The sequence below is a fragment of the Sphingopyxis sp. 2PD genome (genome assembly GCF_005503695.1).
GTDB lineage: Bacteria > Pseudomonadota > Alphaproteobacteria > Sphingomonadales > Sphingomonadaceae > Sphingopyxis.
Genome location: NZ_SCMU01000005.1, coordinates 1 through 112,327 on the forward strand (window position 1 = coordinate 1; position 112,327 = coordinate 112,327).

Consider the following 112,327-nt stretch of genomic DNA (forward strand, 5'->3'; position numbering starts at 1 on the left):
CCCCTAACCCCTCCCTAGATGGGAGGGGAACGACTCAAATCCCGCCCACGAAAAAGGGAGCGGTTGCCCGCTCCCTTTCCCCGCCCCTGCCGCCAGCCCCACCGGGGAGCAAAGGCTGGCGCCGAAGCTGGTCGGGCTTAGTTGCCCGATTTCTCGATCTCGGCGATCGCCTTGTCCAGATCGGCGGCGACCTTGGCGCGCATGTCGTCCGACAGGCCGCTGGCGCGTTCACCGTCGGCAAAGGATTCGCGTGCTTTCTTGAGCGCCGACAATCGCGCGGCCTTGCCCTCGGCGCTGTCATTGCACGCGAACATATGAACGCGGGTGCGCTTGCTGCCGTCGGTCTCGTGGCGGTTGACGATCGGCGCGGCCTTTTTGCTGTCGCCGCATTTGCCCAGCACCATCGTCTGGCCATGCACCGACGACCAAGCGCCATGCGGCATCGCGGGGATCGGAGGCATCGGCGGCAGCGGCGGCAGCGGCGGCACCGGTGCCACGGCAATGCGAAGGCGTTCCTTGCGTTTCGTTTCCAGCTTCTCGGCAGTCTTCTCGTCCCATTTGCGGGCAGCATCTTGCTCCTTGCGCTTCAGCCCCGCCTCATCATTCCACAGGCTGCTTGGGGCGCGAATCTGGATGTGCCGCGCTTCCACCTCGCCGTCAGCGCGAACGACCATCACTGTTGGCGACTTCGTCTCGGCTTGTGCATCGATTTCTTCGGCGCCGTCGCGGTGGATAACGATCCGACGCATTTCGCGCGTCTTGCCCGCCCGGTCAGCTTTGGCTTCCGTGTTAGGTTCGGAGAAAATGATGAGGCCAGGCGAGTCGGGCGCCTCTGGCGGGCCCATAGGTGCCATCGGCGGCTCAGGCGGCATCGTCATATCGACTGTCTGAACCTTAGCCATGACAATGCCCGCCGGAACCATTGTTGCTGTCATTGCCAGCACTGACAAGATTGCACCACCGACGAGCAGCCGACCGGTCAGCCCGCGCCGTTTCGAAATATCCCTCCGCATCAACATTGTCAGCCTCTCCTGCAAATTATCGTGAACCGCCATCGGCGCCGCCAGCGACAGCCGCGACCCCACCGCCGCCTTGGCGATCGCGGTCGCATAGCGGGCGGTGCGCTCATCGCGCATGTCGGCGTCGGCCATCGTCAGCACGCGGGCATCGCACGCCGCCTCCTGATCGAAGCGGAAGGCGCGGATCGCGCGCCAGGCGAACGGATTGAACCATTGCGACGCCAGCAGCACGAGCGCCGCGGCATTCGCCCACAAATCGCCATGGCGATGATGTGCCAGCTCGTGGTCGACCGCGAGCGCACGCTCGTCGGCGGCGTAGCGGGCAAAGAAGTCCTGCGGCACCGCGATGATACGCCGCCACAGACCAAAAGCGACGGGGCCATCGACCGCGTCAGTCATCACCAGCCGGATCGTCCCGATCGGCTCCAGCTCGACCGCTTCGGCGAGCACGGTGACGCGAAACCGGCGATGTGACAAGAGGGCCATCGTCAGCACCGCGGCCATGCCGATAGCCCACACGACAAAGACATAGGGCATGGCATCGGCGACCGACCAGCTCGGGGCGACCGGTGCGGTCATCGCCGTATCGACCACAACCAGCATCACGTCGATGCTTTCGGGCGCGGCGACCGGATCGGCGAAGGGCAGCGGCGGCAAGACCAGCCGCAGCGCCGGAATCAGCCACAGGCTATACGCCAGCCGCGGCCCGAAATGACGCGCAAAGGGCTTGCGGATCAGCAGCACGGCCAGGACGAGCAGCGCGGTGGTGAGCATCGTGTCGCTCCACACCTGCATCCAGGTCGCGGCGCTCATGACTTGAGCTTCCGCAGCAAGGCTTCGATTTCGGCGATATCGGTGTCCGACAAGGCTTCGCGATCGGCAAGATGCGCGATCAGCGGGCTGACGCGGCCACCGAACAGGCGGTCAACGAAGCGCTGCGATTCCTCGCCCACGGCATCGGCACGCTCGATCGCGGGGCTATAGAGGTAGCGTCGGCCATCGGCCTCGGCGGCCACCGCGCCCTTCTGAACCAGCCGCGCCAGCAACGTCTTGACCGTCGCCTGCGTCCAGCCATTGGCCTTGCCCACCCGGGCGGTCAGATCGGCCGCGGTTTGCGGGGCGTCGTCCCACAGGGCCGACAGCACCTGCATCTCCGACTCGCTTGCTCTTTCTGCCATCAGAACCCCTCCCATTGGCATCGCTGAACTGCAACGCGACTACAAATGTAGTCAAAGGGCTGAATGGTCGATGAACGAAGCTGAACCAGTACACATTCGGCATCGCGGCGAAGGCCGGGATCTCGCCAACGCGTCAGGGCGCAAGGGTGCGATCCCGGCCTTCGCCGGAATGACGTTTTGTCGTGTCGGAATATTTGACAGTGCGCGGCGCCGGTAAGAAATCGCTAACCACCGTCTCCCGCCCAAATCCGTCGCCGCGCCAAATTGGCACGGCAATTGAATAGTTTCAGATGTTCCCGAGTGTTCCGCTCAATGGAGCGGTGGGGGGCATCGGTCTGGTCCCTGATGCCCCCTGCCCCCACCGGGAAATCCCCACTTGCCCCCGATGCAGACGGGGGGCGGAGCGGCCGAAAGGCCCCGCCCCCCGGAAGCTTTAGTGCCTCCAGATCGCTTATCGGTTCTCAGCATCCGCTGGCCTTCAGCTAACCGCCGATAGCTGACGTACCACTATCGTCATCCCCGCGAAGGCCGGGATAACGAATTGAGAGTGGCGGTCACCAGTCGTTTCTTCTCCCCTCTCTTTTAGGGAGGGGAATGTCTTAAATCCACCCCAAAGCGGACCGCAGCACATACTGTCGCGGTCTGGCGCGGTAGAGAGGTCAACGGCCGACGGGTCCACCTGCGGGGAGAGGGGAGTGCAGGTGCCCGTAGTTACAAGGGGGCTGAAGACCCGCCGCCGTTTCCCGGTCGGTCCGCCGGTGCGAGCCGACCGGATCGGGATCAATTATCGTCGTCGCCGTCCTCGTCGGAGCCGATCATCATTTCTTCGGCGACCGCATCGGTGCGGCCGCGGATCGCGGCTTCGAGCCGTTCGCGCAATTCGGGATTCTCGGTCAGGAAATTCTTCGCATTCTCGCGGCCCTGGCCGATGCGGATCGAATCATAGCTGAACCAAGCGCCCGATTTCTCGACCAGCCCGGCTTTGACGCCGATGTCGAGGATCTCGCCGATCTTGGAAATCCCTTGCCCGTACATGATGTCGAATTCGACCTGCTTGAACGGCGGCGCGACCTTGTTCTTCACGACCTTGACCTTGGTCGTGTTGCCGACGATTTCGTCGCCATTCTTGATCTGGCCGGTGCGACGGATGTCGAGGCGGACCGAGGCATAGAATTTGAGCGCATTGCCGCCGGTCGTCGTTTCGGGGTTGCCGTACATCACACCGATTTTCATGCGCAGCTGGTTGATGAAGATCACCATGCAGCGCGAGCGGCTGATCGAACCGGTGAGCTTGCGCAGCGACTGCGACATCAAGCGCGCTTGCAGGCCGACATGGCTGTCGCCCATCTCGCCCTCGATTTCGGCGCGCGGCACGAGCGCGGCGACCGAGTCAACGACGAGTACGTCGATCGCGTTCGAGCGCACCAGCGTGTCGACGATTTCGAGCGCCTGTTCGCCGGTGTCGGGCTGCGACACGATCAATTCGTCGATGTTGACGCCCAGCTTACGCGCATAGACGGGGTCGAGCGCATGTTCGGCATCGACGAAGGCGACGGTGCCGCCGGTCTTTTGCGCTTCCGCCAGCGTGTGCAGCGCCAGCGTCGTCTTGCCCGAGCTTTCGGGGCCGTAGATTTCGATGACGCGACCGCGCGGCAGGCCGCCGACGCCGAGCGCGATGTCGAGGCCGAGCGACCCGGTCGAGATCGCCTCGACCTGCATCGCCTCCTTCGAGCCCAATTTCATCACCGAGCCCTTACCAAAGGCGCGGTCGATCTGCGCGAGCGCGGCGTCGAGCGCCTTTTGCCTGTCCGTGTTGTTCACTGATTTCCCCGATTCGACGAGTGACAATTGACCGGCCATGTGCCGTCCTTTCCTGCTCTAAAGCGAAGGCTGAACCACCGCAACGCCGGAACCATGTACGTCATTTGTTCCTACAGAACAAGAGGGGAACAAATTTTATTTGCCACGTCGCCCCCGCGCAGGCGGGGGCCGCCGTTGGTTTATGCAGCGATGCAAGAAAAGGTACGATTGCGGCCCCCGCCTGCGCGGGGGCGACGAGGAATTCAGCGCCCAAACTCGGCCAACGCCGCTTCGATATCGCTGATCCGGAACGGCTTGCCGACCAGGCGGCGATGCGCGTGGGCGGGCGGCAATATGTCGCCGCCGCCCGAGGTGAAGGCAAAGGGGATGCCGCGATCGGCCAGCGCGTCGGCGACCGGCCACCCCTTGTCGTCGCCGAGGTTGATATCGACCAGCGCGCCGTCCAGCGGCTCGGCAGCGATGATTGCCAACGCCTCGTCCTTGCTCGATGCCTGCGCCGGTTCGGGAAGCCCGAGCGCGTCGAACATGTCGGCGAGCATCATCCCGATCAGCACATCGTCCTCGACCAGCAGAATGCGCGGATTATCAGCCATTTTTCATCCTGTGCGCGGCATCGTCGAGCGCCGCCGAAGTCGCCTCGGCGAGCTGCGCGACCGAAAAGGGTTTGGGCAGGAAGGCGACATCGTCGATGTTGATCGACTGACGCAGCTGTTCCTCGGCATAGCCCGACATGAACAGCACGGGCAGGTCGGGGCGCTTGGCGCGCAGCGCGCGCACCATCGCCGGGCCGTCCATCGTCGGCATCACGACATCGCTGATGATCAGGTCGACCTCGGCCATCTGGGCAAAGCGTTCGAGACCTTCCTCACCCTGCGACGCGGTGACGACGGTATAGCCCGCGCGGGTCAACGCGCGTTCAGCGACCGCGCGCACCATATCCTCGTCCTCGACGAGCAGGATCGTGCCGCTGCCCCACTGACTTTTCTTGGGCTTCGGCGGCGGCGCGGCGGTGCTCGGCGTCTCGCTGCCGCTGCGATGGATCGGCAGGTAAATGGTAAAGCTGGTCCCCTGCCCCGGCTTGCTGTCGGCAAAGATGAAGCCCGCCGATTGCTTGATGATGCCGTACACGGTCGACAGGCCCAGCCCCGTTCCCTTGCCGACATCCTTGGTGGTGAAAAAGGGTTCGAAAATCTTGGGGAGCACATCGGGCGCGATGCCGGTGCCGGTATCGCTGACCTTGAGCGCGCAATAATCGGCGGGGGGCATGAATTCATTGCCCATCTGGCGCACGTCCGCCGCCGACACGGGATAGGTTTCGATCGTCAGCGTCCCGCCGCCCGGCATCGCGTCGCGCGCATTGACCGCCAGGTTGATGATCACCTGTTCCAGCTGCCCCGGATCGGCGCGCACCGCGCCCAGCCCGCGGCCATGATGGACCGCCAGCTGCACCGTTTCGCCGATCAGCCGCTTCAAGAGGTGTGAGACCTCTGAAATCACGTCGGGCAGCTGCAGGATCTGCGGCCGCAACGTCTGCTGCCGCGAAAAGGCGAGCAATTGCCGCGTCAGGCTGGCGGCGCGATTGGCGTTGCTGCGGATCTGCTGGATGTCGTCATAGTCGCTGTCGCCCGGGGTATGGCGCATCAGCATGAGGTCGCAGGCGCCGAGCACCGCGGTCAGGATATTGTTGAAGTCATGCGCGACGCCACCCGCGAGCTGGCCGACCGCCTGCATCTTCGACGCCTGCGCGACCTGACGCTTCAGCCGCGATTCCTCGCTCGAATCCTTCAGGCTCAGCAGCACCGCTGCCTCACCGAGCCCGCGCACCCCGACGACGCGCATCGACACGGGCTCGCCGCTTTGCCCCGCCAGCCGGATCGACAGGTCGCCGCCCACCTGCTGCCCGCTGCTGTGGCGGCGGATCATGTCGGCGAGTGGCCCCTTGTCCTCGCCCACCACAATGTCGCCGGGATAGCGCGGCATCTTGCCCTCGCCCAGATTGGCGGCGCGCACAAAGGCGCGGTTCATGTACAGAAAGCGCCCGTCGCGATCGACCATTGCCAGCCCGAATGGAAGCAGCGACAGCAGGGTTTCGACATAGGTCTGCGCAGTACCGCGATCGGTCGGCCCCATTTCCTCGTCGAGCATCGCGAGCAGCACCGGCGTATTGCTGTCGGCCGGGGCCAGCGGGATTTGCAGCATCCGTACCGGGGTCGCGCGGTCGCCCTCGCGCGCGAAATACAGCGCACCGCCGTCATCGATGCGCAACATCGGGGCAACATCGCGGCCGGCATAATGGCCGGCGTCATCCTCGCCCAGCGCGCGGAGCAGAAAGGCCTGATTGGCGACGCGCAACCGCCCCTCGGCATTGACCAGCGCCGCCATCACCCCGGCGTGGCTCAAGGTCCGGCCCGCCGGGCCATCGAGATGCCGGGTGATTTCAGAGGCGAGATCGAGCCGTTCGAGCGCCGAAAAGCGCCACACGAGATAATCCTCCGCCTGACCGGTGCGCGTCACCTGCGCGCGCAGTTGCAGATGGCCGATCGCCAGATCGTCGACGCGCCCCTCACCATCGCGCCACGCGATGCGCCCGGCATTTTTGAGCAGCTCGGCGCCGCGTCCTTCGAGTGGCAGCCCCGGCGGGGTCACGAAGCCGCCCATCCAGGTGCCGAAGAGGTCGTTCGCGCACACCATCCGTCCGGCACGGTCGGTGACCGCGATCGCCACATCGTCGTGATTGACCGCCTGGCGCAGCATCGTCCAGTCGGGCGCTACCGCCTCACCGGCGACGGTGGTAGGAAAAAGGCGCCGCGCGAGCAACACGCCGCCGACCGCAACCGCGAGCCCGGCGACGAAACCGGCAGCAATCACCGCGTCACGCGTCGCCCAGAACAGGAGCAGCGTCGACAGCAGCGCCAGCCCGCCGAGTATGGCCATATCGACGCGCGACAGGCCCGGCGGCTCCGACAGCGGACCAGCGGAGCCCACCCCCCTGCCGATATCGGAATCAGCGGAAGGCAGGCTCGTCGCGGTCAATGACAGTCTTTCTTATCGGTGCATCACCAGATGCGGACGCGGTCTTTGGGCGCCAGATACAGCTTCTGGCCTTCCTTGATCTGATACGCCTTATACCACGGGTCAAGGTTGCGCGAGACCCAAGTCCGCTGGATCGAGGGCGAATGCGGATCGGTCGTGATGCGCTGCGACAGATTCTGGTCGCGATAGTTGCGCCGCCACACCTGCGCCCAGCCGAGGAAGAAGCGCTGGTCGCCGGTGAGCCCGCCGAGCACCGGCGCTTCCTTGCCGCCGAGCGACGCCTTGTACGCGTCATAGGCAACGGTCAGCCCCGCCAGATCGCCGATATTCTCGCCCAGCGTGAACGTCCCGTCGAGCTTTTCGCCGGGCAGCACTTCATAGGCGTCATATTGCGCGATCAGCGCCTTGCCCGCGGCCTCGAACGCCGCGACGTCGGCGGGGGTCCACCAGTCGGCGAGCTTGCCGGTCTCGTCATATTTGGCGCCCTGGTCGTCGAAATGATGGCTGATCTCATGACCGATCACGGCGCCGATGCCGCCATAGTTGATCGCCGGGTCGGCGTGCGGGTCAAAAAAGGGCGGCTGCAGGATCGCGGCGGGGAAGACGATCTCGTTCATGCCGAAATTGGCATAGGCGTTGACCGTCATCGGGGTCATGCCCCATTCCCACTTGCGAATGTCATCGCCCAGGCGGCTGATATTGTCGTCGTGCGCGAACTGGTTCGACCGCAGCGCGTTGCCAAACAGGTCGTCGGCCTTGATCTCGAGCTTGCTGTAATCCTTCCAGCGATCGGGATAGCCGATCTTGGTGGTGAAATTCGCCAGCTTCTGCTTCGCCTTGACCTTCGTCTGCGGCTGCATCCACGCGAGGCCGTCGATGCGGCGACCCATTGCGGCAAGGACATTCCTGACAAGTTCATCCATCGCCGCCTTGGTTTCGGGCGGGAAATATTTGGCGACATAGTCCTGACCGACCGCCTCACCGAGGTTGCCGGTGGTGAAATCGACCGCGCGCTTCCAGCGTTCCTGCATCTGCGGCGTGCCCGACAGCGCGGTGCCATAGAAGGAGAAGGCCTCCTGCGCGAACTTGTCGGGCAGCACGCCCGAAAAGCCGTCGAGGCTGCGGATCATCAGCATGTCGCGCAGCACCGCGATCGGCGCATCGGCAAGCAATTTTGCCTCGCCGGTAAAGGCGCTCGGCTGCGACACCAGCAGTGCATCTTCCTTGACGCCGATGCCGCGAATGAAGGTCGCCCAGTCAAAACCCGGCGCCGCGGCGGCGAGCTCGGCGATCGTCATCTTGTTATAGACTTTGGTCGCGTCGCTGCTGTCATTCTTGTCCCAATGGACGGTCGCGATCTGCTTTTCGAAATCATAGATCGCCTTGGCACGCGCCGCGGCATTGGCCTCGCCCGCCAGCGTCAGGACATTTTCCAGATGCTTGAGGTACGCGGCCTGCAGCTTCGCGTTGCGCTCATTGTCCTTCAGATAGAAATCGCGGTCGGGCATGCCGATGCCGCCCTGAAACATCGTGTAGATGTACACTTCGGGATTCTTGTCGTCCTGCCCGACGAAGCCGCCAAAGAAATGTTGGACGCCGTTGCGATCGGCTTCGGCCAGCAGCGCCGCGAGCCCCGCCTTGTCGACGGCGCGGATCTTGGCAAGCCACGGCTGGATCGGCGCCAGCCCCTTGGCTTCGACGGCTGCGCCATCCAGATAGGCGGCATAGTTGCGGCCGATCATGCTGTTCGGATCGCCCTTGGCGGCGTCGAGGATTTCGCGGGTACGCACCTGCGACAGGTCGCCGAGCGCGGTGAACATGCCATAGTTCGACTTGTCGGCGGGGATCGGGGTGTTCTTGGCCCAGGTGCCGTTGGCATAGGCATAGAAATCGTCGCCCGGCTGGACAATGGTGTCCATGCCCGCGGTGTCGAAGCCAAAGGTACCGAGTTCGGGCTTGGCCGCGCTTTCGGTGGCGGGCGCCGGGGCGGCCTTTTCCTTGGCCGCGGCGGGAAGCGCCGAAATCAGCATCGCGCCAAGCGCGGCGGTCGCCATCAGGCGCGACGAAACATGCGAAAACATCATGATAGTCCCCAGTTCTCAAAACGACGCGATGACGTGCGGCGCATCCGCGGGGCACAGCATCGCAATGGGACAGCTATACGACGGCGGGCGCGCCGTTCAACCGGCGGGGGTGTCGCTGGTCGATGCCTCATGTCGTTGGTCGCGTGCCCGCTGCAATTTGCGCCGCCAGCGCAGGCGAATCCAATTGTCCCAGAACACCGACGCCAGCACATAGCCCAGCGCTGCCGACACCAGCGAAATGACCAGCAGCCCGCCCAGCATCGCCGGAGCCGCGTCCGAAAAGGCCCAGCGCGCCCATTCGCCCGCCGACGCACCATGCTCGATCATCGCCGAAAAGGTGGCGCTGTTGGCTTGCAGGCCAAACAGCCAGTCGCCGAGCCACACCGACGCCAGGATGATGAACGGCGTCGTGACCGGGTTCGACAGGAACGTCATTGCGGCACCGATCGGGATATTGGCGCGGACGGGCAGCGCGAGCAGCGCGACGCCCAATATCTGGATACCCGGGATCAGAAAGAATATCCCGACGAACAGCCCCAGCGCGGTACCGCGCGGTACCGAGGTGCGGGTAAAACGCCACAAATGGCTATGCGCAACGCGGTGCGCAAACGGCTTGACGAAGCGGCTGGCCAGCAGCTCTTCGCGCGTCGGCGAATTGCGGCGGATCCAGTTCATCACCGCCGCCTTGTCCCGGGGCTTGCCGCCGCTCACCCGCGCTCTTTCATCAGACGCTGCTTGTCGCGCTTCCAGTCGCGTTCCTTGATCGACTCCCGCTTGTCATGTGCCTTCTTGCCCTTGGCGAGCGCGAGTTCGACCTTGGCACGGCCGCGGCTGTTGAAATAGACCGACAGCGGGACCAGCGTCATGCCCTGCCGCGCGACGGCGGCGTACATCTTGTTGATCTCCCTGCCGCTGAGCAGCAGCTTGCGCGGGCGCTTCGGTTCGTGATTGTGGCGGTTGCCGTGACTGAATTCGGGGATGTTGCTGTTGATCAGCCACACCTCGCTGCCCTTCACCTCAGCATAGCTCTCGGCGATCGTGCCTTCGCCGAAACGCAGCGATTTGACCTCGGTCCCCTGCAGCGCGATCCCCGCCTCGAACACCTGTTCAATGGCAAAGTCAAAGCGCGCGCGCCGGTTTTCGGCGACGATCTTTTTCTTGTCGAATTCGGCGGCGGACTGCGGACGGGCCATGACGTAACCTAGATCACTCCTGCCGCGGACAATGCGGCATCGACGGCGGCGCGCGACGCATCGTTCGCCGGAATGATAGGTAGGCGCACTTCGGGCGAAAACCAGTCGTGGACGCGCGACAGCGCATATTTGACCGGCCCCGGCGAGGTGTCGGAGAACATCGCCTGATGCAGGTCGAACAGCCGGTCGTGCAGCGTCAGTGCGCGGGCCCAGTCGGCGGCAGCGCACGCCGCGGCAAAATCGGCGCACAGGCGCGGCGCGACATTGGCGGTGACCGAGATACAGCCGACGCCGCCCAACACCGCGTGCGGCAGCCACAGGTCGTCGTTGCCGCTGAGTTGGCAGAAGTCGTTGCCCGCCCCGGCGCGATGCATCGTCACCCGCGCCAGATCGCCGCTGGCATCCTTGATCGCGACGACCGAGGGGATTTCGGCGAGCTTGCACAGCGTCTCGGCGCCGATGTCGGCGACGGTGCGGCCGGGGACGTTATAGACGACGATCGGCAGGTCGCTGGCGTCGGCGAGCGCCTGAAAATGCGCAAGCATCCCGGCCTGGCTTGGCCGATTGTAATAAGGCGCGACGATCAGCGCCGCCGCTGCCCCAGCGGCCTGCGCATAGCGCATGTGGCGAACCGCGGTCGCGGTATCGTTCGATCCGCAACCCGCGATCACCGGCACGCGCCCCGCCGCCGCCTGGATGCAGCTGTCGATCACCTGATAATGTTCGTCGAACCCCAATGTCGGGCTTTCGCCGGTTGTCCCGCACGGCACGAGCGCGCTGGTGCCTTCATGGATCTGCCAGTCGACCAGCCGCGCAAATGCCGGAGCGTCGAACGCCCCATCGCGAAATGGCGTCACCAAGGCGGGAATAGACCCCGAAAACATGCCCCGCTCCTTTACAAAAACACGGGCCAGCCGGTAGAGTCCCGACGGCGCGCCGCTAATGGACGCCTATTCAGCGCCCCGCAAGGAGTTTGCCACTAACATGGCCGCCATGATTACGCTGCCCCGAATTTCTCGTCTGGCCTTGGCCTTTGCGCTGCTCGTCCCGACCACCGCTCAGGCAAGCGAACTGACCCCCGAACAGATGCAGTGGTATCGCGCGCAAATGGGCCTCGCGTCGACATCGGGACCGCCGCCAGCGACCAGTTCGGTCGGCGATGCGGTGATGGAATGGCGCCGCCTGACCGCCAACACCGGCGCCTCGTTCGATCAGTTGTCGCGCTTTCTGATGGCGAACAAGGGCTGGCCCGACGCCGACAAGATGCGCGTCCGCGCCGAAAAGGCGATCGCGATCGACAGCTTCGACCCCGCGCGCACCCTCGCCTATTTTCAGGCCTATCCCCCGCAGACGCCCAGCGGGCATCTACGCCATGCGATGGCACTGAACGCATCGGGCCGCCGCGACGATGCCAACGCCGCGGTGCGCCGCGCCTGGACCGGCGGAGCGCTCGACGAATATGAGGTCAGCCGCGCGCTCAGCCTGTTTCCGGGCGCGCTGTCGGTCGCCGACCATGACGCGCGGATGGACCGGCTGCTGTGGTCGGGCGCCACTGGCGCGGCGAGCCGCCAGCTCGCCTATACCTCGCCCGAACGCCGCAGCATCTTTGCCGCGCGCCTCGCGATGCGCAGCAGCGCGGTCGACGCGGCGTTCCAGGCGTCGGCGGTCGAAAGCGCCAACCCGTCGCTGGTCCGCACCGACGCCGGGTACATCACCGACAAGGCGACTTGGCTGCGCCAGACCGGCCGCGTCGGCGAAGCGCGCGCCCTGCTCGCTGCACCCCGCACGCTGGCCAAAGCGCCGACCGATCCCGAGGAATGGATCGAAACGCTGCTCACCAACGCGCGGCTGGCCGACAGCGGCGGCGACAAGCTGACCGCCTATAATATCGCACGGCAAATCGACGACGCGTTCCCGCCGGGAACGGCGATCCGCGAAACCCCGCTCGCCGTCCGCGACGATTATACGTCGCTGGCGTGGCTCGCCGGGCAGCTGGCGTTCAAGGATTTGCGCCGCCCAGCCGAGGCGGTGCGGCTGTACCGCGCCTATGGCGAAGCCGCGCGATCGGCGCAGACGCGCACCAAGGGTTTCTACTGGGCCGGCCGCGCCGCGCTTGCCGCCGGGGACCGATCGACCGCGGACGCGCATTTCGCCGACGCCGCGCAGCATTACGACCAATTTTACGGCCAGCTCGCGCTCGAACGGCTGGGCCGTCCGCAGCCCAAGCCGACACCCAATCCCACGATTCGGGTCAGCGATGATGAAAAGCGCGCCTTTGCCGATGACCGGCTCGTCCGCGCCGCGCGCGCGCTCGGCGAAATCGGGGCCTGGCGTGAGCAGACCCTGTTCCTGCGTGCGCTGTCGCAAAAGGCCACCTCGCCCGCCGACCATGTCCTCGCCGGGCAATTGGCGTCGCAGATCGGTCGCCCCGACCTCGGCGTGATGATCGGCCGCAGCGCGCAGGCGAACAGCCTCGACGCCGTCGAAGTCGCGGGCTTCCCGACCGTCCGCGTGCCCGCGGGGCACGAAGGCAACTGGACCTTCATCCACGCGATCACCCGGCAGGAAAGCCAGTTCGACCGGCAGGCGATCAGCCATGCCGGGGCGCGCGGCATGATGCAGCTGATGCCCGGCACCGCGAACGAAGTCGCGGGCAAGCTCGGCCTTTCCTACACCCGCGACCTGCTCACCACCGACACCAATTACAACATGACGCTGGGATCGACCTATTTCCAGCAGATGCTGCGCTATTATGGCGGCAGCTACCCGCTCGCGGTCGCCGCCTACAACGCCGGTCCCGGCAATGTGAACAAGTGGCTACGCGCCAATGGCGATCCGCGCACCGGATCGATCGAGATGCTCGACTGGATCGAGGCGATTCCGATCTTCGAGACCAAAAATTACGTGCAGCGCGTGCTGGAAAATGCGGTCGTCTACGACACGCTGCAACCCGGCAAGACGTTGCCGCAGGCGCCGCTCAGCTTCTACCTCGGCAAACGTACGCCGGGATAAGCCCGCGTGGCGGGGGAACACAGCAACATCATCAGCCCCGCAGGCTATGCCGCGCTGCGCGCCGAGTACGACGCGCTGCTCGGTGACGAGCGGCCAAAACTGGTCGACGTGATCAGCTGGGCGGCGGGCAATGGCGACCGCAGCGAAAATGGCGACTATATCTATGGCCGCAAGCGCCTCCGCGAAATCGACCGGCGGCTCTCGTTCCTTGCGCGCCGGATGAAGGCGGCGCGCGTCGTCGATCCCGCCGAGCAGCCCGACAAGAGCCGCATCTGGTTCGGCGCCACCGTCGAACTCGCCGACGACGACGATGCGCGGCGCACCGTCACGCTGGTCGGCGACGACGAGGCCGAGGCGGGCGACGGCCGGATCGGCTGGAACAGCCCCCTCGCCCGTGCGCTGCGCGGCGCCGCGGTCGGCGATTTGCGCGTGGTCCAGCTTCCGTCAGGGCCGAAAGAGTGGGAGGTGATGGCGATCCGCTATCCCTCCTGACGATCGTCCTCGCGGCGGCGACCGGGACAATCGGTAAAGCGCTACTCCCCGATCCCCGCAATCAACGCCCGCTGATCCTTGCGCAGTTCGGGCAGCGCGCGCGCCAGCTTCGCCCAATGCGCCGCCTCGCTCGCATCGGCCGTAACGCCGACCCCCTTGGCATATGCATCGGCCAGGATTGCCCGCGACCCTGCAAAGCCCGCGCGCGCCGCAACGCTGCAATCCTCGATCGCCCCGGCCAGCGTCTTGGCGGCAAAATGCGCCTCGCACAGCCAGTGATTGCCCTCGGGATTGCCTGCCGAAGCAATCGTCCGCAGCCGTGCGAGATTGGCGGCGCGGGTGTCGGCGAAATAGGTCAGCGCAAAAATGGCTGCCGGGTGCCCCTTCTCCGCCGCCTCGGCATAAAGCGCCTGCGACCGCGCGAAATCGGCGGGACCAAAGGTTCCCGCCGCCAGCCGATACGCCAGATGCGTCTTTGCTTTCGAAAAGCCCGCGTTCGACGCCGCGACATACAGATCATAGGCGCGCTTGACGTCGGCCGCCGACGGATCATTTTCCAGCAGCAGATAGGCGAGTTCCTGCTGCCCTGCCGGAAACCCCTGCGCCGCCGATGCCTCCAGATACGTCCGCGCGCGCGGCAGGTCGCGCTTCACCCCGACCCCCAGCGAGAACATATAGCCCACCAGCTGCTGTGCCAGCGGATGCCCGCCGTCGGCCAGCCGGACCAGCTCGGCGGCCGGATGGCGCGACAGCACATCGGCGATCAGCACCGGCTCGTCCTCGATCGCCAGCCGGTCGAGCGAAATGTCGGCGAGCGGGTCGGTCGCCGCGCTTCGCGCGGCGGTGGCCGCCTGCCCCTTCGCCGGGAGCGGAACGACCGCCACCGCCGACGTCGGGCGGGCGGGCGCAGCCGCCGGAACCTCGGGCGGCGCGACCAGATAATAATCGTCGAACCAGCTGCCATAATGAAACGGCTGCTGCGGCCCCAGCTCCATGCCATGTGTGCGCTTGTAAACTTCGCGCGATACGATCTTGAAATAATCGGAGATTTCGAGCCCGGGAATGGCCAGTTCCTTGACCACCGCCGCGGCAAACGGGCTGACGGGCGATCCGACCGGCGCAAAATCCAGCGCGGGCCGCCCCTTCGCGGTCGAATAGAAAACCGCGCCTTGGCCAATATCGAGCAGCCCCAGCGGGGCCGAGGCCGCTTCGCCCGCGGCGACATTGACGTCCTCGATCCGCACCACCGGCTCGGCGGTGCGGCAGGCATCGACGAACAGCAGGGTAAAGGCGCCCGTCGGCACGACCCGCTTCACCGCCGCTTCGATCGACAGATAGCGCTTTTCGACATCGGCGCGCCGCGCCGCGGGCGGCGCCTCCATCGGGACCAGCCAGTTGCGCCCGCCATATTCAAAGCCGTGCCCGGCATAATAGATGATCACCGATTTCGCCCCCGCTGCCTCGGCGGCAAAGCGCGTCAGCGCGGTGTCGAGCGTTGCCATATCGGCGTTGCGCACGATGCGCGGCGAAATCCCCGCCTTGGCAAAGGCGTCGCAGACATAATCGATGTCGTTGACCGCATTTTTCAGCGACGGCCATTCCCAATCATTATAGGCGCTGTTGCCGATCAGCAGCGCGACGCGATCGCCCGCAAGCGGCGCGGTGCCGCAGGCGGCAGGCTGGGCGGCGGCGATCGGCGTGGTCGCCATCGCAATAAACAGCGCCGCCAACACCGCCGCCAAACGTGCCTGAATCGCCATCCTTGCCCCTATCCGCCCCGGGCCTGCGCCCGCATCAAAAGTGGCGGAAATCTGCGCAACTTTACGCTGAAAATCGCATCAATTCCCGCTTTCGCGCACCCTTGTCACCGATGGTAAGTGACGCGGACAATGTAGGAAAGCGGAAAGTCGCGGCTGCTCAGGGTTGCAGCAGCGCCGGGACAATCCAGATCGCCGAGAGGACGATCACCACCGCGATCAGCGAAAAGCCCAGCACATAGCGGACATTGTGACCCTTGACCCCGCCGCTGGCTTCGGTCTCGGTCACTTCGACATGGTCATCGACGACTTTCATGGTGCATTTCCCTTTCAACTGGTCCGACATAGAACGCGGGCGGCGCACGGGCGTTCCGCGCGCCGCGTTGGGGAGAATGTTGCCAGAGGGTCTGTAAGCCGGGTTCTGTCCACCCCGTTTCCGGGGATGGGCGATCATTCCTCTAGGCGAATGGTTACCCATACGCTCAAGCAGTCAACCCGGACGGCGGGGCCGGAACCAGCCCTGGAATTGCTCCCGTGCCATCCCTATTCGACCTTGCTCCCGGTGGGGTTTGCCGTGCCGCGTCCGTTACCGTCCGCGCGGTGCGCTCTTACCGCACCCTTTCACCTTTCGCCGGGCCAAAGCCGTGGCGGTTTGCTCTCTGTGGCACTTTCCCTGAACCGGTCCTTCGGACCGGTCCGCCGGACGTTATCCGGCACCGTGATTTCCGTGGAGCCCGGACTTTCCTCCCCCGGCAGGATACCCCACCGGCGGCGATCGCCCGACCCTCTGGCAGCGGCGAGTATAGCGCGAATGAAAGGCGATGACGAGCGATTGTGGAAAGGGGTGGTTTGGGATGGGAAGCGGACGGAGCCGATCCTCCCCGGAACGGGGAGGGGGACCAGCGAAGCTGGTGGAGGGGCACCATCGGTTTGCCTTGCCGCCGAAGTCGTGCTCTACCGCTATGCTCCCGGAAAGTTGGGTTCTTTCAGCGCAGCGCAGCGCAAACCGCCGGTGCCCCTCCACCACCCTTCGGGTGGTCCCCCTCCCCCGTTGGGGGAGGATCGGCTATGTCCGCAATTGGTCGACTTCGGACGTGCCCGACCTCTTCTCTTCCGTCATCCCGGCGAAGGCCGAGATGACGATGACATAAATGTCGTGCTTCGATCGCTTCCACTCCACCGCCACCACCCGCACTCCGCGGACGGCAACCACCGCCTGCGCCACCCTCACGCCGCCATGCGCAGTCGGTTCCGTCCCTCGCGCTTTGCGGTGTACAACGCCTTGTCGGCGCGCTGGAGCAGGTCTTCGATGCTGGCCTCGCCCGCATAGACCGCCAGCCCGATGCTGACCGTCACCCTGGGCAGGCCCGCCACCGCGCCTTCGGCGTCGGCGTGGACCGCCTTGCGCACCCGTTCGGCGACCAGTTCGGCCGACAGCGCGCTGCGGCCTTGCAGCACGCAGACAAATTCCTCGCCGCCATAGCGCCCGACCATATCGTCGTCGCGCAGCGATGCCTTGGCGCGCTGGCCGACGCGGCGGATCACTTCGTCGCCGGCGGCATGGCCGTGCACGTCGTTGATCGCCTTGAAATGGTCGATGTCAAAGATCGCGACCGCCAGCGGCGCGCCATCCTGTTCTGCCCGCCGCATCGCCTGATCGAGGAAGCTCAGCGTGCGGCGCCGGTTGGGCAGCCCGGTCAGCATGTCGGTGTTGGCCACCCGCTCCGCCGCGCTGCGCGCCGATTCCAGGATGCGCGCATTTTCGACCGTATCGGTGACGTCCTGCACCGTCCCGAAAATACCGATCGCCTTGCCGCCGCGGCCCATTTCGATCGACCCGTGCGATTTGACATGCCGGATTTCGCCGTCGGTCCGCTTTATCCGGCCCTGAAACACGAAAGGCTCGCCCGACCGGACCGCTTCGGCCAAAATCTTTTGCACCGCCACCCGGTCCTCGGGCAGATATTGCGAGACGCTATATTCGACATCGACCGCGGTGCCGGGTTCCAGCCCATGGACGCGGTACGTCTGGTCCGACCATTGGATCGTCCATTCCGCCAGGTCGACGCGCCAATGCCCGACCAGCGCCGCGGCTTCCGCCTGGAGCAGCCACCGATTGCTCTGCTCCAGCCGCTTCGCCAGCCGCCGCTGGACGACCAACAGCGCCGCGAGCGGCAACGCGATGAACAGCATCGTCACCAGATAGAATTGCAGGAACAGCACCTCGACCTTCTGGCTTTCGTCCATCGCCGCGATCGGGCCATGCCCCTGCCCGGTCAAAAGCGACGCGATGAGCGCGACGATCAACATCCCCGCCGCGGCGCCGAACGGCCCCAGGCGATAGGCGGCGATGATCAACGCGACGCACGGCAGGAAGGTCACGGGAAAGTCGGACTGCGAAAAGGATGCGCCGGTCACAAATGCCGCGACGGTCAGCAGCGCGATCGCTTCGACCTTCATCGCGGTCGGCACCTTGTTCACCGCGTTCGACGCGATCATGCGCGCCAGCATGACGATCGGCGGGGTGACGATCAGCATCCCGAGTGCAACGGTCGTCATCCACGACAGAAAGAAGTTGAAGCCATTGCCCGTCAACAGCATCGCGATTCCGGCGCTGGCGGCGCTGGCGGCAAAGGCGGCGGCGCAAAAACGCCCGACCGCCCGGGGGACCATGAACGACATCTCGCCGCGTTCGTGCCGCCGGATCAGCCACAGCGCGATCGTCGCCTCGGCGGCGTTGGCGACGGTGTAGGCCGCCGCGGCCCCGGCCCGGATCCCCTCCACCATATTGGCACCGACACTGGCCGCGGCCATCGCCAGAAAGGCGGGGATGCGCGCCTGCGTCGGCATCAGCAGCAACAGCGCGAGGAAATAGCCGCTGGGCGGCCAGACGGCGGCGATATTGTCCGCGCCCTTGGTCGCATGAAGCGCCAGGCTGGCGAGCAGAAAATAGCCCGTCGCGGTCAGGAGGAACCAGAAGACCGCCTCAACTCGGGGGGACAGGGGCCGGGTCATCGCCCCAACTAACCGAAAAGAGGGAAAGAAACCGCTAACATGTTGCCGCTTGCCTCCCCTTTTGTCGCGCGATCAGGTCGCGTCGGCGCTCAGTCGATCCCGCCAAAAGTCAAACCGACCACTTCTTCGACCATCGCTTCGTCCCACTCCAGCCGCCGGTCGAGGATCAGCATCGCCAGCCCATGGACCAGCGCCCAAGCGTGCAACGCCGCTCTATCGGGGTTTTCGACCCCCGGCAACGCTTCGCCGACGCCCGCCCGCAGCAGGTTATAGGCAACTTCGCCGCCGTCGCCGCCAACATTGGCATGGCGCGCCGACATCTGCCGCGTGAAACTCAGGCGGAACAATGCGGGCTCGTCGTGGGCAAAGCGGACATAGGTCGTCCCCGTCGCCTTGAACCCGTTGCGCCCGCCGCCGGCCTTCAGCCACGCCTGCGCCTGCCGCGCACCCAGCCGCCGCAGCCCTTCGTCGGCGAGCGCGTCGAGCAATGCCTCCTTGTCCGGAAAATGGCGGTAAAGCGCGGTTGCGCTGACCCCGACGTCGCGCGCAAGCGCCCGCAGGCCCAGCTCGCCGTCGTCGCCCGCCTCCAGCCGTTTGAGCCCCGCCGCGATCACCGCCGCGCGCAAGTCGCCATGATGATAAGCGCCCGCTGCCTTCGCGCCGTCGCTTTTTATGTTGACGCTGTTATCTTGATCGATCATGTTGTCACCGTAAACATTCCGAGTCGTCGGCGCAATCCCCTCCACGCCGTGCGGCACTTTCGCCAACATCCGTAAGGAGCAATAGCATGGCAAGCAACGTCGAAACCCTGATCCGCGGCGCCGTCGTCAAAGGGATTGGCAAAGTCGCCGATTTCAACCGCAAGCGCCTGCCCCGTCCCACCGACGCGCATCCCTATCTCACCGGCATCCATAAACCGATGACCGAGGAGTTGACGCTGGAGGAACTGCGCGTCGAAGGCGAAATCCCCGCCGCCCTCACCGGCCGCTATCTGCGCAACGGTCCGAACCCCGCGATCGCGCCAGACCCCGCCAGCTATCACTGGTTCACCGGCGCCGGGATGGTCCATGGTATCCGCATCGAAGGCGGCAAGGCCGACTGGTACCGCAACCGCTGGGTGCGCGGCAGCGAAGCGTGCGAGGCGCTGGGCGAAGAACTGCCCCCCGGCCCGCGCGCCGATCGCAACGACGCCCCGAACACCAACGTCGTCGGGCTGGCGGGCCGCACCTTTGCGATCGTCGAAGCCGGCGGCAAGCCGGTCGAGCTCGGCTATGAGCTCAATACGATCGCGCATAATCCGTTCGACGGGACGCTGGTCGGCGCGTACACCGCGCACCCGCACCACGACCCGGTCACCGACGAGGTCCATGCGATCACCTATCGCGGCGACGAACCGAACAAGGTCTGGCACGTCGTGCTCGACAAGGATGCCCAGGTTATCCGCGAGGAAGCGATCGCGGTCAGCGACGGTCCGTCGATCCACGACTGCGCGATCACCCGCAATTATGCCCTGGTATTCGACCTGCCCGTCACCTTTTCGATGAAGATGCTGCTCGCGGGCTATCGCTTCCCCTATGCCTGGAACGAAGCGCATCCGGCGCGCGTCGGCCTGCTTCCGCGCAAGGGCAGCGGCGACAGCATCATCTGGGTGCCGGTCGAGCCCTGCTATGTCTTTCATCCCGCCAACGCCTATGAGACCGCCGACGGCAAAGTCATCGTCGATGTGGTGGCGCATGACACGATGTTCGCGAGCTCGAAACGCGGCCCGGACAGCGAGCGGTCGCGGATGGAGCGCTGGACGATCGATCCGGCAGCGGGCACGACCACCCGCGCGATCATTTACGACCACCCGCAGGAATTTCCGCGCTACGACGAGCGACTGACGACGCAGCCCTATCGATATATTTATTCGGTCGCGCTGCCCGACCGCGCGACGACCGAAATGGAGATCGCCGATACCCGCCTGTTTCGCCACGACCTGCAAAGCGGCACCACCGCGATCCACGATTTCGGCCCAGGCCGCCACCCCGGCGAGTTCGTGTTTGTCCCGCGCGGCAGCAACGGCGCCGAGGACGACGGGTGGCTGATCGGCCTGGTCGTCGACATGAAGGACGAAACGACCGCGCTCGTCATCCTGAACGCCGATGATTTTACCGGGTCACCGCAAGCCGTCGTTCATCTGCCGCATCGGGTTCCGCCGGGTTTCCACGGCAATTGGGTCGCGGACTGACCCCGCCGCGACGTGCCAGCAGCGCTTCGGTCACGCCGAGCGAGCGTTCATTGTCGACATCGATCGCCGTCGCCCCGTTGCTGACCAGCAACGGGGCGATTTCGACGTTCATGTGACGCGAAATGCGCGCGAAAATATGGTGGATCGGCCCCAGCCCGAAACGAAAGCGGAGCAGGTTGATGAGCCCGAACGCCTGCATCACCCGCAGCGGCCTTTTGACAAACTGACCGCCGCCACGAAACGCCTCGGTCGCCCTGAGCGCGCCCGGATGGGCAATCCAATAGGCGTTGCAGTTCGATACCGCGACGTCGGCAAACTCGTAAAAGCGCCGCTGGCCTTCGGGATGTACCGCCAGCACATCGTCGCGCCGCGCCAGCGCCACCCCTGCCTCGATGTCGAGCCGCGCGGCTTCGGCGGCAATCTCGGCGATCGTTTCGGGGGTCAGCAGGCAATTGTCGGCGGTCGTCACCAGCAACGGAAAGGCCGCGACGCCCGCGACCGCAAGCACCGAGTCCGCCAGATTGTTCGCCGCCGGGACGATGATCAGGCGCTTGCCCAACGATGCGACGACCGGATCGTCGAGATCGGCCAGTAAATTCACGTGATGTGTCGACACGAAAATCTGCCGCGCGTCGCTCGCCGCGGCGGCGCTCAGCACATGCGCGATCATCGGTCGGCCCGCCACCGGGACAAGACATTTGTCGGCGACGCCATGCGCGACGGCCAGCGGATCGGGCGTCCCCGGTCGGCGCCCCGCAAGGATCAGGACCGCGCCCGTCATGCCGCGTCGCGCCGCGCCATCGCGGGCCCGATCTGGCGGATCATGCTTTCGGCAACGATGGTTTCGACCAGCGCCGCATGGGTGAAGCCCGCAATCACTGCCGAACGCGCGAACAGCTTTTCCGACCACAGGTTGCAGTTGAGATTGACCTCGAGCAGTCGGACGTCGCCGGTCGCCTGATCGACGCGAAATTCGAACCGGCCATAATCGAACGGGCAAAACACGTCGGCCATGCGGCGGGTATATTCGGCCACCTGTCGGCTGATCAGCGGATCGTCGAAGCGTTTGATGCAATATCCGACCTGCCCGACCAGATCGCGCTTTTCCTGATAGGTACGCAGCTGCGCCGGGTCGGCCTGCTCGAAAATCATCATCGGCAGCATCGCCGGTTCGCCATCCAGGGTGATCACCGGCACTTCGATGTCGCTGCCGTCGATGAAGGGCTCGACGAGCGCGTCATGGTCGAGCGCGTGGATTTCGGCAATCGAGCGCGCCAGTTCGGTGCGGTCATGCGCATCGCGAACGCCCCATGACGCCGAGCTGTTGTTGGGCTTGATCACCCAGCGCCGCGCGGGCGGACACCGCGCGACATCGACCGGCGCGCCGCGACGAAACAGCGCCCATGGCGCCGTCGGCACGCCGCGCGCCGCCGCCTCCAGCTTGGTCAGATGCTTGTCGTCGGAAAGCCCGCGCACGATCGGCGAAGCGCCGAGATAGGGCAGGCCATGCTGGTTGCAGAGCAGGGGCAACAACATTTCCGAATTGAAGAAGCCGCCGCGATTGAGCAGCGGAAAGACAAAATCAGCCGCGGGCCGATCGAACAGCGCAGCATAGCTGTCGGCGATCAGCAATTCGACGCCCAGCCCCTCCAGCGTCTCGCGCATTTCGCGATGATACAGCGCATGATTGCCGTCGTCGGCGTGGAGTCCGCCGGTCCAGCGGGCGTGCTTGGCGATGAACAACAGGCGCTGTGTTTCGCGCAGGCGATCGGGCAGCCGGGTGGGCGCAAGGTCGGTCGTTTTCATGGGCGCGCCTGACCATGCGGGGGTTGCGCGGTGATGACGAATTGGTGACGATTGATGACCGGGAAATGCAAAAACAGTGTCACACTCGCCAACAAGGCACGGAAAATCAGTGGATTATGCTCCGCCGTACCAATCTTCCAGAACCGTGCGGCTGACCGCAAAGCCGGTCGTTACCCACGATCAATCGGGCCAGAATCTTCGCCGCGCCGCCCGACCGCCACGGCTCGTCGCGGAAATCCGCGCGTTGGCGCAGCGCTTTTCGAGCGCGGTTCGTTCCTCCTTCACTATGATGAAGAATATCGCCCTCTCCCGCCCCGCCACGAGCGCGATTGCCGCGTTCCTGGTCCTGTCCACCCCCGCCGCTTTCGCACAGGAAGCGCCGACCATCACGATGACCCCGCCGGTCACCGCGCCGACCGCGCCGACGCCGCAAACTCCGCCGACGGTCGCTGAGCCGAGTACGCCAGCGCCGGCCGCTGCACCGCAGGCCGCGCAGCCCGCGGCACCGGCGCCGGTCATTCGCGTACCGCTTGAAATCGAACCTGCCGAAACCACCCCCGCGCCGCGCGCCGCCGAACGGGCAGAAGCGCCCGCACCTGCTCGCCCCGCACAGCGCGCGCGCTCGGTCGCTGCCGCACCTGTGGCTGCTGCGCCGGTCGCGACGCCCGTTGCGGACACGGCGCCGACCGCCGAACTGGCACCGCTCGCCGCGCCGATGGCCGCGCCCGCCGAACCGGTGATCCAACCCACTTCGACGCCCGCCGAACCTGCACCCGCGGCGAGCGGCGAGTTTCCGTGGGAAATCGTTGGCGGGGCCGCCGCCCTGCTGGTGATCGGCGGCGCCGGGCTCGCTTTCGCGCGCCGCCGTCGTCACCCCGCCGACGACATGGCTTATGCCGAGGTCGTCCGCGACGCGCCGATCGAGCGGACCGCTGCGAGCACGCCCATTGCGGGCGAAGGCCAGCAATGGGTAAGCCCGGCCTATGCGCCGCGCACGCCGGAAGTGGCAGCGCCGCGCACGACGCCCGCCTTTGCCGCCGCGCCGAGTGGCAGCATGGGGCGCCATGAAGCGATGGCGATGGCCGGTCCCACCCCCGAAAATCCGTTCGTGACGCTGTCGAAGCGGCTGAAGCGGGCGCGTTTCCTCGATCGCCAGGAACGCCTGGCCTATAATGAAACGCTCGGCGCGCAGAAGGATATGACGCGCAAGCCGGTCAGCGCCTGGGAAATCGCCCAGCGCCCCGAACCCGCGATGCAGCAGCAGGACGTCCGCCGTCCGGAAGCAGCGCGTCCGCGCACGACCACGACGTTTCGTCCGGGTTATTCGAACGGCTGAACCAGCCTCCTGCGGTAGTCCCTCACCGCACAAAAAAAGGGCGGTGCCTCGCGGCGCCGCCCTTTCTTTTTTCCGTCACCGGCCGGAATATCCGACCGGATCCGCCAACCGATTACTTCAGTTCGACGGTGCCACCGGCGGCAACGATCTTGGCCTTCAGCTCTTCAGCTTCAGCCTTGCTCACGCCTTCCTTGAGCGCCTTCGGTGCGCTTTCGACCAGCGCCTTGGCTTCGCCAAGACCCAGGCCGGTGATCGCACGGACTTCCTTAATCACGTTGATCTTGTTGCCGCCGTCACCCGTCAGGATGACGTCGAATTCGGTCTGCTCTTCAGCAGCCGGGCCAGCAGCGGCAGCAGCCGGAGCGGCAGCAACAGCAGCAGCAGCCGAAACGCCCCACTTTTCTTCGAGCATCTTCGACAGGTCAGCCGCTTCGAGGACGGTCAGCGACGACAGTTCTTCAACGATCTTTGCGAGATCAGCCATGTTCATTCTCCATCAGAACCGGGACGCACCCGGCATTAAGTTTCAATAATAGTTCGAAATCACGCTGCTTCTTTGGCGGCATATGCGCCAAAAACCCGCGCCAGCTGACCAGCCGGAGCTGCGGCGATCTGCGCAACCTTGGTGGCCGGAGCCTGCACCAGACCGATGATCTTGGCGCGCAGCTCGTCGAGCGAGGGAAGCGAAGCCAGCGCCTTCACGCCATCCACGTCGAGCACCACGTCGCCCATGCCGCCGCCAACGATTTCAAGCTTGTCGTTGGTCTTGGCAAATTCCACCGCGATCTTCGCCGCCGCGACCGGGTCGGTCGAGGTGGCAAGCGCAGTGGGGCCGGTCAGCAGTTCGCCGATCCCGCCATAGGACGTGCCGTCGAGCGCGATTTTGGCAAGACGGTTCTTCGTGACGCGAAAATCGGCTCCTGCATCGCGCATCTGCTGACGCAGCACCGTCGACTGGGCGACGGTCATGCCAAGGTTGCGGACGACCACAACCGCGGCAGCTGACGACAGCGTAGCGTTCAGCGAGGATACGGCTTCGGCCTTTTCCGTACGATCCATGCCTATACTCCACTCTGTGCCCGGATCCGCGGGCGCCGAAACGCACACGCCGCCGGGCGGCTAACACACGCAAATGCCGATGCGAGCCAAGGCTCGCCTGCAATCGCGCAACGATGTCCGAAGGGGTCGGTCAAGACGCGTCGCCTGAACATGCAGGCGGGCGACCGATAAAGACTGTTCCCCGTCTCGGCTGGAAATTAAGCAGGGCAAATCCCCTGCACCAACTGTCTCGGACGGAATTGCCGCAGGCGAACCTGCGACAACACGGGGGCGCTAATAGCCGGAAACCGCCGGAAGTCAAGGCAGCGGGCGGGAAGTTGACGAAAGTGTCGCACAGCGCGCCGTCGCAAGCTTGCAAAATTCGTTTTAAGATATATCTTAGACACATCACGAATCACACAAAGGAAGAATGATGATGTTTTATGCAAAGATCGCGGGCCGCGGCTGCGGCGGGCGGCACGCAATGCACCGCGGCGGCGGACGCGGGTTTGGCCATGGTTTCGGGCATGGCTTTGGCGGGCGACGCGGCGGCGGTGGCCGGGGTGAGCGCGGCGGCCGACAGCGCATGTTCGACAGCGGCGAACTGCGGCTGGTGCTCTTGAAGCTGATCGCCGACGAACCGCGCCACGGATATGACCTGATCCGCCAGATCGAGGAGCTGACCGGCGGCGCCTATGCGCCCAGCCCGGGAGTGATCTATCCGACGCTGACCCTGCTCGACGACATGGGCCAGATCGCGGCGCAGCAGAGCGAGGGCGCGAAAAAGCTGTTCGCAATCACCGAAGCCGGGCGCACCGAACTGGAAACCCATGCCGACGTTGTCGCCGCGGCGATCGCCCGCCTGACCGCGGTCGGCGAAGAAACGCAGCGCACCGATTCGACGTCGGTCCGCCGCGCGATGGGCAATTTGCGCCAAGTGCTGATGGACCGGCTGAGCGACCGCGACCTCGACAAGGCCGCGCTGCACGACATCGTCGCGCTGATCGACGAAGCCGCGCAAAAGATCGAGCGGCTATGATGACGGTCAGCGCCACCGCAGCGGTGCCGACCGCGCATGCAAGCAAATATCTGCAACAGCTGTGCAAGCATTGGCAGCATAATCTGGCGGTCACCTTCAACGCCGAGCATGGGACGGTGACCTTTCCCAAGGATGCGCGCGGAGCCGACTGGCCGGGCGACGGCCTGGCGACCTTCGACGCGGGACCAGACACGCTTTCGGTCCGCATCGACGCGAGTGCCGTGGGGCAGCTTGAAGGATTGAAAGGCGCCGTCGCACGCCACCTCGACCGGTTTGCGTTCCGCGAGCCGCCGCTGCCGTTCGATTGGCGGGAGGCTTGAACCCTTCCCTATCGTCATCTCGGGCTGAACGTCGACACTCATCCCCTGACGGCAAGTGATGGGCTGCTCCCCGGCGAAAGCCGGGGTCCGGAGCGTTCCCACACAGGCGTTGCATTCGGACGCCCTAGGCCCCGGCTTTCGCCGGGGAACAGATATGTGGTCGCGAGAGCCAGACCCCCGGCAAGCCTGAGGTGATCGGGAAAACCGGGCCGACCGTATACCCGCACCCCCTCCATATCGTTTTTCAATATTATTGATTGACGATAAATCCGAATCGCGATATATCGTTCTTCGATAATCACGCTATTGGAGAACGATATGCCTACGACCAACCCCACCCTGTTCCGCGCCACCCACGGCCTGCTCTGGCTGATGCTGGCGCTGGTCGCCGCCGCCGCGCTCATCGTCGCCGGCGTCGCCATCGCGCTGGTCGTCGCCTGGCCCGACGTGATGGCCGAAATTCGCACCATGCCCGAATTTGTCGACATCACGACAATCCGCTTTCCGCTGGGCATCCTGATGCTGTTGCTGATCGCGGTGCTGGGCGTTGCCGCCTATATCCTGCGCCAGTTGCAGGCGCTGGTGACCAGTGCGTCGCGCGATCCCTTCATCATCGACAATGCGGCGCGGCTGCGGCGGATCGGCTGGTCGCTGGTGACCATCCAGGTGCTGGCCCTGCCCGTCCACTGGACTGCGGCCAACATCGCCAGGGCCGGAAGCGAATTCAGCCAGATGGGCGGCCTTTCCATCGGCAGCCTGCTGTCGATCCTGCTCGCCTTTGTCCTGGCGGCGGTATTCGAACAGGGCGCCGCGATGCGCGGCGAGCTGGAAGGAACGGTGTGATGGCGATCGTCGTGAAACTGGATGACCTGCTGCACGCCAAGCGGATGACGCTGACCGACCTGTCCGAGCGGATCGGAATCACCCTGGCCAATCTGTCGATCCTGAAAACCGGCAAGGCAAAGGCGATGCGCTTTTCGACCCTGGAGGCGATCTGTACCGAGCTGGAATGCCAGCCGGGCGACCTGTTGGCGTTCGAACCCGAACGCTGACCGCGCCGCCAGCCCGACCCTTGACCCCGCTCCGCCCCCCGTCGGAGCGGGGTTTCTTCGTCTTGGAAGCGGAACGCGAATCTGCGATCGTGCGTTGAACGAGGCAGCGGATCTGCGCCGCCTTTTTCGCAACCGACGAAAGGAAAATCTGTGACCGATGCCCAAGGGCTGCTGTGCCCGACCTGCCGCGTGAATCTGACGATGTCCGAGCGCCAGGGGATCGAGATCGATTATTGCCCGCAATGCCGCGGCGTGTGGCTCGACCGCGGCGAGCTCGACAAGATTATCGAGCGCAGCGAAGCCGCCGCCCCGGCCCCGCGCGCGTCGGCCCCGCCGCCGCCCCAGCCGTCCTATCAACAGCAGCCGCAATATCGCGAGCATGGCCATGACGACCGCTATTATGGCGGCAAGCCCTACAAGAAGAATTACAAGAAGAGTTTCCTGAGCGAATTGTTCGACTAAAGGCCGTCGCCCCAGCGAAGGCGGGGGCCGCTGTCGGTCCACTCAGCAGCGCAGGACAAGGCGGTTAGCGGCCCCCGCCTTCGCGGGGGCGACGCCTGTTGATCACGCCACCACGGCATTCCGCCGGGCATAGAGGAAATAAACCCCCAGCCCGGCGACGTTCCACACCAGGAACCACAGCTGCGTCTGCATCGGCAGGCTGAAGAACAGATAGATACAGCCGACGATCGCACCGAGCCCGATCACCCATGGCATCGGGGCGCGGAAGGTACGCGGGGCGTCGGGGGCGCGGACGCGCATGATCAGCATGCAGATCGCGACCGCGGTGAACGCTGCGAGCGTGCCGGCATTGGCGAGCGCCGCCAGTTCGCCGAGCGGGATGAAGCCCGCGAGCACCGCGACGACGATCGCGGTGAAGATGGTAATCCGCACCGGCGTGCCACGCGCCGACAGTCTGGCAAGGCTGGCGGGGAGCAGCCCGTCGCGCGCCATGGTGAAGAAGATGCGGCTCTGACCATAGAAGAAGGCGAGGATCACGGTGGGCAGCGCGATGATCGCCGACACCGCCAGATATTGCGCCGCGAGCGGACTGCCGAGTTCGCGCAGGATCAGCGCCAGCGGTTCGGGGCTGTTGGCGAAGCGGGTGTAGGCGATCGCCCCGACCGCGGCGACCGCGACCGCGATGTAGATGACGACGCACACAAACATCGATCCGACGATCCCGATCTTGAGATCGCGGTCGGGGTTGCGCGTTTCCTCGGCCGCCGTCGCGATCGCGTCGAAGCCGTAGAAGGCGAAAAAGATGATCGCGGCGGCGGCCATGACTCCGCGTTCGACGCCGTCCGGCCCCATATGCTTGGCAAAGCCATAGGGGCTGAAGGGTTCGAGATTGGCGGCGTTGAACGCGGGGAGCGCGACGGCGACAAAGATCACCAGCGCCAGCACCTTGACCAGCACGAGGATGGCGTTGAGCGTCGCGCTCTCGCGCGTGCCGACGAGCAGCAATCCGGCGACGACCGCGATGATCGCGATCGCGGGCAGGTTGACGATGCCGTCCAGCTCCGGCCCCTGCATGAGCGCCATCGGCACCCCCGCCCACGCCTCCAGCAAGGGCGCGGCATAGCCCGACCAGCCGACCGCAACGGCGCTGACCACGAGCGAATATTCGAGGATCAGGCTCCACCCGACGACCCACGCGATCAGTTCGCCGATCACGACATAGCTGTAGGTATAGGCGCTGCCCGACGCGGGAATCATCGTCGCCATTTCAGCATAGGCGAGCGCGGCGCAGGCACAGATCAGCCCGGCGATGGCAAAGGACAGGATGACCGCGGGACCGGCCTTGTCGGCGCCGACGCCGATCAGCGTCAGGATGCCGGTGCCGACGATCGCCCCGACACCGAGTGCGATGAGGTGCGGCCAGCCGAGCGTGCGCGCGAGCGCGTGCTGCCCCTCCTGCTGTTCCGGGACGATCGGTTTGCGACGCAGCAGGCTGCCAGACATGCGGACCCCTCTCCTAAAGGAAAAATTTTTCCTGCCTTTTAGACCGGTGTGGGACGAGCGCAAGATGCGCCGTCCGAATTGCTGTCGCCGACCCGCCTGGCTCGGCAAGCGCATCGTTTTGCGGCCATTATCGGGCGCCCGCTATCCGGCGTCGCGGACAATCCAGCCCGCGCGGGCGGCGAGCAGCGCCGCCATCATGACGGCAAAACCATAGGCGAGCGGCGCCGACCAGATGACGGCGCGCGCGCCGAGCAGCGCGCCGCCGACGAGCGCCGCCCACAGGCCCAGATGATGCAGCCAGCGGCGATCCCCCTCCCCGCGCAGGGCGTTGGCGATCTTTTGCCCCATCTGGACCAGCGTCCCGGTCATATAGGTGACCCCGATCACCGACCCGTCGCGCCCCGCAACCGCGGCATTGGCGACCCCCATCGCGAGCGCGAGCGACAGGATCGCGCTCCATTCCTCGCCCTCGAGCCGCAGCAGCGTGGCGATCGCCAGCAGGATGGTGACGCCGATCAGCACCGCAAGCGAGCGCCGCCGCCCGGCCTGCGCGCCGACCAGCGACCCCGCGACCACGCCAAAAACGAACGTGGCGATGATGATCGCGGCGACCAGCGCGGCATGTTGCCCCTCGGCCAGCCCGACCGCGAGCCGGGTCGAATTGCCGGTCATGAAGGAAACGAAAAAGCCAGCCGATTCGACGAATCCGATCGCATCGACGAACCCCGCAAGGATCGCCACCCCGACCGCGAGCAATTGGTGCGAGGGGTCGAAACGGAGCATGGAATCAGAGCAACCGTTCGATCGCTTCGGCGAGCCTGGCGTCGCGCTCCGACAATCCGTCGGCATCGTGCGTCGTCAGCAGGATGTCGACGCGGTTATAGACGTTCGACCATTCGGGATGATGGTCCATTTTCTCGGCGATGATCGCGACGCTGGCCATGAAGCCGAACGCCTGCGCGAAGTCGTCGAAGGTGAAGCGGCGGGTGATCGCATCGCGCACCGGTTCGTGCGTCCAGTCGGGGAAGCGGGCGAGCAAGGCGGTGCGGGCGTCGTCGTCGAGTTTCTGGACCATCTGGTTTCTCCCGCTGGTAAAGGCCGTGCCGCCGCCATAAGGAAGGGCGCGATGAGCGACAAGACCGCCCTTCCCGATTTGCCAGCCGGCTGGACTGGCGTCTCGCCCGACGCCGACGCGATGTTCGCGATGGCCGAGGCGGCGCTGGCGACGATGCCCGCGGTGTTCCTGCCGCATATTCAGGGCGTCGTCATCGCAATCGAGGAGTTTGCCGACGACGAGGTGCTGCGATCGCTCGACATCGAGCATCCCTATGACCTGACCGGCCTGTACGAAGGCCGCCCGCTGACCGAGCGCAGCGTCAGCGAAAGCGGCGGGATGCCCGACCGCGTGACGCTGTACCGGGTGCCGATATTGGTCGAGTGGATCGAAACCGGCGAGAGGCTCGAGTGGCTGGTGCGCCATGTGCTGATCCACGAGATCGGGCATCATTTCGGCTTCAGCGACGATGATATGCACGCGCTGGAAGATATGGCGTGAGTGCGCTTTTGCAGCTTGATGGGGTGGCGTGCATTCGCGGCGACCGGCTGCTGTTTGAAAATCTGTCGCTGGCGCTGGCACCCGGCGAGGCGCTGTGGCTGCGCGGGCCGAATGGCGCGGGCAAGTCGAGCCTGATCCGGCTGGCGGCCGGGCTGCTGCGTCCCGCCGCGGGGACGGTCGAGCGCCGCGGGCGTATCGCGCTGATCGACGAGGCGGCAGCGCTCGACGCCGAACTGCCGCTCCGCCGCGCGCTCGATTTCTGGGCGCGCGTCGATACCGTCGATGGCCATGCGGTCGACCGCGCGATGGCGGCGATGGCGCTGGAACCGCTCAGCGAGGTGCCGGTGGCGATGCTGTCGACCGGGCAGCGCAAGCGCGCCGCGATGGTGCGCGTGATCGCAAGCGGAGCGCCGATCTGGCTGCTCGACGAGCCCGCCAACGGGATGGACGATGCGGCGCAGGCGCGGCTGGTCGCGGCGATCGCGGCGCACCGCGTGAATGGCGGCGCGGTGTTGCTGGCGTCGCATTTTGCGCTGGGGGTACCCGATTTGGCCGAGCTGGATATGGGGGCGGTGGCGTGACCACCCTTATCGCCCTGTTCTGGCGCGACCTGCGGCGGGCGTGGGGCAGGGGGGCGCTGTGGCTGCCGGTGCTGTTCTTCCTGCTCGTCGCGACCGCCTTTCCCTTTGCGGTCGGCCCCGACGCGCCGCTGCTGCGCCGCGCGGGCGGCGGGATGGTGTGGGTCGCGGCGTTGCTCGCGGCGTTGCTGCCGATCGACCGGCTGGTGCGGCCCGACCGCGATGCCGGCGTGATCGACCAGCTGGCGGTGCGCGGGATCGCCGACGAGGTGGTCGCGGCGGTGAAGATTCTGGCCCACGCGATCGCGTTCGGATTGCCGCTGATGATCGCGCTGTTCCCCGCGGCGGCGTTGCTGGCGCAGGATGCGGCGCGGGTGGAGTTGCTGGCGGTCGGCATTGCGATCGCGGTCCCGGCGCTCGCCTCGCTCGCGGTGCTGAGCGCGGCGCTGACCGCGGGGCTGAAGAGCGGGAGTGCGATCGGCGGGCTGCTGGTGCTGCCGCTCGCGGTGCCGCTGCTGATCTTCGGCGCCGGGATGCTCGACCCGTCGGGACGCGGGGCGATCAAATTGCTGGCGGCGACGAGTTTGCTGCTGACGATGATCGGGCCGTTTGCGGCGGGGGCGGCGATGCGGGGGCTGAGGGAGTGAGAGGGCGGCGGCAAGTATGGCATTGATCATTGTCGCGGGCGCGAGCGGCCAGCATGCCGCGGTCGTCTATGAAGCGGCGATCCTTGCGGGCCTGAACGTCGCCGGTTTCGCGACGATCGGTTCCGCCTCGCCCGTCCCGCTGTTCGATTGTCGATGGGTCGGCGATGTCGAGCGCATCGCGCCCACCGAAATCCAGCGTGGCGCCCGGTTTGTCGTGGCCTGCGGCGCCAATGCGTTGCGCCGCCAGATCAGCGAAGCCCTTTTGGACCGCGGCGCCTCGCTACAGGAAATATGCCATCCTGCCGCGATCATTTCGCCCAGCGCCAGCATCGGCGCGGGATCGACCGTGCTTGCGGGGGCGATCGTCGGCCCGCGGGCGGTGATCGGCCGCGGCGTCATCGTCAACCACGCCGCAAGCGTCGATCACGACTGCAAGATCGGTGATTATGGTAACCTCAGCCCCGGTGCGCGCTTCGCCGGCGGCGTCCGGGCCGGTGCGGGCGTTTTCGCCGGAATGAACGCGGCGGTGCTACCTGGTCTGGTGATTGGCGAAAACGCCGTTATTGGCGCCGGGGCGGTGGTGATCCGCGATGTCGCGGCATCCGATACCGTCGTCGGCATTCCGGCGCGGCCGATCGATCGCGCCCAAGCGCGATAGACAGAATCTTGAGAGCCGCGCACAAGAAAAGGGCCGGAGTTTCCCCCGGCCCTTCCTTAATTCGTTGGCGCTTCGATCAGGCGCCGGTGACGTCGGCGGTATCGACCTTGATCCCCGGGCCCATCGACGACGACAGCGCGATCTTGCGGACATATTTGCCCTTCGCACCGGCCGGCTTAGCCTTGACGATCGCGTCGACGAAGGCGTCGAAGTTCTGGCGGAGCTTTTCCTCGCCGAACGACAGCTTGCCGAGGCCAGCGTGGATGATGCCGACCTTTTCGACGCGGAATTCGATCTGACCGCCCTTGGCGGCCTTCACGGCTTCGGCGACGTTCGGGGTCACAGTGCCCAGCTTCGGGTTCGGCATCAGGCCCTTCGGACCCAGCGTCTTGCCGAGGCGGCCGACGATGCCCATCATGTCCGGCGTGGCGATGACGCGGCCGTAGTCGAGGTTGCCCGCGAGCATGTCTTCCATCAGGTCTTCGGCACCGACCTTGTCGGCGCCGGCGGCCAGCGCTTTGTCGGCATTGTCGCCGCGCGCGAACACGGCAACCTTGACGTCCTTGCCGGTCCCGGCGGGCAGCGTCACGACGCCGCGGACCATCTGGTCGGCGTGGCGCGGATCGACGCCCAGGTTCATCGCGATTTCGAGCGTTTCGTCGAACTTCGCCGAGGCGAGTTCGCGGACGGTCTTCAGCGCTTCGTCGACAGTGTGCAGCTTGAGGCTGTCAACCTTGCCCTCGAGCGCCTTCTGCTTCTTGGTCAGCTTGGCCATCGGTTCAGCCCTCCGTCACTTCGAGGCCCATCGAGCGCGCGCTGCCCTCGATGATCTTCGTTGCCTGTTCCAGGTCGTTCGCGTTGAGATCCTTCATCTTGATCTCGGCGATTTCGGTCAGCTTCGAACGCGCGATCTTGCCGCCGCTGATCTTGCCCGGCTCTTTCGAACCCGACTTGAGGTTTGCGGCCTTCTTGATCAGATAGGTTGCCGGCGGCGTCTTCGTGACGAACGAAAAGCTCTTGTCGGCGAACACGGTGATGATGGTCGGGGTCGGGGTGCCTTTTTCCATGCCATCCGTCGCGGCGTTGAACGCCTTGCAGAATTCCATGATGTTGACACCGCGCTGGCCGAGCGCCGGCCCGAGCGGCGGCGAGGGGTTTGCGGTCCCTGCCGGAACTTGCAGCTTGATATAGCCGCTGATCTTCTTGGCCATGATGGCCTCCTTTCTTTCTGTCGGTCCGCCGTTGCCGGTGAACCTCAAAATTAGCGGTCAAGCAGAAGGGCATCACCCCTTCCTCCCGCGCGGAATCACGCCCTTATCTGACGCGAAGCGGCGCCGTTAGACCGAAACGGCGCAGAAAACAAGCCTTGTGGCGCGGTCAGGCGGCGGGAGGCACCAGCCGCAGCAAGCCTTCCTGCATCACCGACGCGATCAGCGTGCCGTCCTGACGATAGACGAGCCCGCGGTTGATCCCGCGCGCGCCGCCGGTCCAGTCGCTGTCCATGACGTAAGCGAACCACTCATCAACGCGGATGTCGTCGTGAAACCACATCGCATGGTCGAGGCTGGTCGAGAACAGCCCCGGCGTCGACCAGGTGAAGCCGTGCGGCAGCAGCGATGACGACAGCAGCCCCATATCGGAGGCGTAGGCGAGAAACGCGCGGTGGAGCAGCGGGTCGTCACCGATCGGCGCCGCGAGGCGGTACCATTGATAATGCGCCGACGCCTTTTCGGTCGAGGGCGGCCGGAAGCTGCGCATCTCGAACGGGCGGAGGCGCGCCATGCGGTCGAGCTGCGCGTCGCTGACATTGGGGTCGGCGGCAAGGTTTTCGGTAAATTCGACGCATTGGTCGGGCGGCAACAGGTCGGGCATCGGTACCTGGTGCGCGGCGCCGGGTTCGGGGGCGTGGAAGGACGCGGTGAGGTTGAAGATCACCTTGCCATCCTGCCGCACGACAACGCGACGATTGGCGAAGCTGCGCCCGTCGAAATCGCGGTGGACGCGGAAGTGCAGCGGCTTCGCCTCGTCGCCGCCGCGCAGGAAATAGGCGTGGAGCGAATGCGCCGACTTGCCCGGATCGACGGTGCGCGCCGCGGCGACCAGCGCCTGCGCGATCACCTGGCCGCCAAAGATGCGGTCGCGCGTCGGCTTGGCGAACGCGGGAAAGGTGAACTCGTCGGGTTCGTCGGCGGGGACGAGATCGAACAGCCGGGTGACCGCGCTGACGACTTTTTCGGGCGAGAAGGTCGACTGGATGTGCCGTGCGCGATCGATGCGAGCCTGAATCTCGGCGGGAGTGAGCGAACTCATAAGACGGGCTAGCCCCTATCCGTCGCCCCCGCGCAGGCGGGGGCCGCCATCGGTTGATGCAGCACTGCCAGGCAATGCCGCCAGCGGCCCCCGCCTTCGCGAGGGCGACGCCGATTATTTCATGCGTTCGACCTGTTCGAAGTCGAGCTCGACCGGGGTGGCGCGACCAAAGATCGACACCGACACCTTGACGCGCGCCTTTTCGAAATCGAGTTCCTCGACCAGCCCGTTGAAGCTGGCGAAGGGACCGTCGAGTACCTTGACCTGATCGCCGATTTCGTAATCGACGCGGATTTCCTGCTTCGGACGGGCCGCAGCCTCTTCCTTGCTGTTCAGGATGCGCGCGGCTTCGGCTTCGCTGATCGCCTGCGGCTTGCCCATCGAACCCAGGAAGCCGGTGACCTTCGGCGTGTTCTTGACCAGGTGATAGATGTCATCGGTCATCGTCAGCTTGGCGAGGACGTAACCAGGGAAGAACTTGCGTTCGGCCTGCACCTTCTTGCCACGCTTGACCTCGGTGACGGTTTCCACCGGCACCTCGACCGCTTCGACAAAATCGGTGAGCCCCATGCGCTCGGCTTCGGCGAGTACCGAATCGCGTACCTTGTTCTCGAAACCCGAATAGGCGTGAATGATGTACCAGCGCGCCATGTCTATCCCGTATCCTGTCCCTGAAAGCCGCGGCGTTTAGCGCGCGAGCGACGTCAGCCAGCTGACGATCGCGTTGAAAACCGTGTCGACGCCGAAAAAGAACAGCGCCAGGATCGTCGTCATGATCAGAACCATGATCGTCGTCTGCACCGTCTCGCGCCCCGTGGGCCAGACGATCTTCTTGGCTTCGGCGCGCACCTGATTGATGAACTCAGCCGGGCTGGTTTTCGCCATGTCGATCGTCCTGTCCTACAAACTAATGCTTCGGGCCAGATGGGTTGCCGTGCCCCGCGCGTCAAGCGCGCTTTGGGCAATAGTCCGCCCACCCTCCCCGACGATGTCGGCGAAAGGCGGAAAGAAAACGGCGCATCTGTCCGAATGAAAGCGCCCTTTACTGGCGCGCTGCGGCGATTGCAAGTGCGGGGTCGGCATCGCGCGCGAGCGCCCGGCGCATCAAAATCAGCAAGCCGATCATCACGATCCAGCTCGCCGTCGGCTGAAGCGCGAACACAAGATGCAGTTCGCGCGCCGCCACGGCACCGTTTTTCGGATCGAAGCCGAGAAGGTCGAGCAGCAAATAGCTGACCGCGATGGCAGCGGCGACGCCGAATTTCTGCATCAGGTTGAGCAGCGCAAACAGGAAGGCCGAACGATTGCGCCCACAGCGCGCGGCATCGCGCGGGATGATGTCGGCCAGCATGGAATAGGTGAACAGCAAGCCGACGAACCCCGTCCCCAGCATCAGCGAAAAGCCGGTCGCCTGCACAATCCCCCGCGGTTGCTGAAGCAAGGTCGTAACCAGCAGGCTGGCGATCAGCAACCCCATCGCCATCATCATCGGCGGCTTGCCAAAACGGCGCGCCGCCATGGTCCAGATCGGCGAAGCGATGGCGCCGCCGATGAAGCTGGCGAACAGCAACAATGCGCTTTGCGCATCCAGATCAAGGACCGCCGCTGCAAAGAAGACGAACAGCGAGGTCAGCGAACCAAAGGCGAAGCTATTGAGAAACTGTACCCCCAGCAGCAGCATGAGCGGCGGGAAAGACAGCGAGGCCCGCAGCTCGCTGCGCCACCCGATACCGGGTTCGGCGACGACGGCGCGTAACGGAACTTGGCGGATTGCGTAGAGCGCAATCGGCACCATCAGCATGAACAGGCTGGCATAGGCCATGATCCGGCCCTGCAAGCTGACCCCGGGGACCAGCAGCTGCGCGGCGGCGGGGGCCGCGAACGCCAGGATCAGCGCGATCTTCGCGAACCAGTCGCGCATCCCATAGAGCAAGGCGCTGTCGCGCGGGGTGCGGACCAGCGCCGAACCCCAGGAGAGCTGCGCAACCTCGTACAGGCTGTAGCTGGAATAGAAGAGCACCATCATCAGGAACAGCGCGGCGAAGGGCAACCGGTCGCCGATCGTGACGAGCGCCAGCAACAGCGACGCGAGCGGCACGAGCGCCAGCAGCATCCAGCGGCGATGCGCGCCCAGGCCGGTGCGCACACGATCGACCATCGTCCCGATCAGCGGATCGACGACGCCGTCCCAGATCGTGGTGAGCGAAAAGAGCAGCCCGACCAGCGCCACCGAAATCACCCCGCCCTCGGCAATATAGGGCGGCAGATAGACGCTGAACGGCAGGCCGAGGATGACCGTCGGCCCGGCGGTCGCGGCATAAGCGGCGACGGTACGCGGTCGCAATGCCTCGGTCCGGTCGGGGGCAGTATTGGCCACGATGCGATGCTCCCGATGCCGAGGCGAGCAGGCTTCCAGTTATTGACAGTCATGTCAACAGGTGCGGGTGTGGACGATCACAGAATAGCCGGGCCATTTGCTCCGAGCTTGTCGAAGCCTGTTCCGTTCAGCTCGATCGTCCATCTCCGTAGCCCTGAGCCTGTCGAAGGGCACCTCGCCGCGAAGCGCCCTTCGACAGGCTCAGGGCTAGGGTGATTGGTCGAGACGCACAGCAACGCGCTCTGGCTAACCAATTTTGAAATGCGACAGGAACGGCTGGAGGCGCCAGTCGAGCTGGTCATTGTCGAGCCATTCATCCTCGAGCCCGGCCAGCGTGTGGAGCATCGAATCGCCGATGACGATGCTGAGCAGCAGTTTTGCCGCTGCTTCGGGGTCGTCAATTTCAGCCTCGCCCGTCGCGGCCCATTCGGCGAACAGCGTCGCCAGTTCCTCGATCGCCGGGATGTGGAGATCGCGGTAGATTTGCAGGGCGAAGTCGCGGTCGCGCAGGCTTTCCGAAATCAGCATCCGCATCAAGGCGACGGCGCGCGGCGACCGCATCCGGTCGCATTGCCGGTGCGCATAGCCGCGAAGCAGTTCGACATTCGACAGGTCCGCCATCGCGAGGCACTCGGCCGGCTGGCACCGCGCTTCATTGCCCCAGCGCGAGGCGATCGCGTGGAGCAACCCCTGTTTGTTGCCGAACAGGTCGTAGAGCGTCGCGAGCGACCCGCCCGACCGTTTGACGATTTCGGCGAGGCTGGTGCGGTCATAGCCCTGTTCCAGAAACAGCGCCTCGGCGGCGTCGAGGATCGCGTCGCGGCGGCGTTCGCGCAGCGACATCGGCTCTGCGACGCATTCCAGCAAGTCGGACTGTATCATCCGCGATTCTCTCCCTTGTGCTTTTCTGTAATCTAAATTACACACAGATAAGTGCAAGGCGCTTTCTGCGCCATCCACGCGTCATAATACAGCATTATTCAGGGGTTCTCATGAGTCGCGCTCGTTCCTTTGCCAGCGTCAGCGCCGCCGCGTTGGCCCTGTTGCTCACCGCCTGTTCGCCCGAAGCGCCCCCGGCCCCGCCGCCGCCCGAAGTCACTATCGTGACGGTCCGGTCGCAGGCGGTCCCGAACGTCATCGAGCTGCCCGGCCGGGTTCAGGCGGTCCGCACCTCCGAAGTCCGCGCCCGCGTCGACGGGATCGTCGAACGGCGGCTGTTCAACGAGGGCAGTTTTGTGCGTGCCGGAACCGCGCTGTTCCGGATCGACCCGCGCCAGCTGACCGCCAACGCCAATGCGGCGCGCGCGCAGCTGTCGCGGGCGCAAGCTACCGCCGCCAACGCGCGGCAGGTGGTCGCGCGCTACCAGCCGCTGCTTGCCGACCAGGCGATCGGCCGCCAGGAATATGACGCGGCGGTCGCCGCCCAGCGCACCGCCGAGGCCGATGTCCAGGCGGCGCAGGCAAACCTCGAATCGGCCCGCCTGAACCTTGGCTATGCCTCGGTGACCGCGCCGATTTCGGGCCGGGCGCGCCGCGCCGAGGTGACCGAGGGCGCGCTGGTGAGCGCGGCGCAGGGAACCTTGCTGACGACGATCGAGCAGATCGATCGCGTGTACGTCAATTTCGGCCAGTCGAGTTCGGACCTGCTGGCGACGCGCCGCGACATGGGGTCGGGCAAGGTCAGCGCCCCCGCGCTCGAGCGCGTCGAAGTGCAACTGATCCTGGAGGATGGCAGCGCTTATCCGGTGGTCGGCCATCTCGACTTCCTCGACCTGTCGATCGACGAGGCGACGGGCACCGCGGCGCTGCGCGCCGAATTTCCGAACCCCAATGCCGCGTTGCTGCCCGGCCAGTTCGTGCGCGCCCGCATCTTTGCGGGCAATCGCGCCGACGGGATGCTGATCCCGCAGCGCGCGGTCAAGCTGACCGGCGACGAAGCCAGCGTGATGGTGCTCGATGCCAAAAATGTTGCGACGCCGCGCCCGATCAAGCTGGGTGCCATGGTCGCGGGCCAGTGGGCGGTGCTCGACGGCCTGAAACCCGGCGACCGGGTGATCGTCGATGGCCTGCAAAAGGTCCAGCCGGGGCAGCCGGTGCGCATCGCGCCGCCCAAGGGAACGGCATCGACGCCTGCGGCAAAGCGCTGATCGATGACCCCCCGCTTTTTCATCGACCGACCCATTTTTTCCTGGGTCATCGCCATCGGCATCCTGCTTGCCGGGATCATCGCGCTGCGCGGCCTACCCGTCGAACAATATCCGTCGGTCGCACCGCCATCGCTGTCGATCGGGGTCACCTATCCGGGTGCCGACGCCAAGACGCTGGAACAGAATGTCACGCAGGTCATCGAGCAGGAGCTGAACGGGGTCGAGGGCTTCCTCTACATGGCCTCGACCAGCGAATCGAACGGCACCGCGTCGATCAACCTGACCTTCGAGGCCGGGACCGACATCGACAATGCGCAGATGGAGGTGCAAAACCGCCTGCGCCGCGTCGAACAGCGGCTGCCCGAGGATGTGCGGCGTCAGGGCATTTCGGTGACGGAAGCCAATTCGGGCTTTCTGCTGATCGTCGCGATCACCTCGAAAAGCGGCAACACCGATCCGATGGAGGTCAACAACTTCGCCAACACGCGCGTCCTCGACGAGCTGCGGCGGGTGAACGGCGTCGGCAATGTGCAGGCCTTCGCCCCCGAATATGCCATGCGCATCTGGCTCGATCCGCAAAAGCTGGCTTCGTACAATCTGTCCGCCGCCGAAGCGCTCGGCGCGGTGCAGGAGCAGAATAGCCAGACCCCGGGCGGCCAGCTGGGCGACCAGCCGATCGCCAAGGGCGCGCAGCTGAACGCGGTGATCACGACGCAGGGCCGCTTTACCAAGCCCGAGCAGTTCGAGAGCATCATCCTGCGCGCCAATCCCGACGGGTCGGCGGTCACGCTGGCCGATGTCGGCCGCGTCGAGCTGGGATCGGCGAGCTATCTCTTCTCCTCGGAACTCAACGGCAAGCCGATGGCGGGCCTCGCGGTCCAGCTGACCCCCGGCGCCAATGCGTTGGCGACGGCAGAAGGCGTACGCGCGCAAATGGACGAACTGGCGAAGGGCTTTCCGCCCGACATCACCTGGTCGATTCCCTATGACACCACCCCCTTCATCCAGCTGTCGATCGAAGAAGTGGTGATCACGCTGGTCGAGGCGATGGTCCTCGTCTTCCTCGTCATGTTCCTGTTCCTGCAGAACTGGCGCGCCACTGTGATCCCGACCGTCGTCGTGCCGATCGCGCTGGCAGGCGCGTGCCTCGGCCTCTGGATGTTCGGATTTTCGATCAACGTCCTGACCTTGTTCGGCATGGTGCTGGCGATCGGCATCCTCGTCGACGATGCGATCGTCGTGATCGAAAATGTCGAGCGGATCATGAACGAAGAGCATCTGTCGCCCTATGACGCGACGGTTAAGGCGATGGGGCAGATCACCAGCGCGATCATCGGCATCACGCTGGTGCTGATCGCGGTGTTCATTCCGATGGCCTTTTTCCCCGGCTCGACCGGCGGCATCTATCGCCAGTTTTCGATGACACTCGCGATCTCGATCGCTTTCTCGGCGCTGCTCGCGCTGACGTTGACTCCGGCGCTGTGCGCGACGCTGCTCAAGCCGCACGACGATACGGCGCGCAAGGGCAAGATCGGCGCCTTCTTCGACCGCTTCTTTGCCCGCTTCAACAGCTGGTTCGGCCGCACGACCGATCGTTATCAGGGCAGCGTGGGCAAGATTTTGGCGGCGCCGCTGCGCTGGCTCGGCGTGTTTGCAGCGATGGTGCTGGTGACCGGCCTGCTGTTCACCCGGCTGCCCGGGTCTTTCCTGCCGCAGGAGGATCAGGGTTATCTGATCACCGTGGTGCAGGCACCGCCGGGTGCAACGTCGCAGCGGACCGCCGAGGCGACCAAGCAGGTCAAGGCCTTCTTCGCCGAACAGCCGCAGGTCGCGAATATCGTGCTCGTCAATGGCTTCAGCTTTTTCGGGCAGGGTCAGGCGAACGCGATCATGTTCACGCCGCTGAAACCATGGGACGAACGCACCGGCGACGGCGACAGCGCCGATGCGATCGCGGGCAAGGCGATGGGGACGTTGATGGGGATCAAGGAGGCGTTCGCCTTCTCGCTAAGCCCGCCGTCGATCCCCGAACTGGGCACGTCGAGCGGCTTTACGTTCAAGCTGCAGGATCGCGGCGCCAACGGGCGCGAGGCGCTGGTCGCGGCGCGCAACCAGATGCTGGGCGGCGCGATGCAGAGCAAGCTGCTCGCCAACGTCCGGCCCGAGGGACAGGAGGATGCCCCGGTGCTGAAGGTCGACATCGACCGCATTCAGGCGCGCGCGCTTGGGCTGTCGATCGGCGAGGTCAATGCGACGCTGGCGATCAGTTTCGGCAGTGCCTATGCCAATGACTTTACCCGCGAAGGGCGCGTGCTGCGCGTGCTTCTGCAGGCAGATGCCGCGAGCCGGATGACGCCGCAGGATGTGCTCGACCTGCGCGTGCGCAGCGCCAATGGCGACATGGTGCCGTTCGGATCGTTCAGCAAGGCCGCATGGTCGGCGGAAGCGCCGCAGTTGCAACGCTATAACGGCTATCCTGCGATGACGATTTCGGGCGAACCCGCGCCGGGACAATCGACCGGCGAGGCGATGGCCGAGATGGAACGGCTGGCCGAGCAACTGCCGCCGGGCTTTGCGTTCGAATGGACCGGCATCTCCTATGAAGAGAAGCAGTCGGCGGGGCAGATCGGGCTGCTGCTCGGGCTGTCGCTGGTCGTCGTCTTCCTGCTGCTCGCGGCGCTCTACGAAAGCTGGTCGGTGCCGGTTTCGGTGCTGCTGGTGGTGCCGCTCGGGGTGCTTGGCGCGGTGCTGTTCTCGATGTTCCGCGGGCTGTCCGCCGACATCTATTTCAACGTCGGGCTGATCACGATCATCGGCTTGTCGGCAAAGAATGCGATCCTGATCGTGGAATTCGCGATCGAGCAGGAGGCCGAAGGCAAATCGACCCTCGATGCAGTGATGGAGGCGGTGAAGCTCCGCCTGCGGCCGATCATCATGACCAGCCTCGCCTTCATCCTCGGCATGGTGCCGCTCGTCATCGCGAGCGGCGCGGGGGCGGCGAGCCGCATCGCGGTCGGGTCGGGGGTGATGGGCGGAATGATTGCCGCGACCTTGCTCGGCATCTTTTTCATTCCGCTCTTCTATCTGTCGGTGCGCAAATGGCTGAGCCGCAAGCGGCCGCCGTCGCCCGCCGAAAAGGGCCATCATGGCGAGGAGCCGACCCATGCGTAAGCTGATCGTCCTGCTCGCGGCAACGACACTCGCCGGCTGCGTCAATATGGCGCCGCCGCACGAGCGCCCGGCGCTGCCGACCGCGCCCGATTATCCGGAGGCCTTTGTGGGCGATGTCACGCTGGGCCAGCGCGCCACCGACGTCGCGTGGCAGGATTTCTTCGCCGACCCCCAGCTCGAAGTGCTGATCGCACAGGCGATCGAACGCAACCGCGACCTTGCAGTGGCGGTGGCGCAGATCGAGGAAGCGCGCGGACTCTATCGCATCCAGGACGCCGACCGCCTGCCAACGGTGGGCGCCAGCGCCGATGCCGCCCGCACCCGCGGGCCGTCGCTGACCGGCGCCGGGACCGACACCACGAGCCGCTATTCGGTCGGGGTCGGGGTGACGTCGTTCGAGCTTGATTTCTGGGGGCGGGTCAAGAACCTGTCCGAAGCAGCGCGCAGCCAATATCTGGCGACCGAGCAAGCGGAGCGCGCGTTCCGGCTGGCGCTCGTGCGTGATGTGGCGTCGACCTATTTCGCCTCGCGCGGCGCCGAGGAGCAGATCGCGCTCGCCGAAGCGACGGTGACCAGCCGCAAGGAAGGGCTTCGCATTGCGAAGCGGCGCCTCGACGCAGGGGTGACCTCGGCGCTCGATTATCGCCAGTCGGAAACGCTGCTGACGCAAGCCGAGACGCAGCTCGCCAGCCTGAAGCTGGGCAAGGCGCAGGCCGACAATTTCTTGGCCGTGTTGACCGGCGGACCGGTGTCCGGTCCCCTGCCCGCGCCATTGCCGCTCGTCGCGCAGGCGCAGTCGCCGGTGCTGACCGCGGGTCTGCCGTCGGACCTGCTCGTCGCGCGGCCCGACATATTGGCGGCAGAGGAACGGCTGCGCGCTGCGCGCGCCAATGTCGGCGCGGCGCGGGCGGCGTTTTTCCCTTCGATCTCGCTGACCGGCAACCTCGGCTTTGCGTCGGGCTCGCTCGACAATCTGTTCAGCAACGATGGTTTCGGGTGGAGCTTTGGCCCGACGATCAGACTGCCGATTTTCGATTTCGGGCGCAACAAGGGCAATCTGACCGTCGCCGAAGCGCGCGAGAATATCGCGGTCGCCACCTATGAGCGCACCGTGCAGGGCGCGTTCCGCGAAGTCGCCGACGCGCTCGCCGGGCGCCGCTTCCTCGCCGAGCAGGTCGAGGCGCAGGAACGCGGCACGCTGGCGCAGCGGCGCATCGCCGATCTGGCGCGCAAGCGGTACCGCGAAGGCGTGTCGACCTACCTCGAAGTGCTCGACGCCGAACGCAATCTGTTCGCCGCCGAACAGGCGCTGGTGGAAATCCGCCGCGCGCAGGTCGATAATCTGGTGACGCTCTATGTGGCGCTCGGCGGCGGGTTGGTCGAGCGGCGGTAAAGGACCAGACCGATTTCGGATAGTGCCAGCCCTGCCCTGCTGAAGGACATATTGGGTCCGCAAGCCTTGGTGACGATCGCCGATGCCGGCACCGCTGCTTCGCCGCGCTTTGACCGGGAGGTGTTCGTTGCGGCTGCCAGCGACGGCCTCCAGGCACTGTCGATCATGGAACGAGTGCGCCATATCGCCGATGCGCTGCGTCCGGCCCTGCCCACCGACTATGAGGCGGCGCTGGGTGTCATCGGAGCGATGGCGCCGCGGCTGACCCATGGGTTTCAGGCGGTCGCGGTGACCGAATATGTCGCGCGATACGGCCTCGACGATTTTGATCGCTCGATGGATGCGCTCGCGGCGCTGACGCGCTTCGGCACCGCCGAATTCGCGATCCGGCCGTTTCTGGCGCTCGACGCCGACCGGGCGCTCGCGACGATGGCGGGGTGGACCAGCAGCGACGACGAGCATGTCCGCCGCCTCGCGAGTGAAGGCGCGCGTCCGCGACTCCCCTGGGCCGCGCGCGTTTCCGCGCTCAAGGCCGATCCGACCCGCGCGGCGCCAATTCTGGAGGCGCTGAAGGCCGATTCCGCCATCTATGTGCGCAAATCGGTCGCCAATCATCTGAACGACATCGCCAAGGACCGGCCCGACTGGCTGCTCGACCGGCTGGCGGACTGGTCTCAGGTCGATCCGCACACGGCGTGGATCATCCGCCACGCGCTGCGCACCCTGATCAAGCAGGGCGAGCCGCGCGCGTTGGCGCTGATTGGTGTCGGCCATGGTGCCGCGGTGACGGTGCGCAATTTCGTCGTCGAGCCAGCCGTGGTACGGCTCGGCGAGCGGATCGCGATCGTCGCCGACATCGCGTCCACCGATGCCGAAACCCAGCCGCTGGTGGTCGATTATCGCATCCATTATGCGCGCGCGGGCGACAAGACGGCGGCGAAAGTATTCAAATGGAAAAGCTTCGACCTTGCGGCGGGCGGCACAGCTTCGCTGCGCATCAGCCAGGTCATCCGCGATTTTAGCACCCGGCGCCATCATCCAGGGCGGCATGCGATCGAATTGATCGTCAATGGGGAGACGATGGGGGAAAGCGGGTTCGAGTTGTTGGCGGACGGTGCCCAATAAACCCGGCTGATTTCGAACCGTAGCCCTGAGCTTGTCGAAGGGCGCTTATCCGAAAAGCGCCCTTCGACAAGCTCAGGGCTACGGAGACGGCGACATCGATGAGATTTGGCTTCCGCCGCCCCTTACGGCGGCGGCGGGACAGGCTCCGCAGGCGTCTCTTTCGGCAGCGGCAACCGCAGGTCGATCCGGCTGCCGTTGATTTCGGTCGAGATCACCGCGTCGCCGCTTTCGATGCCGACGCTGGTATTTTCGCCCACCGGAATGGCGCCGACGTCGGGAATATCCTGCGGCTCGACCGGCCCGCGCGGGTTCGTCTCGCGCCGCGGCGCCGCTTTCTGCCCCGACGCCTGCATCATGAAGTCGCGCCAGATTCGTGCCGGGAGGCCGCCGCCCGAAATGCCGCGCAGCGGGCTGTTATCATCGTTGCCGATCCACACCCCGACCACCAGCCCGTTGGCATAGCCCACAAACAGCGCGTCGCGATTGTCCTGGCTCGTTCCGGTCTTACCGAAATTGGCCTGCGGCAGTCGCGCGGCGCGGCCGGTGCCGCGATTGACCGCGGCGCGCAACATCTGTTCGATGTCGTCATGCACCCCCGACCCAAAGCGGCTGGGTCCCGAGATCAGATTTTCGAACCACCCCTTTTCCTCGCCCTTGAACGCGTGCGGAACGACCGGATAGCTGTTCGCGGCAACCGCGGCATAAGCGGCGGTGAGTTCGAGCAGGGTCATGCTCGAAGTGCCGAGCGCGAGGCTGGGGTCGCCCTTGGTCATCGGCGCGGTGACGCCCAGGTCGCGCGCCATGCCGATCACCTTGTCGTCGCCGACCTCGCGCAGCAGGCGGACCGCGGCGACATTGCTCGACGTCGCAAAGGCGTCCTCGAGGCTGATTTCCTTTGAGTATGTGCCGCCCGAATTTTTCGGCTGATACGCGCCCGTCACGATCGCCTCGTTGCTGATCATGTCGTCGGGGTCCCAACCGTCCTTCAGCGCGGCGAGATAGACGAACAGCTTGAAGGTCGAGCCCGGCTGGCGCTTCGCCTGCGTCGCGCGATTGAAGGGCGACGCCGAATAGTCCTTGCCGCCGATCATCGCCACGACTTCGCCGTTCGGGCGCATCGCGACGAGCGCGACCTGCGCTTGGCCCAGCCCCGCCCGACCGGTAACGCGGCGCGCGATCGACTGGAGCCGCGCGTCGAGCGTCGTCGTGATCGTCTGGCGCGAATAGCCGACGTCGCTCAATTTGCGCGCCTCGGGCAGCGCCCAGTCGGCAAAATAGGTCCCGGTCGGCAGCGTGTTGCGGGTGCGCACGTCGATGCGCGGGGTGCGGATCGCCCTGGCTTCGGCGGCGGTCATGGTGCCGGTGTCGACCATCGCGTTCAGCACCAGCTTCATGCGCTTTTCAGCCAGGTCGGGGTTCTTGGTCGGCGCAAGCCGCGACGGCGCCTGCACCAGCCCCGCCAGCATCGCCGCCTGCGCCGGGGTCAGTTTTTCGGGCTGGCGATAGAAATAATGCAGCGACGCGGCGCGCAGGCCATAGGTATTGTCGCCGAAATAGGCGTTCGACAGATAGCGTTCGAGGATCTCGTCCTTGGTCAGCCACGCTTCGAGCCAGAAGGCGATCAGCGCCTCGCGCGCCTTGCGGCCGAGGGTGCGTTTCGGGGTCAGGAAGGTGAATTTCGCCAGCTGCTGGGTGATCGTGCTGCCGCCCTGCGTCCGCCCGCCGGTGAGATTGCTCCACACCGCGCGCGCGATGCTGCGCGGATCGACCCCCCAATGACTGTAAAAGCGACGGTCCTCGATCGCGAGGAAGGCGCCGGTGACGTGTTTCGGCAGGTCGGCGGCCTTCACCGGCGCATCGACGATCGCGCCCGACCGCGCGATCGGGGTGCCGTCCGACGCGAGCAGGGTAACCTGCGGCGGGGCGATCGGTTCGAGCGATTTTGACAGGGGGGCGGTGAGCGCCAGCCAGCCGACGAGCAGGATGAAGAGGATGCAGAAGACCGCAAAGCCGCGTGAGATCCGCCGCCACCATTTGCGCCGCCGCGTCTCTGGCACGGCCACGGGCGGCGCGTCGAATACCGGCGTATCGGGCGCAGGAAAAGACGGCGCGACGGGCACCGGATCGGGGGTCTTGGATTTAAGGAACCAGATCATGCTCGATTACCGTATTAATATCGCAATACAGCATAAGCAAATACCTTGTGCGGCGGCCCGCGGAAGCGCGGTGCGAGATGTGCCGGTGGCATGCAAATTTCAGCCGGGATCACGCTTACCCGCCCCGGCCTGAAATTCGGCCACCAGGTCGAAACGGTCGCCGCGGAAAAGCTGGCGGACATGGGTAACCGGACGGTCGCCGCGCCAGGTATCGCGTTCGAGCTCGAGGCAGGCGGCGCCGCTGCCGGTCGCCAGCGCCGCGGCTTCGGCGCGGGTGGCGGCGACGGCGCGCACGACATGCCGCGCCGAGGTCCAGGGAATATGCGCGAGCAGCCAGGTTCCGGGCGCCTCGGCGGCGAAGTTCGCTTCGGCTGCGGCGGGGACTTCGGCGAGTTCGATCGTGCGATTCTCGAGCGCAAAGGGTTCGTCGGCGGCAAAGTGAATGCCGTCGATCTGGAGCGTGTCGGCGCCGCCTGCATTTTTGCGGCGCAGGATCGCGCGCGCTTCCCAGCGATAGGATTCACCGCGCGCGGCGATCAGCTCGGCAAGGTCGGGTACGGTCATCACCGCCGAATGCACCGGCGGATGCGCGACGAACGACCCGGCCTTGCGGCGCCGTTCGACCAGTCCCGCCGCGACGAGTTCGGCCAGCGCCTTGCTGACCGTTGCGCGCGCACAGCCGTAGCGTGCCGCGAGCTCCTGTTCGATCGGGATGCGCGTGCCGGGTTTCCATTCGCCCGAGTGGATGCGGCCCTCAATATCCTCGCGGATCCGGCGCGCGGGGTTCGGCGCCGCGCGCGTCACGCGACGATCCGCGCGACGCTTTTGCGATAAGCGGCGGCGATGGCGGCGCGATCGACATGGCGCCCCTGCACGACGCGCTTCACCCCGGCGCGCCAGACGCAGTCGATCGTCCCTGCCCCGCCCGCAAAAATCCAGCGATCGAGCAGCGTCGCATCGTCGGTCCCTGCAAAGCTCGGGTGACCGAGGTCGAGCGAGACGATGTCGGCGGGCTGGCCGACCGCGAAGCCCGCTTCGACCCCCAGCCCCTGTGCGCCACCGGCGAGCGCCCGGGCGTAGAGGTTGGCGCCGACGAAGGGCGCAGTCTCGCCCGCCAGCAGGGCGCGCGCACGATGCGCAAGCCGCTGCGAATATTCGAGCGCGCGCAGCTCGCCCGCGGCATCGATCAGGATATTGCTGTCGGTGCCGACCCCGAACGCGCCGCCCGCCGCGAGATAGTCGATCGCGGGGAAGATACCGTCGCCAAGGTTCGCCTCGGTAATCGGACAAAGCCCGGCGACCGCCCCCGCGGCGGCGAGCCGCGGCGCCTCGCGCGCATCGACATGCGTCGAATGGATGAGGCACCAGCGTTCGTTGACCCCGGCATTGTCGAGCAGCCATTCGACCGGCCGCGCACCACTCCACGCGACGCAATCCTCGACCTCTTTCACCTGTTCGGCGGCGTGGATATGGACCGGGCCGGTAGGCGACATGGCGAGGAGCGCCGCCAACTCGTCGGGTCCGACGGCGCGCAGCGAGTGCGGTGCAATGCCGATATTGGCGTCGCCGGCCAGCTTGGCGCGCGCGCCGTCGAGCAGCCGTGCGAAACCGTCGATGTCGCAGAGAAAGCGGCGCTGGCCGGGGCTTGGTGCTGCCCCGCCGAAATTGCCGTGCGCGTAGAATACCGGGAGCAGGGTCAGGCCGATCCCGGTCGCCGCGCTGGCCTCAACGATCGCGCCCGCCATTTGAGCGGGGTCGGCGTAGGTCGCGCCCGCCGGATCATGGTGCAGATAGTGGAATTCGCCGACGCGGGTGAACCCGCCCTCGAGCATTTCGGCATAGGCCTGCGCGGTGATCGCCGCGACATCCTCGGGCGTCAGCCGGTCGAGGAAGCGGTACATGATCTCGCGCCAGCTCCAGAAATTATCGTCGGGGCGGCTGCGGCGCTCCGAAAGCCCCGCCATGCCGCGCTGGAACCCATGACTGTGGACATTGCACAAACCGGGCAGCGCCGCGGCGTGGCGTTCGTCGCCGGGCGCCGCCGCGATACCCGCTTCAACCGCGGAAATCCGACCAGCTTCGATCGTCAGGCGCACATCACGCTGCCAGCCATTGTCGATCCACGCGCGCTGAAACCAATAAGCCATCATCGTCAACCTTCATATTATGTCTAGACATAATGACCCATTCGGGAGATGTTGTCCAGATGAAGCATAGCTGGACCAACGCGCGACTCGCGACGATGACCGATGACGGGCTGGGGCTGATCGACGATGGCGTCGTCACGGCCGAGGACGGGCGCATCGTCTATGCCGGACCCGCCGACGGCGCGCCGGGCAAGGCGGCGGACAGCACCGATTGCGGCGGCCGGTTGATCACCCCCGGGCTGATCGATTGCCACACGCACCTCGTCCACGGCGGCAATCGCGCGAACGAATGGGCGATGCGGCTCGACGGCGCGAGCTACGAGGACATTGCCCGCGCTGGCGGCGGGATCGTGTCGACGATGCGCGCGACGCGCGACGCGAGCGAGGCCGAGCTCGTCGAAAGCGCGCTGCCGCGCCTCGACGCGCTGCTCGCCGAAGGCGTCACGACGATCGAGATCAAGTCGGGCTATGGCCTGTCGACGGAAGACGAGATCAAGATGCTGCGCGCGGCGCGCGCGCTCGGCGAGCAGCGGCGGGTCCGCGTCGCGCCGACCTTTCTGGGCGCCCATGCGCTACCCCCCGAATATAAGGGCGACAGCGACGCCTATATCGACCTTGTCGTCGATGCGATGATCCCGGCCGCGGCGCCGCTCGCGACCGCAGTCGACGCTTTTTGCGAAGGCATCGGCTTCTCGCCCGCGCAGTGCGAGCGCGTGATTGAGGTGGCGAAAGCGCATGGCCTCGCGGTGAAGCTCCACGCCGAGCAATTGTCGGCGCTGCACGGCAGTGCGCTTGCGGCAAGGCATGGGGCGCTATCGGCCGATCATCTGGAACATGCGACCGACGACGACGTCCGCGCGATGGCGGCGGCGGGGACAGTCGCGGTGCTGCTGCCCGGCGCCTATTATTTCATGCGCGAGACGAAATTGCCGCCGATCGCCGCGATGCGCCGCCACGGCACGCGAATTGCGCTGGCGACCGATTGCAACCCCGGCACCTCGCCGGTGACCTCGCTGCTGCTCATGCTCAACATGGGCGCGACGCTGTTCGGGCTGACCGTTGTTGAGGCTTTGCGCGGGGTGACGGTGAACGCTGCCGCGGCGCTGGGTCTTGGCGCCGAGATCGGCACGCTCGAACCCGGCAAGGCCTGCGACCTCGCGATCTGGGACGTCAGCGACCCCGCCGAGCTGGTCTATCGCATCGGTTTCAACCCGCTTTACCAACGCATCAAGGACGGCCAATGACATTTGTGACGATCACCCCCGGCGCAATGACGCTGACCGACTGGCGCGCCATTTATGATGGCGCGGGCGCGGCGCTCGATGCCGCGGCATGGGGTGCGATCGACGCAAGCGCCGCCGCGGTGGCGCGGATCGTTGCTAAGGGCGCCCCCGTCTATGGCATCAACACCGGTTTCGGAAAGCTGGCCAGCGTACGCATCGCGAGCGATGATCTGGCGACGCTCCAGCGCAATATCCTGCTCAGCCACGCGGCGGGGACCGGCGCGCCCTCGCCCACCCCCGTCGTCCGCCTGATGATGGCGCTCAAGCTCGCGAGCTTTGGCGTCGGTGCCTCGGGGGTGCGGCGCGAAACGGTGGCGATGCTCGAGGCGATGCTAGACCGGGGCTTGATCCCCGTCGTCCCGTCGCAGGGATCGGTCGGCGCGAGCGGCGACCTTGCGCCGCTGTCGCACATGGCCGCGGCGATGATCGGGGTCGGCGACATCGAGTTTGGCGGCGAAACGAAGCCCGCCGCCGAGGCGCTGGCACAGGCGGGCCTGGCGCCGCTCGAACTCGGCCCGAAGGAAGGGCTGGCGCTGCTTAACGGCACGCAATTTTCCACCGCCAACGCACTCGCGGGGCTGTTCCGCGCCGAAACGGTGTTCCGCTCGGCGCTGATCACTGGCGCGCTCTCGACCGAAGCCGCCAAAGGCTCCGACGCGCCGTTCGACCCGCGCATCCACGCGCTGCGCGGCCATGCCGGGCAGCGAGAGGTGGGCGACGCGCTGCGCGGATTGATGGCGGGATCGGCGATCCGCGCCTCGCACGCGGTCGACGATCCGCGCGTGCAGGATCCCTACTGCCTTCGCTGCCAGCCGCAGGTGATGGGCGCGGTGCTCGATCTGCTCCGCCAAGCCGCGACAACGCTCGGCGTCGAAGCCAATGGCGTCTCCGACAATCCGCTGATCTTCGCCGACGCTGGTCCGTTTGGGGACGAAGCCCTGTCGGGCGGCAATTTCCACGCCGAACCCGTGGCATTCGCCGCCGACATGATCGCCATGGCGCTGTGCGAGATCGGCTCCATCTCCGAGCGCCGCATCGCGATGCTCGTGGATCCGGCCTTGTCGGGCCTCCCCGCCTTCCTCACCCCGCGCCCCGGCCTCAACTCGGGCTTCATGATCCCGCAGGTGACCGCCGCCGCACTCGTCAGCGAGAACAAGCAGCGCGCCTATCCCGCCAGCGTGGACTCGATCCCGACGAGCGCCAATCAGGAGGATCATGTGTCGATGGCCGCGCACGGCGCGCGCCGTCTCCTTGAGATGGCCGACAATGTCAGCGCGGTGCTGGGGATCGAGCTGCTCGCGGCGTGTCAGGGCGTCGATTTCCACGCGCCGCTCGTATCGAGCGACGCGCTGGAAGCGGCGCGCCGGCATCTCCGCGCCGCGGTTCCGACGCTCGAGGACGACCGCCATTTCTATCCCGATATGGAAGCGGCGACCGCACTGATCCGCGACGGCAGCCTAGTCGCCGCGGTTCCTGCCGACCTGCCGGGTCTCGGCTGATGGAGTGGCTGCGCGTCCATCGCGGCGACGCGCCGCTCGTCATCGCCTTCCCGCATGGCGGCACCGACCTCGCGGGTCTGGACGCGCAATTCGTCTCGCCCTGGCGCGCGCAGATCGACACCGACTGGTGGATTGCGGACCTCTACGCCTTCGCCGCCGATTTGGGCGCGACATTGGTCGCGACCGATATTTCGCGCAGCGTGATCGACATGAACCGCGATCCGTCGGGTGCGTCGCTCTATCCCGGGCAGGCAACGACCGAACTCTGCCCGACCACCACCTTCGACGGCGAGCCGCTCTATCGCTTCGACCAGCCCGACGAGGCATCGATCACCCAGCGGCTCAATCTCTATCACCGCCCCTATCATGACGCGCTGAGCGAAGAACTGAGCCGGCTGAAAGCCGCGCACGGCCGCGTCGTGCTGTACGACGCCCATTCGATCCGCAGCCACGTCCCGCGCCTGTTCGACGGCGAGCTGCCGCAGTTCAACATCGGCACCAACGGCGGCACAACCTGCCATCCAAGGCTGGAAACGATTATCGCCAATATCTGCGGCGCGAGCGGGTACAGCCATGTCGTCAACGGCCGCTTCAAGGGCGGCTGGACGACCCGTCACTACGGCCAGCCTGAGGACGGCATTCACGCCATCCAGATGGAACTCGCCCAGCGCGGCTACATGGCGGAACCCGACCCAATCACCCACGCCAACTGGCCGTCCCCCATCGACCCCAACCCCGCGATCCGGCCCGTGCTGGAGCAAGTGATCGCCGCGACCCTCGACTTTGCGAAAGGACAAGCATGACCCGCCTCGACAACAGCCGCGTGATCCGCCCGGCGACCGGCCCCGAAATCACCGCCAAAAGCTGGCTGACCGAAGCGCCGATGCGGATGCTGATGAACAACCTGCATCCCGACGTCGCCGAGGCGCCGCACGAGCTGGTCGTCTATGGCGGCATCGGCCGTGCCGCGCGCGACTGGGAAAGCTATGACCGGATCGTCGAGACGCTGAAGCGGCTCGAAGGTGACGAGACCCTCCTCATTCAGTCGGGCAAGCCAGTCGGCGTTTTCCGCACCCACGAGAATGCCCCGCGCGTTCTGCTCGCCAATTCGAACCTCGTCCCCGAATGGGCGAATTGGGAACATTTCCACGAGCTCGATAAAAAAGGGCTGATGATGTACGGCCAGATGACCGCGGGCAGCTGGATCTATATCGGCAGCCAGGGCATCGTTCAGGGCACCTACGAAACCTTCGTCGAGATGGGGCGCCAGCATTATGGCGGTAGCCTCGCGGGCAAGTGGTTGCTCACCGCGGGCCTCGGCGGCATGGGCGGCGCGCAGCCGCTCGCGGCGGTGATGGCGGGCGCGAGCTGCCTTGCGATCGAATGCCAGCCGAGCCGCATCGAAATGCGCCTCAGAACCGGCTATCTCGACAAGCAGGCATCGAGCATCGACGAAGCGATCGCGATGATCGACGCCAGCCATGCCGAGGGCAAGCCCGTCTCGGTCGGCCTGCTCGGCAACGCTGCGGAGATCCTGCCCGAGATGGTGCGCCGCGGCATCCGCCCCGACCTCTTGACCGATCAGACGTCGGCGCACGACCCCGTCAACGGCTATCTCCCCGCGGGCTGGACGCTCGACGAGTGGTTTTCGAAGCGCGAGAGCGATCCCGCTGCGGTCGCCAAGGCGGCAAAGGCGTCGATGGCCGTCCATGTGCAGGCGATGCTCGACATGCAGGCCGCAGGCGTGCCGACGACCGACTATGGCAACAACATTCGCCAGATGGCGAAGGACGAGGGCGTCGAGAACGCGTTCGACTTCCCGGGCTTCGTCCCCGCCTATGTCCGCCCGCTCTTCTGCCGCGGCATCGGCCCGTTCCGCTGGGCCGCGCTGTCGGGCGATCCCGAGGACATCTACAAGACCGACGCCAAGGTGAAGGAGCTGCTTCCCGACAACACGCACCTCCACAACTGGCTCGACATGGCGCGCGAGAAGATCCAGTTCCAGGGTCTTCCCGCACGCATCTGCTGGGTCGGGCTCGGCGACCGTCACCGGCTCGGCCTTGCCTTCAACGAGATGGTCGCGAACGGCGAACTCAAGGCGCCGGTCGTCATCGGCCGCGACCATCTCGATTCGGGCTCGGTCGCCTCACCGAACCGCGAAACCGAAGCGATGCGCGACGGGTCCGACGCAGTTTCGGACTGGCCTTTGCTTAATGCCTTGCTCAACACCGCGTCGGGCGCGACCTGGGTGTCGCTCCACCATGGCGGCGGCGTCGGCATGGGCTATTCGCAGCACAGCGGCATGGTGATCGTCGCCGACGGCACGCACGAAGCGGCGAAGCGGCTGGAGCGCGTGCTGTGGAACGACCCCGGCACCGGCGTGATGCGCCACGCCGACGCAGGTTATGACATCGCGATCAACTGCGCGCGCGAAAAGGGGCTCGACCTGCCCAGTTTGGGGTGAGGGTTCGGGGGCAGCGGAGCGATAGGAGCGGCTTTGGCTGGATCCGAACGCTTCGCGCCGCACCCACGACAGCATCGCGTGACAAACCGCAAAAAATCGCTTATGCGCGCCCGCAATCATGACAGTCACAACGCTCCCCACCCAGCCGAAGGTCGGCATGGTTTCGCTCGGCTGCCCCAAGGCATTGGTCGATAGCGAACGGATTCTGACCAAGCTGCGCGCAGACGGTTACGGCCTGTCGCCCGATTATGCGGGCGCCGACGTCGTGCTGGTCAACACCTGCGGCTTCCTCGACTCGGCGAAAGAGGAAAGCCTCGAGGCGATCGGCGAAGCGATGGCGGAGAATGGCCGCGTCATCGTGACCGGCTGCATGGGCAATGAAGCCGAGGTTATCCGCGCGCGTTTTCCCAACGTCCTCGCGGTCACGGGCGCGCATCAGTATGAGCAGGTAGTCGATGCGGTCCACGACGCCGCGCCGCCGACGCAGGGGCCGTTCGTCGACCTCGTTCCCGAGGGCGGGCTGAAGCTCACCCCGCGGCACTATAGCTATTTGAAGATTTCCGAAGGCTGCAACCACAGCTGCGCCTTCTGCATCATCCCGGATCTGCGCGGCAAACTCGTCAGCCGCCGCATCGACGCGGTGCTCCGCGAAGCCGAAAAGCTCGTCGCCGCGGGGACCAAGGAGCTGCTGGTGATCAGCCAGGACACCTCGGCTTACGGCGTCGATATCAGGCATGATCCGCGCCAGTGGCATGGCCGCGAAGTCCGCGCCCATATGACCGACCTCGCCCGCGAACTCGGCCAGCTGCGCACCAGCGAAGGCCGCGCCCCATGGGTGCGGCTGCACTATGTCTATCCCTACCCGCATGTCGACGCGGTTATTCCGCTGATGGCCGAGGGATTGCTTACCCCTTATCTCGACATCCCTTTCCAGCACGCGAGCCCGAGCGTCCTCAAGCGCATGAAGCGCCCCGCGAACGAGGCGAAGGTGCTCGAGCGGCTGAAAAGCTGGCGCGCGATCGCGCCCGACATCGCAATCCGCTCGAGCTTCGTCGTCGGCTTCCCCGGCGAGACCGAAGAAGATTTCCGATATCTCCTCGACTGGCTCGACGAGGCGCAGCTTGACCGCGTCGGCGCCTTCCGTTTCGAACCCGTCGCGGGAGCGCAGGCGAACGCCCTGCCCGACCCGGTGCCCGAAGAGGTCAAGGAAGAACGCTTCCAGCGGATCATGGCGAAAACCGCCGCGATCAGCGCCGCGAAGCTCGACGCCAAGATCGGCCGCACGCTGCCCGTGATCATCGACGAGGTTGGCGAGGCGGACGAAGATGGCAGCATCGGTGCGACGGGCCGGTCACAGGCCGACGCCCCCGAGATCGACGGCCATGTCTACCTCCGCGACGTCGCCGCGACGCTGAAGGCGGGCGACATCGTCGATGTCGAGATCGAGGACGCCGACGAGCATGACCTGTTCGGGGTGATCGCCGCCTGACCCGGAAATTGTTGGAACAACCTTTACCGACTGGTGTTACCATGGGGGCATCAATCGGGGGCTGAGACATGCGGGCGATCAACTTGTTGGCCGTGGCCATAGCGTCGGCAAGCATGCTCACGGCATGCGACCGCGAGGTTGAGGTCGAACCGCCACCGCGATCCACCGATAAAGCCCCTTCCCCGTCGCAAAAATCGCTGATCGCGGTCCCTATCAACGCCGATACCAGCGCGCTCAAACGGGCGCTGGAGCGTGCTGTCCCCAAGACGCTGTGGACGATCAACCGGCGCGAGCGCGCGTGCGTCAAGCCGCAGCGGGTCAAGGTGTTTGGCAAGAAGGTCAAGGTGACGCCGCCGATCGCCTGCACCATCGTCGGGCGCGTCACGCGCGGGGCGTTGCGGCTGCGCGGGGTGGGCGACGAAATTATCGTCGACGTGCCGCTCAATGCCACGATCGCGGCGCGCGACGTCGGCGGGGTGCTGAAGGGCGAGACCGCGACCGGCGCCGCGATGGCGCATGCGCGCGTGAGGATCGACGTCACCCCCGACTGGCGTACGCGCGGCACGGCGCGGATCAGCTATGGCTGGACCAAGGCGCCCGGGATCGATTTCCTGGGCAAGCGCATCACCTTTACCGACGAGGCCGATGCCAAGCTCAAGCCCGTCGTGCGCGACGTCGAGCGTGAGGTGAACCGCGAAATAGCCCGCATCGACATCCGCAAACAAGCCGCCGATGTCTGGCGGCAGAGCTTCACCGCGCTCGAGCTTAATCGCGAAAACCCGCCGGTGTGGATGCGCGTCACGCCGCTGCGCATCCTCTATGGCGGGTATCGGATGGAAGGGCAGCAAATGCGGCTCAACCTGGGGCTGGAGGCGATCACCGAAACCTTTGTCTCGGGCCGACCCGCCGATCCCACCCCGACGCCCTTGCCGACCATGGTTCGCGAAAAACCGACGCCGCACTTTGACGTGCGGGTGCCCGTGCTCGCCGACTATGCGCAGTTGCAACCCGTCGTCGATCGCGCGCTCAAGAAACGGTCGGCGCGGCCGTTCGACCTGCCCAAGGTCGGCCCGATGATGGTCAAGTTCGGGCCGTCGACAATCTATGGCGCGCCGGACGGGCGCGTCGCGTTGGGCGTCGATGTCGCGATGCGGCTCGCCAGTCGCAGCGGCGAACCGACCCATGGCCGCATCTGGATGACCGCGGTACCGGTCAACAAACCGGGGTCGGCCGAGGTGCGCTTTACCGACCTGCTGATCACCGGCGATACCGACGGAGTCGGCGGCGACCTGCTCATCGCGCTCGGACAGAATCCCGGCTTTGCGCCGCTGATCGCTGACGCCCTGACCCAGAATTTCACCCGCGACCTTGGCGAGTTGCAGGGCAAGATCAAGCGCGCGGTCGACCAGCGCCGCGAAGGCGCCTTTGTCATTCGTACCCAGATCGACGGGTTCGAAATCGGCGCGATCAAGGCCTATGGCAATGGGCTGTATCTGCCGGTGCGCATGGTCGGTGGCGCGCGCGTCGACTACCGCCCGGCGCGCTGATCAGAACAGCCGCGTGATGCCGTAGAACGCCGCCGCCACCACCGCGCTCGCGGGAATGGTGATGAACCACGCCGCGACGACGTTGCTCGCCACGCCCCAGCGTACGGCGCTGGCGCGGCGGGCGACGCCGGCGCCGATGATGCTGCCGGTGATCGTGTGCGTCGTCGACACCGGGATGCCAAGCAGGCTGGCGGTGAACACCATGATCGACCCGCCGGTCGAGGCCGCGAAACCCTGATGGTGCGACAGCTTGGTGATCCGCCCGCCCATGGTCTCGATGATCTTCCACCCGCCCGACAGGGTGCCTAGCGCGATCGCGACATAGCAGCTGAACGCCACCCAGTGCGGGACATGAAACTCGCCCTGCAGATAGCCGGTCGAATATAGCAGCACCGCGATTATCCCCATCGTCTTTTGCGCGTCGTTCAGCCCGTGGCTGACCGAATAGGCAGCCGATGACAGCAGGTGGAGGCGGCGAAAGGTTTTTTCGGCGAATTTGGCGGTGGCGCGGTGCAGCGCCCAGCTGCTGACCAGCATCACCAGCATCGCCAGCAACATGCCCAGCATCGGCGAGAGGAAGATCGCGATGACGGTTTTGTTGAGCCCCGTCCACTCGATTCCCTCGAACCCCGCGTGCGCGACCCCTGCGCCGACGATGCCGCCAACGAGCGCGTGGCTCGACGACGACGGAATGCCCTTCAGCCAGGTGACGATGTTCCAGAACATCGCGCCGACCAGCGCCCCGAACACCACCGCCGGGGTCACCAGATCCTTGTCGATGATCCCCTTGCCGATCGTCTCGGCAACCTTGTGAAGTTCGGGAAAGATGATCGACAGGAAATAGGCGGCAAAATTGAAGAAAGCGGCAAAAACCACTGCCTGCACCGGACGCAATAGGCGCGTCGCAACGACGGTCGCGATGCTGTTCGCCGCGTCGTGGAGTCCGTTCAGGAAATCGAACGCCAGCGCCAGGATGATCAGGCCGACGAGGAGCGGGAAAGCGAGTTCGTGCATGGTTTGCGCCCCCGCTTATGCGTGGTCGATGACCAGGCCGTCGATCTCGTTCGCGACATCCTCGAAGCTGTCGGTCACGCGCTCCAGATGACGATAGAGTTCGCGCCCGATCAGGAAGCGGGCGCTGTTCGACTGCCCATGTTCCTTGAACAAGCGCTTGAGCCCCGCCGCGTGGATTTCGTCGGCATGACCTTCCATCCGTACCAGTCGCTCGGTCAGTTCATGCAGGCGCGTCGCGTTGGCCGAAATATTGCGCAGCAGAGGCAGCGCCTCCGCGGTCAAGCGCGCCGCGTCGACGATGATGCCGCCAATGTCGCGCATTTCGGGTTCGAATTCTGTGACATCATACAGATCGACGGCGCCCGCGGTCTTTTGCATCTCGTCGATCGCATCGTCCATCGACGCGATCAGATCGGTGATCGCGCTGCGGTCGAACGGGGTCAGGAAGGTGCGGCGAACCGTCTGGAGCACTTCGCGGGTGATCGCATCGGCGTCATGTTCGCGCTCGATGATTTCCTGGACATGGTCGGCCATCCCCTCGCCGCCCTGCAACATGCGCGACAGCGCATTGGCGCCGGCGACCAGCGTCGCGGCATGGCTTTCGAACAATTCAAAGAAATTTCCCTGTCGCGGCAGCAATCGCTGAAACCATGCGAACATTCGGCTTACCCCTGCTTTTTCGGCTACATCCAGGACGACGCTGCGCGGTGCGGCGACGGCGCGAAAACCGCCATCGCCGAACGAGCGGATCAACGCCTGCAAATCGGGTTCCTCGACCGCCGAAGCGGCATCGCGGAACGAGAACCATTTGCGTTCGCGTTCGTCCATTTCCTTCCACTCGGCGAGCTCGTTGGTCACGGCGAGCGGAAAGACTTCGACATTGTACATGATCGCCGCGCCGTTCGCGCGGCGCTTGCGATATTCATAACTGCCGATCGGGGTCGGACAGACAGAGCCGGTTACGCCCGCTTCCTCCTCCGCCTCGATCGCCGCCGCGGCATGGCGCGTCATTCCGGTCAACGGATTGCCCTTTGGTACCACCCAGCGCTTGGTCTCGCGCGACGTGATCAGCAGGATTTCGGTCGGGCCATCGTGCGCCGCGCCGCTGAAGCGATAGGGAAGGACAGCGATCTGACGCACGGGCTCTATCCTTTCCTGCAAGGGCGGGCGCGGCGGCCCAAGGTGACAAAATCGTTACGCCCCTATGACAATATTGTGACAGCGACAAGCGGGCTTCACCGCGTCGCTGCTTTCCGTAAACGTCAATTCGATTGCAAAATGCAACGCGGTGCGTAATCTGCCTTCAAACATAGTCGGGAGACAGGATGATGGCAGGCACGGCGACGATGGAACGCCCCGCGAACGCGAACGCTGCACCAGTCGATCAGGATGTGCTGATCGTCGGCGCGGGCATCTCGGGCATCGGCATGGCGGTGCATTTGCAGATGCATTGCCCCGATCGCAGCTTTGCCCTGGTCGAGCGCCGCGCCAATCTGGGCGGTACCTGGGACCTGTTCCGCTATCCCGGCATCCGGTCGGACAGCGACATGCATACGCTGGGGTTCGTGTTTGAACCCTGGAAGCATGAAAAATCGATCGCCGACGGTCCGTCGATCCTGGAATATCTGAACCGCATCGTCGACGAACGCCATATCCGCGAGCGCATCCGTTTCGACCGCAAGGTCGTCGGGGCCGATTGGGACAGCACGGCTGCGCGCTGGACGGTGACGCTGGAGGATGCCGCGGGCGGGACATCGACCACCACCGCGCGCTGGCTGTACCTCGGCGCGGGCTATTATGACTATGACGAGCCGTTCGACGCCAATTTCACCGGGCGCGAGGATTTCCAGGGGCAGATCATCCATCCGCAGTTCTGGCCCGAAAATCTGGACTATGCGGGCAAGAAGGTGGTGGTGATTGGATCGGGCGCGACCGCGGTCACGATCGTCCCGTCGATGGCCGACAAGGCCGCGCATGTGACGATGCTGCAACGCACCCCGACCTGGTATTTCATCCGTCCGGCAAAGGACGGGCTGGCAAATTTCCTGCGTAAATTCCTGCCCGAGGAGCTGGCGTACAAGATCACCCGCTTCAAGAATGTCCGCCTGCAAGACATCGCCTTTCGGCGCGCGCGCGAAAAGCCCGAAAAGGTCAAGGAATTCCTGACCAACAAGCTGAAGGCGAGCCTCGGCGACCGCTATGATGCCAAGGCGTTTACCCCGCCCTATAACCCATGGGATCAACGGCTGTGCCTCGTCCCCGATGCCGATTTCTTTGAGGCGATGAAGGCCGATAAGGCGTCGGTCGTCACCGACCATATCGAACGCTTTGACGCGACGGGCATCCAGCTGAAATCGGGCCAGCATCTGGACGCCGACATCATCGTCACCGCGACGGGGCTGAAGCTGGCCGTCGCGGGCAAGATTCCGGTGCGTGTCGATGGCGAAACCGTCAACTGGCACGATCATTTCTATTACAAGGCGTGCATGTTTTCGAACGTGCCAAACTTCTCGGCGGTATTCGGCTATCTCAACGCCAGCTGGACGCTACGCGCCGACATCGTGTCGGAATATGTCTGCCGCGTGCTCAACCATATGCAGGCCATCGGGACGACGGTCGCAACCCCCGCGCTCGCCGATCCGGCGAGCCTGGAGGAAGAGAATGTCTTCGACTTCTCGTCGGGCTATATCCAGCGTTCGCTGCACATCATGCCCAAGAGCACGGTGGCGCTGCCCTGGCGGCTCAGCCAAAATTATGTGCAGGACCGGATCGACATGCGCAGCGGAGCGATCGACGACGGCGTGCTGACCTTTTCCAATGCGCGCGAAGCGGCAGCCGCTGCGAGCGAACTCGAAGCCGCCGAATAGCGTTTGGCGATGCAGCGCGGGGCGTGCGGCCACCTCAGTTGATGGGGAGCAGGTCGCGCTTGAACTCGTCCTTCGCCGCCGCGACGACCGCGCCGGTCATTGGCACGTTCACCCGATAGCTGCCCTCGGCAAAGGGACCGATTTCATAGGGGGCGATCGCGATCGTCATGCGGTCGAGATAACGTCCGTCGGACGATCCGATCCACACCGTCTGCGCCGATGCCGGGGGGCAGCCCGCGAACGGGCTGTCGGGCGCCTCTTCGCGGACGATGCCCTTCGCCGCTTTGGCGCGTTTGATCGCTGCGCAGAAAGGCTCGCGGATCGCGGCATCGAACGCCTCGCCGCTGGTGAACAGGTCGAGCGGTTGCAGCCGTTTGGCGCGATTGCGATCCCACAGCAGCGTCGCAAAGCTGGTCATGCCATGGGCGCCGCCGGTATAAGTCTGGATCTCCGCCGACAGGCTCAGGAAGCGCGGCGTGTTCGACACACGTTGCCATGTCTGCAAATGGCTATGCTTGCGATAGGGAAAGCCCGCTTTCTCGGCTGCGGCCTTGTCACGCCCCGCCGCCGCGATCAGGGCATCGCGCCTCGTCGCGCGGTCATTATCCAGCCACGCGGCGAGATCCGGAATCGTCGCGGCCTCACGCGGATAGGCGTAAGCAAACTCGATCAGGTCATTGCTTTCGCTGACGTTGGACGCTGCCGCGTTTTTCGCCTCCACGTCGGCTACGCCGTCAGGCGGCGCGCCGGGAACCGCAGCTGCGGCCGCCTGCTCGGCGGGCGTCGGCGGATCCTCGGCACAGGCGGCAAGCAGCGCCGCACCGGTCAGGAGCAGCAGGGCGGAACGGGGCCGAATTTCTGTCGTCATGTCAGCATAACGCCGGGAATCGACAAAATATCCCCGGCGGCCTAGCACCGTCGGCATGACCGACTATTCCGACCTGATCCAGCCCGACAAGGGGCAGGACGCGCGCACGATCCATCTTGTCGACAAAAAGGGCTATGACGAATGGCTCAAGAGCCGCAGCGCCCGCGAACGCGCGCACCTGGCCGCGGTCGGCTTCAAGCCCGACCCCTATGTCCACGCGATCCTGCCGGGTGACGACCCCGACAATTGGGCGGTCGTCACCACCGTCGCGAAGGTCGACAGCCTGTCGGCGTGGTGCCTTGCCAAACTGGGCCAGATCCTGCCCGCCGGACGCTATCGGCTCGAAGGTCAGCAACCCGGCAAGGCGCTGTTCGGGTGGATGAGCGCGCAATATCGTTTCGACACTTATCGCACGAAGGTCGAGAGCAAGGGGCCGCGCGTGCTGCTGACCAGCGATGTCGGCGCGATCGCACCGATGGTGGCCGAAATGCGCGCGGTCGCGCTGGTTCGCGACATGGTGAACACCCCCGCCGCCGATATGGGGCCCGCCGCGATCGAAAAGGCCGCCGAACGGATCGCCAAGGCGCATGGCGGCAAGCTGACCGTCACCAAGGGCGAGGCGCTGGAACAGGGCTATCCGATGATCCACGCGGTCGGACGTGCCGCCGCCAAGCACCACGCCCCACGGCTGATCGAGATCGAATGGGGCAAGGACGGCGACCCGCGCATCGCGTTGGTCGGCAAGGGGATCAGTTTCGACAGCGGCGGGCTCGACATCAAACCGGCGTCGGGCATGCGGCTGATGAAAAAGGATATGGGCGGCGCGGCGCATGTGCTGGCGCTCGCCGAACTGGTGATGGCGAGCGGGCTGCCGGTGCGGCTGCACTGTCTGGTCGCCGCGGCAGAAAATGCGATCTCCGCCGACGCCTTCCGTCCCGGTGACGTGCTGAAGAGCCGTCTTGGCCTGACGGTCGAGATCGGCAACACCGATGCCGAGGGCCGATTGGTGCTGGGCGACGCGCTGGCGAAGGCGGGCGAGGACAAGCCCGAGCTGATCATCGATTTCGCGACGCTGACCGGGGCCGCGCGCGTCGCGCTCGGTCCCGACCTCCCGCCGCTGTTCGCCAATGATGACGCGCTGGCCGACGCGATGCTGGCCGCCGGTACCGACCGCGACGATCCTTTGTGGCGAATGCCGCTATGGGACGGCTATGCCGAGCTCCTCGAAACCGACGTCGCCGACCTTGGCAATGCCGGCAGCTCGGCCTTTGCCGGGACGATCACCGCCGCGCTGTTTCTCAAACGCTTTGTACCCGATGGCGCGCTATGGGCGCATCTCGACACCTTTGCCTGGCGCCCGTCGGCCAAGCCCGGGCGGCCCAAGGGGGGCGCCGCGCTGGGGCTGCGCGCCGCATGGGCCATGCTGCAGGCGCGATACGACCGGCGCGGCAGGGGTTGAACATTCTTGATATGCGGACCCCGGCTGGTCTAATGGCGCGCGACTGTCCGCGCCCAGCGGACGTCGGATGACAACAGGACGGCAAGTGACAGGTCAGAGCGGCGACAATTCAGCGGCAAATCGCGTTCGCATGGGGCGCCCCGGCGCCGTGGGCGCGGGTCGCGATCGCTTTGGCCTGACCGGCACATCGCAGGCCTATGACCCGCGCATCGTCGCGATCCGCCCCGACCTGGCCGACATCGCAGTCGCCGGCCAGCATTTCGCCCCGCATTATGCCGCGCCGATGATGCGCAGCGGCGTGCTGCCCGCCGCGGTGCTGCGCGGATCGCCGTCGCTCGACGCCGACCAGACGAGCGAGCTGCTGTTCGGCGAAGGTTTTGCGCTGCTCGACCTCACCGGCGGCTGGGCGTGGGGATATTGTCTTGCCGACCATTATGTCGGCTATCTGTCGGCGGACGCGCTCGCCGCGCCGATCGCGCCGACGCACCGCGTCGAGATGATCGAGGCGATCCTGCACAATGCGCCTGACGCCGCGAGCGGCGGCCCCGCGGTACTGCCGCGCGGCGCGCTGGTGATGGGCGAGATCGAGGGCGAATGGCTGGCGACCGCGCACGGTTATTTGCCGCTGGCCGCGCTGGTCGAGGTTGGCGCCGAAGACAGCGACCCCGCAGGACGCGCCGAGGAGCTGATCGGCACGCCCTATCTGTGGGGCGGCCGCACGTCGAAGGGCATCGACTGTTCGGGCCTCGTCCAGCTGAGCTGGGCTGCCGCGGGGGTCCAGTTGCCGCGCGACAGCGACCTGCAACTCGCATCGCTCGGCGCGGACAAGGATGTCGACCCGGCGGCGCTCGCGCGCGGCGACCTCGTATTTTTCCCCGGCCATGTCGGCATCATGGCCGACGAGCGCAACATCATCCATGCCAGCCGACGATGGATGGCGGTGAAAGCAGAACCGCTGGCCGACGTCATCGCGCGATCGGCTGCCAAGGATCATGATCCGCCGGTGAGCGGATATAAACGACTGCGATAAGATATGACAAAGACGGTTTTCATCGACGGCGCGGCGGGAACGACGGGCCTCGAAATCGCTGAGCGGCTTGCCGGACGGCGCGAGTTTTCGCTGCTGACGCTGGACGATACGCGCCGCAAGGATGCCGATGCGCGGCGCGAAGCACTGAACGACGCCGATTTCGTCATCCTCTGCCTGCCCGACGATGCCGCGCGCGAAGCGGTGGAGATGATCGCCAATGATCGCACCCGGGTGATCGACGCGTCGACCGCGCATCGGGTCGCACCTGGCTGGGTCTATGGCTTTCCCGAAGTCAGCGGACATGACGCCGTCGCCGGCGCCGCGCGCGTGTCGAACCCCGGCTGTTATTCGACCGGTTTCATTGCGCTCGTCGCACCGCTCGTGCGCGCGGGTCTGCTCCCTGCCGACTGGGCCTATATCTGCTACGCGGTCAGCGGCTATTCGGGCGGCGGCAAGGCGCTGATCGAACGCTTCGAAGCGGACCGCGACATCGCTTGGCGCGGCTATGCGCTGACGCTCGGCCACAAGCATGTGCCCGAGATGCAGGCGCAGTGCGGGCTCGCGATCGGCCCGCTCTTTTCGCCCGCAGTGATCCCCGCGCATCGCGGGATGGTGGTCGAGGTTCCGTTGCCGCTCGGCGCGATGCCCGGTGCCGCGTCGCCCGACGCCTTGCGCACGGCGCTCGCCGATTTTTACGGCGCGAGCCCGGTGGTCGTCATGGGCGAAGCGCCGACCGACGGCGAAATGCTGCTCCGCGCCTCCGACGCGGGTGATGACCGGATCGCGCTGTTCGTCTTTGCCAATGCTGATGCCAGCCAGGCGCGCCTCGTCGCGCGGCTCGACAATCTGGGCAAGGGCGCAAGCGGTGCCTGTGTCCAGAACCTCAACATCATGGCGGGATTGCCGGAGACGGCAGGGCTGCGGATTTGACCTCCTTCCCCCTTGATGGGGGAAGGATACGTCGCCTTATCGCGCAGCGATTAGGCAACGTTGGATGGGGGTGATGGTGCGTCTTTGCACGGTCATCTCAGGCCGATACAGCACCCCCACCGCTGCGACTAGGCCAGCAAGCTGGCAAGTCTCGCTGCCTCCCCCATCAAGGGGGAGGAAGGATATTCAATGCACCGTGTCGAGAACATCCTCGGCCGCCAGATAGGTGATCAGCCGTTCGATCTGCCGCCAGCGCGCGAAATGGACGTGATTGCCCAGCACGCGATATTGCTCGGCGCGCGCGGCGGCGGCGAAGCCGGCCTCTTCGCCGTGCATGCGGATCAGCGCATGGGCGTCTTCGACCGCGGCGCGATCGGACAGAAATGGTGCAGGCAGATGCATGGAGTCCCCGTCCGTTGCCTTGGAGCGCCCCTCCTAAACCGCGCCCCTCACCGCGCCGTTCCCAACCATGATGAAGATTCGGGTAAGGTTAATCGCGATCGCTCCGCTGTTAACCGCGTTCGTCGCCGCGCCGCCGATGTTTCAACCCTTTGCCGCCGCGCATCAGCCGTGTAGGTAAGAGCGATGCGCAAGATCCTGAAATATGTCGCCCTCGCCCTTTTGCTGCTCGTCGTGATCGGTGGCGTCACGCTCTACATCATGTCGCGGCCCGATGTGGCGCGCTTCTCGACCGCCGAACTCAGCGGCCGAGTGCCGGTGATGGCGTCGCAAAAGACCGAGACATTCCCGACGATCAACGTCCCCGAAGCGACAAGCTGGCCCGCGGGGCAGGCGCCGCGCGCCGCACAGGGGCTGGCAGTCGCCCGTTTTGCCGAAGGGCTCGACCATCCGCGCACGATGCTCGTGCTGCCCAATGGCGACGTACTCGTCGCGGAATCGCAGAGCCCGCCGCGCGATACGTCGGGGATCGAAGGCAAGATCATGAACCGCCTGATGACCAAGGGCGGCACCAGCCGCCGTCCGTCGGCGAACCGCATCACCCTGCTCCGCGATGCCGACGGCGACGGCAAGGCCGAGGTCCGGACTGCCTATCTGACCGGGCTCAACTCGCCCTATGGCATGGCGCTGGTCGGGACGACGCTCTACGTCGCCAACACCGACGCGCTGCTCGCCTTCCCCTATGTCGCGGGGGAAACGAAGATGAGTGGGAAGCCCACGAAAATCGTCGACTTGCCCGCCAAGGGCACCAATCGTCACTGGACGAAAAGCCTTGTCGCTGCCCCCAACGGCTGGCTCTATGTCGGCGTCGGGGCTGACAGCAATATCGGCGAAGCGGGCATGAACCGCGAATTCCGCCGCGCCAGCGTGCTCGAAGTCAGGCCCGAACAGAAATATATCCGCACCTTCGCCGGGGGCATCCGCAATCCCGTCGGGCTCGGTTTCCATCCGGGCAGCGAGCGACTGTGGGCGGTCGTCAACGAACGCGATATGCTCGGCAGCGACCTCGTCCCCGACTATCTGACCGATGTCACCGAAGGCGATTTTTATGGCTGGCCCTGGTATTATTGGGGCGGGTTCGTCGACCCGCGCGTCGAACCCGAGGCCGAGGATCGCCGCCAATATGTGAAGCGCCCCGAATATGGGCTCGGCGCGCACACCGCGCCGCTGGGCATGACCTTTACCCAGGGGCTCGACCTCGGCGAGCGCTGGGCCAACGGCGCATTGATCGCGCTGCACGGGTCATGGAACCGCGAGCCGGTCGCGGGTTACAGCGTCGTGTTCGTGAAATTCGGTGCCAACGGCAAGCCCGTCGACGCGCTGCCCGTCACCCTGCTCGACCAGTTTCTGGGCAAGGACGGCAAAACCACCCGCGGCCGTCCGGCCGACGTCAAGGTCGCGAAGGACGGCAGCGCGCTGGTCGCCGACGACACCGGCGGGGTGATCTGGCGGGTCGCGAAGGCGGGGTAAAAAAGTTCCCTCCCCCTTGATGGGAGAGGCAGCGAGACTTTGAAGCTTGCTTCCTAGTCGCAGTGGTGGGGGTGCGCTGTCGGCCTGACATGACGGCGAAAGGGCGCGCCGTCACCCTCATCCAACTCCGCCTAATCGCTTCGCGATAAGGCTCCGTATCCTTCTCCCATCAAGGGAGAAGGAAATTGCGTCAAACCCGCATCGGCATCAGCACGTACAGCGCCGGGCTCTTCTCGCTTTCGCGGATTAGCGTCGGGGCGTTCGCATCGGCGAGGTGCAGTTCGACGCTGTCGCCGTCGACCTGGCCGAGGATGTCGCTGAGGTAACGGGCGTTGAAGCCGATCTCCATCATGTCGCTGTCATAGGCCGCCGCCACTTCTTCAGCCGCGGTGCCGTTTTCGGGGCTGGTCACGCTGAGGGTGATGCGGTCCTTGTCGAGCCCGACCTTGACCGCGCGCGTCTTTTCGCTGGCGATCGTCGAAACGCGGTCAACACCCTGATAGAGGCTCTTGGGATCGACCTTGAGCAATTTGTCGTTCGCAGTCGGAATGACGCGGCTGTAATCGGGGAAGGTGCCGTCGATCAGCTTCGAGGTCAGGATCGCGTTGCCAAGCTGGAAACGCACCTTCGACGCCGACAGGCTGATTTCGACATTGCCCTCGGCCTCGTCGAGCAGCTTGCGGATTTCGGTGACGCATTTGCGCGGCACGATGACGTCGGGCATCGACGCCGCGCCATCGGGGCGCGTGACGGTGTAGCGCGCGAGGCGGTGGCCGTCGGTCGCCGCGGCCTTCAGCACTGGGCCCGAGGCATCCTCGGCGACGTGCAGGAAGATGCCGTTTAGATAATAGCGCGTTTCCTCGGTCGAAATCGCAAAACGCGTCTTGTCGATGATCTGGATCAGTTCGGCGACCGGCAACTCGAAATTCGTCGGCAGGTCGCCCTCGGCGATCACCGGGAAATCGTCGCGCGGCAGCGTCGGCAGGTTGAAGTTCGAACGGCCGGCCTTGACCTGCATCTTGCCCTCGGCGGCGGCCAGGCTGACCTCGGCGCCCTCAGGCAGCTTGCGGGCGATTTCGAACAGGGTGTGCGCCGACACGGTGGTCGTCCCCGCGGTTTCGACCTTGGCCGCGATCGTTTCGACAACCTGCAGGTCGAGGTCGGTCGCCATCAGTTTCAGCTGGCCGGTGCTGTCGGCTTCGATCAGGACGTTCGAAAGGATGGGAATGGTATTGCGCCGCTCGACCACCGACTGGACGTGGCCAAGGCTCTTCAACAACACCGCGCGTTCGATCGTCGCTTTCATTCTAATCCGCCATCCCTGTGTTCCGCGGGAAAAGTCCCTGAGGGACAAGGCGTCGGCGGCGATTCGCTGCCCCGATTCCCGGCCCCTGAAAATGCCCACCTTCCTTAACGCACGCATCAGCACGTGCAAGCCATGCTTGCAAAGCATCCCCAATCGCGCGAACGAAGGCGCGATGCGGCTCCGGGCTTTCTTAATTGCGACATTGGCGGCGCTGCCGGCCACGACGCTTGCCGCCACCCCGACCGCGCTCGGCATTTTCGATGGCTGGGGCGCCTTCCGCGACCCCGCCACGCCGCGCTGCTACGCGCTGGCGGCACCCTCGGCAACGATCGGCACACCAACGGTCAAGGGCTATGCCAGCGTCGGTTACTGGCCGAAATCGCGGATCCGCGGGCAATTCTATGTCCGCCTGTCAAAGGCGCGCGCGCCAGGGCGCGACCTGCGCCTGACGATCGGTAGCCGCCGCTTCATCCTGACCGGCAACGGCGCGCATGGCTGGGCCAGCGACGCGCGGATGGACGCCGCGATCATAGCCGCGATGCGATCGGCCCCCAGCATGAGCGTCACGAGCAGCACGGCGACCGGCGGTGCGATCGCCGATACCTATCGGCTGCGTGGTGCGGCGACGGCGATCGACGCCGCGGCATTGGGGTGCGCCAAGATCCGTTGATCGCGAGACGGGCGGCGACGCCTAGGCGCGCGCTAATTTCGTCAGCTCGACCGCGAGGAAATCGAGTACCAGCCGTACGCGCGGGACATGGCGCAATCGTTCGTGCGTCAGCAGCCACAGCCCTGTAGTGTCTTCCTGCTTGGGCGGGATGCAGCGGATCAGATCGGGTTCGCGGTCGGCAATGAAGGCGGGCAGAACGGTAAGCCCCATCCCCGATCGCACCCCGGCGAGCAGGCCGGTGGCGCTGTCATATTTCATCACCACCGCCTCCTCGAGCCCATATTGCCTGAGCCAAGCCAGATAGGGTTCCCACACCCCGCCGCCGCCGCCGATGAACGGATGCGCGGCAAGTTGCTCACGACTGTGCGGGATGCCGTGGCGGTCGGCGTAATCTCGGCTGCAATAGACCGTCCACGGATTGTCGGCGATGCGGCGCCCGACCAGTCCCGCGCCGGTCGGCTGCTTGCTGCTGCGGATCGCGATGTCGACGGCGCCGCTCGCCAGATCGCGCGCCTCGTCCGAGGTATCGAGCTGGATATGGATGCCGGGATGTGCGGCGCGCAAATCGCGCAGGATCGGTGGCAGGATGGTGACCGCAAAAATCTCCATCGTCGTCAGGCTGACCGTGCCGCCGACTTCGCGCGATGAAGCACTGGCCGCTTCGCCGAACCGGGCCGCCGCGTCGCGGACCGCCGCGGCGCTGCCCAGCATCGCCTCGCCCACCGGGGTCAGCGCATAGCCCGCCTGCCGCCGTTCGAACAGGTTGAGCCCGGTCGCTTCCTCCAGCGCCGCGATGCGCCGCGCGACGGTGGTCTGGCTGACGCGCAGCGCCTGCGCCGCGGACAGGGTGCTGCCCGTTTCGGCCACCGCCAGAAAGGCTTTCAGGTCGTTCCAATCATACATGGCGTCTTGTGCGTCATAAGCGTGGCCGCGGCATTCTGCAATTTTGCAGAATGGCCGCGCAACATCGTTGCTCCTGCCGCGCCGACCAATCGCTTATCTCTCCGATACCGGCTTCCTCCCCTCCTCTTCAGCCGGTCGATGGAGACACAAGATGAAAAAGCTTCTGATCCTCGCCGCGCTGGCTGCCGTATCGGTGGGCCAGCCAGCCTTCGCCCAACCGGCGCCGCTCGCGAACCCGAGCGTCACCGTCCAGCATCGCGACCTTGACCTCAGCACCGAGGCCGGGGCCAAGAGCCTCGATCGCCGCATCTGGCGCGCCGTCGTCGAAGTGTGCGGAAGCGCACCCGATTACGACCTTCAAGGCAAGAATGACGTCCGCCAGTGCCGCGCCGACACGCGGCAGCTTGCCTCGGCACAGGCCGAACAGGTGATCGCCGACGCGGCCCGCCCGCAGATGATCCGGGTCTCGTCGATCCGGAAATAAGCCGTCACAGCGGCATGATCGCATATCGCGGGCGTTGCCCCGCCACCCATTTTGCGGTGGCGGTGCGGCGCCCGCGCTAGCTGACCAGCCCCTGCCCCGGCACCCAGCGCAGGTCGCAACTGCTCGTCTGCCCCAGCAGGATACGGCTCCACACCGCCTTGTCGGCGTCATTGCCCTTGATCCGCGGCTGGGCCAGCGGTCGCCGGTCGATGTACAGGCCGCTGATGAACGCGGTGAGCTGTTTGCCCTCGATCAGCCGCGACGCCTTCGAATAGATGGCATAGATTTGCGGCGTGTGGCCGCGACGGACGACCGTTTGCGTCTTGTTCGATGCGACCGGCACGTCGCCCGCACCGGGTGCGGGCAGCCCGTTGTAATCGACGAAAATCCACTGCCCCGCGGGGCCGGAGATCAGCAGTTCGACCCCGCTCGCCCCCGCGCCATTGACCTCCGCCTTTTCGCCCGGTTCCAGCACGATCGTCGAATGGCGGGTACATATCTTCTGCCCCGTTGCAGACGATGCGGTTTGCGGAACGATCACGGCCAGCCCGATTGCGGCCAGCGAAATTGTGCGGTGCATGCTGATAACCCTTCTGACCTCGTCGATGCTCTAGAGAGCACAGCAGAGGTCGCCATCCTCGGCGATGTACCGGTTCATGTGAAACCACGGGCTGGCGAAAAGTCCAAGGGCAGCCGTTTGAACTCGATTATTGGAAGATAAGCGCCGACCCTATATCCGCGGCAAGTCATCAGGCTTGACGATTCGAATAGTGCTTGAACATAGAACAATAGTTTTTATCGGAACAGGGAATCGAATGCCGAATAGGTTTGCGCGCAGCATTGCTTTTTTACCGCTATTGGGACTGACTTCAGCATGCGGCGGGGGTGGACCAAGCGACGGCAACCCGCCGCCCGTGATCGTGGCGCCAACACCAGCACCCACGCCTACACCGACCCCAACGCCGCCGCCTGCCGTCTTCTATGACAGCGCGATCGCGTTCGACCGCAACATGACTTTTCAGTCGCCCTACGTAGAAGTCAACTACCGTGAACGCCGGGACGTAGCGGCCCCGGCGCCCCAGCCGTTTCTTTATGACCGGGCGACGGGTCAGTTCGACCTCTCTCCGGGTGCAGCGACGCTGAGCTGGAACGCGGATAAGAGTGCGACGATTCGGGCTGGCAACTCGTTCCGAGCCTATCCGTCGACGTCGCTTAGCGCTGCGCTTCCCAATGGCATTGCATTTTCGGAATGGAATGGCACCGAGGGCAACCTCATGAAGTGGGGCATTGTGCACGAGCAAGCCCGATATTTGGCCGGCGCCTCGGACTTCCACCGCTTGGTCGGTCCGGACCCAGAAGGTGGTTTTTCAAATCTGCTGCGATATCGATTTTTTGTGATCGGTAGCCGAACTCAAGATGCCGATCTGCCGACGTCCGGTTCATTCGATTATGCCGGCAGGGTTGTTTACTCACCCACGACAGCATTCACTCAATCAGTGGGCGAAGGTAATGAACAGGCCAGTCTGTCGATAGACCTCGCAAGCGGACGAGTTACCGGTCGCTGGAAGGTCGGCCCACATCTGTTCGATCTCGTCGGCACAGTAAGTCGCAGCGACACCCTGCGATTGAGCGGGACCATCAAAGATTTCAATGGTCTGTTTAACGGAAGCTTCACCGGCAACCTCTTTGGCCCGCAAGCGAAGGAGGCTGGCCTCGTCCTGCTAGCGAAGAGCGAAGATTTCGTAATCGGCGGCCAGTTTATGGGAGTCAGGCCTTAGCTAGCCCGAATGCACCCCGACATTGACACCGGGGCTGGCGCAAACGCCCCTTCCCCCCTATATGCGCGCGCATCATGCAGATTCCCGGCCACATCGACCCCGTCACGACGGGCACCGTCCCCTTGCGCGGGGGCAACCGTATCGACCTCGTCGGGCTGAGCCGCGACGCGATCGGCGGGGTGCTGGTCGAGGCTGGGCTGGATGCAAAGGCCGCCAAGCTGCGCGCCAAGCAGATCTGGCACTGGATGTACCACCGCGGGGTCACCGATTTCGAGGCGATGACCGACATCGCCAAGGCGATGCGCCCGTGGCTGACCGACCGGTTCATCATCGGCCGTCCGACGGTGCGCGAGGCGCAGGTGTCGAGCGACGGCACGCGCAAATGGCTGCTCGCCGCTGCTGACGGGCAGGAATATGAGATGGTCTTCATCCCCGACGCCGATCGGGGAACCCTCTGCGTGTCGAGCCAGGTCGGCTGTACGCTCAATTGCCGTTTCTGCCACACCGGCACGATGCGGCTCGTGCGAAATCTTGGCGCGGGCGAAATCGTCGGACAGGTGATGCTGGCGCGCGACGAGCTGGGCGAATGGCCCAAGGGGACGATGGCGGGCTTCGGCCCCGATCCAGAGGATGACGATGAAGAAGATGGCGGCCACTACACCGCCGACGGCCGCATCCTGACCAACATCGTGATGATGGGTATGGGCGAGCCGCTGTATAATTTCGACGAGGTCAAGGGCGCGCTGAAGATCGTCATGGACGGCGACGGGCTGGCGCTGTCGCGCCGCCGCATCACCCTGTCGACCAGCGGCGTGGTGCCGATGATGGCACGCGCGGGCGAAGAGATTGGCGTCAATCTCGCGGTATCCTTGCACGCGGTGTCGAAGGAGATCCGCGACGAGATCGTGCCGCTCAACCGCAAATATGGGATCGACGAGCTGCTGAAAGCCTGCGCCGACTATCCCGGCGCGGGCAATTCGCGGCGGATCACCTTTGAATATGTGATGCTGAAGGACAAAAACGACAGCGACGATGATGCGCGCGAGCTTGTTCGGCTGATCCGCGAATATGGCCTGCATGCCAAGGTCAACCTGATCCCGTTCAACCCCTGGCCCGGAGCGATCTATGAATGTTCATCGCCCGAGCGGGTCAAGGCGTTCAGCAACCTGATTTTCAAGGCCGGAATTTCGGCCCCGATCCGCACCCCGCGCGGGCGCGATATCATGGCGGCGTGCGGCCAGCTGAAAAGCGCCGCAACCAAGCCGACCCGCGCCGAACTCGACCGGATTGCGGAAGAGAAACAGGCGGCGTTGGGCTGATCGCCCTTCGCTGCGCCAAGCGAACATCACGAAAATCCGAGCTTTTCCGCCACATTTTTGGCCGCGCTTTTGCACGTCCATTATATACCGTGTGGTAAAAATAACACAGGTAAGAAAATTGTCACATTCTGAACGATCCGTTCATTGAAGCGACAGCTGCGAACGCCATTTAGGCGGTGGACCGCGACCCAAAGGGCGTGGCCATGTAAAAGCAGAAGGAAAACAAAATGAAGAAATTCGCAGTTGCAGCCGCTCTCCTGACGGCCATCGTTGCAACCCCCGCCATGGCAGCCGAAGGCGGCGAAGGCCGCGTCGAACTGCGCGGTGGCCTGATCACCGGCAACGGCATCGACGAAGGCACCATCGGCCTCGCCGCCGGTTATGACTTCGACCTTGGCTCGGCCGCGTTTGTCGGCGCCGAAGTTGCCGGCGACAAGGTACTGATCGACGGTGCGGACGTCCAGTTCTCGGCCGGCGGCCGCGTCGGCGCCAAGGTTGGCGCGAACGGCAAGGCCTATGTCACCGGTGGTTATACCTTCAGCGACATCGACGATCCCTATGTCGGCGCCGGTTACCAGCACAAGCTGGGCCAGAACATCTATGCCAAGGCCGAATATCGCCACCAGTTCATCAACAACTTCGGCGATTTCGACACCTTCGTCGCAGGCGTCGGCTTCGCTTTCTGATTATTCGGAAGCGACATGCCAAAACGGGGAGGGGCGGCCTGCGGGTCGCCCCTTTTCTTTTGAACGCCAGCTGCCGCTAACCCCGTGTTCAGTCGATATTTACCCCATTGCACTAGGGTCGTCGCCAACGGAGGATGGGGATGAAGAATCTTGTTTTCGGTCTGATTGCAGGCGCGGCGCTCGGGGGCTGTTCGGCGGGCGGCGTGGCGGAAAAAACCTACGCGATGCCCGCCGAGGACGCGCGGCGCATTTTGTTATCGGCCGATTTTGAGCGCGGCATTCTGCCCGGATGGTCGTTGCTGAAACCCCAGGTGCGGGTGAACTACGAACAAACGCTGGAGTGGCAGGTTCTCGACGACAGCCAGAACGGCAGCGGCTGGTGGTGCCCGCTTGCAATCGAACCGGTGGGCGAAGACGGCAAGGCCAGCCGTGTGGTCAACCAGTGCGCCGGAATGATGTCGGCAGAGCGGAACCGGCATCTGGACGAGCTGGTCGATGCCGCGCTGACCGGCCGCGAACCGAAGTTCGAGCAAGCGGCGGGATAACACCCTTCCCTTTCGGCCGGCGCAGCGCCACGATCGGCGCATGACCGCTCTTGCCTATATCGCCGCCGCGCTCGCCGAAATCGCGGGCTGCTTCGCCTTCTGGGCATGGCTCAGGCTCGACAAGCCAATTTGGTGGCTGGTTCCCGGCATGGCTTCGCTGGCGCTGTTCGCTTATCTGCTCACCCTGGTCGATGCCGAACATGCGGGGCGGACCTATGCGGCCTATGGCGGGGTCTATATCGTCGCGGCGCTGCTGTGGCTGTGGGTGGTTGAGGGCGCGAAGCCCGACCGATGGGACCTGATCGGCGCCGCGGTATGCCTCGGCGGCGCCGCGATCATCCTGTTCGGGCCGCGCGGCGGTTGAGCCCTTGTTCCTCCCTGTGGCGAAGCCATGGGGAGGTGGCAGCGCGGAGCGCTGACGGAGGGGCTTTGGCGCTACCGTCGCGGCCCCTCCACCATCCGCTTCGCGGACGGTCCCCCTCCCCATGGCTTCGCCACAGGGAGGATAGGCCTACCCCGCATCCGGCAGCGCCTGCTCCACCAGCGGCGCCAGCGCTTCCGCCACCACCGTTACCCCTTTTGCATTGGGGTGCAGATTGTCGCTCAGCATCAGCGTTTTGTCGGTGACAACATTGTCGAGGATGAAGGGATAGAAGCTCGCATCATATTTGGCGGCAAGTTCCGAATAGATCGGATTGAATTTCTTCGCATAATCGCTGCCAAGATTCGGTGCAGCCATCATGCCGGTCAGCAGCACCGGGATCTCGCGCTTTTTAAGCTCGGCGAGCATCGCGTCGAGGTTGGCGCGCGTCTGGTCGGGGCCGATGCCGCGCAGCATGTCGTTGCCGCCCAGTCCGAGCAGCACCAGCGCCGGCTTCACCTTGGCATTGTCGAGCACGTAGGTCAGCCGTTGACGCCCCGCCGCCGTCGTGTCGCCGGACACGCCCGCATTTTGTACCCGCGCGACAACGCTGTCTGCGGCCAGCGCGGCCTGCAGTTGCGGCGCCAAGCCCTCCTTCGGACCAAGCTGGTAGCCCGCATAAAGGCTGTCACCGAACGCGATGACGAGCGGCGCGTCGGCGGGGATTGCGGGGGACGCCTGGGCCGCTACCTTGTCGTTGGTCGAAGCCGCCGGGGTTTCCGCCGATCCGCACGCAGCAAGCGGTTGGCAAAGCGCCAGCGCGCAACCATATATGGCGTAAGAGCGCCATCCGGCCGTTCGTTTTTCCAAAGGGTTCTCTCCTTGCCCGACACTCGACCCCCTCAGGCCGCGGCGCCTGATATGGCGATCGCCGCCCATAATGTGACGCTGACGCTTGGCACCGACAAGTCCCCGGTGGAAATTTTGCGCGGCGTCGATCTGGAGGTACCGGCAGGGGCGTCGGTCGCGCTGCTCGGGCCGTCTGGTTCGGGCAAAAGCTCGCTGATGGCGGTGCTCGCCGGGCTGGAACGCGCCAATGGCGGCAGCATCCGCGTTGCGGGCCTCGATTTCGCCACGATGGACGAGGACGAGCTGGCGCGCGCGCGGCGCGGGCGGATCGGCATCGTGCTCCAGGCGTTCCACCTGCTGCCGACGATGACCGCGCTGGAAAATGTCGCGGTGCCGCTGGAACTGGCGGGGATCGCCGACCCGTTCGGGCGCGCGGCGGCCGAACTCGAGGCCGTCGGGCTTGGCCACCGCCTGACCCATTATCCGGCGCAGCTGTCGGGCGGCGAGCAGCAACGCGTCGCGATTGCGCGCGCGATGGCGAGCGAACCCGCGATCATCTTTGCCGACGAGCCCACCGGCAACCTCGACACCGCGACGGGCCATGCGATCATCGATCTGATCTTCGCGCGCCGCGCAGCGCTCGGCGCGACCTTGCTGATCATCACCCATGACCCCGAACTCGCCGAACATTGCGACCGTGTTGTCGTGATGCACGATGGGCGGATCGAGGAGCGGACGGCGTGAAGTCGAGGCTCACCAAATCCTCCCTGTGGCGTAGCCATGGGGAGGTGGCAGCGGCGGAGCCGCTGACGGAGGGGCTTTGCCGCAATCGTCGCGGCCCCTCCACCATCTACTTCGCCGACGGTCCCCCTCCCCATCGCTTCGCGACAGGGAGGATCAGCTGATGCTCCCCCTCGCCTCCCTCTGGCGGATCGCGCGCCGCGACCTCGCGACGCGCATCCGCGGGCTGCGCCTGCTCGCCGTCTGCCTGTTCCTCGGCGTCGCAACTCTGGCCGCAATCGGCAGCCTGACGCGCGGCATCACGTCCGAGCTGGAAGTGCGCGGACAGACGATCCTGGGCGGCGACATCGAATTCGGTATCCCGCAACGCGAAGCGACCGCCGAAGAAATGGCGGCATTCCGCAAGGCAGGAACGACATCGTCCACCGTGCGCATGCGCGCGATGGCCAACGCGCCAGAGGGCGACGCGCTATTGTCCGAACTCAAGGCGGTCGATGACGCCTATCCGCTCTATGGAACCTTGCGGCTGGAAAGCGGCGCGCGCCGCGGCCCACCCCCCGCGGGCAGCATCTGGATCGGTCAAGATCTTGCGTCGCAGCTCGACCTGAAAGTCGGATCGCGCGTAAAGTTTGGCGAAAAAGCGTTCCTGATCGATGGCGTCATCGCCGACGAACCCGACCGGCTGGGCGAAGGCTTCACCCTTGGCCCCGTCGCGATCATCGGTATGGGCGACCTGCCCGCGACGCAGCTGATCCAACCGGGCAGCCTGTTCGAAAGCAAATATCGTGTCCGCCTGCCCGCCAGCGCCAACGCGCAAGCCGTCGGCGAGGCGCTGACCGCGCAATTCCCCGGCGCCGGCTGGGACATCACCGACAGCAGCAACGGCGCCCCCGGGACCCGGCGCTTCATCGAACGCATGGGGCAGTTCCTGTCGCTCGTCGGCCTCGCCGCGCTGGTCATCGCCGGGATCGGCGTCGGCAATGGGGTGGCAAGTTATCTGGCGGGCAAACGCCCCGGCCTGGCGACGCTGAAAGTATTGGGCGCCGACAGCGCGACCGTTCTGCGCATCTATGGCTTGCAGATTTTGGCGGTTGCGGCGGTGTCGATCTTTGCGGGTCTGGTCGTCGGCGCCTTGGCACCGATCGCGATCGGCGCGATTGCGGGTGATGTTTTGCCCGTGCGCCCTGGCTTCGCGCTCTACCCGCTACCGCTCGCGGTCAGCGCCGCTTATGGGCTGTTGATCGCCATTGCCTTTGCGCTGCCGCCGCTCGCGGCGACGAAGCATATCCCGGCGGCGGGACTGTACCGGGCGACGGTCGATAAAGCGGCGCGGATCGACCGCCCCGCGCTGATCGCTGTCGCGGTCGCGATGCTCGCCATCGTCGCGCTTGCTGTCGGTACCGCGCGCGAGCCGCTGTTCGCGCTCGGCTTTATCGGTGCGGCGATCGCTTTGCTGCTCATCCTCGTCGGGCTCGGCTGGCTGGTGCGCCGCACCGCGGGCCGACTGCCGCGTCCGCGCCGCCCATTGCTGCGCCTCGCGCTCGCCAACCTCCACCGTCCGGGCGCATCGACCGGCGCGCTGGTCGTGGCGCTCGGGCTGGGGCTGACCCTGTTCGTCACCCTCGCGGCGATCCAGACCAGCATCACCAACGAGATCGCGCGCACCGTGCCGCAGCGCGCGCCAAGCTTTTTTGTGCTCGACGTCCCACGCGGCGGCGCGACGCAGTTCCGTTCGATGGTGACCAAGGCCGCGCCCGACGCACAGATCAACATGATCCCGGCGCTGCGCGGCAGCGTCACCGAATTTCGAGGGGTACGCGTCGACGAGCTCGCCGAACTGCCCGAAGGCGCGTGGGTGCTGCGCGGCGACCGCGGGCTGACCTATAGCGCTGCGCCGCCGAACGGCAGCGAACTGGTTGGCGGCCAATGGTGGGCGCCCGACTACAAAGGACCGCCGCTGGTCAGCGTCGAGCAGGAGGTTGCGACGTCGCTGGACCTCAAGATCGGCGATACGCTGAGCGTGAATGTGCTGGGGGTCGAGGTGCAGGCAAAGGTCGCGTCGTTCCGCACCGTCAATTGGGACAATTTCGGGCTGAATTATGTGATGGTCTTTTCGCCCGGCACCTTTGACGCGGCGCCGCACAATATGGTCGCGACGGTGGCGGTCGACGACAGGGCCGAAACCGAGCTGGCGCGCAGTATCCCGCGCGCCTTCCCCTCGGCATCGCTGATCGCGGTGCGCGATGTCGTGTCGCAGGTGACGATTTTGCTGACCCAGATGAGCCAGGCAATCGCCGCGGCGGCGAGCATCGCGATTCTCGCGGGCATTGCAGTGCTGATCGGCGCGATCGCCGCCAGCCGCGAACGGCGCGTGTACGACAGCGTGATCCTGAAACTGCTCGGCGCGACGCGGCGGCAGATACTGGGTGCGCAGGCGATGGAATATGCGGTGCTGGCCGCAGTGCTGGCGGTGTTGGCGCTCGGTCTGGGCCTGATCGCGGCGCGCTATGTCGTGGTCAGCCTGTTCGACTTCACCTTCGCCCCCGACCCGCTGATCGTCGGCGCGACGCTGGTCGGCGGGGCGGGATTGTCGTTCCTGATCGGGATTGCGGGCAGCTGGCCGCTGTTGTCTGCGAAACCGGCGCAGGCGCTGCGGAGCCTTTAATTCAGGATCCGTACCACCGCCGCGACCGCCGCCACGCCCAGCACAACCGCGACCATCGCCTGCCACACATGCGGCGCGACGCTGCCGAAGTGGCGCCCGCCGATGCGGTTACCGAGCCACATCGGCGCGAACAGCAGCAGCGACAGGATGAACAGGCGTCCGGTGGCGATCCCGACCCACAGCGCGGCGAGCGTCCCGGCAATCGCGGTCGCAAAAAAGATCAGCATCATCGATGCGCGCGCGACGCTGGGGGGCAGCGAGCGGCGCAGGTAAAAGGGAACGACCGGCGGCCCCGGCATCGCGGCAAAGCCGGTCAATATGCCCGAGGCGATCCCCGTGCCCCCGATCGCGGCCCGGCCGGGGCGATGTCCCTCGGGCTGTTTGGGCAGCAGCACCGCAACAAAGGCGCCGACCGCGATCAAGGTGATGAGCAGCCGCGCCACGTCCGGGGTCGCCAGATCGAGCGCGACCATGCCGATCGGGGTTGTCACCATCGCGATCAGCGCTATCGGCACCGCGGTCGCGCGGTCGGCATCGGCGAGGATCACCTTCAGCCCGACCGGCCCGATCAGCAGTTGCAGCAGGATGCCAAGCACCACCGCCTCGCCCGGCGTGATGATCAGCCCCAGCAAAGGCACCAGAATGATCGCCATCCCGAACCCGGTAAGCCCGCGCACATAGGCCGCGCCAAAGGTCATCGCCGCCGCGCCAACCAGCGTGAGCGGCGCGATGCCCGTGAGACTTTGCAGATCGTTCATCGGGCTGCGGCCATACCGCACAGGGTTGAATTGATGGGCAGTCGAGTCCTCCGCGCGCCCGAACGGGCTGCGTTGGCCGATAGGACATCAAAGCGATGCCGCCTAGCCCCTGGAGATCGGTTCAGGCCAGCGGCCACAGCCCCGTCACCGGGCGCTCGAGCACCTGCGCGGCGACGGCGTGCAGTTGGCCCGGGGCAAATCGTCCGCCGCGCACCGCATCGGCCAACCAATCTTCGATCGACCCGCCAGTGTCGATCCACCGGTCGCGGCGCAACATGCCATAGATGGCGCCCGCAAGGACATGGATGCCATCGTCGGCCTTGCGCCAGCGGTCCGCGGGATTGCGCGCGACGCCCAGCGCCTCGGCAATCAGCTGATCGAGCGCCTGGGCAATATCCTCGTTGAGCAGGCCTTCGAGCGTGGTGTAGCCCCATTTCGGGTCGTGGTCGGCGACTATGCGCGGGATCAGCGGGTCGCGAGCCAGCACCGCCAGCGCAGCCTGTGCCGCGGCACCATCCATCGGCACCGGCGGATGGAGCATTTCATGGGCGGCGTTGCGCACCGTGGTCGGCGTGTTCCAGTCCGCTGCCTGCAGAAAGGTCTGCCCATGTACCTTGATCCCATGCGGTTTGCAGAATTGCAGCAATACCACTTCAATCAGCGGATCGAAAACGCGCCCTGTGAGCTTTTCGTGCCAGCGAATGACGTCATAGTCAGCAAGATCGCGGTCGAGTTCGGCGATACGTCGTGCGATACCCCCGGCCCGCTCGTCGCGAAAGGCGGCAAAGTCGGCGGCCTGCATCGCTTCGAACACCGTCCGCAGCCGGGGAACAGCCGCCATGAACCAGCGCCAGTCCTTCTCGTTCCAATAGGGGCTGGCGCGGTAGGCCGGTAGCAGACGTGCCTCGGGCGCGGACATATTCGCAATCAGACTCCCCAGATCGCCGTCCGCCCCGTTCGAAAACAGCACCGACAAATTGGGTCCGAGCAACCCGAAGCCACTGCGTTCGGCCTCTTGCGCCAACGCCGGGACATCGGCGCGGACTGCGGCGGCAAGGCGCGGCGCAAATGCGTCCACGTCGGCTTGGTAATAGGGCAGATAAAGCTCGCCGCCCGCCAACGGACCAAGAAAGGCCAGCGCATCGAACCCCTCGGAAGCCCGGACTTTCCAGCGCGTGCGCATCGGTGGACGCTGTGCATAGGCAAGCGAGGGAATGGCGAAGCTGCCGAGCGATGCGGCGAGGAAGAAACGGCGATCCATGGGGCCGGATTAACCGGTCTGTTTGCCCCGCGCTTGAACGGACTTTGCCCGTATGACGACGGGCGGAACCCCGGTCATCGCGCCAACCGACCGGGTGAGATGCGCCTGATCGGCAAAACCCTGATCGGCGGCAAGATCGGCAAGGCTGCCGTGCCAATCTGCGAGCGCAGCGATCGCGCGCCGCGTCCGCGCCTCGAGCCGGAAGCGCTTCGGGCTGACCCCATATGCGCGCGCGAAACCGCGGCTGACCGAGGCCGGATCAAGTTTCATGTGCCGCGCCCATGGCGCCAGCGGCGTGTCAGGGTCGCACCGGAGCACTGCCGCGAGCAGGTCGGGCCAGTCATTGGATAGGCCGACGTCGGCGCAGCAATGCGCGCGCACATGCTCGGCAGCAGCAACCGGATCGCGTTCGGCGATCCGCGCCACGATGTCGACGTCAGCGATCGTTCCCGCTCCCGGCGCCAGCCCGGGAATGGCGGGCAGGTTGAGCACCCGCGCGCCGCGATTGCCAAAATGGTCGAAATGCGCGGTCCAGCGACCGTGAACGACCACAGTTCCCGGATGGGCAGCAAACCGTCCCTCGTCGCCCGCCTCGTGATAACCGCCGCCGAGCACGACAGCGATATAGCCGTCGGCGTGGCGGTGGCGCGGCAGGCACTCGTTGGCCGCGTGCACACCGATGCCCAGCCCGCTCATCTGGGCATTGTCCCGGCCGCCGATGATTGCGGCCCCACCGTCACCAGCCAAGCATCGGGCGGCGTCAGGTAGCGGAGCGGCAACAGGCTGGTCCCGAGCCCTGCCCCGACGAACACGCGCTGGCCCTTGTCGGTCATGTCGCCGCACGCAAAGCGATTACCGTAGCGCGAAACATAAGTGAGCGCGCCGACGAAGGGGAAGCGGATCTGGCCGCAGTGGGTATGCCCGGCGAAGATCGCGGCGACCGGGCGCTCGACGTCGGGGATGATGTCGGGGCTGTGCGTCAGGAGCAACGGCACGCCCGGCCCCGCGCGCTCCATCGCCGCCAGCGTCGCGGGAACGTCGTCATGCCCTGAATAATTGTCATCGACCCCGCCGACAATGAGCGGGCCGAGCTTCACCGCGTCATTCTGCAACACGCGCAGGCCGTGCCTTTCCAGTTCGCCGCGCAGCGCGTCGGGTTTGAACCAATGGTCGTGATTGCCCGGCGCGACCACCACGCCGAGCGGCGCGCGCAGCTTGCCGAGCGGCGCAACAACCTCTGCCGCCGAATAGATATGCGTCGCGCTGCTCTTTTCGCTGACCAGGTCGCCCGCGATCAGCACCAGATCGGGGCGCAGCTGATTGAGCTTGGCGACGATGCGCGTCAGCCGCCCGGGCGGCATGTCGGGACCGGCGACATGGATGTCGGACAAGAGCAGCAATTTCAGCGGCGACTGCCCGGCGGGCCAGTCGCCGACCGAAATCGAAGCGGTGCGGATCAGCGGATCGCGCGTCGCATTCCAATAGCCCTTGGCGAGGAGCGCCACCCCGAACAGCGCCAGCAGCAGCAGCCAGCGCCGCCACCGGCGCGGTCGACGTTCAGGCGTGGCGATCAATGGCGCAGGTCGGGCGGGGTCGCTTCGCCCTTGAGCAGCGCAATCGCCTCAGCCAGCGGCATGATACGCTGACCTTCCTGCCCGAGGGTGCGGATCGCAACCGTGCCTTCGTCGGCCTCGCGCTTGCCGACGACGAGCAGATGCGGAACCTTGGCCAGGCTATGCTCGCGGACCTTGTAGTTGATCTTTTCGTTGCGCAGGTCGGTTTCGACACGCACCCCGGCGGCGGTCAATTGCGCCGTCACGTCGCGCGCATAGTCGTCGGCATCGCTGACGATCGTCGCAACGACCGCCTGCACCGGCGCCAGCCATACCGGCAGCTTGCCCGCGAAATGCTCGATCAGGATGCCGATGAAGCGTTCGTAGCTGCCAAAGATCGCGCGGTGGAGCATCACCGGGCGGTGACGTTCGCCATCCTCGGCGATGTACGACGCATCGAGGCGATCAGGGAGGACGCGGTCGGACTGGATCGTCCCGACCTGCCACGTCCGCCCGATCGCGTCGGTCAGATGCCATTCGAGCTTGGGCGCATAAAAGGCGCCCTCGCCCAGCAGCTCTTCCCAGCCATATTCGGGGGTGTTGAGCCCCGCGGCGACCACGGCGGCACGCAGCTCGGTTTCGGCCATGTCCCACATCTCCTCGGTCCCGAAGCGCTTTTCGGGGCGCAGCGCGAGCTTGATCGAGTAGGTGAAACCGAATTCCTTGTAGATGCGGTCGGCGAGCGCGCAGAAGGCTTGCACCTCGCTGACGATCTGGTCCTCGCGGCAGAAGATATGCGCGTCGTCCTGGGTGAACTGGCGCACGCGCATCAGCCCGTGCAGCGCGCCATGCGGTTCGTTGCGGTGGCAGCAGCCGTTTTCATAGAGGCGCAGCGGCAGGTCGCGGTACGATTTCATCCCCTGCCGGAAAATCAGCACATGCGCCGGGCAGTTCATCGGTTTTAGCGCCATCCACTCGGCCTCGTCCGAGATGATGGGGCCTTCATCCTCGACGTTCGGCACCTCGTCGGGGATCACAAACATATTCTCGCGATATTTGCCCCAATGGCCCGACTGTTCCCATTGGCGCGCGTCCATCACCTGCGGGGTCTTGACCTCACGGTACCCCGCGCCGTCGATCGCACGGCGCATATAGGCCTCGAGCTCGCGCCAGATCATATAGCCCTTGGGGTGCCAGAACACCGACCCATGCGCTTCGGCCTGCAAGTGGAACAGGTCCATTTCCTGCCCCAGCTTGCGGTGGTCGCGCTTAGCGGCTTCCTCCAGCCGGACAAGATGTTCGGCGAGCTGCTTTTTGTTGAGCCAGCCAGTGCCGTAGATGCGCGAGAGCTGGGCGTTCTTCTGGTCGCCGCGCCAATAGGCGCCCGACACGCGAGTCAGCTTGAACGCCGCGGGATCGAGCTTGCCCGTCGAGGCGAGGTGCGGGCCGCGGCACATATCCATCCAGCCGTCACCCGAACGATAGACGGTCAGTTGCTCGTTCGCGGGCAGTTCGGCGGCCCATTCGGCCTTGAAGGTCTCGCCGTCGGCCTGCCATTTGGCGATCAGCTTGTCGCGCTCCCAAACCTCGCGCGTCAGCGGCAGGTCGGCGGCAATGATCCGCCGCATCTCTTCCTCGATCAGCGGCAATTCCTCGTCGCGGAACGGGCCATGCTCGGCCGTCGGTGCGAAGTCGTAATAGAAGCCGTCGCCCGTCGAGGGGCCAAAAGTGATCTGCGTTCCGGGGAACAGGTTCTGCACCGCTTCGGCGAGGACGTGCGCATAGTCGTGTCGCACCAGCTCAAGCGCGTCGGCCTCGTCGCGGCTCGTCACCAGAGCGAGATTGGTGTCTTCCTCCAGCGGGCGCATGATGTCGCGCAGCTCGCCGTCGATCTTCGCAGCGAGCGCGGCCTTGGCGAGACCGGGCCCGATGTCGGCGGCAATCTGCGCCGGGGTAGTCCCGCGCGCGACTTCTCGGGCAGAGCCATCGGGAAGGGTGACGCGGATCATCTGGGACATCGGGAAAATCGGCCTTTCTGGGCAAAATTGCCGGGTTCCTTTGCCAGCATGCGGTGGGGGCGGCAAGGGGCGGATTCACAATCGGACTTGCAATGATACATTGTATCACTATCTCGCACCGCAAGCCCCTCCCGCGAAAGTTTCCCGCCATGTGTATCCCCGCCGCGCGCCCGCGCCTTGCCGACCTGCTGGGGATCACGCTGTCATTGACCTGCCTGATCCATTGCCTCGCGCTGCCGCTGCTGATCCTCCTCGCGCCCGCGCTCGGCACTTGGATCGCGATGCCCGAATGGGTGCACGCGGCCATATTGATGCTGGCCTTGCCCGCCGCGACCATTGCCATGAAGGATGGTTGGCGGCGGCACGGTCAGGCGCTGCCTGTTCTGCTCGCCGGAGCGGGGCTTGGCCTGTTGGCGGCAGGGCTGGCGGCGCACGAGGGATGGCTTGCGCTGGCCGATCCCGAAACCGCCGACCGGTTGCTGACGTCATTGGGCGCGATAACGCTTGCCACCGCGCATGTGCTCAACTGGCGCTGGCGCCACAATTTTCGCGAGCATCTTCGCTGATACCAGCGCGCGCACCGGCGCAACAACGGGCTTCCGTGACTGGCGAGCTTGCCAATTAGTCAATGACACTTGACAGTCGCGAATCATCATGTCAATGTTCCTTGACTGATTAACAAGGGAGCTTGACCAATGCCACCGATGTTGCGCGCCTTGCCTTGGGCAATCGCCATCCTCGCCATCGCCTTTTTGGGTGCTGTCGACGTGATCCCCGCCGACGTGGCAAGCACGCTGGTGACGGTCCTTCCGCTGATCATGGTGACGACAGTCGTCGGCTCGCGGCGCTGCCGCCCGCTGGAGCGCTGAACGGTGGCCCGCAACCCTGCCCAGCGCCGCTACATGCGCCGGATGATCGCGCTGTCCCTCGCCTATATCGCCACGGTGATGCTGGCGAGCTGGCTCATCCCCGATGATGCGGCGGCCACGCCGCTGACCGTGGCGATCGCGCTCGTTCCCGCGCTGGCAACCTCGGGCTTCATCTGGGCGATGGCGCGCTATATCGCCGAGTTGAAGGATGAATATGTCCGGATGCTGGAAATCCGCAAGATGCTGGTCGCGACCGGCCTGACGCTGGCGCTCGCTAGCGGCTGGGGCATTTTGGAGCTGTTCACCAACGTGCCGCGGGTGCAGCTGTTTTATGTATTCCCCGTCTGGTGTCTGGGGCTGGCGGTCGGATCGCTGGTCAACAAGGTCACGATCGGCGACGCGGGACCGTGCGCGTGAAGAACCGCCTGAAAGTTCTGCGCGCCGAGCGCGACTGGAGCCAGGGCGATCTGGCCGAGCGACTGGAGGTGTCGCGCCAGTCGGTGAACGCGATCGAAACGGGCAAATATGACCCCTCCCTCCCCCTCGCCTTTCGCATCGCCGACCTGTTCGGGCTGCCGATCGAAGAGATTTTTCTGAAAGACTGAAGAACATGAAACGCCGCATTGCGATTGCTACAATTTTCGCCCTGTTCGTCGGCCTGATCGCGAGCCCCGTCGACGCCACCGAACCCTGCCCCGCGGGGTTGGTCGAGGGCAAGCGCATCACCGTGCAGATCGAGGGCGACGGACCCGACGTCGTGCTGATCCCCGGTCTGTCGAGCCCACGCAGCGTGTGGGACGCCACCGCCGACCGGCTGAAAAGCTCGCACCGGCTGCACCGCGTCCAGATCCGCGGCTTTGGTGACGCAGCGGGGGTCAACGCCGAGGGGCCGGTGCTCGGTTCGACGATGCGCGAGCTTGCCGACTATATCGACGATTGCATCACCGATCAGGGCCGCGCAGCGCCCGCAATCATCGGCCATTCGATGGGCGGCCTTACCGGGCTGATGATCGCGGCGCGCGCGCCGGACGAAGTCGCGCGCCTGATGATCGTCGACGCGCTGCCCTTCATCGGCACCCTGTTCAATCCCGCCGCGACGGCAGAAAGCACGAAGCCCCAGGCCGAGCAGATGGCCGCGATGATGCGCGCGCAATATGGCCAGCCGGTGCCGACAACCCCCGTCACCGATCCCGGCCCGGCCAGCATGGCCGCCAGCATGTCGAACAGCGCCGCGGGACGCACCGCGATCGCCGGCTGGATGCGCCAGGCCGACCCGCGCGTCACGGCGCAGGTCCTTTACGATGTCATGACCACCGACATGCGCGGCGAACTGGGAGCGGTCGCAGCGCCGGTCACCTTGCTCTATGCACAGGACGATGCGCTGATGACGCCGGAGCGCGCAAAGACGGCGTTCGAACCTCAATATGCAGGGCTCGTCCGTTTCTCCGCGCACATGGTACCGGGCAGCCGCCATTTCATCATGCTCGACCAACCCGCGGCCTTTGCCCGCGCGATCGATGCTTTTCTCGCCGAATGAGCGTCGATCGGCACCCTGGCCTTGCGAGCCGGTCGACCGCCCGCTAGGGCGGCGGCAGCCGGAAAGGGAGACCTCCATGTTCAAGCGCCTGTTCGTCGACCATCCCAAGAGCGTCGATGAAAATTATATCGAACATTTCGGCGTCGCGTCGAAATTCGGGGTGACGATGATCTATGGGGGGCTCTGCGCGCTGGTTCACGCGGTTGTTCCCGGCTGGTGCATCACCACGGGCAGCGACACGATCAAACGGCTCAACCATATCATGGTCGAGCAGCGGCGCGCCAAGGGCCAGGCCGTGATGCAGATGAGCACGATCGACTGGGTCATCTGATCCCGGTGCGCTTCGTCCACGCGCCCCATTTTGCTCTCGCGTCGAGCGGGATTAGAGAATGACGGCGCCCGCCGCCCCCGACTATCTCGACCGCGCGGGCCGCCCGCGGCTCGCTTGTCGCCATACGCCGGGCACCGGTCCGACGATCATCTTTCTGCCCGGCTATATGTCCGACATGGCGGGCGGCAAGGCGACCGCGCTGTTCGACTGGGCCGTCGCGGAAGGCCATGCCTGCCTGCTCCTCGACTATGCCGGATGCGGATTGTCGGACGGGTTGTTTGCAGAGCAGGATTTGCTCGACTGGCGCGGCGATATACTCGACGTCATCGATGCAAAGGTCGATGGGCCGGTCGTCATCGTGGGATCGTCGATGGGCGGCTGGTTGATGCTGCTGACCGCGATCGCGCTGGTCCAGCGCGACGGGCCAAGCCGCGTCGCGGGGCTCGTCGGCATCGCCGCGGCGCCCGATTTCACCGATTGGGGTTTCAGCGACGCGGAGAAAGCGATCATCCTTGCCGAGGGCGCGCTGGTCGAGGAAACCCCATATAGCGACCAGCCCTATGTGACGACACGCGGCTTTTTCCAGTCGGGCGAGGCGAACCGGTTGCTGGATGCCGAGATCCCCCTCGCCTGCCCGGTGCGCTTGCTGCACGGACAAGAGGATGGCGACGTGCCCCCGGACATCAGCATGCGGCTGTCGGCGGCGCTTGCCAGCGACGATGTCCAGGTGACGCTGGTCAAGGGCGGCGACCACCGCCTGTCGCGCGATACCGACATCGCGCTGCTGATCGACACCGTCGCGCGGATCGCGACAAATTAGAGGATTGTCATGGCCCGGAGCGACTTCAAATTTCACGTCACCAAGCGCGTCCGCTACGCCGAAATCGACGCGCAGGCGGTGGTGTTCAACAGCCGCTACCTCGAATATTTCGACATCGGCATCACCGAATATTGGCGCGCCGCGGGGGTCTATGACCGCTGGCCGCAGCGCGACAGCCCCGAATTTCACGTCGCGCGCGCCGAGGTCGATTACAAGGTACCGATCCTGCTCGACGAAGAGATCGACATTTGCGTGCGCTGTTCGCGCGTGGGCCGAAGCTCGATGACATTTCTGTTTGAACTGCACGGCGCGGGGCAAGACGATCTGCGCGCGACCGGACTGGAGGTCAGCGTCCATGTCGCCGAAGCCCAAGGCGCGCCGACACCGGTACCCGATGAATTCGTAAATCTGTTCGAAGCGTTTGAAGGACAGAGCCTGCGCGCGTAGGATGGCCGCATGACCCAATATCTCCATACCATGATCCGCGTGTCGGATCCCGACGCGACCGTCGCCTTTTTCAAGCTTGTCGGGCTGGAAGAAGTCCGCCGCTTCGACAGCGAGCAGGGGCGCTTCACGCTGATCTTCCTCGCCTGTCCGGGGCAGGATGGGGTCGCCGAGGTCGAACTGACCTATAATTGGCCGCCCGAAGACGGCAGCGCGCCCGAACAATATGCGGGCGGCCGCAATTTCGGCCATCTGGCGTACCGCGTCGACGATATCTACGCGACGTGCCAGCGACTGATGGACGCCGGGGTGACGATCAACCGCCCGCCGCGCGACGGCCATATGGCGTTCGTCCGGTCGCCCGACGGCATTTCGGTCGAACTCCTCCAAAACGGTCACTTACCGCCGCAGGAACCCTGGTCGTCGATGCCGAACATAGGCAGCTGGTAAGACGGCGCGACCAAGGCGGCGGCGCGGCGCCTCCGTCTTGCAGGCATGAGGCCGGTGAACGAAAGGAGCGACGCATGACTGCACTCGAAATCGCCCGCATCCCGGTGCTCAGCGATAATTATGTCTGGCTGGTCCATGATCGGGAAAGCCGGGCGACGATGGTCGTCGATCCCGCGGTTGCCGATCCGGTACTCGAAGCCGCAGCCATGCGCGGCTGGACGATCACCGACATCTGGAACACCCATTGGCACCCCGACCACACCGGTGGCAACGCCGCGATCAAGGAAGCAACCGGCTGCACGATCACCGGTCCCGCCGCCGAATATGCTCGTATCCCGACGCTCGACATGCAGGTACAGGGCGGTGACACGGTGCGACTGGGCAATCATGTCGCGAGCGTCTGGGACGTCCCCGCCCACACCGCGGGCCACATCGCCTATCATTTCGCCGACGATGCCGCGATCTTTGTCGGTGACACGATGTTCGCGATGGGCTGCGGTCGCCTGTTCGAAGGCACCGCCGAGCAGATGTTCGCGAACATGCAGAAACTCGGCTCGCTCGACGATGCAACGCGCGTCTATTGCGCGCACGAATATACGCTGTCGAACGCGCGCTTTGCGGTGACCGTCGATCCCGACAATGCAGCGCTGGCGGCGCGGCTCGCGGTAGTCGAGGCGGCGCGCGCGGCGGGGGAAGCGACGGTCCCGACGACGATCGGCGCCGAACGCGCGACCAATCCCTTTTTGCGCGCGACGAGCGCCGCCGAACTCGGGCGTATCCGCGCGCTGAAGGACGCGGCCTGATGCTGCCCCTTCAGCGCCCGTTCATCTGGCAGCAATATATTCAGCAATCTCAAGGAGCAATGCCATGGCCATGCTGAACCCGATGCGCGCCGTGCTGCTGATCGCAGCGGCGCCGCTGGTCGCCAGCTGCGCGCCTGCGGGCACCGCCGAACCGGGCGCCGCGGCGCTGACACCCAAGCAGGCCGAGCGGCTCGACAAACAACTGGCGGGAAAGATTCCGGGCGAACCGATGCGGTGCCTGCCCAATTATCGCAGCAACGACACGATCCGCGTGTCGGACAATATTCTGCTTTATCGGTCGGGCGGCAATCTGGTGTATCGCAATGACCTGAAAAGCAGCTGCCCCGGCCTCGCGCGTGACAGCGACATCATGGTCGTCCGCCAGTTCGGATCCTCGACCTGCGAAGGCGATTTCTTCCATCTGGTCGATCGGTCGAGCGGCATTCGCGGTCCGACCTGCGTTTTTGGCGAATTCGTCCCCTATCGCAAACCGGCGGGGGACGCTGGCTGAACCCACGGTTCAGCCGCAGGCGGGGACCGGTTTGCGCCGAGCCCTTCGGGTCGCACCCCCGCCTGCCATTAAATTAGCCGCCCGCTTTACCGGCGAACAGATTCTGCTCGCCCCCGTCGCTCCTGCTCGGCCCTGAGCGCCGGTGACGGCTCGCCCTTCAAATCGCCATAGCCCAGCGTTTCGCCGCACCCCGGACACACCAGCGCGGTCCCCACGTCGCTCCCGCAGGCACGGTGGATATAGCGCATCGCCGATCCGCCGCCGGTTTCGCCGTCGCGATACGCCCAGCGTTCGGCCCAGCCGCGCATCGCATAGAGCACGTCGAACAGATCCTTGCCCTTGGCCGTCAGCCAATATTCGTGGCGAACGGGGCGCTCCTGATACGCGCGCCGCTCGACCACGCCCTCGCTCTCGAGCCGCTTGAGCCGCGCCGATACGAGCTGTGGGCCGAGCCCGGTATTCGCGGCGATAACCTCAAACCGCCGATTCCCGAAAAACAGATCGCGGAGAATGAGCAGCACCGCGCGGTCGCCGAGCAATTCGGCCGAGCGGCCAACGGGGCAGAAGGTGTCGGATAGATCGGTGCGTTTGGGCAAACACTGTTCTCCTTTGCCGTACCCCGGCGAAAGCCGGGGTCCAGAGCGGCAACCACGGCTTTTGCCTTCTGGACCCCGGCTTTCGCCGGGGAGCAGAAAGGAAGGAAGCCGCCAAAACTTCTTGTAACTATGATTATCATAGTTACCATGGGCTGCAAGAGGAGAGTCGCTTATGCCCAATCCTGCAGCCATCATTATCGGGGCCGGCGACGCCACCGGGGGCGCCATCGCCCGCGCGTTCGCCGCCGAGGGTCTGACCGCCTGCGTCAACCGCCGCGAACGCAACGCCGATCAGCTCGAAGCGCTGGCGCAGTCGATCCGCGACGACGGGTATCAGGCCCGCGCCTTCCCTGCCGACGCGCGCGACGAAGCGGCGATGATCGGGCTGTTCGATCAGGTCGAAGCCGAGGTCGGCCCGGTCGAAGTCGCGGTGTTCAACATCGGCGCCAACGTCAATTTCCCGATCACCGAGACGACGGTGCGTGTTTACACCAAGGTTTGGGAAATGGCGTGCCTCGGCGGCTTCCTGATGGGGCGCGAGGCGGCGAAGCGCATGGCTCCGCGCGGCCGCGGCACAATCATCTTCACCGGCGCCACCGCGAGCCTGCGCGGCGGATCGGGCTATGCCGCCTTCTCGGGCGCCAAGGGCGCGCTGCGTATGCTCGCCCAGGCCATGGCGCGCGAACTCGGACCGCAGGGCATCCATGTCGCGCACACCGTGATCGACGGCGCGATCGACACCGACTTCATCAAGGGCCGCCATCCCGATTTCGACAATGCCAAGGCGCAGGATCTGATCCTCAATCCGGCCGCGATCGCCGCCAATTATGTGATGCTCCACAAGCAGCCGAAAAGCGCCTGGACGCACGAACTCGACCTTCGCCCCTGGGGAGAAAAATGGTGACAAGGACCTTAGAACTCATCTTCGATTTCGGCAGCCCCAACGCCTATCTGTCGATGAAGGCGCTGCCCGAACTGCTCGACCGGACCGGCGCCGACCTTGTCATCACCCCCTGCCTGCTCGGCGGCATTTTCAAGGCGACCGGCAACAAGGCGCCAATGATCCAATATGCCGACGCACCCGCCAAGCTTGCCTATGAAAATCTCGAGATGCGGCGCTTCATCGAAAAGCATGGCCTGACCAAATTCCGCCTCAACCCGCACTTCCCGGTCAACACACTGACGATCATGCGCGGCGCGATCGTCGCCGACGATGAGGGTGTACTCGACGACTATATCGACGCGGTGAACCGCGCGATGTGGGAGGACGGGTTGAAAATGGACGATCCCGAAGTGATCGCGACCTTCCTGTCCGCGAACGGCTTCGACGGCCCCGCGCTGCTCGCGCGGACGCAAGAGCCTGAGATTAAGGCAAAGCTCGTCGCCAACACCGAATCCGCGGTCGCGCGCGGAGTGTTCGGCATCCCGACCTTCTTCGTCGGCGACGCAATGTTTTTTGGCAAAGACCGGCTTGGTCAGGTCGAAGAGGCACTCGCCTGACCATCAACTCGCCGCCCTCGCTCGCGCGGGGGCGGCGGCGCTTGCTTCAGCTGAAGTCCAACTGGATGATATCGCTCGGCGTCGCGCGGCAATACATTTCGATGGGCTTGGTGCCGTCGGGATAGGTCGCGGTCATCGCGGCGCGGATTCGCCAGCCGCCATTGCCCTGTTCGAGCGAGACCAGCTTGTCGTAGGACAGCTTAGTCCCGCCGGTCACCCCGATCTGACGCGCCGCATCGGTCATGCAATTTTGCACCGACGCTCGTGCTGCACTGGGCAGGCCGCTGAGGTTCGCACTCAGTGTAGCGGGCCCGCGCGGAGGGTGCGTCGTCGCGCTCTCCTCGGTCGTCCCGTCCGCCGATTTCTTCTTTTTGCTAAGCAGCAGCGCGAGCAGCCCGCCCGCGACGACGACGCCGCCGATGATCAGCCCGGTGCTCGGCCCCTTGTCCTTGTCGGGCCGCGTCGGCTGCACATTGCGATAGCCATAAGCGAATTCGGCGCGGCAGCCCTTGTCGACCCAGATATAATCGCCGGTGTAGCCCCATTGGCGCCCCGCGTTACACTTGCCTGCGATCTTGCGGGTCAGTTCGACGCGATTGTTCGTCGGCACATTGCATTGCTGATATTTATAGTTCCACGATTCACAGCGGAGCGTCCCGGCATAATCATCGACCGGCTGCGGCAGCGGCGTCGGATAACCGCCATTATTGGCATAGCCATAGCCGAATTCGGCGCGGCAACCGCCGGACACCCAAATCTGGTTCGCGGTGAAACCCCAATCGCGGCCTTTCGAACAGCGCCCCCCGATCACCCGGATCAGGTCGACGCGATTGTCGGTGCGGACATTGCAGCGCTGAAGCTTGTTGTTCCGCGACTCGCAGCGCAGCGTACCCGCATAGCCGCCGTTATAGGCCGGGTCCGCCGTGGGGGGGGGATAGGGATAGGTCGATTGCGGCATCGCCGGAACGACCAGCTGGCTGGCAATCAACGCCGAAGATGTGATGATCGTGACGAACCTGTTGCGCATGACGCTCTCCCCCGTGAAAGCCGCTTCGGTTCGCCCTGCCCGGATCGATCCGAACTCGTCCGGGATAGTTTCACATTTCTGACCGGAAAGCCACGGCGAAAGGTGCCCGCGCTTGCGCGTCCGCGCCCGTGCGCTAAAGACTGGCCATGGATCAGATCGTCATTCGCGGCGGCCAGCGACTCAAGGGCCGTATCCCCATCTCCGGCGCCAAGAATGCGGCGCTCACGCTGCTGCCTTGCGCGCTGCTCACCGACGAACCGCTGACGCTGCGCAACCTGCCACGGCTCGCCGACGTCGATGGCTTTGGTCATTTGCTCAACCAGCTCGGCTGCTCGACGACGATCGAAGGATCGCGCCCCGAAGATTTCGGCCGCGTGATGACCGCGCGGACAACGACGCTGACTTCGACCGTCGCCCCCTATGACATCGTGCGCAAGATGCGCGCGTCGATCCTCGTCCTCGGTCCGCTGCTCGCGCGCGCGGGCGAAGCGACGGTGTCGCTGCCCGGCGGCTGTGCGATCGGCAACCGCCCGATAGACCTGCACCTGAAAGCGCTGGAGGCGTTCGGCGCCGAGATCGAGCTCGCCTCGGGTTATGTCAAGGCGAGCGCACCCGGCCGCGGACGCCTGCCCGGCGGCAAATTCACCTTCCCCGTGGTGTCGGTCGGCGCGACCGAAAATGCGCTGATGGCGGCGGTGCTCGCCAAGGGCACCTGCGTCCTTGAGAACGCCGCACGCGAGCCCGAGATCGTCGACCTGTGCAACTGCCTGGTCGCGATGGGCGCGCATATCGAGGGTATCGGCACCGAAACGCTGAGCATCGAGGGCGTCGACCGCCTGCACGGCGCAACCTACCGGGTGATGGCCGACCGTATCGAGGCGGGCAGCTATGCCTGCGCCGCCGTTATCACCGAGGGCGATGTCGAACTGGTCGGCGCAAAGGCCAGCGAAATGGAGGCGACGCTTTCGGCGTTGCGCCAGGCCGGTGCGACGGTCGAAGAGAGCAAGACCGGCATCCGCGTCGCGATGTCGGGGCGCGCCGAACCCGTCACCCTGTCGACCGCGCCCTACCCGGGCTTTGCGACCGACATGCAGGCGCAGTTCATGGCGATGGCGACGCTCGGCAAGGGCGCCAGCCTGTTCACCGAAACGATCTTCGAAAACCGCTACATGCATGTTCCGGAGCTCGCTCGCATGGGCTGCGACATCGAAGTGCGCGGACGCAGCGCGGTGGTGCGTGGGGTCGATCATCTGGTCGGCGCGCCGGTGATGGCGACGGACCTCCGCGCATCGATGAGCCTGATCATCGCCGGGCTCGCGGCGCAGGGCCAGACCGAGGTCAACCGCGTCTATCACCTCGATCGCGGCTACGAGCGGTTGGAGGAAAAACTCCAGGCGGTCGGCGCCGACATCGAACGGATCAGCGCGGGCTGACGGTCTTTGTCAGATGCTCGGCGCGCCCGTAAGGCCCGCGCGCGGCACCCTTGATCCAGTCGCCGAGCAGCTTCAGATAGCCGTCGGTAATCCGCGTTCCGCTGCGCGACCCATCGGCATTGGTTCGATATTCGAACATGCCATGGTCGGTGTCGGGAAACAGATAAACGTCGACCGGCTTGCCGCCCTTGGCAAGACCGAGCAGCGCACCCCGCGTCGTTTCGATCGGTGCCTCGCGATCCTCGCCCGCTAGAACCCATAGCAAGGGCGCATCGAGCTTTTTCAGCGCCGCCAACGCGTCATAGTCCCAGATCAGCTCCAGATTATCGAAACGCGCGCGGCCCACGCGGCGCATTTCGTCATTCGACATGCGCAGCATCGCGCCGCTATGCTCCCCCGCGATCGTCGCCGCCCACGGTTTGCCGGCCATGTCGCGCCGCACGGCGTCCAGATCATCATAACCCGCGGCAAAATTCGACAGTAACAGCTTGCTGGTCGCCGCAGACAGCCGGTTGACGAGCCCGACGGCATCATCGCCCAGCCCCGCTGCCCGCACTTCCGAAACCAGCTGTTCGCGGTCCTCCTCGATCGGCGATGCGACAAGGCCGAAACCGATCGCGACAAAATCGGCCTTCGTCAACGTCGCGGCGCGCGGCGCGACCCACCCGCCCTGACTGCCGCCGAAAAATCCTGCGCGGCCGGCCCGGCCCGGCGTCATGCTGCGCGCCTGATCGAGCGCATGCACGGCATCGGCGGCGAGCAGTTCGAAATTCTGCGTATATTCGCCTTCCGATGCGCCGGTGCCGCGCTTGTCATAGACGAATACCGAAATCCCCTGCGCCGCCATCGCATAGCCATAGACCCCGCCGATCGGCGAATTGCGCTCCGACCCGTGGACCATGACCACGAGCGGGCGTTTGGGATCGGCGGTTGGCGGCTCGATCAGCACCCCGGACAGCTTGGTCCCCACGCTGTTGAATGTCGCAGGCGTTTCGCGAAAAACGATCGGCTTCCACGTCGCCCCGCCGATCATTACGCCATCGTTGCGGCACGCGAGCGGCGCCGTCGCATCCGTGGTTGCTCCGCGGCGGCCGTCGCGGAACAGGTAGCGCAGCCCCGGCGCCGCGATCGACGGCAAGGGAGCGAGGACAACAAAATCGCCATCGGGTGCGGCGTAAGTGCCGGGCTGGCAGGAAGTTTGGGCGAGCGCCGGTGCGGACAGGCAGGCAGCGAGCAGGACGAACGGAGTGGCGAGACGTTTCATGTCGCCGTCCTACCGAAACAATACACCCGTGACAACCAAGGGTCGCGAACCTACGCGTCGCGCTCCACCGGAACCGCGACCATATTGCCGCTGACCGACGGGCGATCGGGCCTTTTCGCCACCGCGATCACCAGCCCGACCAGCGCCACCGCACCGCCCGCGATCGACAGCGGCGCCCAGCGATACCCTTCGAACAGTGTCGAAAAGCCCATCGCGATGATCGGGATCAGCACGCTCGACCATGCCGCCTGTCCCGGTCCGACCGCGCGGATGATGTTGAAATAGAGCGGGAAGGTCACCGCGCTGGCGACGACCCCCAGATACAGCACGCCGCCCAGATAGGCCGGTGTCGCCTCGATCACCGGCGGGCCGGTGGTCGCCCAGGCAAAGCCGGCATCGCCCAGGGCGCCAAACAGCATCGCCCACGCGATCATTACCGCCATTGACTGCTCGCGCGCCACGCTTGATCCCTGCATCACATTCGATGCCGACGCGCTGATCACGCCGCACAGGGTGAGCGCGGTGCCGATCAGCACTTCGGCGGCCCCGACGTTGGCGGCGCGATATTCGTGCAGGATCATCATCCCCACCCCGACGATCGCGATTCCGGCGCCGAGCAGAAAGCGTCCCTCGACTTTCGTCTTCAGGAAGATGCGCCCGAGCAGGGTGTTCGGAACAATCAGCAGCGCGAACAGCACCGCAACCAGTCCCGAGGTGATGTGCAGCTCGGCGCGATAGACGAAATTGAAGTTGAGCGCGAACTGCGCGAGCCCGAGCAGCGCCGCAAACCCCCAGCCGAACCCCGAGAGCGTCAATCGTTCGCGACGCCAGGCCGCATAGGCGAACATCGCGGCGGCGCCGACGAAAAAGCGGTAAGCGACCGACCAGCTGGGGGGCACGACGCCGAGTTGCCCGGTGATCACGATCCACGTCGATCCCCAGATCAGGGTGATGAAGAGGAAGGGGAATAGGACGCGCGGAGCCAGCAGGCTGGGCGGCGCGCTCATAGCGCGGCGATCGCGGCGGCAAATGGCGCGACCGCCTGCGCATCCTGATCCCAGCTCGCCACCAACCGCGCCGCGCCTTCGCCCCAATCGTAGAAATCAAAACCGGCGCCGCGCAGTTTCGCGGCCTCGGCAGGCGTCAGCCGGACGAACAATTCATTCGCTTCGACGGGGTGCATCAACCGGTCGCCGCACGCCGCCGCCAGCGCCGCCGCCCCGGCGTTCGCCGCGCGCGCATTGTCGAGCCACAGGTCGTTGGTCAGCATCGCGCGAATCTGCGCCGCCACGAACCGCCCCTTGCTGAGCAAATGGCCGCCGCGTTTTTTCAGCTCGCGGACCCCCGGCCCGCCGCTGCCGCCAAAGAAGACGATCGCCTCGGCCATCATCGCACCATTCTTGGTGAAGCCGAACGACAGCGCGTCGACCCCGGCGCGCCAGGTCACATCGGCGGGGGCGCAATCGAGATAGGCGACGGCATTGGCAAAGCGCGCGCCGTCCATATGCAGCTTCATGCCATTGGCGCGCGCGACCTGGCTGATCTCGCCAATCTCTTCGGCGCGCCACACGAGGCCATATTCGGTCGCGTTGGTGATGCTGATCGCCGCGGGCTGCACCTGATGGACATCCTGGCGAATCCCGGCGATTCGTGCTTTCAGCGCCTCGGCGTCGATTTTCGCTCCGCGCCCCGGCAAGGTCATCAACTTGGCGCCGCCCGAATAAAAGGTCGGCGCGCCGCATTCATCAACTTCGATATGCGCTTCCTCGTAACACAGGATGCCCTGCCACGGTCGCACGAAATGGGCGAGGATGATGCTGTTCGCGGCGGTTCCGGTGGGGATCCACACGACTTCGCAGTCGGTTTCGAACAGCTCCGAAAAGGCCGCGTCGAGCGACTGGCTCAGCGCATCGCCATCATAGGCGGTGTCGACATGATTGGCAGCCGCCATCGCTTCCATCACCACCGGATGAACCGTTGCAGCATTGTCGGAGAAAAAGCGGGTAGCAGTCACGAATCGCGCCTTAGCGCAGGTCTCGCCGTCTTGCTAATTCTTCATTTCACAATGGCTATTTGCGCCCGGTTTAACGGTGCCGATACATCCATTTGCGTAGCGTGCGCGATTTGCGGACCATATATTGTCCCGGCCAGATGACACGCGTTCGAACGCCGTGGCGGTCGAGCACCAGGCCCGTACGGGGAAACCAGATGTGGCATGGCTGCCAGTCATAATCGGCTGTATGGGGGGTAGGTTCGATCGGCATGGCTGATCCTTGCAATAAGCCCAACCCGCACCATCGGCTTTTACATCTTCCCCGCTTTTCAACCCTTTCTCTAACACATATCCGCGCCCGAGTCAGGCAAGTGCCGCGGCGGCGCGACGCACCGACAGGGCATCTTGGCCCTCGCCGCGCCGCAATCGACGGCGCCGCCTTAGCGGTCGCGCTTCGCCAACAGCTTGAGGCGTAGCGCGTTCAGTTTGATGAACCCCGCCGCGTCTTTCTGATCATAGGCACCCGCGTCATCCTCGAACGTCACATGGCGCTCGCTGTAAAGGCTATTCGGCGACTTGCGCCCAACGACGTTGGCGTTGCCCTTGTAGAGCTTGAGCCGGACGGTGCCCGACACCTTTTCCTGGCTATGGTCGATCGCCGCCTGCAACATCTCGCGTTCGGGCGCGAACCAGAAACCGTTGTAGATGAGCTCGGCATATTTGGGCATGAGCTCGTCTTTCAGGTGCGCGGCGCCGCGGTCGAGCGTGATGCTTTCGATGCCGCGATGCGCCCGCGCATAGATTTCGCCGCCCGGCGTCTCGTACATGCCGCGCGACTTCATGCCGACGAAGCGGTTTTCGACGAGGTCGAGGCGGCCGATGCCATGCTTGCGGCCGAGGTCGTTGAGCGCCGCGAGCAAGGTCGCGGGCGACATCGCTTCGCCGTTCAGCGCCACCCCGTCGCCGCGTTCGAAATCGACCGTGATATATTCGGGGGCGTCGGGCGCATCCTCGGGATTGACGGTGCGCGAATAGACATAGTCGGGGGTCTCGTCCCACGGATTTTCCAGCACCTTGCCCTCGCTCGAGGTGTGCAGCAGATTGGCGTCGGTCGAGAAGGAGCTTTCGCCGCGCTTGTCCTTCGGCACCGGAATCTGGTGCTGTTCGGCCCAGGCAATCAGCGCGGTGCGGCTCGTTAGATCCCATTCGCGCCACGGCGCGATGACCTTGATGTCGGGGTTCAGCGCATAGGCCGACAGTTCGAAGCGGACTTGGTCATTGCCCTTGCCCGTCGCGCCATGCGCGACCGCGTCGGCGCCGGTTTCGCGCGCGATTTCGACCAGCCGTTTCGAAATCAGCGGACGGGCGATCGACGTGCCAAGCAGATAATCGCCTTCGTACCGCGCGTTGGCGCGCATCATCGGGAAAACGAAGTCGCGAACAAATTCTTCGCGCAGGTCGTCGATATAGATATGCTCGGGCTTGATCCCCATCAACTCGGCCTTGGCGCGCGCGGGCTCCAGCTCCTCGCCCTGCCCCAGATCGGCGGTGAAGGTCACCACCTCGCAGCCATAGGTGACCTGCAGCCACTTCAGGATGACGCTGGTATCGAGGCCGCCCGAATAGGCAAGGACGACGCGCTTGATGGAATCGGACATGGCGGTACCTTTGGCGAGGGAATATCGCGGGCGCGGCTAGCAGCCTGCCCGCCCCCGCGCAACCGCGATGCGCTACGACAACATTCCCCTTGGCCGCGCGGACGTCGACCGCTAGTATCAGATGATACCATATCTCACGGACGAGGATTTTTGATGCGCCTGACCCTTGCTTTCGCTTCTGCCGCCGCCGCGGCGTTCGCCGTCGCCACCCCCGCTGCTGCCGAGGAAGGTATGTGGACGTTCGACGGCGTCCCGACCGACGCGATCCGCAACGCCTATGGCTGGGCGCCCGACAAGCAATGGCTGGACCGGACGCAGGCGGCGGCGGTGCGGCTGACCGGCGGCTGTTCGGCGTCGTTCGTGTCGGGCGAAGGCTTGATCCTGACCAACCATCATTGCGTCATCAGCTGCCTGCAGAATCTGTCGACCGCCGAAAATGACCTGGTCGCGGGTGGCTTCAACGCCGCCGACCGCGCGCGCGAACGCCAATGCCCCGGCCAGCAGGCCGAGGTCGTCACGTCGATCACCGACGTCACCGGCGATATTCAGGGCGTGATCGGATCGCTGACCGGCGAGGCGCTGGTCAAGGCGCGCGACGCACGCATCGCCGAACTCGAATCGGCGGGCTGCACCGACCGCGCCAAGACGCGCTGCCAGGTCGTGACCTTGTTCGGCGGCGGCCAATACAAGCTGTATCAATATCGCAAGTACAGCGACGTCCGCATCGCTTGGGCGCCCGAATTCCAGGCGGCCTTCTTCGGCGGCGACCCCGACAATTTCAACTTCCCGCGCTACGCGATGGATGCCGCCTTCCTGCGCGCCTATGAAGGCGGCAAGCCGGTCGCGACGCCCACCCACCTCAAATGGAATCCGCGCGCGCCGCAGGAAGGCGAGATCACCTTCGTCGTCGGCAACCCCGGTTCGACCCAGCGCCTGCTGACCGAAACGCAGCGCGAATTCCAGCGCGCCGAGCGCCTGCCGCTGACGCTGATCCTGCTGTCTGAGTTCCGGGGCCGCCTGATCGCGAGCATGGAAGGCGATGCCGACAAGACCCGCGAAGGCGGCGACGAGCTGTTCGGATATGAAAACAGCTTCAAGGCCTTGTCAGGGCAGCTGCGCGCGCTCAACGATCCCGCCTTTACTGCCAAGCTGGCCGCCGAGGAAGCCGACCTGCGCGCCCGGGTCAAGGGCAATGCCGAAATCGGCGATCCCTGGTCCGAAATCGACAAGGCGATGGCCGAACGCCGCAACACCTACCTCGACAGCGTGTTCCTGCAGAACGGCCCCGCCAGCTATTCGACGTTGGTCGGTTATGCGATGACGCTGGTGCGCGCCGCCGCCGAACGCGGCAAGCCGAACAGCGAGCGCCTGCCCGGTTTCACCGACTCGGCGCTGCCGCTCACCGAAAAGCGGCTGACCGATCCGGTGCCGACCTATCCCTGGCTGGAAGAACTGGGCGTCAGCTTCTGGGCCAGCAAGGCGCGCGAATATCTGGGCGCCGACAATGCCGACGTCAAAATGCTGCTGGGCAAGGAAAGCCCCGAAGCGCTCGGCAAGCGGCTGGTCGAAGGGACGAAGCTCGCCGATCCCGCCTATCGCAAGCAATTGTGGGAGGGCGGCGCCGCGGCGATCGCGGCGTCGGACGACCCGATGATCCGCTTCTTCAGCCAGCTCGATCCGCGCGCCCGCGCAATCAAGACGGCGTTCGACCGCGACTATGATGCGCCGGTCACCGCGGCGCAGGCACGATTGGCAAAGGCGCGCTTCGCCGCCTATGGCGACAAGCTCTATCCCGACGCGACCTTCACGCTGCGCCTGTCCTATGGCCAGGTGAAGGGGTGGACCGAGCGCGGCAAGCCGGTGCCGGCGACGACCGTGATGGGTGGCACTTACGACCGGGCGACGGGGCAGCTGCCCTACAAACTGGCCGACGGGTTCGTGAAGGCGGAGTCGCGGATTAACAAGAATGTCGTCTATGACTTCGTCACGACCAACGATATCATCGGCGGCAATTCGGGGTCGCCGGTCATCGCGCGCGACGGCAGCGTGATCGGCACCGCGTTCGATGGCAATATCCACTCGCTGGGCGGCAATTTCGGCTATGACGGCACGCTGAACCGCACCGTCGCGGTGTCGACCGCGGCGATCCAGGAAGGGCTGGAGAAAATCTGGCCCGCCCCGGCGCTGGTCGCCGAACTGAAGGGTGGCACGAAACGGCGATAATCGCCCGCCGGGAGGAACCGCGATGGCCAAGAGTGAATTGAAGACCAAGGCTACCGAGGCGTCGGTCGCCGACTTCATCGCCGCGGTTCCCGAAGCGCGGCGCCGCGAGGAGGCGGCGGTGATCGACGCGATCCACCGCCGCGTTACCGGGCTGGAACCGAAGATGTGGGGGCCGTCGATCATCGGCTATGGCAGCTATGACTATGTCTATGACAGCGGCCGGTCGGGAACGATGTGCCGCGCCGGGTTCAGCCCGCGCAAGGCGGCGATGACGCTGTATCTGATGGGCCATTATTGCGACCGGCAACCCGAGGCCGACGCGCTGTTCGCGCGGCTGGGCAAGTATAAGACGGGCAAGTCGTGTCTTTACGTCAACAAGCTGGCGGATGTTGATTTGGACGTGCTGGAGCAGCTGATTGTGCTCAGCTGGGATGTCATGAACGAGCGTTATCCGGGATAGATATTGCGGACATGGCCAATGGCCGGTTGCGACCGGAAGGGGACGTGTCTTCTCCCCTCCCTTTTAGGGAGGGGCTGGGGGTGGGTAGCCGCCGAAGGCGGCATTCTGCCTCGGCTCGCTTCGCTCGCACCCACCCCTAACCCCTCCCTGAAAGGGAGGGGAATGGCTTAAAACCACCCCAAAGCCGCCATCCCTTCCGGCCCAGAGGGGCCAACCGGTCAAATCCCCGCATACCATTCATAATCGATGCGATCTTCCCAATAGCCGCCCTTGCCCGCGCCGATGCCGTCGAGGCTGGCGACTGCTTCGATCGCGTTCACATATTTGGCGTGTTTGTAGCCGAGCTGGCGCTCGATCCGCAGGCGCAGCGGCGCGCCGTTGGCGATTGGCAGCACCGCGTCGTTGAGCGCCCAGGCCAGGATCGTCTGCGGGTGCCGCGCGTCGATCATGTCGCAGCTTTCATAATAGAGCGCGTCGCCGAGCCGGTCAGCGCAGCGAAAGACGATATAGCGCGCATTGTCGCTGACCCCGGCGGCGGCGAGGATGCGCGACAGCTGGACCCCGGTCCATTGCCCGATAGCGCTCCACCCTTCGACGCAGTCGTGGCGGGTGATCTGGGTGCGCTGCGGCATCGCGCGGATGTCGGCCATCGACAGCGATAGCGGCCGCGCGACCAGTCCGGTGACCGCGACCCGCCAGTCGCCGAAGCCGCTCGCGGCATGCGCGGCATAGGCGGCGCCCGCGGGCAGCCGCGTGCCATTGGGCCGGAAGTAAGGCGACAGGTCGGCGCGGCTATATTCGCGCGCCAGAGCGTTGCGGTCGATGAGCGCGCGCTGGCTCGCGCGGTTCATCTCCTCGCCCATCGACAAGATCTTGCGCACTGCGGGCGCGTCGTTGATCGCGTCGCAAGCCGACAGCAGCGGCAATGTTGCAGCAAGGCCGCCGACGCGGGCGATCAGCTGGCGGCGCGGCAGAATGATCTCGTTCATGCGTCCTTCTCCGGCGGCAGGCGGAACCAGCCGGTCACCATCGACCGCACCTCGTTCACTGGCCCGGCGAGCAAGACCATCAGGTTATGGACAAGGAAAAACGCCACCAGCGCCCAGGCCGCGATGAAATGGATCGAGCGCGCCGACTGGCGGCCGCCGAACAGGTCGAGCAGCCACGGCGCGCCGGCATTGATCCCCGGCGACATCGTCAGCCCGGTCGCGATCATCAGCGGCAGCAGGATGAAGATCACGCCGATGTAGCTGAGCTTCTGCAAAATGCCGTAGCGCGCCGCGGCATCGCCCGTCGGGAAGCGCAGCCGCGCATGATCCTTGATGTCGTCCCAGATATGGCGCGGCGACCATTCGGTGCGGCGGACGTGCAGGTCCTTTTTCAGATGCCCGCCGATCGCGGTCCACAACATGTAGAGCGTCAGCCCCATCGCCATTACCCAGGCAAAGAACAGGTGCCAGCGCCGCCCGTCGGCAAGGCTGTAGCTGGTCGGGATCGTCGCCCAGCCGGGGAAGGCCCAGGTTTTTTGGATCCCTTCGGCATCGGTCCAGCGGCCGAGCACCCCGGTCGTTTCGACCCGCCAGTCGCCGATCCGCAAATAGCCCTCATCCGCGGTCGAGCCGATCACCAGCCAGGCACGGTCGAAATTGGCGCCATATTCGCCCCAATAGAGCCGCGGGTGCGCGTTGAAGATCGTCAGCCCGCTCATCAGCAGGACGAGCAAGGTGACCGCGTTCACCCAGTGCCAGATGCGCGTCGGCAGCCGGTGGCGATAGACGTGCGGCGGTGGCGGGGTGGGAGAAGGATCAACGTCGCTCATCGCATCCGGCACTCCCTCTACACGCCCTCCCCTTCAGGGGAGGGCAGCGAGACTTGGCACTTGCTGCCTAGTCGCAGCGGGTGGGGGTCAGCGGCATTGCACAAGGTCGCTGACCCCCACCCCAACCCCTCCCCTGAAAGGGAGGGGCTTAAGACGGTTCGCTCGCCACCAAAAAAAGGTTACGCTAGCTCCGCCGCATATTCGTCGCGATATTTGTTGCGCAAGCTGACCTTGTCGATCTTTTCGCTGCCGAGCTTCGGCAGCGCGTCGTTGGCCATCCAGATCTTGTACGGCACCTTGTAGGGCGCCAGCCGCTGGCTGAGGAACGAGCACATATCCTCGGCGGTGACGCTGCTCCCCGGCTTGGTCCAGATCACCGCGCCGACAACCTCGCCCAGCCGCTCGTCGGGCAGGCCGAACACCGCGCATTCGTTGGTGTCGCCATGTTCGTAGATCGCCGCCTCGACCTCCTGGCAGCTGATATTTTCACCGCCGCGGATGATGATGTCCTTCTTGCGGTCGACGATGAACAAATAGCCGTCTTCGTCGAGATAGCCGAGGTCGCCCGAGCGGAAATAGCCATTGTCGAAAAAGGCCGCCTTCGACGCCGCTTCGTTGTTCCAATAGCCTTCGAAATTGCACACCGAGCGGATGCAGACCTCGCCGACCTTCCCCTGCGCCAGCTCGTTTCCGTCGTCGTCGAGGATCGCGAGGTCGACCAGCGGTTTCGACGCCGGGCCGGTTGACAGCGGCTTGGCGAGGTAATTTTCGTTGATGATGCCGCAGCCGACCGCATTGGTTTCGGTGAGCCCGTAACCGAGCAGCGGCTTGCCCTCGCCCATTTCGGTCGCAAGGCGTTTGACATGCTCGGGCGGCCGCGGCGCGCCGCCGCCGGCGTAGCTTTTGCACGTCGACAGGTCGTAATTCTTGCGGTTGGGGTGGATCAGGATTTCATAGCTCATCAGCGGCACGCCGACGAAATAATTGCATTGTTCGTCCTGGATCAGCCGCATGGCTTCCTCGGCATTCCATTTCGGCATCAGCACCAGTTTACGCCCGAGCGCGAAGCTTTGCAGGAACACGGGGATTTCGGCGGTGACGTGGAACAGCGGGGTACAGATCAGCGTCGCGGGCTGGATGTCGGACATCAACCCGTCTTCGGTCAGCAAATGCACGATGCTGGCGGTTTGCGTCACATAGTTGAAGATCGCCTGCACCACCGCTTCGTGGCGCGAATAGGCGCCTTTCGACTGGCCGGTCGAGCCCGAGGTGAACAGGATAGTGGCCAGATCCTGCCCGGTCAGCGTCGGCAGCGCGGTTGCGGCATTGCCGCCGGCGCCGGTGATCGGGGCGATCGCCAGATCGATCGGCTGCGCGATGTCGAGCGTGACGACCTTGGCGCCATGCTCGACCTCTTCGAGCCGCGCCGCGCGCTGGACGTCGGCGATGACCAGACCGGTTTCGCTGTCCGCGATCGCCGCCGCCAGCTCGCCGCCCTGCCACCACCCATTGAGCAGCGTCGCACAGCCGCCCGCGAGCAAGATGCCGATGTAGGAAACGCACCAGGCATTGGCATTGCGCATTGCCAGCCCGACGCGGTCGCCGCGCTGGACGCCATAACCCTCGATCAGCCCCGCCGCGACCTGCCGCGCCGCCATATAGACCTGTTTGAACGACAGGCGTTCGTCGCCCTCGACCAGAAAGGTCGCGTCGCCGTGCTGCATCGCGAAATAGGCGACATAGTCGGCCAGATTCGTCGGCGCATTGGTGATGAAGGGAAGCTGTCGGCCGAAGCGTTCGACGGACCCGACCTGGATCGGTCCGCCCGGACCGGTGATCAGATTATAGGCGGCTTCCAGGCGCAAATCGAGCGCAGATGGCATCTTGTATCTCTCCTCTTGGTCTCGCTGGCCTAACCCCTTATGGGGAGGCCTCTCCTGGGGAAGGACCGCGCGACTTTATGTTTCTTTTTGCAACCCTAGCCGAAGCAACGCAATATGTGAACTTCCATGACCTGATGGGAGAGAATAGCGAAATTGCGTTCAGCATCTTCGGCCTGCCGATCCGCTGGTACGCGCTCGCCTATCTCGCCGGGATCTTTGTCGGCTATTGGTATCTGCTCAAGCTGATCGCGCAGCCCGGCGCCCCAATGGCGCGGCGCCACGCCGACGACATGATCTTTTACGCGATGCTCGGCATCATCATTGGCGGGCGGCTGGGTTATGTGCTGTTCTATAATCTGGGCGAATATATCAAGGAACCGCTGGGCGTCTTTCGTCTGTGGGACGGCGGCATGTCGCTCCACGGCGGCGTCATCGGCGTGCTGATCGCGATATGGTATGTGACGCGCAAGGAGAAGCTGAGCTTCCTGCGCTTTTGCGATTATGTTGCCTGCGTCATCCCGTTCGGCCTGTTTTTTGGCCGCATGGCGAATTTCGTGAATGGTGAACTGTGGGGTCGCGCGACCGACGTGCCTTGGGCGATCATTTTTCCGGACAGTGGCACAATGGACCCGCGCCACCCCAGCCAGCTGTACGAAGCGGGTCTGGAAGGGCTGCTGATGATGGCCATCCTCACCTTCCTGTTCTGGCGCACCGACGCGCGCTACAAGCCCGGTTTCCTGTTCGGCATGGCGGCGATCATCTATGGCCTTAGCCGTTTCGCGGTCGAGTTCGTGCGCGAGCCCGATGTCCAGCTTGGCACATTGTCGTGGGGGCTGACGATGGGGCAGACGCTGACCGTGCCGATGCTGGTTATCGGCATCTGGCTGGTCGCGACCGCGAAGGGGCGCCGCCAGCGGGTCGAGCCGGTCGCCGGACCCGACAGCGTTGCGTGACGGACCGCCGACCCCCGAACAGCTGATCGGCGACATCGCAGCGGCGCGGGCAACCACCGTCGCCGATTATATGGCCGCCGCAAACAGCCATTATTATGCGACACGCGACCCGCTCGGTGCCGCGGGCGATTTCACCACGGCGCCCGAAATCAGCCAGATGTTCGGCGAAATGGTCGGCGTGTGGATCGCCGACCTGTGGGCGCGCGCGGGCAGCCCCATGTTTCGCTACGTCGAGCTGGGTCCGGGGCGCGGGACGCTGGCCGCCGACGCGCTGCGCGCGATGGCGCGCTTCGGCTGCATCCCCGCGGGGATCGAGCTCGTTGAAACCAGCCCGGTGCTGCGCGCTGCACAATCGGCGCGCCTGCCCGCCGCGACCCACCATGACGAGGTCGACGCGCTGCCGGACGATCTGCCGCTGCTGATCGTCGCCAATGAATTTTTCGACGCGCTGCCGGTGCATCAATATATCCGCACCATGGACGGTTGGCGCGAGCGGATGGTCGAACGTCGCGGCGACGTGTTTGCCGCGGTGCCGGGCGACGCCGATGCGGCGGCCGCGATCCCCGAAATGCTGCGCAGCAAAAATGTCGGCACGATCGTCGAGACCGCGCCGGTTGCTGCGGCGATCATGCAGCGCTGTGCCTTTCGCATCGCGCGGCAGGGCGGCGCGATGCTGGCGATCGATTATGGCTATGTCGGCCCGGCCGCGGGCGACACGTTGCAAGCGGTCAAGGCGCATCGCTTTGCCGACCCCTTCGCCGATCCGGGCGAGGCCGACCTGACGGCACATGTCGACTTTGGCGCGCTCGCAGCCGCCGCGACGGTGGCCGGCGTCCGGATCGGGGCGGTGGCGACGCAGGGCGACTGGCTGCGGCGGCTGGGGATCGACGCGCGGCTGGCATCGCTCGCCGCTGCGGCGCCGACCCGCGCCGCCGAATTGCAGGGGCAGCGCGACCGGCTGGTCGATCCGCAGGCGATGGGCGATTTGTTCAAGGTGATGACGATTTGCGCGGCAGGCTGGCCGCCACCCGCCGGATTTTCAGGAGATGTGGCATGACCGCCCCCCGACGCGCGACGGCCGACGACGCCGCCGCGATCAGCGCCTTTGCCGAGGCGACCTTTACCGAAACCTTTGGCCATATCTACGACCCCGCCGACCTGACCGCGTTTCTGGCCGAGTGGAATCCGGTGCCGCGCGTCCGCGCCCAGATTGCCGATCCGCAATTTGCCATTGCGGTGGAAGATGACGCGGCGGGCGCGATTGCGGGCTATATCAAAATGGGTCCGCTCGATTTCGACCTGCCCGCCGAACAGCCCGTCGACGATGCCCTCGAGCTGCACCAGCTTTATGTCGGCAAAGCAGCGCAGGGCACCGGGGTGGCCGCGCGGCTGACGGACTGGGGGATCACCTGGGCGCGCGAGCGTGCATCGGTGCTCTATCTGTCGGTCTTTACCGAAAATGCCCGCGCGCAGGCCTTCTACCGCCGCTATGGTTTTTATGACGTCGGTCGCAACGCGTTCCGCGTCGGCAACCATATCGACGAAGACCGTTTTTTCAGGCTCGACCTGTGAGCGCCCCTTTTGTCACCGCGCCGACGCTGGACGGCATCGCGCACGGCTTTTTCGGCCGCCGCGGCGGGGTGTCGACCGGCGAACTCGCGTCGCTCAATTGCGGCCTGGGCTCGGGCGACGATCCGGCGCTGATTGCCGAAAACCGGCGCCGGGTGGCGGATGCGGTGCTGCCCGGCGCTGCACTGGCCGGCGTCTATCAAGTCCATGGCAACCGCTGCATCATTGTCGATGACAAAAGCGACCTGACGGCGCGGCCCGAGGCGGATGCGCTCGCGACGCGCACCCCGGGCATTGTGCTGGGCATCCTGACCGCCGATTGCGTGCCGGTGCTGTTCGCCGACCGCGAAGCCGGAGTTATCGGCGCCGCCCATGCAGGCTGGAAGGGCGCGCTAGCTGGCATCACCGATGCGACGCTTGCCGCGATGGAAAGCCTTGGCGCGGACCGCGTGAACATTGCCGCCGCGATCGGCCCGTGCATCGGACGCGCCTCCTATGAAGTCGATGACGCATTTGTGGAGCGCTTCACCGCCGACGATCTAGCCAACGAACGTTTCTTTGCCGCGGGGAAGCCCGGCCATGCGATGTTCGACATCGCCGCCTATGTCGCCGCGCGCCTCGCCGCCGCCGCGGTCACCCGAATTGCCATCGGTGGACAGGACACCTATGCCTTGCAGCAAGATTATTTCAGCTATCGCCGCGCGTGCCACCAAGGGGAAAATTCCTATGGCCGTCAGTTGTCGGTGATCGGTCTGAGCTAGTAAGCGTTTGGGGGACGGATGACACGGACGCGCCTGTTTGGACTGATCGGCGGCCTGCTGACCTTCATCGTCATGCTCGCCCTGCCCGCACCGGCGGGCATGGAAACCACCGCCTGGCACGTCGCGGCGCTGACGGTGCTGATGGCGATCTGGTGGATGACCGAGGCGCTACCGCTGACCGTCACCGCGCTGCTGCCGTTCCTGCTGGTCCCGGCGTTCGGGGTGATGGACGCCAATGCGATCGCCAAGGAATATTATTCGCCCATTCTGTTCCTGATCCTCGGCGGCGCCTTTCTGGCGCTGGCGATCGAGCGGGTCGGCTTGCACCGACGGCTCGCGCTCGCGTTGCTCAAGCGCGCCGCGCCGACCGCGACCGGGCTGCTGTTCGCCTTCATGGCGGCAACCGCGCTGCTCAGCATGTTCATTTCGAACACCTCGACCGCGCTGATCATGGTTCCGATCGCGCTGGCCGTCGTCCGCGCCGGTGGCATTCGCGAGGGCGAGACCGAGGGATTTGCCGGGGCGGTGATGATGGGGATCGCCTTTGCCGCGTCGATCGGCGGGCTCGGCACGCTGGTCGGCAGCCCCACCAATGCGATCGCCGCGGGGCTGATCGAAAAGACACTTGAGCTGCGGATCTCGTTCCTCGACTGGATGCTCTACGGCGTCCCCGTTGTGCTGCTCGCGACCCCGGCGGCGCTTTTCATCATCGCGCGGGTGCAGCGACTTTCGGCGCATGCGTTCGATGGCCAGGGCGCCGCCGCCGCGCTCGGCAAGCAGGCGATCTGGTCGATCGCCGAGCGCCGGGTCGTCCCGGTCTTTCTGCTCGTGTTCCTCGCCTGGGTGGCGCAGCCGTGGCTCGAACCCCTGCTGCCCAAGGGAGCACTGACCGATGGCACGATCGCCATCGCGGGCAGCCTGCTGTTGTTCGTCCTGCCCGACGGCACCGGGCGGCCGCTGCTCGTCTGGAAAGAGGCCGATCGCGCGCCGTGGGGCGTGATCATGATGTTCGGTGGCGGGCTGGCGCTCGCCGCGGCGATCACCGCCAGCGGGCTCGCGGCGTGGCTCGGCGCCGTGCTGGCGCCGCTCGGCAGCATCCCGACGGTCGCACTCGCCGCGATCATCGTAGCGCTGACCATCTTGATCACCGAATTCGCGAGCATCGTCGCGACCGCCAGTGGCATCATGCCGGTGCTCGCGGCGCTGATTGCGGCGACCGGGGTCGATCCGGTCCTGCTCGCCCTGCCGGTCGCGATGGCGGCAAGCTGGGGCTTCATGCTACCGTCGGGGACCGGACCGAACGCGCTGGCGTGGGCGACGGGCCATATCGCCCTGCCCCGCATGTTACAGTCGGGACTGGCCCTCGACATCATCGGGGTGCCGCTGCTCATCGGGGTGATCTGGGCGATGGCTATGATCGCATAGCTCGCAGTCGCGGGCATCACCGTAGCCCTGAGCTTATCGAAGGGCGCTTCTCGTGGATAGCCGTCCTT

General features: G+C 65.5%; 110 protein-coding genes, 1 other RNA gene and 1 pseudogene. 58 read left to right on the forward strand and 54 right to left on the reverse strand.

Translation table 11 applies throughout. The annotated features are described in order from the left end of the window. Window positions 1–137: 137 nt before the first annotated feature. From FFS18_RS06260 to dapA, 9 genes are all read right to left on the reverse strand, one after another. Window positions 138–1,832: a M56 family metallopeptidase gene (locus FFS18_RS06260; RefSeq protein WP_137870214.1), complete on the reverse strand. Its 1,695-nt coding sequence runs from the start codon at window positions 1,830–1,832 to the stop codon at window positions 138–140. Further along, window positions 1,829–2,197 (reverse strand): BlaI/MecI/CopY family transcriptional regulator, encoded by a 369-nt coding sequence (locus FFS18_RS06265; protein ID WP_137870215.1) that lies wholly within the window; start codon window positions 2,195–2,197, stop codon window positions 1,829–1,831. The genes FFS18_RS06260 and FFS18_RS06265 overlap by 4 nt, the downstream gene beginning before the upstream one ends. A 780-nt stretch (window positions 2,198–2,977) precedes the next feature. Continuing rightward, a complete protein-coding gene (gene recA / locus FFS18_RS06270) occupies window positions 2,978–4,057 on the reverse strand; it encodes a recombinase RecA (RefSeq protein ID WP_137870216.1) in 1,080 nt (359 codons plus the stop codon). 203 nt (window positions 4,058–4,260) lie between these two features. Then, a complete protein-coding gene (locus tag FFS18_RS06275) occupies window positions 4,261–4,611 on the reverse strand; it encodes a response regulator (protein WP_137870217.1) in 351 nt (116 codons plus the stop codon). Beyond that, window positions 4,604–6,952 (reverse strand): hybrid sensor histidine kinase/response regulator, encoded by a 2,349-nt coding sequence (locus FFS18_RS06280; protein ID WP_137870326.1) that lies wholly within the window; start codon window positions 6,950–6,952, stop codon window positions 4,604–4,606. Before FFS18_RS06280 ends, FFS18_RS06275 begins: the two co-directional genes overlap by 8 nt. 122 nt (window positions 6,953–7,074) lie before the next feature. After that, window positions 7,075–9,135: a M13 family metallopeptidase gene (locus tag FFS18_RS06285; protein ID WP_249340328.1), complete on the reverse strand. Its 2,061-nt coding sequence runs from the start codon at window positions 9,133–9,135 to the stop codon at window positions 7,075–7,077. Window positions 9,136–9,231: 96 nt separating this feature from the next. After that, window positions 9,232–9,810, reverse strand: coding sequence for a DUF2062 domain-containing protein (locus FFS18_RS06290; protein WP_120218102.1), 579 nt, complete (start codon window positions 9,808–9,810; stop codon window positions 9,232–9,234). 32 nt (window positions 9,811–9,842) lie between these two features. Then, entirely contained in the window at window positions 9,843–10,328 is a 486-nt protein-coding gene (gene smpB, locus FFS18_RS06295; RefSeq protein ID WP_120215792.1) for an SsrA-binding protein SmpB, read from the reverse strand. 8 nt (window positions 10,329–10,336) lie between these two features. Continuing rightward, window positions 10,337–11,212: a 4-hydroxy-tetrahydrodipicolinate synthase gene (gene dapA, locus FFS18_RS06300; protein ID WP_137870218.1), complete on the reverse strand. Its 876-nt coding sequence runs from the start codon at window positions 11,210–11,212 to the stop codon at window positions 10,337–10,339. A gap of 100 nt (window positions 11,213–11,312) precedes the next feature. Here dapA and FFS18_RS06305 point away from each other — a divergent pair, with 100 nt between their 5' ends. Both FFS18_RS06305 and greB read left to right on the forward strand, forming a co-directional pair. Continuing rightward, window positions 11,313–13,340, forward strand: coding sequence for a lytic transglycosylase domain-containing protein (locus FFS18_RS06305; RefSeq protein ID WP_137870219.1), 2,028 nt, complete (start codon window positions 11,313–11,315; stop codon window positions 13,338–13,340). Window positions 13,341–13,346: 6 nt separating this feature from the next. Then, a complete protein-coding gene (gene greB / locus FFS18_RS06310; protein ID WP_137870220.1) occupies window positions 13,347–13,832 on the forward strand; it encodes a transcription elongation factor GreB in 486 nt (161 codons plus the stop codon). A 41-nt stretch (window positions 13,833–13,873) separates the two neighbouring features. On the opposite strand, the gene FFS18_RS06315 is transcribed toward greB, so the two are convergent. The 5 genes from FFS18_RS06315 to FFS18_RS06330 form a co-directional block, all read right to left on the reverse strand. After that, a complete protein-coding gene (locus tag FFS18_RS06315) occupies window positions 13,874–15,592 on the reverse strand; it encodes a caspase family protein (RefSeq protein WP_137870221.1) in 1,719 nt (572 codons plus the stop codon). 157 nt (window positions 15,593–15,749) lie between these two features. Then, entirely contained in the window at window positions 15,750–15,905 is a 156-nt protein-coding gene (locus FFS18_RS17410) for a hypothetical protein (protein WP_168452449.1), read from the reverse strand. Window positions 15,906–15,983: 78 nt separating this feature from the next. After that, window positions 15,984–16,380: RNase P RNA component class A (rnpB, locus tag FFS18_RS06320), an RNA gene on the reverse strand. A 436-nt stretch (window positions 16,381–16,816) separates the two neighbouring features. After that, complete coding sequence (locus FFS18_RS06325) at window positions 16,817–18,604, reverse strand: sensor domain-containing diguanylate cyclase (protein ID WP_137870222.1); 1,788 nt, start codon at window positions 18,602–18,604, stop codon at window positions 16,817–16,819. An 89-nt stretch (window positions 18,605–18,693) separates the two neighbouring features. Beyond that, window positions 18,694–19,305, reverse strand: a complete 612-nt coding sequence (locus tag FFS18_RS06330; RefSeq protein WP_120215786.1) for a TetR/AcrR family transcriptional regulator — start codon at window positions 19,303–19,305, stop codon at window positions 18,694–18,696. Window positions 19,306–19,391: 86 nt separating this feature from the next. Here FFS18_RS06330 and FFS18_RS06335 point away from each other — a divergent pair, with 86 nt between their 5' ends. Next, window positions 19,392–20,834 (forward strand): 8'-apo-carotenoid 13,14-cleaving dioxygenase, encoded by a 1,443-nt coding sequence (locus FFS18_RS06335; protein WP_137870223.1) that lies wholly within the window; start codon window positions 19,392–19,394, stop codon window positions 20,832–20,834. Here FFS18_RS06335 and FFS18_RS06340 read toward each other — a convergent pair. Beyond that, the gene (locus FFS18_RS06340; RefSeq protein ID WP_137870224.1) at window positions 20,755–21,615 is read right to left on the reverse strand and encodes an NTP transferase domain-containing protein; all 861 of its coding nucleotides are present in this window, start codon (window positions 21,613–21,615) and stop codon (window positions 20,755–20,757) included. The genes FFS18_RS06335 and FFS18_RS06340 overlap by 80 nt on opposite strands. Continuing rightward, window positions 21,612–22,640 (reverse strand): D-alanine--D-alanine ligase family protein, encoded by a 1,029-nt coding sequence (locus FFS18_RS06345; protein WP_137870225.1) that lies wholly within the window; start codon window positions 22,638–22,640, stop codon window positions 21,612–21,614. The genes FFS18_RS06340 and FFS18_RS06345 overlap by 4 nt, the downstream gene beginning before the upstream one ends. 109 nt (window positions 22,641–22,749) lie before the next feature. Here FFS18_RS06345 and FFS18_RS06350 point away from each other — a divergent pair, with 109 nt between their 5' ends. Next, a complete protein-coding gene (locus FFS18_RS06350; RefSeq protein ID WP_137870226.1) occupies window positions 22,750–23,976 on the forward strand; it encodes a hypothetical protein in 1,227 nt (408 codons plus the stop codon). A 112-nt stretch (window positions 23,977–24,088) separates the two neighbouring features. Here the strand turns inward: FFS18_RS06350 and rplL are convergent, their stop codons facing one another. Both rplL and rplJ read right to left on the reverse strand, forming a co-directional pair. Next, window positions 24,089–24,460 carry a 50S ribosomal protein L7/L12 gene (rplL, locus tag FFS18_RS06355; protein WP_120218100.1) on the reverse strand — a complete coding sequence of 124 codons (372 nt, stop codon included), beginning with the start codon at window positions 24,458–24,460 and terminating at the stop codon, window positions 24,089–24,091. 59 nt (window positions 24,461–24,519) lie between these two features. Then, window positions 24,520–25,035, reverse strand: a complete 516-nt coding sequence (rplJ, locus tag FFS18_RS06360; RefSeq protein WP_120215781.1) for a 50S ribosomal protein L10 — start codon at window positions 25,033–25,035, stop codon at window positions 24,520–24,522. A 409-nt stretch (window positions 25,036–25,444) separates the two neighbouring features. On the opposite strand from rplJ, the gene FFS18_RS06365 reads away from it, so the two are divergent. The 5 genes from FFS18_RS06365 (at window position 25,445) to FFS18_RS06385 (ending at window position 27,887) form a co-directional block, all read left to right on the forward strand. After that, complete coding sequence (locus FFS18_RS06365; protein ID WP_137870227.1) at window positions 25,445–26,053, forward strand: PadR family transcriptional regulator; 609 nt, start codon at window positions 25,445–25,447, stop codon at window positions 26,051–26,053. Then, on the forward strand, window positions 26,053–26,373 hold the full coding sequence (locus FFS18_RS06370; protein WP_137870228.1) for a DUF2218 domain-containing protein: 321 nt from the start codon (window positions 26,053–26,055) through the stop codon (window positions 26,371–26,373). The genes FFS18_RS06365 and FFS18_RS06370 overlap by 1 nt, the downstream gene beginning before the upstream one ends. Before the next feature lie 318 nt (window positions 26,374–26,691). Then, window positions 26,692–27,216, forward strand: coding sequence for a DUF2975 domain-containing protein (locus FFS18_RS06375; RefSeq protein ID WP_137870229.1), 525 nt, complete (start codon window positions 26,692–26,694; stop codon window positions 27,214–27,216). After that, the gene (locus tag FFS18_RS06380; RefSeq protein WP_120215778.1) at window positions 27,216–27,425 is read left to right on the forward strand and encodes a helix-turn-helix domain-containing protein; all 210 of its coding nucleotides are present in this window, start codon (window positions 27,216–27,218) and stop codon (window positions 27,423–27,425) included. The genes FFS18_RS06375 and FFS18_RS06380 overlap by 1 nt, the downstream gene beginning before the upstream one ends. Before the next feature lie 201 nt (window positions 27,426–27,626). After that, complete coding sequence (locus FFS18_RS06385) at window positions 27,627–27,887, forward strand: TFIIB-type zinc ribbon-containing protein (protein ID WP_232014917.1); 261 nt, start codon at window positions 27,627–27,629, stop codon at window positions 27,885–27,887. Window positions 27,888–27,989: 102 nt separating this feature from the next. Here FFS18_RS06385 and FFS18_RS06390 read toward each other — a convergent pair whose 3' ends face one another. From FFS18_RS06390 to FFS18_RS06400, 3 genes are all read right to left on the reverse strand, one after another. Next, window positions 27,990–29,390: an amino acid permease gene (locus tag FFS18_RS06390; protein WP_137870230.1), complete on the reverse strand. Its 1,401-nt coding sequence runs from the start codon at window positions 29,388–29,390 to the stop codon at window positions 27,990–27,992. A 141-nt stretch (window positions 29,391–29,531) separates the two neighbouring features. Next, window positions 29,532–30,173, reverse strand: a complete 642-nt coding sequence (locus FFS18_RS06395) for a YoaK family protein (protein ID WP_137870231.1) — start codon at window positions 30,171–30,173, stop codon at window positions 29,532–29,534. 4 nt (window positions 30,174–30,177) lie between these two features. After that, window positions 30,178–30,465: a 4a-hydroxytetrahydrobiopterin dehydratase gene (locus tag FFS18_RS06400; protein WP_137870232.1), complete on the reverse strand. Its 288-nt coding sequence runs from the start codon at window positions 30,463–30,465 to the stop codon at window positions 30,178–30,180. A 51-nt stretch (window positions 30,466–30,516) separates the two neighbouring features. Between FFS18_RS06400 and FFS18_RS06405 the strand changes: the two genes are divergently transcribed. Genes FFS18_RS06405 through FFS18_RS06420 form a run of 4 tightly spaced genes read left to right on the forward strand, consistent with a single transcriptional unit; the run spans window position 30,517 to window position 32,828 of the window. Next, on the forward strand, window positions 30,517–30,945 hold the full coding sequence (locus FFS18_RS06405; RefSeq protein ID WP_137870233.1) for a metallopeptidase family protein: 429 nt from the start codon (window positions 30,517–30,519) through the stop codon (window positions 30,943–30,945). Beyond that, on the forward strand, window positions 30,942–31,526 hold the full coding sequence (gene ccmA / locus FFS18_RS06410; protein ID WP_137870234.1) for a heme ABC exporter ATP-binding protein CcmA: 585 nt from the start codon (window positions 30,942–30,944) through the stop codon (window positions 31,524–31,526). Before FFS18_RS06405 ends, ccmA begins: the two co-directional genes overlap by 4 nt. Then, a complete protein-coding gene (locus tag FFS18_RS06415) occupies window positions 31,523–32,170 on the forward strand; it encodes a heme exporter protein CcmB (RefSeq protein WP_137870235.1) in 648 nt (215 codons plus the stop codon). Before ccmA ends, FFS18_RS06415 begins: the two co-directional genes overlap by 4 nt. Window positions 32,171–32,186: 16 nt before the next feature. After that, on the forward strand, window positions 32,187–32,828 hold the full coding sequence (locus FFS18_RS06420) for a NeuD/PglB/VioB family sugar acetyltransferase (protein WP_137870236.1): 642 nt from the start codon (window positions 32,187–32,189) through the stop codon (window positions 32,826–32,828). Between the two features lie 76 nt (window positions 32,829–32,904). Here FFS18_RS06420 and rplA read toward each other — a convergent pair whose 3' ends face one another. The 8 genes and pseudogenes from rplA to FFS18_RS17885 all read right to left on the reverse strand — a co-directional run. Then, window positions 32,905–33,603, reverse strand: a complete 699-nt coding sequence (gene rplA / locus FFS18_RS06425; protein WP_137870237.1) for a 50S ribosomal protein L1 — start codon at window positions 33,601–33,603, stop codon at window positions 32,905–32,907. A 4-nt stretch (window positions 33,604–33,607) separates the two neighbouring features. Beyond that, window positions 33,608–34,039, reverse strand: coding sequence for a 50S ribosomal protein L11 (gene rplK / locus FFS18_RS06430; protein WP_120218097.1), 432 nt, complete (start codon window positions 34,037–34,039; stop codon window positions 33,608–33,610). A gap of 166 nt (window positions 34,040–34,205) precedes the next feature. Then, window positions 34,206–35,138 (reverse strand): acyl-CoA thioesterase, encoded by a 933-nt coding sequence (locus FFS18_RS06435; RefSeq protein ID WP_137870238.1) that lies wholly within the window; start codon window positions 35,136–35,138, stop codon window positions 34,206–34,208. A 114-nt stretch (window positions 35,139–35,252) separates the two neighbouring features. Beyond that, window positions 35,253–35,789 (reverse strand): transcription termination/antitermination protein NusG, encoded by a 537-nt coding sequence (nusG, locus tag FFS18_RS06440; RefSeq protein WP_120215767.1) that lies wholly within the window; start codon window positions 35,787–35,789, stop codon window positions 35,253–35,255. A gap of 36 nt (window positions 35,790–35,825) precedes the next feature. Next, the gene (gene secE / locus FFS18_RS06445; RefSeq protein ID WP_120215766.1) at window positions 35,826–36,023 is read right to left on the reverse strand and encodes a preprotein translocase subunit SecE; all 198 of its coding nucleotides are present in this window, start codon (window positions 36,021–36,023) and stop codon (window positions 35,826–35,828) included. 157 nt (window positions 36,024–36,180) lie between these two features. Continuing rightward, on the reverse strand, window positions 36,181–37,515 hold the full coding sequence (locus FFS18_RS06450; RefSeq protein WP_171005248.1) for an MFS transporter: 1,335 nt from the start codon (window positions 37,513–37,515) through the stop codon (window positions 36,181–36,183). 246 nt (window positions 37,516–37,761) lie between these two features. Next, window positions 37,762–38,076 carry a TetR/AcrR family transcriptional regulator C-terminal domain-containing protein gene (locus FFS18_RS17880; RefSeq protein WP_502704168.1) on the reverse strand — a complete coding sequence of 105 codons (315 nt, stop codon included), beginning with the start codon at window positions 38,074–38,076 and terminating at the stop codon, window positions 37,762–37,764. Between the two features lie 123 nt (window positions 38,077–38,199). Further along, a pseudogene (locus tag FFS18_RS17885) lies at window positions 38,200–38,397 on the reverse strand (TetR/AcrR family transcriptional regulator); the annotation flags it as partial. Between the two features lie 110 nt (window positions 38,398–38,507). On the opposite strand from FFS18_RS17885, the gene FFS18_RS06460 reads away from it, so the two are divergent. From FFS18_RS06460 to FFS18_RS06475, 4 genes are read left to right on the forward strand one after another with little or no spacing between them, the layout of a single operon-like run. Beyond that, window positions 38,508–39,662 carry an efflux RND transporter periplasmic adaptor subunit gene (locus FFS18_RS06460; protein ID WP_120215763.1) on the forward strand — a complete coding sequence of 385 codons (1,155 nt, stop codon included), beginning with the start codon at window positions 38,508–38,510 and terminating at the stop codon, window positions 39,660–39,662. A 3-nt stretch (window positions 39,663–39,665) separates the two neighbouring features. After that, window positions 39,666–42,833 (forward strand): multidrug efflux RND transporter permease subunit, encoded by a 3,168-nt coding sequence (locus FFS18_RS06465; RefSeq protein ID WP_137870241.1) that lies wholly within the window; start codon window positions 39,666–39,668, stop codon window positions 42,831–42,833. Then, complete coding sequence (locus FFS18_RS06470; protein WP_137870242.1) at window positions 42,826–44,226, forward strand: efflux transporter outer membrane subunit; 1,401 nt, start codon at window positions 42,826–42,828, stop codon at window positions 44,224–44,226. Before FFS18_RS06465 ends, FFS18_RS06470 begins: the two co-directional genes overlap by 8 nt. Before the next feature lie 51 nt (window positions 44,227–44,277). Next, window positions 44,278–45,351, forward strand: coding sequence for a DNA alkylation repair protein (locus FFS18_RS06475; RefSeq protein WP_249340329.1), 1,074 nt, complete (start codon window positions 44,278–44,280; stop codon window positions 45,349–45,351). Between the two features lie 122 nt (window positions 45,352–45,473). Here the strand turns inward: FFS18_RS06475 and FFS18_RS06480 are convergent, their stop codons facing one another. The 3 genes from FFS18_RS06480 to FFS18_RS06490 form a co-directional block, all read right to left on the reverse strand. Further along, complete coding sequence (locus FFS18_RS06480; protein WP_137870244.1) at window positions 45,474–47,507, reverse strand: transglycosylase domain-containing protein; 2,034 nt, start codon at window positions 47,505–47,507, stop codon at window positions 45,474–45,476. 99 nt (window positions 47,508–47,606) lie between these two features. Continuing rightward, entirely contained in the window at window positions 47,607–48,311 is a 705-nt protein-coding gene (hutC, locus tag FFS18_RS06485) for a histidine utilization transcriptional repressor HutC (protein WP_137870245.1), read from the reverse strand. Then, window positions 48,308–49,657 carry a formimidoylglutamate deiminase gene (locus tag FFS18_RS06490; RefSeq protein WP_137870246.1) on the reverse strand — a complete coding sequence of 450 codons (1,350 nt, stop codon included), beginning with the start codon at window positions 49,655–49,657 and terminating at the stop codon, window positions 48,308–48,310. The genes hutC and FFS18_RS06490 overlap by 4 nt, the downstream gene beginning before the upstream one ends. A 29-nt stretch (window positions 49,658–49,686) precedes the next feature. Here FFS18_RS06490 and hutI point away from each other — a divergent pair, with 29 nt between their 5' ends. The 6 genes from hutI (at window position 49,687) to FFS18_RS06520 (ending at window position 57,936) form a co-directional block, all read left to right on the forward strand. After that, the gene (gene hutI / locus FFS18_RS06495; protein WP_137870247.1) at window positions 49,687–50,898 is read left to right on the forward strand and encodes an imidazolonepropionase; all 1,212 of its coding nucleotides are present in this window, start codon (window positions 49,687–49,689) and stop codon (window positions 50,896–50,898) included. Further along, on the forward strand, window positions 50,895–52,436 hold the full coding sequence (gene hutH, locus FFS18_RS06500) for a histidine ammonia-lyase (protein ID WP_137870248.1): 1,542 nt from the start codon (window positions 50,895–50,897) through the stop codon (window positions 52,434–52,436). Before hutI ends, hutH begins: the two co-directional genes overlap by 4 nt. Continuing rightward, entirely contained in the window at window positions 52,436–53,239 is an 804-nt protein-coding gene (hutG, locus tag FFS18_RS06505; RefSeq protein WP_137870249.1) for an N-formylglutamate deformylase, read from the forward strand. Before hutH ends, hutG begins: the two co-directional genes overlap by 1 nt. Then, complete coding sequence (hutU, locus tag FFS18_RS06510) at window positions 53,236–54,900, forward strand: urocanate hydratase (RefSeq protein WP_137870250.1); 1,665 nt, start codon at window positions 53,236–53,238, stop codon at window positions 54,898–54,900. Before hutG ends, hutU begins: the two co-directional genes overlap by 4 nt. A gap of 118 nt (window positions 54,901–55,018) precedes the next feature. Then, a complete protein-coding gene (gene rimO / locus FFS18_RS06515; protein WP_137870251.1) occupies window positions 55,019–56,389 on the forward strand; it encodes a 30S ribosomal protein S12 methylthiotransferase RimO in 1,371 nt (456 codons plus the stop codon). Window positions 56,390–56,502: 113 nt separating this feature from the next. Beyond that, window positions 56,503–57,936, forward strand: a complete 1,434-nt coding sequence (locus tag FFS18_RS06520) for a DUF4403 family protein (protein WP_249340330.1) — start codon at window positions 56,503–56,505, stop codon at window positions 57,934–57,936. Here FFS18_RS06520 and FFS18_RS06525 read toward each other — a convergent pair whose 3' ends face one another. Continuing rightward, the gene (locus tag FFS18_RS06525; protein WP_120215743.1) at window positions 57,937–58,950 is read right to left on the reverse strand and encodes an inorganic phosphate transporter; all 1,014 of its coding nucleotides are present in this window, start codon (window positions 58,948–58,950) and stop codon (window positions 57,937–57,939) included. 15 nt (window positions 58,951–58,965) lie between these two features. Further along, the gene (locus tag FFS18_RS06530) at window positions 58,966–60,090 is read right to left on the reverse strand and encodes a DUF47 family protein (protein ID WP_171005249.1); all 1,125 of its coding nucleotides are present in this window, start codon (window positions 60,088–60,090) and stop codon (window positions 58,966–58,968) included. Window positions 60,091–60,278: 188 nt separating this feature from the next. Between FFS18_RS06530 and FFS18_RS06535 the strand changes: the two genes are divergently transcribed. Continuing rightward, on the forward strand, window positions 60,279–61,817 hold the full coding sequence (locus FFS18_RS06535; RefSeq protein WP_249340335.1) for a flavin-containing monooxygenase: 1,539 nt from the start codon (window positions 60,279–60,281) through the stop codon (window positions 61,815–61,817). Window positions 61,818–61,851: 34 nt separating this feature from the next. Here the strand turns inward: FFS18_RS06535 and FFS18_RS06540 are convergent, their stop codons facing one another. Continuing rightward, window positions 61,852–62,685 carry a DUF4163 domain-containing protein gene (locus FFS18_RS06540; RefSeq protein WP_137870253.1) on the reverse strand — a complete coding sequence of 278 codons (834 nt, stop codon included), beginning with the start codon at window positions 62,683–62,685 and terminating at the stop codon, window positions 61,852–61,854. 55 nt (window positions 62,686–62,740) lie between these two features. Here FFS18_RS06540 and FFS18_RS06545 point away from each other — a divergent pair, with 55 nt between their 5' ends. The 3 genes from FFS18_RS06545 to argC all read left to right on the forward strand — a co-directional run bounded on the left by FFS18_RS06545 (window position 62,741) and on the right by argC (window position 66,104). After that, window positions 62,741–64,144: a leucyl aminopeptidase family protein gene (locus tag FFS18_RS06545; RefSeq protein ID WP_137870254.1), complete on the forward strand. Its 1,404-nt coding sequence runs from the start codon at window positions 62,741–62,743 to the stop codon at window positions 64,142–64,144. 85 nt (window positions 64,145–64,229) lie between these two features. Continuing rightward, entirely contained in the window at window positions 64,230–65,174 is a 945-nt protein-coding gene (locus FFS18_RS06550; protein ID WP_283214402.1) for a C40 family peptidase, read from the forward strand. Window positions 65,175–65,177: 3 nt separating this feature from the next. Next, entirely contained in the window at window positions 65,178–66,104 is a 927-nt protein-coding gene (gene argC / locus FFS18_RS06555; protein ID WP_137870255.1) for an N-acetyl-gamma-glutamyl-phosphate reductase, read from the forward strand. Between the two features lie 186 nt (window positions 66,105–66,290). On the opposite strand, the gene FFS18_RS06560 is transcribed toward argC, so the two are convergent. Beyond that, entirely contained in the window at window positions 66,291–66,506 is a 216-nt protein-coding gene (locus tag FFS18_RS06560; protein WP_120215739.1) for a hypothetical protein, read from the reverse strand. Between the two features lie 183 nt (window positions 66,507–66,689). On the opposite strand from FFS18_RS06560, the gene FFS18_RS06565 reads away from it, so the two are divergent. Further along, window positions 66,690–68,033 (forward strand): PQQ-dependent sugar dehydrogenase, encoded by a 1,344-nt coding sequence (locus tag FFS18_RS06565; RefSeq protein ID WP_137870256.1) that lies wholly within the window; start codon window positions 66,690–66,692, stop codon window positions 68,031–68,033. 190 nt (window positions 68,034–68,223) lie between these two features. On the opposite strand, the gene dnaN is transcribed toward FFS18_RS06565, so the two are convergent. After that, complete coding sequence (dnaN, locus tag FFS18_RS06570; protein ID WP_137870257.1) at window positions 68,224–69,339, reverse strand: DNA polymerase III subunit beta; 1,116 nt, start codon at window positions 69,337–69,339, stop codon at window positions 68,224–68,226. A gap of 172 nt (window positions 69,340–69,511) precedes the next feature. On the opposite strand from dnaN, the gene FFS18_RS06575 reads away from it, so the two are divergent. After that, complete coding sequence (locus FFS18_RS06575) at window positions 69,512–70,009, forward strand: hypothetical protein (protein ID WP_137870258.1); 498 nt, start codon at window positions 69,512–69,514, stop codon at window positions 70,007–70,009. Window positions 70,010–70,030: 21 nt separating this feature from the next. On the opposite strand, the gene FFS18_RS06580 is transcribed toward FFS18_RS06575, so the two are convergent. Then, window positions 70,031–70,912, reverse strand: a complete 882-nt coding sequence (locus FFS18_RS06580; RefSeq protein ID WP_120215736.1) for a LysR family transcriptional regulator — start codon at window positions 70,910–70,912, stop codon at window positions 70,031–70,033. Between the two features lie 151 nt (window positions 70,913–71,063). On the opposite strand from FFS18_RS06580, the gene FFS18_RS06585 reads away from it, so the two are divergent. Continuing rightward, window positions 71,064–71,396: a UrcA family protein gene (locus FFS18_RS06585; RefSeq protein WP_137870259.1), complete on the forward strand. Its 333-nt coding sequence runs from the start codon at window positions 71,064–71,066 to the stop codon at window positions 71,394–71,396. A gap of 76 nt (window positions 71,397–71,472) precedes the next feature. Here the strand turns inward: FFS18_RS06585 and FFS18_RS06590 are convergent, their stop codons facing one another. Continuing rightward, complete coding sequence (locus FFS18_RS06590) at window positions 71,473–71,976, reverse strand: hypothetical protein (RefSeq protein ID WP_137870260.1); 504 nt, start codon at window positions 71,974–71,976, stop codon at window positions 71,473–71,475. 235 nt (window positions 71,977–72,211) lie between these two features. On the opposite strand from FFS18_RS06590, the gene FFS18_RS06595 reads away from it, so the two are divergent. The 5 genes from FFS18_RS06595 (at window position 72,212) to FFS18_RS06615 (ending at window position 76,088) form a co-directional block, all read left to right on the forward strand. Continuing rightward, window positions 72,212–73,174 (forward strand): HupA family protein, encoded by a 963-nt coding sequence (locus tag FFS18_RS06595; RefSeq protein ID WP_137870261.1) that lies wholly within the window; start codon window positions 72,212–72,214, stop codon window positions 73,172–73,174. Window positions 73,175–73,248: 74 nt separating this feature from the next. Then, window positions 73,249–74,493: a 23S rRNA (adenine(2503)-C(2))-methyltransferase RlmN gene (rlmN, locus tag FFS18_RS06600; RefSeq protein WP_171005250.1), complete on the forward strand. Its 1,245-nt coding sequence runs from the start codon at window positions 73,249–73,251 to the stop codon at window positions 74,491–74,493. Window positions 74,494–74,720: 227 nt separating this feature from the next. Continuing rightward, entirely contained in the window at window positions 74,721–75,179 is a 459-nt protein-coding gene (locus FFS18_RS06605) for an outer membrane protein (protein WP_120215732.1), read from the forward strand. A 140-nt stretch (window positions 75,180–75,319) separates the two neighbouring features. After that, complete coding sequence (locus FFS18_RS06610) at window positions 75,320–75,724, forward strand: hypothetical protein (RefSeq protein WP_137870263.1); 405 nt, start codon at window positions 75,320–75,322, stop codon at window positions 75,722–75,724. 40 nt (window positions 75,725–75,764) lie between these two features. After that, complete coding sequence (locus FFS18_RS06615; protein ID WP_120215730.1) at window positions 75,765–76,088, forward strand: YnfA family protein; 324 nt, start codon at window positions 75,765–75,767, stop codon at window positions 76,086–76,088. A gap of 147 nt (window positions 76,089–76,235) precedes the next feature. Here FFS18_RS06615 and FFS18_RS06620 read toward each other — a convergent pair whose 3' ends face one another. Next, a complete protein-coding gene (locus FFS18_RS06620; protein ID WP_120215729.1) occupies window positions 76,236–76,955 on the reverse strand; it encodes an arylesterase in 720 nt (239 codons plus the stop codon). A 51-nt stretch (window positions 76,956–77,006) separates the two neighbouring features. Between FFS18_RS06620 and FFS18_RS06625 the strand changes: the two genes are divergently transcribed. Further along, a complete protein-coding gene (locus tag FFS18_RS06625) occupies window positions 77,007–77,678 on the forward strand; it encodes an ABC transporter ATP-binding protein (protein ID WP_137870264.1) in 672 nt (223 codons plus the stop codon). A 160-nt stretch (window positions 77,679–77,838) separates the two neighbouring features. Continuing rightward, window positions 77,839–80,340: an ABC transporter permease gene (locus FFS18_RS06630; protein ID WP_137870265.1), complete on the forward strand. Its 2,502-nt coding sequence runs from the start codon at window positions 77,839–77,841 to the stop codon at window positions 80,338–80,340. On the opposite strand, the gene FFS18_RS06635 is transcribed toward FFS18_RS06630, so the two are convergent. The 5 genes from FFS18_RS06635 to thrS all read right to left on the reverse strand — a co-directional run bounded on the left by FFS18_RS06635 (window position 80,337) and on the right by thrS (window position 85,930). Further along, window positions 80,337–81,098 (reverse strand): sulfite exporter TauE/SafE family protein, encoded by a 762-nt coding sequence (locus FFS18_RS06635; protein ID WP_137870266.1) that lies wholly within the window; start codon window positions 81,096–81,098, stop codon window positions 80,337–80,339. The genes FFS18_RS06630 and FFS18_RS06635 overlap by 4 nt on opposite strands. Window positions 81,099–81,219: 121 nt before the next feature. Further along, on the reverse strand, window positions 81,220–82,359 hold the full coding sequence (locus FFS18_RS06640) for a hypothetical protein (RefSeq protein WP_137870267.1): 1,140 nt from the start codon (window positions 82,357–82,359) through the stop codon (window positions 81,220–81,222). Between the two features lie 9 nt (window positions 82,360–82,368). Continuing rightward, entirely contained in the window at window positions 82,369–83,055 is a 687-nt protein-coding gene (locus tag FFS18_RS06645) for a helix-turn-helix domain-containing protein (protein ID WP_137870268.1), read from the reverse strand. Next, entirely contained in the window at window positions 83,052–83,933 is an 882-nt protein-coding gene (locus FFS18_RS06650; RefSeq protein ID WP_249340331.1) for a metallophosphoesterase, read from the reverse strand. Before FFS18_RS06650 ends, FFS18_RS06645 begins: the two co-directional genes overlap by 4 nt. Continuing rightward, window positions 83,930–85,930: a threonine--tRNA ligase gene (gene thrS, locus FFS18_RS06655; RefSeq protein ID WP_137870269.1), complete on the reverse strand. Its 2,001-nt coding sequence runs from the start codon at window positions 85,928–85,930 to the stop codon at window positions 83,930–83,932. Before thrS ends, FFS18_RS06650 begins: the two co-directional genes overlap by 4 nt. 149 nt (window positions 85,931–86,079) lie before the next feature. Here thrS and FFS18_RS06660 point away from each other — a divergent pair, with 149 nt between their 5' ends. The 11 genes from FFS18_RS06660 (at window position 86,080) to FFS18_RS06705 (ending at window position 91,695) form a co-directional block, all read left to right on the forward strand. Next, on the forward strand, window positions 86,080–86,496 hold the full coding sequence (locus FFS18_RS06660; RefSeq protein ID WP_137870270.1) for a MerC domain-containing protein: 417 nt from the start codon (window positions 86,080–86,082) through the stop codon (window positions 86,494–86,496). Window positions 86,497–86,625: 129 nt separating this feature from the next. Further along, entirely contained in the window at window positions 86,626–86,799 is a 174-nt protein-coding gene (locus tag FFS18_RS17415) for a hypothetical protein (RefSeq protein ID WP_171005252.1), read from the forward strand. Window positions 86,800–86,802: 3 nt separating this feature from the next. Continuing rightward, on the forward strand, window positions 86,803–87,216 hold the full coding sequence (locus FFS18_RS06665) for a hypothetical protein (RefSeq protein ID WP_137870271.1): 414 nt from the start codon (window positions 86,803–86,805) through the stop codon (window positions 87,214–87,216). Next, entirely contained in the window at window positions 87,213–87,404 is a 192-nt protein-coding gene (locus FFS18_RS06670; protein ID WP_053556040.1) for a helix-turn-helix transcriptional regulator, read from the forward strand. Before FFS18_RS06665 ends, FFS18_RS06670 begins: the two co-directional genes overlap by 4 nt. A 5-nt stretch (window positions 87,405–87,409) precedes the next feature. Beyond that, window positions 87,410–88,336: an alpha/beta fold hydrolase gene (locus tag FFS18_RS06675; RefSeq protein WP_137870272.1), complete on the forward strand. Its 927-nt coding sequence runs from the start codon at window positions 87,410–87,412 to the stop codon at window positions 88,334–88,336. Between the two features lie 76 nt (window positions 88,337–88,412). Continuing rightward, window positions 88,413–88,667: a DUF6356 family protein gene (locus FFS18_RS06680; protein WP_039572425.1), complete on the forward strand. Its 255-nt coding sequence runs from the start codon at window positions 88,413–88,415 to the stop codon at window positions 88,665–88,667. 58 nt (window positions 88,668–88,725) lie between these two features. Further along, entirely contained in the window at window positions 88,726–89,487 is a 762-nt protein-coding gene (locus tag FFS18_RS06685) for an alpha/beta fold hydrolase (RefSeq protein WP_120215719.1), read from the forward strand. A gap of 9 nt (window positions 89,488–89,496) precedes the next feature. Continuing rightward, window positions 89,497–89,934, forward strand: a complete 438-nt coding sequence (locus FFS18_RS06690; protein ID WP_120215718.1) for an acyl-CoA thioesterase — start codon at window positions 89,497–89,499, stop codon at window positions 89,932–89,934. A 9-nt stretch (window positions 89,935–89,943) separates the two neighbouring features. Continuing rightward, window positions 89,944–90,381 carry a VOC family protein gene (locus tag FFS18_RS06695; RefSeq protein WP_137870273.1) on the forward strand — a complete coding sequence of 146 codons (438 nt, stop codon included), beginning with the start codon at window positions 89,944–89,946 and terminating at the stop codon, window positions 90,379–90,381. A 74-nt stretch (window positions 90,382–90,455) separates the two neighbouring features. Further along, a complete protein-coding gene (gene gloB, locus FFS18_RS06700; protein WP_137870274.1) occupies window positions 90,456–91,184 on the forward strand; it encodes a hydroxyacylglutathione hydrolase in 729 nt (242 codons plus the stop codon). A gap of 64 nt (window positions 91,185–91,248) precedes the next feature. After that, window positions 91,249–91,695 (forward strand): hypothetical protein, encoded by a 447-nt coding sequence (locus FFS18_RS06705; RefSeq protein ID WP_137870275.1) that lies wholly within the window; start codon window positions 91,249–91,251, stop codon window positions 91,693–91,695. Between the two features lie 86 nt (window positions 91,696–91,781). Here FFS18_RS06705 and FFS18_RS06710 read toward each other — a convergent pair whose 3' ends face one another. Continuing rightward, on the reverse strand, window positions 91,782–92,291 hold the full coding sequence (locus tag FFS18_RS06710) for a winged helix-turn-helix transcriptional regulator (protein ID WP_137870276.1): 510 nt from the start codon (window positions 92,289–92,291) through the stop codon (window positions 91,782–91,784). 172 nt (window positions 92,292–92,463) lie between these two features. On the opposite strand from FFS18_RS06710, the gene FFS18_RS06715 reads away from it, so the two are divergent. Next, complete coding sequence (locus tag FFS18_RS06715) at window positions 92,464–93,195, forward strand: SDR family oxidoreductase (protein ID WP_137870277.1); 732 nt, start codon at window positions 92,464–92,466, stop codon at window positions 93,193–93,195. Continuing rightward, window positions 93,189–93,791 (forward strand): 2-hydroxychromene-2-carboxylate isomerase, encoded by a 603-nt coding sequence (locus tag FFS18_RS06720; RefSeq protein ID WP_137870278.1) that lies wholly within the window; start codon window positions 93,189–93,191, stop codon window positions 93,789–93,791. The genes FFS18_RS06715 and FFS18_RS06720 overlap by 7 nt, the downstream gene beginning before the upstream one ends. A 46-nt stretch (window positions 93,792–93,837) precedes the next feature. On the opposite strand, the gene FFS18_RS06725 is transcribed toward FFS18_RS06720, so the two are convergent. Continuing rightward, window positions 93,838–94,818 (reverse strand): DUF3011 domain-containing protein, encoded by a 981-nt coding sequence (locus tag FFS18_RS06725; protein ID WP_137870279.1) that lies wholly within the window; start codon window positions 94,816–94,818, stop codon window positions 93,838–93,840. 146 nt (window positions 94,819–94,964) lie between these two features. Between FFS18_RS06725 and murA the strand changes: the two genes are divergently transcribed. Then, a complete protein-coding gene (gene murA, locus FFS18_RS06730; RefSeq protein ID WP_137870280.1) occupies window positions 94,965–96,251 on the forward strand; it encodes a UDP-N-acetylglucosamine 1-carboxyvinyltransferase in 1,287 nt (428 codons plus the stop codon). Here murA and FFS18_RS06735 read toward each other — a convergent pair. The 4 genes from FFS18_RS06735 to FFS18_RS06755 all read right to left on the reverse strand — a co-directional run bounded on the left by FFS18_RS06735 (window position 96,238) and on the right by FFS18_RS06755 (window position 101,166). Next, window positions 96,238–97,515, reverse strand: a complete 1,278-nt coding sequence (locus FFS18_RS06735; protein ID WP_137870281.1) for an alpha/beta hydrolase family protein — start codon at window positions 97,513–97,515, stop codon at window positions 96,238–96,240. The two genes, murA and FFS18_RS06735, sit on opposite strands and share 14 nt — an antisense overlap. Before the next feature lie 50 nt (window positions 97,516–97,565). Continuing rightward, on the reverse strand, window positions 97,566–98,522 hold the full coding sequence (locus tag FFS18_RS06740) for a DMT family transporter (RefSeq protein WP_120215594.1): 957 nt from the start codon (window positions 98,520–98,522) through the stop codon (window positions 97,566–97,568). Beyond that, a complete protein-coding gene (locus FFS18_RS06745) occupies window positions 98,519–99,529 on the reverse strand; it encodes a threonine aldolase family protein (protein WP_137870282.1) in 1,011 nt (336 codons plus the stop codon). Before FFS18_RS06745 ends, FFS18_RS06740 begins: the two co-directional genes overlap by 4 nt. Before the next feature lie 419 nt (window positions 99,530–99,948). Beyond that, entirely contained in the window at window positions 99,949–101,166 is a 1,218-nt protein-coding gene (locus FFS18_RS06755) for an argininosuccinate synthase (protein WP_137870284.1), read from the reverse strand. 153 nt (window positions 101,167–101,319) lie between these two features. On the opposite strand from FFS18_RS06755, the gene FFS18_RS06760 reads away from it, so the two are divergent. Beyond that, window positions 101,320–103,389 (forward strand): S46 family peptidase, encoded by a 2,070-nt coding sequence (locus FFS18_RS06760; protein WP_137870285.1) that lies wholly within the window; start codon window positions 101,320–101,322, stop codon window positions 103,387–103,389. 22 nt (window positions 103,390–103,411) lie between these two features. Next, complete coding sequence (locus FFS18_RS06765; RefSeq protein ID WP_137870286.1) at window positions 103,412–103,849, forward strand: DUF1801 domain-containing protein; 438 nt, start codon at window positions 103,412–103,414, stop codon at window positions 103,847–103,849. A 218-nt stretch (window positions 103,850–104,067) separates the two neighbouring features. Here FFS18_RS06765 and FFS18_RS06770 read toward each other — a convergent pair whose 3' ends face one another. From FFS18_RS06770 to FFS18_RS06780, 3 genes are all read right to left on the reverse strand, one after another. Further along, window positions 104,068–104,838 carry a molybdopterin-dependent oxidoreductase gene (locus FFS18_RS06770; protein WP_137870287.1) on the reverse strand — a complete coding sequence of 257 codons (771 nt, stop codon included), beginning with the start codon at window positions 104,836–104,838 and terminating at the stop codon, window positions 104,068–104,070. Continuing rightward, complete coding sequence (locus tag FFS18_RS06775; protein ID WP_137870288.1) at window positions 104,835–105,668, reverse strand: cytochrome b/b6 domain-containing protein; 834 nt, start codon at window positions 105,666–105,668, stop codon at window positions 104,835–104,837. The genes FFS18_RS06770 and FFS18_RS06775 overlap by 4 nt, the downstream gene beginning before the upstream one ends. 179 nt (window positions 105,669–105,847) lie before the next feature. Continuing rightward, window positions 105,848–107,551 carry a class I adenylate-forming enzyme family protein gene (locus FFS18_RS06780; protein WP_137870289.1) on the reverse strand — a complete coding sequence of 568 codons (1,704 nt, stop codon included), beginning with the start codon at window positions 107,549–107,551 and terminating at the stop codon, window positions 105,848–105,850. Window positions 107,552–107,628: 77 nt separating this feature from the next. Between FFS18_RS06780 and lgt the strand changes: the two genes are divergently transcribed. The 5 genes from lgt to FFS18_RS06805 are packed head-to-tail and all read left to right on the forward strand — an operon-like array spanning window position 107,629 to window position 112,259. After that, a complete protein-coding gene (gene lgt / locus FFS18_RS06785) occupies window positions 107,629–108,504 on the forward strand; it encodes a prolipoprotein diacylglyceryl transferase (protein ID WP_137870290.1) in 876 nt (291 codons plus the stop codon). Beyond that, entirely contained in the window at window positions 108,497–109,561 is a 1,065-nt protein-coding gene (locus tag FFS18_RS06790; protein ID WP_249340332.1) for a class I SAM-dependent methyltransferase, read from the forward strand. Before lgt ends, FFS18_RS06790 begins: the two co-directional genes overlap by 8 nt. Beyond that, complete coding sequence (locus FFS18_RS06795; protein ID WP_137870291.1) at window positions 109,558–110,076, forward strand: GNAT family N-acetyltransferase; 519 nt, start codon at window positions 109,558–109,560, stop codon at window positions 110,074–110,076. Before FFS18_RS06790 ends, FFS18_RS06795 begins: the two co-directional genes overlap by 4 nt. Then, the gene (gene pgeF / locus FFS18_RS06800) at window positions 110,073–110,834 is read left to right on the forward strand and encodes a peptidoglycan editing factor PgeF (protein WP_137870292.1); all 762 of its coding nucleotides are present in this window, start codon (window positions 110,073–110,075) and stop codon (window positions 110,832–110,834) included. The genes FFS18_RS06795 and pgeF overlap by 4 nt, the downstream gene beginning before the upstream one ends. Before the next feature lie 18 nt (window positions 110,835–110,852). Continuing rightward, the gene (locus tag FFS18_RS06805; RefSeq protein WP_137870293.1) at window positions 110,853–112,259 is read left to right on the forward strand and encodes an SLC13 family permease; all 1,407 of its coding nucleotides are present in this window, start codon (window positions 110,853–110,855) and stop codon (window positions 112,257–112,259) included. The last annotated feature ends 68 nt before the right edge of the window (window positions 112,260–112,327 follow it).

Excerpts from the sequence above, each read along its gene's own strand:
- FFS18_RS06260 (WP_137870214.1), bottom strand. The coding sequence starts at position 1,832 with ATGAGCGCCGCGACCTGGATGCAGGTGTGGAGCGACACGATGCTCACC.
- FFS18_RS06265 (WP_137870215.1), bottom strand. The coding sequence starts at position 2,197 with ATGGCAGAAAGAGCAAGCGAGTCGGAGATGCAGGTGCTGTCGGCCCTG.
- recA (WP_137870216.1), bottom strand. The coding sequence starts at position 4,057 with ATGGCCGGTCAATTGTCACTCGTCGAATCGGGGAAATCAGTGAACAAC.
- FFS18_RS06275 (WP_137870217.1), bottom strand. The coding sequence starts at position 4,611 with ATGGCTGATAATCCGCGCATTCTGCTGGTCGAGGACGATGTGCTGATC.
- FFS18_RS06280 (WP_137870326.1), bottom strand. The coding sequence starts at position 6,952 with ATGGCCATACTCGGCGGGCTGGCGCTGCTGTCGACGCTGCTCCTGTTC.
- FFS18_RS06285 (WP_249340328.1), bottom strand. The coding sequence starts at position 9,135 with ATGATGTTTTCGCATGTTTCGTCGCGCCTGATGGCGACCGCCGCGCTT.
- FFS18_RS06290 (WP_120218102.1), bottom strand. The coding sequence starts at position 9,810 with ATGAACTGGATCCGCCGCAATTCGCCGACGCGCGAAGAGCTGCTGGCC.
- smpB (WP_120215792.1), bottom strand. The coding sequence starts at position 10,328 with ATGGCCCGTCCGCAGTCCGCCGCCGAATTCGACAAGAAAAAGATCGTC.
- dapA (WP_137870218.1), bottom strand. The coding sequence starts at position 11,212 with ATGTTTTCGGGGTCTATTCCCGCCTTGGTGACGCCATTTCGCGATGGG.
- FFS18_RS06305 (WP_137870219.1), top strand. The coding sequence starts at position 11,313 with ATGGCCGCCATGATTACGCTGCCCCGAATTTCTCGTCTGGCCTTGGCC.
- FFS18_RS06315 (WP_137870221.1), bottom strand. The coding sequence starts at position 15,592 with ATGGCGATTCAGGCACGTTTGGCGGCGGTGTTGGCGGCGCTGTTTATT.
- FFS18_RS17410 (WP_168452449.1), bottom strand. The coding sequence starts at position 15,905 with ATGAAAGTCGTCGATGACCATGTCGAAGTGACCGAGACCGAAGCCAGC.
- FFS18_RS06325 (WP_137870222.1), bottom strand. The coding sequence starts at position 18,604 with ATGACCCGGCCCCTGTCCCCCCGAGTTGAGGCGGTCTTCTGGTTCCTC.
- FFS18_RS06330 (WP_120215786.1), bottom strand. The coding sequence starts at position 19,305 with ATGATCGATCAAGATAACAGCGTCAACATAAAAAGCGACGGCGCGAAG.
- FFS18_RS06335 (WP_137870223.1), top strand. The coding sequence starts at position 19,392 with ATGGCAAGCAACGTCGAAACCCTGATCCGCGGCGCCGTCGTCAAAGGG.
- FFS18_RS06340 (WP_137870224.1), bottom strand. The coding sequence starts at position 21,615 with ATGACGGGCGCGGTCCTGATCCTTGCGGGGCGCCGACCGGGGACGCCC.
- FFS18_RS06345 (WP_137870225.1), bottom strand. The coding sequence starts at position 22,640 with ATGAAAACGACCGACCTTGCGCCCACCCGGCTGCCCGATCGCCTGCGC.
- rplL (WP_120218100.1), bottom strand. The coding sequence starts at position 24,460 with ATGGCTGATCTCGCAAAGATCGTTGAAGAACTGTCGTCGCTGACCGTC.
- rplJ (WP_120215781.1), bottom strand. The coding sequence starts at position 25,035 with ATGGATCGTACGGAAAAGGCCGAAGCCGTATCCTCGCTGAACGCTACG.
- FFS18_RS06365 (WP_137870227.1), top strand. The coding sequence starts at position 25,445 with ATGATGATGTTTTATGCAAAGATCGCGGGCCGCGGCTGCGGCGGGCGG.
- FFS18_RS06370 (WP_137870228.1), top strand. The coding sequence starts at position 26,053 with ATGACGGTCAGCGCCACCGCAGCGGTGCCGACCGCGCATGCAAGCAAA.
- FFS18_RS06375 (WP_137870229.1), top strand. The coding sequence starts at position 26,692 with ATGCCTACGACCAACCCCACCCTGTTCCGCGCCACCCACGGCCTGCTC.
- FFS18_RS06380 (WP_120215778.1), top strand. The coding sequence starts at position 27,216 with ATGGCGATCGTCGTGAAACTGGATGACCTGCTGCACGCCAAGCGGATG.
- FFS18_RS06385 (WP_232014917.1), top strand. The coding sequence starts at position 27,627 with ATGTCCGAGCGCCAGGGGATCGAGATCGATTATTGCCCGCAATGCCGC.
- FFS18_RS06390 (WP_137870230.1), bottom strand. The coding sequence starts at position 29,390 with ATGTCTGGCAGCCTGCTGCGTCGCAAACCGATCGTCCCGGAACAGCAG.
- FFS18_RS06395 (WP_137870231.1), bottom strand. The coding sequence starts at position 30,173 with ATGCTCCGTTTCGACCCCTCGCACCAATTGCTCGCGGTCGGGGTGGCG.
- FFS18_RS06400 (WP_137870232.1), bottom strand. The coding sequence starts at position 30,465 with ATGGTCCAGAAACTCGACGACGACGCCCGCACCGCCTTGCTCGCCCGC.
- FFS18_RS06405 (WP_137870233.1), top strand. The coding sequence starts at position 30,517 with ATGAGCGACAAGACCGCCCTTCCCGATTTGCCAGCCGGCTGGACTGGC.
- FFS18_RS06420 (WP_137870236.1), top strand. The coding sequence starts at position 32,187 with ATGGCATTGATCATTGTCGCGGGCGCGAGCGGCCAGCATGCCGCGGTC.
- rplA (WP_137870237.1), bottom strand. The coding sequence starts at position 33,603 with ATGGCCAAGCTGACCAAGAAGCAGAAGGCGCTCGAGGGCAAGGTTGAC.
- rplK (WP_120218097.1), bottom strand. The coding sequence starts at position 34,039 with ATGGCCAAGAAGATCAGCGGCTATATCAAGCTGCAAGTTCCGGCAGGG.
- FFS18_RS06435 (WP_137870238.1), bottom strand. The coding sequence starts at position 35,138 with ATGAGTTCGCTCACTCCCGCCGAGATTCAGGCTCGCATCGATCGCGCA.
- nusG (WP_120215767.1), bottom strand. The coding sequence starts at position 35,789 with ATGGCGCGCTGGTACATCATTCACGCCTATTCGGGTTTCGAGAACAAG.
- secE (WP_120215766.1), bottom strand. The coding sequence starts at position 36,023 with ATGGCGAAAACCAGCCCGGCTGAGTTCATCAATCAGGTGCGCGCCGAA.
- FFS18_RS17880 (WP_502704168.1), bottom strand. The coding sequence starts at position 38,076 with ATGCGGTCGCCGCGCGCCGTCGCCTTGATGCGGATGCTGATTTCGGAA.
- FFS18_RS06460 (WP_120215763.1), top strand. The coding sequence starts at position 38,508 with ATGAGTCGCGCTCGTTCCTTTGCCAGCGTCAGCGCCGCCGCGTTGGCC.
- FFS18_RS06465 (WP_137870241.1), top strand. The coding sequence starts at position 39,666 with ATGACCCCCCGCTTTTTCATCGACCGACCCATTTTTTCCTGGGTCATC.
- FFS18_RS06470 (WP_137870242.1), top strand. The coding sequence starts at position 42,826 with ATGCGTAAGCTGATCGTCCTGCTCGCGGCAACGACACTCGCCGGCTGC.
- FFS18_RS06480 (WP_137870244.1), bottom strand. The coding sequence starts at position 47,507 with ATGATCTGGTTCCTTAAATCCAAGACCCCCGATCCGGTGCCCGTCGCG.
- FFS18_RS06490 (WP_137870246.1), bottom strand. The coding sequence starts at position 49,657 with ATGATGGCTTATTGGTTTCAGCGCGCGTGGATCGACAATGGCTGGCAG.
- hutI (WP_137870247.1), top strand. The coding sequence starts at position 49,687 with ATGACCCATTCGGGAGATGTTGTCCAGATGAAGCATAGCTGGACCAAC.
- hutH (WP_137870248.1), top strand. The coding sequence starts at position 50,895 with ATGACATTTGTGACGATCACCCCCGGCGCAATGACGCTGACCGACTGG.
- hutG (WP_137870249.1), top strand. The coding sequence starts at position 52,436 with ATGGAGTGGCTGCGCGTCCATCGCGGCGACGCGCCGCTCGTCATCGCC.
- hutU (WP_137870250.1), top strand. The coding sequence starts at position 53,236 with ATGACCCGCCTCGACAACAGCCGCGTGATCCGCCCGGCGACCGGCCCC.
- rimO (WP_137870251.1), top strand. The coding sequence starts at position 55,019 with ATGACAGTCACAACGCTCCCCACCCAGCCGAAGGTCGGCATGGTTTCG.
- FFS18_RS06520 (WP_249340330.1), top strand. The coding sequence starts at position 56,503 with ATGCTCACGGCATGCGACCGCGAGGTTGAGGTCGAACCGCCACCGCGA.
- FFS18_RS06525 (WP_120215743.1), bottom strand. The coding sequence starts at position 58,950 with ATGCACGAACTCGCTTTCCCGCTCCTCGTCGGCCTGATCATCCTGGCG.
- FFS18_RS06535 (WP_249340335.1), top strand. The coding sequence starts at position 60,279 with ATGGCAGGCACGGCGACGATGGAACGCCCCGCGAACGCGAACGCTGCA.
- FFS18_RS06540 (WP_137870253.1), bottom strand. The coding sequence starts at position 62,685 with ATGACGACAGAAATTCGGCCCCGTTCCGCCCTGCTGCTCCTGACCGGT.
- FFS18_RS06545 (WP_137870254.1), top strand. The coding sequence starts at position 62,741 with ATGACCGACTATTCCGACCTGATCCAGCCCGACAAGGGGCAGGACGCG.
- argC (WP_137870255.1), top strand. The coding sequence starts at position 65,178 with ATGACAAAGACGGTTTTCATCGACGGCGCGGCGGGAACGACGGGCCTC.
- FFS18_RS06560 (WP_120215739.1), bottom strand. The coding sequence starts at position 66,506 with ATGCATCTGCCTGCACCATTTCTGTCCGATCGCGCCGCGGTCGAAGAC.
- FFS18_RS06565 (WP_137870256.1), top strand. The coding sequence starts at position 66,690 with ATGCGCAAGATCCTGAAATATGTCGCCCTCGCCCTTTTGCTGCTCGTC.
- dnaN (WP_137870257.1), bottom strand. The coding sequence starts at position 69,339 with ATGAAAGCGACGATCGAACGCGCGGTGTTGTTGAAGAGCCTTGGCCAC.
- FFS18_RS06575 (WP_137870258.1), top strand. The coding sequence starts at position 69,512 with ATGCGGCTCCGGGCTTTCTTAATTGCGACATTGGCGGCGCTGCCGGCC.
- FFS18_RS06580 (WP_120215736.1), bottom strand. The coding sequence starts at position 70,912 with ATGTATGATTGGAACGACCTGAAAGCCTTTCTGGCGGTGGCCGAAACG.
- FFS18_RS06585 (WP_137870259.1), top strand. The coding sequence starts at position 71,064 with ATGAAAAAGCTTCTGATCCTCGCCGCGCTGGCTGCCGTATCGGTGGGC.
- FFS18_RS06590 (WP_137870260.1), bottom strand. The coding sequence starts at position 71,976 with ATGCACCGCACAATTTCGCTGGCCGCAATCGGGCTGGCCGTGATCGTT.
- FFS18_RS06595 (WP_137870261.1), top strand. The coding sequence starts at position 72,212 with ATGCCGAATAGGTTTGCGCGCAGCATTGCTTTTTTACCGCTATTGGGA.
- rlmN (WP_171005250.1), top strand. The coding sequence starts at position 73,249 with ATGCAGATTCCCGGCCACATCGACCCCGTCACGACGGGCACCGTCCCC.
- FFS18_RS06605 (WP_120215732.1), top strand. The coding sequence starts at position 74,721 with ATGAAGAAATTCGCAGTTGCAGCCGCTCTCCTGACGGCCATCGTTGCA.
- FFS18_RS06610 (WP_137870263.1), top strand. The coding sequence starts at position 75,320 with ATGAAGAATCTTGTTTTCGGTCTGATTGCAGGCGCGGCGCTCGGGGGC.
- FFS18_RS06615 (WP_120215730.1), top strand. The coding sequence starts at position 75,765 with ATGACCGCTCTTGCCTATATCGCCGCCGCGCTCGCCGAAATCGCGGGC.
- FFS18_RS06625 (WP_137870264.1), top strand. The coding sequence starts at position 77,007 with ATGGCGATCGCCGCCCATAATGTGACGCTGACGCTTGGCACCGACAAG.
- FFS18_RS06630 (WP_137870265.1), top strand. The coding sequence starts at position 77,839 with ATGCTCCCCCTCGCCTCCCTCTGGCGGATCGCGCGCCGCGACCTCGCG.
- FFS18_RS06635 (WP_137870266.1), bottom strand. The coding sequence starts at position 81,098 with ATGAACGATCTGCAAAGTCTCACGGGCATCGCGCCGCTCACGCTGGTT.
- FFS18_RS06640 (WP_137870267.1), bottom strand. The coding sequence starts at position 82,359 with ATGGATCGCCGTTTCTTCCTCGCCGCATCGCTCGGCAGCTTCGCCATT.
- FFS18_RS06645 (WP_137870268.1), bottom strand. The coding sequence starts at position 83,055 with ATGAGCGGGCTGGGCATCGGTGTGCACGCGGCCAACGAGTGCCTGCCG.
- thrS (WP_137870269.1), bottom strand. The coding sequence starts at position 85,930 with ATGTCCCAGATGATCCGCGTCACCCTTCCCGATGGCTCTGCCCGAGAA.
- FFS18_RS06660 (WP_137870270.1), top strand. The coding sequence starts at position 86,080 with ATGTGTATCCCCGCCGCGCGCCCGCGCCTTGCCGACCTGCTGGGGATC.
- FFS18_RS17415 (WP_171005252.1), top strand. The coding sequence starts at position 86,626 with ATGCCACCGATGTTGCGCGCCTTGCCTTGGGCAATCGCCATCCTCGCC.
- FFS18_RS06675 (WP_137870272.1), top strand. The coding sequence starts at position 87,410 with ATGAAACGCCGCATTGCGATTGCTACAATTTTCGCCCTGTTCGTCGGC.
- FFS18_RS06680 (WP_039572425.1), top strand. The coding sequence starts at position 88,413 with ATGTTCAAGCGCCTGTTCGTCGACCATCCCAAGAGCGTCGATGAAAAT.
- FFS18_RS06685 (WP_120215719.1), top strand. The coding sequence starts at position 88,726 with ATGACGGCGCCCGCCGCCCCCGACTATCTCGACCGCGCGGGCCGCCCG.
- FFS18_RS06690 (WP_120215718.1), top strand. The coding sequence starts at position 89,497 with ATGGCCCGGAGCGACTTCAAATTTCACGTCACCAAGCGCGTCCGCTAC.
- FFS18_RS06695 (WP_137870273.1), top strand. The coding sequence starts at position 89,944 with ATGACCCAATATCTCCATACCATGATCCGCGTGTCGGATCCCGACGCG.
- gloB (WP_137870274.1), top strand. The coding sequence starts at position 90,456 with ATGACTGCACTCGAAATCGCCCGCATCCCGGTGCTCAGCGATAATTAT.
- FFS18_RS06705 (WP_137870275.1), top strand. The coding sequence starts at position 91,249 with ATGGCCATGCTGAACCCGATGCGCGCCGTGCTGCTGATCGCAGCGGCG.
- FFS18_RS06715 (WP_137870277.1), top strand. The coding sequence starts at position 92,464 with ATGCCCAATCCTGCAGCCATCATTATCGGGGCCGGCGACGCCACCGGG.
- FFS18_RS06720 (WP_137870278.1), top strand. The coding sequence starts at position 93,189 with ATGGTGACAAGGACCTTAGAACTCATCTTCGATTTCGGCAGCCCCAAC.
- FFS18_RS06725 (WP_137870279.1), bottom strand. The coding sequence starts at position 94,818 with ATGCGCAACAGGTTCGTCACGATCATCACATCTTCGGCGTTGATTGCC.
- murA (WP_137870280.1), top strand. The coding sequence starts at position 94,965 with ATGGATCAGATCGTCATTCGCGGCGGCCAGCGACTCAAGGGCCGTATC.
- FFS18_RS06735 (WP_137870281.1), bottom strand. The coding sequence starts at position 97,515 with ATGAAACGTCTCGCCACTCCGTTCGTCCTGCTCGCTGCCTGCCTGTCC.
- FFS18_RS06740 (WP_120215594.1), bottom strand. The coding sequence starts at position 98,522 with ATGAGCGCGCCGCCCAGCCTGCTGGCTCCGCGCGTCCTATTCCCCTTC.
- FFS18_RS06755 (WP_137870284.1), bottom strand. The coding sequence starts at position 101,166 with ATGTCCGATTCCATCAAGCGCGTCGTCCTTGCCTATTCGGGCGGCCTC.
- FFS18_RS06760 (WP_137870285.1), top strand. The coding sequence starts at position 101,320 with ATGCGCCTGACCCTTGCTTTCGCTTCTGCCGCCGCCGCGGCGTTCGCC.
- FFS18_RS06765 (WP_137870286.1), top strand. The coding sequence starts at position 103,412 with ATGGCCAAGAGTGAATTGAAGACCAAGGCTACCGAGGCGTCGGTCGCC.
- FFS18_RS06770 (WP_137870287.1), bottom strand. The coding sequence starts at position 104,838 with ATGAACGAGATCATTCTGCCGCGCCGCCAGCTGATCGCCCGCGTCGGC.
- FFS18_RS06775 (WP_137870288.1), bottom strand. The coding sequence starts at position 105,668 with ATGAGCGACGTTGATCCTTCTCCCACCCCGCCACCGCCGCACGTCTAT.
- FFS18_RS06780 (WP_137870289.1), bottom strand. The coding sequence starts at position 107,551 with ATGCCATCTGCGCTCGATTTGCGCCTGGAAGCCGCCTATAATCTGATC.
- lgt (WP_137870290.1), top strand. The coding sequence starts at position 107,629 with ATGTTTCTTTTTGCAACCCTAGCCGAAGCAACGCAATATGTGAACTTC.
- FFS18_RS06795 (WP_137870291.1), top strand. The coding sequence starts at position 109,558 with ATGACCGCCCCCCGACGCGCGACGGCCGACGACGCCGCCGCGATCAGC.
- FFS18_RS06805 (WP_137870293.1), top strand. The coding sequence starts at position 110,853 with ATGACACGGACGCGCCTGTTTGGACTGATCGGCGGCCTGCTGACCTTC.